Annotated in this window: 99 protein-coding genes and 2 tRNA genes; 49 read left to right on the top strand and 52 right to left on the bottom strand. The window is 33.3% G+C overall.

Going from position 1 to position 96,959, the window contains the following annotated elements; genetic code table 11:
• Positions 1-153 precede the first annotated feature (153 nt).
• Complete coding sequence (locus BUB80_RS13585; protein ID WP_073293703.1) at positions 154-1,077, bottom strand: DUF3078 domain-containing protein; 924 nt, start codon at positions 1,075-1,077, stop codon at positions 154-156.
• 222 nt (positions 1,078-1,299) lie between these two features.
• A complete protein-coding gene (locus BUB80_RS13580) occupies positions 1,300-2,229 on the bottom strand; it encodes a DUF3078 domain-containing protein (protein WP_073293701.1) in 930 nt (309 codons plus the stop codon).
• A gap of 264 nt (positions 2,230-2,493) precedes the next feature.
• Here BUB80_RS13580 and BUB80_RS13575 point away from each other — a divergent pair, with 264 nt between their 5' ends.
• From BUB80_RS13575 to gdhA, 3 genes are all read left to right on the top strand, one after another.
• Entirely contained in the window at positions 2,494-3,261 is a 768-nt protein-coding gene (locus BUB80_RS13575) for a rhomboid family intramembrane serine protease (RefSeq protein ID WP_073293699.1), read from the top strand.
• Between the two features lie 38 nt (positions 3,262-3,299).
• Complete coding sequence (gene dprA / locus BUB80_RS13570) at positions 3,300-4,409, top strand: DNA-processing protein DprA (protein WP_073293697.1); 1,110 nt, start codon at positions 3,300-3,302, stop codon at positions 4,407-4,409.
• A gap of 192 nt (positions 4,410-4,601) precedes the next feature.
• Positions 4,602-5,960 carry an NADP-specific glutamate dehydrogenase gene (gene gdhA / locus BUB80_RS13565; RefSeq protein ID WP_073293695.1) on the top strand — a complete coding sequence of 453 codons (1,359 nt, stop codon included), beginning with the start codon at positions 4,602-4,604 and terminating at the stop codon, positions 5,958-5,960.
• Positions 5,961-6,162: 202 nt separating this feature from the next.
• Here gdhA and BUB80_RS13560 read toward each other — a convergent pair whose 3' ends face one another.
• From BUB80_RS13560 to BUB80_RS13535, 6 genes are all read right to left on the bottom strand, one after another.
• Complete coding sequence (locus BUB80_RS13560; RefSeq protein WP_073293693.1) at positions 6,163-6,486, bottom strand: hypothetical protein; 324 nt, start codon at positions 6,484-6,486, stop codon at positions 6,163-6,165.
• 119 nt (positions 6,487-6,605) lie between these two features.
• On the bottom strand, positions 6,606-7,094 hold the full coding sequence (locus BUB80_RS13555) for a YkgJ family cysteine cluster protein (RefSeq protein ID WP_073293691.1): 489 nt from the start codon (positions 7,092-7,094) through the stop codon (positions 6,606-6,608).
• On the bottom strand, positions 7,095-8,066 hold the full coding sequence (locus BUB80_RS13550) for an ion channel (protein ID WP_073293689.1): 972 nt from the start codon (positions 8,064-8,066) through the stop codon (positions 7,095-7,097).
• 220 nt (positions 8,067-8,286) lie between these two features.
• On the bottom strand, positions 8,287-9,303 hold the full coding sequence (locus tag BUB80_RS13545; protein ID WP_073293687.1) for a tyrosine-type recombinase/integrase: 1,017 nt from the start codon (positions 9,301-9,303) through the stop codon (positions 8,287-8,289).
• The gene (locus BUB80_RS13540) at positions 9,300-10,313 is read right to left on the bottom strand and encodes a tyrosine-type recombinase/integrase (RefSeq protein ID WP_073293686.1); all 1,014 of its coding nucleotides are present in this window, start codon (positions 10,311-10,313) and stop codon (positions 9,300-9,302) included. The genes BUB80_RS13545 and BUB80_RS13540 overlap by 4 nt, the downstream gene beginning before the upstream one ends.
• A gap of 10 nt (positions 10,314-10,323) precedes the next feature.
• The gene (locus BUB80_RS13535; protein WP_073293685.1) at positions 10,324-11,550 is read right to left on the bottom strand and encodes a site-specific integrase; all 1,227 of its coding nucleotides are present in this window, start codon (positions 11,548-11,550) and stop codon (positions 10,324-10,326) included.
• A 577-nt stretch (positions 11,551-12,127) separates the two neighbouring features.
• On the opposite strand from BUB80_RS13535, the gene BUB80_RS13525 reads away from it, so the two are divergent.
• The 6 genes from BUB80_RS13525 (at position 12,128) to BUB80_RS13495 (ending at position 18,767) form a co-directional block, all read left to right on the top strand.
• Positions 12,128-13,356 (top strand): IS3 family transposase gene (locus tag BUB80_RS13525; RefSeq protein WP_139262683.1). Its coding sequence is split into 2 segments (ribosomal slippage): positions 12,128-12,494 and positions 12,494-13,356, totalling 1,230 coding nucleotides; the frame shifts between segments, so codons are not numbered across the junction.
• A 3-nt stretch (positions 13,357-13,359) separates the two neighbouring features.
• The gene (locus BUB80_RS13520) at positions 13,360-13,647 is read left to right on the top strand and encodes a hypothetical protein (protein WP_228433809.1); all 288 of its coding nucleotides are present in this window, start codon (positions 13,360-13,362) and stop codon (positions 13,645-13,647) included.
• Positions 13,648-13,656: 9 nt separating this feature from the next.
• Complete coding sequence (locus tag BUB80_RS13515; protein WP_073293680.1) at positions 13,657-16,839, top strand: hypothetical protein; 3,183 nt, start codon at positions 13,657-13,659, stop codon at positions 16,837-16,839.
• A gap of 37 nt (positions 16,840-16,876) precedes the next feature.
• Positions 16,877-17,539 (top strand): hypothetical protein, encoded by a 663-nt coding sequence (locus BUB80_RS13510; protein WP_073293678.1) that lies wholly within the window; start codon positions 16,877-16,879, stop codon positions 17,537-17,539.
• A 90-nt stretch (positions 17,540-17,629) separates the two neighbouring features.
• Positions 17,630-18,133 (top strand): hypothetical protein, encoded by a 504-nt coding sequence (locus tag BUB80_RS13505; RefSeq protein ID WP_139262681.1) that lies wholly within the window; start codon positions 17,630-17,632, stop codon positions 18,131-18,133.
• A gap of 250 nt (positions 18,134-18,383) precedes the next feature.
• Positions 18,384-18,767, top strand: a complete 384-nt coding sequence (locus tag BUB80_RS13495) for an SIR2 family protein (RefSeq protein WP_073293672.1) — start codon at positions 18,384-18,386, stop codon at positions 18,765-18,767.
• Between the two features lie 347 nt (positions 18,768-19,114).
• Here BUB80_RS13495 and BUB80_RS13490 read toward each other — a convergent pair whose 3' ends face one another.
• From BUB80_RS13490 to BUB80_RS13475, 4 genes are all read right to left on the bottom strand, one after another.
• Complete coding sequence (locus BUB80_RS13490) at positions 19,115-20,572, bottom strand: serine hydrolase (protein ID WP_073293670.1); 1,458 nt, start codon at positions 20,570-20,572, stop codon at positions 19,115-19,117.
• 116 nt (positions 20,573-20,688) lie between these two features.
• Positions 20,689-21,033, bottom strand: a complete 345-nt coding sequence (locus tag BUB80_RS13485) for a hypothetical protein (RefSeq protein ID WP_139262679.1) — start codon at positions 21,031-21,033, stop codon at positions 20,689-20,691.
• A gap of 106 nt (positions 21,034-21,139) precedes the next feature.
• The gene (locus BUB80_RS13480) at positions 21,140-21,604 is read right to left on the bottom strand and encodes a hypothetical protein (protein ID WP_073293666.1); all 465 of its coding nucleotides are present in this window, start codon (positions 21,602-21,604) and stop codon (positions 21,140-21,142) included.
• Positions 21,601-22,152: an RNA polymerase sigma factor gene (locus tag BUB80_RS13475; protein ID WP_228433811.1), complete on the bottom strand. Its 552-nt coding sequence runs from the start codon at positions 22,150-22,152 to the stop codon at positions 21,601-21,603. The genes BUB80_RS13480 and BUB80_RS13475 overlap by 4 nt, the downstream gene beginning before the upstream one ends.
• A gap of 501 nt (positions 22,153-22,653) precedes the next feature.
• On the opposite strand from BUB80_RS13475, the gene BUB80_RS23405 reads away from it, so the two are divergent.
• The 3 genes from BUB80_RS23405 (at position 22,654) to BUB80_RS13460 (ending at position 28,682) form a co-directional block, all read left to right on the top strand.
• The gene (locus tag BUB80_RS23405) at positions 22,654-26,391 is read left to right on the top strand and encodes a hypothetical protein (RefSeq protein ID WP_073293662.1); all 3,738 of its coding nucleotides are present in this window, start codon (positions 22,654-22,656) and stop codon (positions 26,389-26,391) included.
• A 65-nt stretch (positions 26,392-26,456) separates the two neighbouring features.
• Entirely contained in the window at positions 26,457-28,079 is a 1,623-nt protein-coding gene (locus tag BUB80_RS13465) for a hypothetical protein (protein ID WP_073293660.1), read from the top strand.
• Between the two features lie 75 nt (positions 28,080-28,154).
• Positions 28,155-28,682 carry a hypothetical protein gene (locus BUB80_RS13460; protein WP_073293658.1) on the top strand — a complete coding sequence of 176 codons (528 nt, stop codon included), beginning with the start codon at positions 28,155-28,157 and terminating at the stop codon, positions 28,680-28,682.
• A 503-nt stretch (positions 28,683-29,185) separates the two neighbouring features.
• Here BUB80_RS13460 and BUB80_RS13455 read toward each other — a convergent pair.
• Positions 29,186-29,437: a helix-turn-helix domain-containing protein gene (locus tag BUB80_RS13455; protein ID WP_073293656.1), complete on the bottom strand. Its 252-nt coding sequence runs from the start codon at positions 29,435-29,437 to the stop codon at positions 29,186-29,188.
• A gap of 166 nt (positions 29,438-29,603) precedes the next feature.
• Between BUB80_RS13455 and BUB80_RS24070 the strand changes: the two genes are divergently transcribed.
• Positions 29,604-29,825: a superinfection immunity protein gene (locus BUB80_RS24070; RefSeq protein WP_073293654.1), complete on the top strand. Its 222-nt coding sequence runs from the start codon at positions 29,604-29,606 to the stop codon at positions 29,823-29,825.
• A gap of 247 nt (positions 29,826-30,072) precedes the next feature.
• Here the strand turns inward: BUB80_RS24070 and BUB80_RS13445 are convergent, their stop codons facing one another.
• Positions 30,073-30,273 carry a hypothetical protein gene (locus tag BUB80_RS13445; protein ID WP_073293653.1) on the bottom strand — a complete coding sequence of 67 codons (201 nt, stop codon included), beginning with the start codon at positions 30,271-30,273 and terminating at the stop codon, positions 30,073-30,075.
• 437 nt (positions 30,274-30,710) lie between these two features.
• Here BUB80_RS13445 and BUB80_RS13440 point away from each other — a divergent pair, with 437 nt between their 5' ends.
• Both BUB80_RS13440 and BUB80_RS13435 read left to right on the top strand, forming a co-directional pair.
• Positions 30,711-31,091 (top strand): group III truncated hemoglobin, encoded by a 381-nt coding sequence (locus tag BUB80_RS13440; protein WP_073293652.1) that lies wholly within the window; start codon positions 30,711-30,713, stop codon positions 31,089-31,091.
• Positions 31,092-31,466: 375 nt separating this feature from the next.
• The gene (locus BUB80_RS13435) at positions 31,467-31,880 is read left to right on the top strand and encodes a hypothetical protein (protein WP_073293651.1); all 414 of its coding nucleotides are present in this window, start codon (positions 31,467-31,469) and stop codon (positions 31,878-31,880) included.
• Positions 31,881-31,989: 109 nt separating this feature from the next.
• Here BUB80_RS13435 and BUB80_RS13430 read toward each other — a convergent pair whose 3' ends face one another.
• The 12 genes from BUB80_RS13430 to BUB80_RS13375 form a co-directional block, all read right to left on the bottom strand.
• A complete protein-coding gene (locus BUB80_RS13430; protein ID WP_073293650.1) occupies positions 31,990-33,060 on the bottom strand; it encodes a calcium:cation antiporter in 1,071 nt (356 codons plus the stop codon).
• A gap of 65 nt (positions 33,061-33,125) precedes the next feature.
• Positions 33,126-33,464, bottom strand: a complete 339-nt coding sequence (locus tag BUB80_RS13425) for a DUF6122 family protein (protein ID WP_175549612.1) — start codon at positions 33,462-33,464, stop codon at positions 33,126-33,128.
• A 36-nt stretch (positions 33,465-33,500) separates the two neighbouring features.
• Entirely contained in the window at positions 33,501-34,739 is a 1,239-nt protein-coding gene (locus tag BUB80_RS13420) for a hypothetical protein (RefSeq protein WP_073293649.1), read from the bottom strand.
• Between the two features lie 3 nt (positions 34,740-34,742).
• Positions 34,743-36,812, bottom strand: a complete 2,070-nt coding sequence (locus tag BUB80_RS13415) for a hypothetical protein (protein WP_073293648.1) — start codon at positions 36,810-36,812, stop codon at positions 34,743-34,745.
• Positions 36,813-36,827: 15 nt separating this feature from the next.
• Positions 36,828-37,496, bottom strand: a complete 669-nt coding sequence (locus tag BUB80_RS13410; RefSeq protein ID WP_073293646.1) for a hypothetical protein — start codon at positions 37,494-37,496, stop codon at positions 36,828-36,830.
• Positions 37,497-37,552: 56 nt separating this feature from the next.
• A complete protein-coding gene (locus BUB80_RS13405; RefSeq protein WP_073293644.1) occupies positions 37,553-38,275 on the bottom strand; it encodes a DNA alkylation repair protein in 723 nt (240 codons plus the stop codon).
• Positions 38,276-38,343: 68 nt separating this feature from the next.
• Positions 38,344-39,279: a terpene synthase family protein gene (locus BUB80_RS13400; RefSeq protein ID WP_073293642.1), complete on the bottom strand. Its 936-nt coding sequence runs from the start codon at positions 39,277-39,279 to the stop codon at positions 38,344-38,346.
• Positions 39,280-39,297: 18 nt separating this feature from the next.
• On the bottom strand, positions 39,298-40,242 hold the full coding sequence (locus BUB80_RS13395; protein WP_073293640.1) for a terpene synthase family protein: 945 nt from the start codon (positions 40,240-40,242) through the stop codon (positions 39,298-39,300).
• A 126-nt stretch (positions 40,243-40,368) separates the two neighbouring features.
• A complete protein-coding gene (locus BUB80_RS13390) occupies positions 40,369-41,649 on the bottom strand; it encodes a cation:proton antiporter (RefSeq protein ID WP_073293638.1) in 1,281 nt (426 codons plus the stop codon).
• Positions 41,650-41,665: 16 nt separating this feature from the next.
• Entirely contained in the window at positions 41,666-42,295 is a 630-nt protein-coding gene (locus tag BUB80_RS13385; protein WP_073293636.1) for a DUF4919 domain-containing protein, read from the bottom strand.
• Positions 42,295-43,521 (bottom strand): GTPase HflX, encoded by a 1,227-nt coding sequence (gene hflX, locus BUB80_RS13380; protein ID WP_073293709.1) that lies wholly within the window; start codon positions 43,519-43,521, stop codon positions 42,295-42,297. The genes BUB80_RS13385 and hflX overlap by 1 nt, the downstream gene beginning before the upstream one ends.
• A 170-nt stretch (positions 43,522-43,691) precedes the next feature.
• Positions 43,692-44,126: an META domain-containing protein gene (locus tag BUB80_RS13375; protein ID WP_073293634.1), complete on the bottom strand. Its 435-nt coding sequence runs from the start codon at positions 44,124-44,126 to the stop codon at positions 43,692-43,694.
• A gap of 86 nt (positions 44,127-44,212) precedes the next feature.
• On the opposite strand from BUB80_RS13375, the gene BUB80_RS13370 reads away from it, so the two are divergent.
• Both BUB80_RS13370 and BUB80_RS13365 read left to right on the top strand, forming a co-directional pair.
• A complete protein-coding gene (locus tag BUB80_RS13370; RefSeq protein WP_073293632.1) occupies positions 44,213-46,411 on the top strand; it encodes a S46 family peptidase in 2,199 nt (732 codons plus the stop codon).
• Between the two features lie 294 nt (positions 46,412-46,705).
• Entirely contained in the window at positions 46,706-47,923 is a 1,218-nt protein-coding gene (locus BUB80_RS13365) for a spondin domain-containing protein (RefSeq protein WP_073293630.1), read from the top strand.
• Positions 47,924-48,000: 77 nt separating this feature from the next.
• Here BUB80_RS13365 and BUB80_RS13360 read toward each other — a convergent pair whose 3' ends face one another.
• The 6 genes from BUB80_RS13360 to BUB80_RS13335 all read right to left on the bottom strand — a co-directional run bounded on the left by BUB80_RS13360 (position 48,001) and on the right by BUB80_RS13335 (position 53,889).
• The gene (locus BUB80_RS13360; RefSeq protein WP_073293628.1) at positions 48,001-48,348 is read right to left on the bottom strand and encodes a hypothetical protein; all 348 of its coding nucleotides are present in this window, start codon (positions 48,346-48,348) and stop codon (positions 48,001-48,003) included.
• Between the two features lie 128 nt (positions 48,349-48,476).
• Positions 48,477-50,012, bottom strand: coding sequence for a YifB family Mg chelatase-like AAA ATPase (locus tag BUB80_RS13355; RefSeq protein ID WP_073293626.1), 1,536 nt, complete (start codon positions 50,010-50,012; stop codon positions 48,477-48,479).
• A 158-nt stretch (positions 50,013-50,170) separates the two neighbouring features.
• Positions 50,171-51,142 (bottom strand): T9SS type A sorting domain-containing protein, encoded by a 972-nt coding sequence (locus BUB80_RS13350; protein WP_073293624.1) that lies wholly within the window; start codon positions 51,140-51,142, stop codon positions 50,171-50,173.
• 119 nt (positions 51,143-51,261) lie between these two features.
• Positions 51,262-52,650 (bottom strand): outer membrane beta-barrel protein, encoded by a 1,389-nt coding sequence (locus tag BUB80_RS13345; RefSeq protein ID WP_073293622.1) that lies wholly within the window; start codon positions 52,648-52,650, stop codon positions 51,262-51,264.
• On the bottom strand, positions 52,647-53,210 hold the full coding sequence (locus tag BUB80_RS13340) for an RNA polymerase sigma factor (protein ID WP_073293620.1): 564 nt from the start codon (positions 53,208-53,210) through the stop codon (positions 52,647-52,649). Before BUB80_RS13340 ends, BUB80_RS13345 begins: the two co-directional genes overlap by 4 nt.
• 103 nt (positions 53,211-53,313) lie before the next feature.
• Positions 53,314-53,889, bottom strand: a complete 576-nt coding sequence (locus BUB80_RS13335) for a DUF4840 domain-containing protein (RefSeq protein WP_073293707.1) — start codon at positions 53,887-53,889, stop codon at positions 53,314-53,316.
• Positions 53,890-54,091: 202 nt separating this feature from the next.
• Here BUB80_RS13335 and BUB80_RS13330 point away from each other — a divergent pair, with 202 nt between their 5' ends.
• The 4 genes from BUB80_RS13330 to BUB80_RS13315 are packed head-to-tail and all read left to right on the top strand — an operon-like array spanning position 54,092 to position 55,995.
• Positions 54,092-54,601 carry a hypothetical protein gene (locus BUB80_RS13330; RefSeq protein ID WP_073293618.1) on the top strand — a complete coding sequence of 170 codons (510 nt, stop codon included), beginning with the start codon at positions 54,092-54,094 and terminating at the stop codon, positions 54,599-54,601.
• Positions 54,598-54,945, top strand: coding sequence for a tRNA-binding protein (locus BUB80_RS13325; protein WP_073293616.1), 348 nt, complete (start codon positions 54,598-54,600; stop codon positions 54,943-54,945). Before BUB80_RS13330 ends, BUB80_RS13325 begins: the two co-directional genes overlap by 4 nt.
• A 15-nt stretch (positions 54,946-54,960) precedes the next feature.
• Positions 54,961-55,665 carry a 3'-5' exonuclease gene (locus BUB80_RS13320; RefSeq protein ID WP_073293614.1) on the top strand — a complete coding sequence of 235 codons (705 nt, stop codon included), beginning with the start codon at positions 54,961-54,963 and terminating at the stop codon, positions 55,663-55,665.
• A 3-nt stretch (positions 55,666-55,668) separates the two neighbouring features.
• On the top strand, positions 55,669-55,995 hold the full coding sequence (locus BUB80_RS13315) for a DUF59 domain-containing protein (protein ID WP_072410183.1): 327 nt from the start codon (positions 55,669-55,671) through the stop codon (positions 55,993-55,995).
• A 142-nt stretch (positions 55,996-56,137) separates the two neighbouring features.
• Here BUB80_RS13315 and BUB80_RS13310 read toward each other — a convergent pair whose 3' ends face one another.
• The 3 genes from BUB80_RS13310 to BUB80_RS13300 form a co-directional block, all read right to left on the bottom strand.
• Positions 56,138-56,974 carry a sulfurtransferase gene (locus BUB80_RS13310; RefSeq protein ID WP_073293612.1) on the bottom strand — a complete coding sequence of 279 codons (837 nt, stop codon included), beginning with the start codon at positions 56,972-56,974 and terminating at the stop codon, positions 56,138-56,140.
• 102 nt (positions 56,975-57,076) lie between these two features.
• Positions 57,077-57,976 (bottom strand): tetratricopeptide repeat protein, encoded by a 900-nt coding sequence (locus BUB80_RS13305; protein WP_175549611.1) that lies wholly within the window; start codon positions 57,974-57,976, stop codon positions 57,077-57,079.
• A gap of 98 nt (positions 57,977-58,074) precedes the next feature.
• Entirely contained in the window at positions 58,075-58,923 is an 849-nt protein-coding gene (locus tag BUB80_RS13300; protein WP_073293608.1) for a hydroxymethylglutaryl-CoA lyase, read from the bottom strand.
• A 186-nt stretch (positions 58,924-59,109) separates the two neighbouring features.
• On the opposite strand from BUB80_RS13300, the gene pepT reads away from it, so the two are divergent.
• Complete coding sequence (pepT, locus tag BUB80_RS13295; protein WP_073293606.1) at positions 59,110-60,357, top strand: peptidase T; 1,248 nt, start codon at positions 59,110-59,112, stop codon at positions 60,355-60,357.
• A gap of 62 nt (positions 60,358-60,419) precedes the next feature.
• On the opposite strand, the gene BUB80_RS13290 is transcribed toward pepT, so the two are convergent.
• Together BUB80_RS13290 and BUB80_RS13285 are read right to left on the bottom strand one after the other, a co-directional pair.
• The gene (locus BUB80_RS13290) at positions 60,420-60,869 is read right to left on the bottom strand and encodes a hypothetical protein (RefSeq protein ID WP_073293604.1); all 450 of its coding nucleotides are present in this window, start codon (positions 60,867-60,869) and stop codon (positions 60,420-60,422) included.
• On the bottom strand, positions 60,859-61,308 hold the full coding sequence (locus BUB80_RS13285; RefSeq protein WP_073293602.1) for a hypothetical protein: 450 nt from the start codon (positions 61,306-61,308) through the stop codon (positions 60,859-60,861). Before BUB80_RS13285 ends, BUB80_RS13290 begins: the two co-directional genes overlap by 11 nt.
• Before the next feature lie 250 nt (positions 61,309-61,558).
• Between BUB80_RS13285 and BUB80_RS13280 the strand changes: the two genes are divergently transcribed.
• The 4 genes from BUB80_RS13280 (at position 61,559) to BUB80_RS13265 (ending at position 64,455) form a co-directional block, all read left to right on the top strand.
• Positions 61,559-61,816 carry a hypothetical protein gene (locus tag BUB80_RS13280; protein ID WP_073293599.1) on the top strand — a complete coding sequence of 86 codons (258 nt, stop codon included), beginning with the start codon at positions 61,559-61,561 and terminating at the stop codon, positions 61,814-61,816.
• Between the two features lie 174 nt (positions 61,817-61,990).
• On the top strand, positions 61,991-62,587 hold the full coding sequence (locus BUB80_RS13275) for a porin family protein (protein ID WP_073293597.1): 597 nt from the start codon (positions 61,991-61,993) through the stop codon (positions 62,585-62,587).
• Between the two features lie 79 nt (positions 62,588-62,666).
• Entirely contained in the window at positions 62,667-63,731 is a 1,065-nt protein-coding gene (locus BUB80_RS13270; RefSeq protein ID WP_073293595.1) for a sensor histidine kinase, read from the top strand.
• Complete coding sequence (locus tag BUB80_RS13265; protein WP_394334056.1) at positions 63,721-64,455, top strand: LytR/AlgR family response regulator transcription factor; 735 nt, start codon at positions 63,721-63,723, stop codon at positions 64,453-64,455. The genes BUB80_RS13270 and BUB80_RS13265 overlap by 11 nt, the downstream gene beginning before the upstream one ends.
• 53 nt (positions 64,456-64,508) lie before the next feature.
• On the opposite strand, the gene BUB80_RS13260 is transcribed toward BUB80_RS13265, so the two are convergent.
• The 3 genes from BUB80_RS13260 to BUB80_RS13250 form a co-directional block, all read right to left on the bottom strand.
• The gene (locus BUB80_RS13260) at positions 64,509-65,417 is read right to left on the bottom strand and encodes a DUF6268 family outer membrane beta-barrel protein (RefSeq protein ID WP_073293591.1); all 909 of its coding nucleotides are present in this window, start codon (positions 65,415-65,417) and stop codon (positions 64,509-64,511) included.
• Positions 65,418-65,629: 212 nt separating this feature from the next.
• Positions 65,630-66,685 carry a thiamine-phosphate kinase gene (thiL, locus tag BUB80_RS13255; RefSeq protein ID WP_073293589.1) on the bottom strand — a complete coding sequence of 352 codons (1,056 nt, stop codon included), beginning with the start codon at positions 66,683-66,685 and terminating at the stop codon, positions 65,630-65,632.
• Between the two features lie 75 nt (positions 66,686-66,760).
• Positions 66,761-67,252 carry an acyl-CoA thioesterase gene (locus BUB80_RS13250; protein WP_073293587.1) on the bottom strand — a complete coding sequence of 164 codons (492 nt, stop codon included), beginning with the start codon at positions 67,250-67,252 and terminating at the stop codon, positions 66,761-66,763.
• Positions 67,253-67,586: 334 nt separating this feature from the next.
• Here BUB80_RS13250 and BUB80_RS13245 point away from each other — a divergent pair, with 334 nt between their 5' ends.
• The 3 genes from BUB80_RS13245 (at position 67,587) to BUB80_RS13235 (ending at position 70,522) form a co-directional block, all read left to right on the top strand.
• Entirely contained in the window at positions 67,587-68,789 is a 1,203-nt protein-coding gene (locus BUB80_RS13245) for a BaiN/RdsA family NAD(P)/FAD-dependent oxidoreductase (protein WP_175549610.1), read from the top strand.
• Between the two features lie 109 nt (positions 68,790-68,898).
• Complete coding sequence (locus BUB80_RS13240) at positions 68,899-69,537, top strand: DUF2306 domain-containing protein (protein WP_073293583.1); 639 nt, start codon at positions 68,899-68,901, stop codon at positions 69,535-69,537.
• A gap of 67 nt (positions 69,538-69,604) precedes the next feature.
• On the top strand, positions 69,605-70,522 hold the full coding sequence (locus BUB80_RS13235; protein WP_073293581.1) for a YARHG domain-containing protein: 918 nt from the start codon (positions 69,605-69,607) through the stop codon (positions 70,520-70,522).
• 6 nt (positions 70,523-70,528) lie between these two features.
• Here the strand turns inward: BUB80_RS13235 and BUB80_RS13230 are convergent, their stop codons facing one another.
• The gene (locus BUB80_RS13230; RefSeq protein ID WP_073293579.1) at positions 70,529-70,924 is read right to left on the bottom strand and encodes a ribosomal maturation YjgA family protein; all 396 of its coding nucleotides are present in this window, start codon (positions 70,922-70,924) and stop codon (positions 70,529-70,531) included.
• Positions 70,925-71,210: 286 nt separating this feature from the next.
• Here BUB80_RS13230 and BUB80_RS23655 point away from each other — a divergent pair, with 286 nt between their 5' ends.
• The 3 genes from BUB80_RS23655 (at position 71,211) to BUB80_RS13220 (ending at position 72,482) form a co-directional block, all read left to right on the top strand.
• Complete coding sequence (locus BUB80_RS23655) at positions 71,211-71,354, top strand: bacteriocin-like protein (protein WP_175549609.1); 144 nt, start codon at positions 71,211-71,213, stop codon at positions 71,352-71,354.
• Positions 71,355-71,582: 228 nt separating this feature from the next.
• Entirely contained in the window at positions 71,583-72,029 is a 447-nt protein-coding gene (locus BUB80_RS13225) for an energy transducer TonB (RefSeq protein ID WP_073293577.1), read from the top strand.
• A gap of 27 nt (positions 72,030-72,056) precedes the next feature.
• Positions 72,057-72,482 carry an energy transducer TonB gene (locus tag BUB80_RS13220; RefSeq protein ID WP_073293575.1) on the top strand — a complete coding sequence of 142 codons (426 nt, stop codon included), beginning with the start codon at positions 72,057-72,059 and terminating at the stop codon, positions 72,480-72,482.
• 14 nt (positions 72,483-72,496) lie between these two features.
• Here the strand turns inward: BUB80_RS13220 and mutS are convergent, their stop codons facing one another.
• The gene (gene mutS, locus BUB80_RS13215; protein ID WP_073293573.1) at positions 72,497-75,082 is read right to left on the bottom strand and encodes a DNA mismatch repair protein MutS; all 2,586 of its coding nucleotides are present in this window, start codon (positions 75,080-75,082) and stop codon (positions 72,497-72,499) included.
• Between the two features lie 146 nt (positions 75,083-75,228).
• Here mutS and BUB80_RS13210 point away from each other — a divergent pair, with 146 nt between their 5' ends.
• From BUB80_RS13210 to BUB80_RS13160, 11 genes are all read left to right on the top strand, one after another.
• The gene (locus BUB80_RS13210; protein WP_073293571.1) at positions 75,229-75,759 is read left to right on the top strand and encodes a GNAT family N-acetyltransferase; all 531 of its coding nucleotides are present in this window, start codon (positions 75,229-75,231) and stop codon (positions 75,757-75,759) included.
• A 78-nt stretch (positions 75,760-75,837) separates the two neighbouring features.
• Complete coding sequence (locus tag BUB80_RS13205; RefSeq protein WP_073293569.1) at positions 75,838-76,719, top strand: bestrophin family protein; 882 nt, start codon at positions 75,838-75,840, stop codon at positions 76,717-76,719.
• A 303-nt stretch (positions 76,720-77,022) separates the two neighbouring features.
• Positions 77,023-77,553, top strand: coding sequence for an RNA methyltransferase (locus tag BUB80_RS13200; protein ID WP_073293567.1), 531 nt, complete (start codon positions 77,023-77,025; stop codon positions 77,551-77,553).
• Between the two features lie 260 nt (positions 77,554-77,813).
• Positions 77,814-78,389: a CBS domain-containing protein gene (locus tag BUB80_RS13195; RefSeq protein WP_228433807.1), complete on the top strand. Its 576-nt coding sequence runs from the start codon at positions 77,814-77,816 to the stop codon at positions 78,387-78,389.
• A gap of 2 nt (positions 78,390-78,391) precedes the next feature.
• Positions 78,392-79,258 carry an NAD kinase gene (locus tag BUB80_RS13190; protein ID WP_073293563.1) on the top strand — a complete coding sequence of 289 codons (867 nt, stop codon included), beginning with the start codon at positions 78,392-78,394 and terminating at the stop codon, positions 79,256-79,258.
• A gap of 70 nt (positions 79,259-79,328) precedes the next feature.
• Complete coding sequence (gene fbaA / locus BUB80_RS13185) at positions 79,329-80,399, top strand: class II fructose-bisphosphate aldolase (RefSeq protein ID WP_073293561.1); 1,071 nt, start codon at positions 79,329-79,331, stop codon at positions 80,397-80,399.
• A 97-nt stretch (positions 80,400-80,496) separates the two neighbouring features.
• Positions 80,497-81,351, top strand: coding sequence for an acetyl-CoA carboxylase, carboxyltransferase subunit beta (accD, locus tag BUB80_RS13180; RefSeq protein ID WP_073293559.1), 855 nt, complete (start codon positions 80,497-80,499; stop codon positions 81,349-81,351).
• 54 nt (positions 81,352-81,405) lie between these two features.
• Positions 81,406-81,918, top strand: coding sequence for a DUF6973 domain-containing protein (locus BUB80_RS13175; protein ID WP_073293556.1), 513 nt, complete (start codon positions 81,406-81,408; stop codon positions 81,916-81,918).
• A 193-nt stretch (positions 81,919-82,111) separates the two neighbouring features.
• Positions 82,112-83,515: a nucleoside recognition domain-containing protein gene (locus BUB80_RS13170; RefSeq protein WP_073293554.1), complete on the top strand. Its 1,404-nt coding sequence runs from the start codon at positions 82,112-82,114 to the stop codon at positions 83,513-83,515.
• A 30-nt stretch (positions 83,516-83,545) separates the two neighbouring features.
• On the top strand, positions 83,546-84,040 hold the full coding sequence (locus tag BUB80_RS13165; RefSeq protein ID WP_073293552.1) for a hypothetical protein: 495 nt from the start codon (positions 83,546-83,548) through the stop codon (positions 84,038-84,040).
• Positions 84,041-84,078: 38 nt separating this feature from the next.
• A complete protein-coding gene (locus BUB80_RS13160) occupies positions 84,079-84,471 on the top strand; it encodes a hypothetical protein (protein ID WP_073293550.1) in 393 nt (130 codons plus the stop codon).
• A 14-nt stretch (positions 84,472-84,485) separates the two neighbouring features.
• On the opposite strand, the gene BUB80_RS13155 is transcribed toward BUB80_RS13160, so the two are convergent.
• The 4 genes from BUB80_RS13155 to BUB80_RS13140 all read right to left on the bottom strand — a co-directional run bounded on the left by BUB80_RS13155 (position 84,486) and on the right by BUB80_RS13140 (position 87,156).
• Positions 84,486-85,379, bottom strand: a complete 894-nt coding sequence (locus BUB80_RS13155; protein WP_073293548.1) for a ferric siderophore ABC transporter substrate-binding protein — start codon at positions 85,377-85,379, stop codon at positions 84,486-84,488.
• A gap of 23 nt (positions 85,380-85,402) precedes the next feature.
• Entirely contained in the window at positions 85,403-85,801 is a 399-nt protein-coding gene (locus BUB80_RS13150; protein ID WP_073293546.1) for an ExbD/TolR family protein, read from the bottom strand.
• Positions 85,802-85,811: 10 nt separating this feature from the next.
• Positions 85,812-86,516: a MotA/TolQ/ExbB proton channel family protein gene (locus tag BUB80_RS13145; RefSeq protein ID WP_073293544.1), complete on the bottom strand. Its 705-nt coding sequence runs from the start codon at positions 86,514-86,516 to the stop codon at positions 85,812-85,814.
• Between the two features lie 178 nt (positions 86,517-86,694).
• On the bottom strand, positions 86,695-87,156 hold the full coding sequence (locus tag BUB80_RS13140) for a hypothetical protein (protein WP_073293542.1): 462 nt from the start codon (positions 87,154-87,156) through the stop codon (positions 86,695-86,697).
• Between the two features lie 172 nt (positions 87,157-87,328).
• On the opposite strand from BUB80_RS13140, the gene BUB80_RS13135 reads away from it, so the two are divergent.
• Entirely contained in the window at positions 87,329-89,125 is a 1,797-nt protein-coding gene (locus BUB80_RS13135) for a DUF885 domain-containing protein (protein ID WP_073293540.1), read from the top strand.
• Between the two features lie 117 nt (positions 89,126-89,242).
• Complete coding sequence (locus BUB80_RS13130; protein ID WP_073293705.1) at positions 89,243-89,689, top strand: DinB family protein; 447 nt, start codon at positions 89,243-89,245, stop codon at positions 89,687-89,689.
• 50 nt (positions 89,690-89,739) lie between these two features.
• Here BUB80_RS13130 and BUB80_RS13125 read toward each other — a convergent pair whose 3' ends face one another.
• Positions 89,740-90,360: an endonuclease III domain-containing protein gene (locus tag BUB80_RS13125; protein WP_073293538.1), complete on the bottom strand. Its 621-nt coding sequence runs from the start codon at positions 90,358-90,360 to the stop codon at positions 89,740-89,742.
• 33 nt (positions 90,361-90,393) lie between these two features.
• Here BUB80_RS13125 and bcp point away from each other — a divergent pair, with 33 nt between their 5' ends.
• Complete coding sequence (bcp, locus tag BUB80_RS13120) at positions 90,394-90,843, top strand: thioredoxin-dependent thiol peroxidase (protein WP_073293536.1); 450 nt, start codon at positions 90,394-90,396, stop codon at positions 90,841-90,843.
• An 88-nt stretch (positions 90,844-90,931) separates the two neighbouring features.
• Here the strand turns inward: bcp and BUB80_RS13115 are convergent, their stop codons facing one another.
• The 5 genes from BUB80_RS13115 to BUB80_RS13095 are packed head-to-tail and all read right to left on the bottom strand — an operon-like array spanning position 90,932 to position 95,162.
• Positions 90,932-91,474, bottom strand: a complete 543-nt coding sequence (locus tag BUB80_RS13115) for a GNAT family N-acetyltransferase (RefSeq protein WP_073293534.1) — start codon at positions 91,472-91,474, stop codon at positions 90,932-90,934.
• Positions 91,434-92,105, bottom strand: coding sequence for a hypothetical protein (locus BUB80_RS13110; RefSeq protein ID WP_073293532.1), 672 nt, complete (start codon positions 92,103-92,105; stop codon positions 91,434-91,436). The genes BUB80_RS13115 and BUB80_RS13110 overlap by 41 nt, the downstream gene beginning before the upstream one ends.
• Positions 92,106-92,138: 33 nt before the next feature.
• Positions 92,139-93,221: a mannose-1-phosphate guanylyltransferase gene (locus BUB80_RS13105; protein WP_073293530.1), complete on the bottom strand. Its 1,083-nt coding sequence runs from the start codon at positions 93,219-93,221 to the stop codon at positions 92,139-92,141.
• A 2-nt stretch (positions 93,222-93,223) separates the two neighbouring features.
• A complete protein-coding gene (locus BUB80_RS13100) occupies positions 93,224-93,814 on the bottom strand; it encodes a SprT-like domain-containing protein (RefSeq protein WP_073293528.1) in 591 nt (196 codons plus the stop codon).
• Between the two features lies 1 nt (position 93,815).
• Positions 93,816-95,162 (bottom strand): TolC family protein, encoded by a 1,347-nt coding sequence (locus tag BUB80_RS13095; RefSeq protein WP_073293526.1) that lies wholly within the window; start codon positions 95,160-95,162, stop codon positions 93,816-93,818.
• Between the two features lie 98 nt (positions 95,163-95,260).
• Between BUB80_RS13095 and BUB80_RS13090 the strand changes: the two genes are divergently transcribed.
• The 3 genes from BUB80_RS13090 to BUB80_RS13080 all read left to right on the top strand — a co-directional run bounded on the left by BUB80_RS13090 (position 95,261) and on the right by BUB80_RS13080 (position 96,727).
• On the top strand, positions 95,261-96,505 hold the full coding sequence (locus BUB80_RS13090; protein ID WP_073293524.1) for a bifunctional folylpolyglutamate synthase/dihydrofolate synthase: 1,245 nt from the start codon (positions 95,261-95,263) through the stop codon (positions 96,503-96,505).
• 42 nt (positions 96,506-96,547) lie between these two features.
• Positions 96,548-96,622 (top strand) — tRNA-Val (locus BUB80_RS13085).
• Between the two features lie 30 nt (positions 96,623-96,652).
• Positions 96,653-96,727 (top strand) — tRNA-Val (locus BUB80_RS13080).
• Positions 96,728-96,959: the final 232 nt, after the last annotated feature.

The following is a 96,959-nucleotide window of genomic DNA, read 5'->3' as shown; positions in this document are numbered from 1 at the left end:
ACACCGGAAATGATGCATAAAAAATCCGGAAAAGTAAAATCTTCCGGATTCGTATCTTAATTGATAACTTGTAAACCTATTTTAGGACTAGTCAATTGAATATAGAGGATAATTAAAAATTTACTTGTGCTGCAAAATTCATAATTAACCAATTTATTTCTTCATCCAAGTTTGGTTATCTTTTTTATCAGAACGTTTCTTTCCGTTATCAAAATTATACGCAAAACCAAGACCTAATGTCTGTTTTAGCTGTGTTCTTCTGATTTGATTATGATCATATAAGACATCCAACGTAATATTTGAAGAGATAAACTTATTAATCTTCATGTTCAGAACCGCACCATACGCAAGAACTAGCCTTTCAGGATGGTCTATATAGTTTGAAAATACAGAAGCTGTGTTCGTAAGATTAATATTCTCCATCAATTTTACTTTATAAATAGCCGTTCCCAAGAAACCAAACTGAAATAACGATTTATCACCATCATTCTTTAATCCATAACTTCCTGCATATTGTAGGTCTTTATCCAAGACGAAAGTCCATCTTGCATTGGCAGGGCGTAAGGTCATCGTAAAATTATCATTTGGACGGTAAGTTACCCCAACACCCACGTTAACATATCCAGGAGCCATAAAATTGGATATTTTAGCAGCATCCGGATTGTTTCCATCTGCATAACCTCCCGCAAACTGAGTTTGTAAACTTGCACCTCCAGAAAGATACCAATTCTTTCTAAATTCTCTACCGTAATTCGTAGAAAGGTTAATAACGTCCTGCGTTTTTCTTGTTCCAACACCTTGTGTATTATTTTGTCCGTAGCCAAGAATAACAATGTTTTCCCAAAGATCTTTCCCTTTCTCGTAAGTCATATTGTAGTTAACTCCGGCAAGCCACCCGACGTTATTGGCGCCCCCGCCTACCCAATTTGAAAAGGCAGACTGATTAAGCATTAACGTATTTTGCCCCTTGATAGACCAGTATTTTGTAGAATCAGCGGCTGGAACATCACTCTTAGTTTCCTGTGCAACAGCACTTACTCCCAAAGACATGGAAATGATTAATAAACTTTTTTTCATATGTTAAGATTTTCATTACAAAAATATAAATATAATTATTGCAAATAAACAATTCAACAAAAAATGAATTAATCTTCAGGTTTGTAAGATTTTATTTATCTGAACCTTATATTACTAAATTTGAAATTTATCCTTGAACTTAAATCTACTTAAAAAGCAAAGCCTATAAAATACCAAGCAATTCAAAATTGAATTGCTTGGTATTTTACTATTGTTGTTAACTTATTTTTTATTAATCCACCACTGGCTGTCTTTTCTCTCAGAGCGTTTTACTCCATTATCAAGAGTATAGGCAAAACCAACTCCCAACGTCTGTTTCAGCTGGGTTTTTTGGATCTGGTTATGATCATAAAGAAGATCTAAAGTAATATTGGTAGAAATAAATTTATTCACTTTCATATTCAGCAACGCACCATAGGCCAATACAAGCCTATCTGGGTGATCCAGATAATTTGAAAACACAGAAGCTGTATTCGTTAAATAAATATCTTGCATCAGCTTCACCTTATACAATGCTGTTCCTAGAAAACCGAATTGCAATAATGAAGAATCACCATCTTGTTTCAAACCATAACTTCCTGCAAGTTGAAGATCTGGATCAAGAACCAGCGTGAGCCTGGCATTGGCAGGACGCAAAGTAACCGTAAGATTATCATTAGGTCTGTACGTAATTCCCAAACCAAGGTTCAAATAGCCGGGAGCCATAAAGTTCGAAATTTTCTTTGCCTCAGGGTTATTTCCGTCCTCATATCCGGCAGCAAACTGAGTTAGCAAACTCGCACCACCAGACAAATACCAACTTTTTGAAAACTGCCTTCCATAATTGGTAGAAATATTAATAACATCCTGGGTTTTTCTTGTTCCAATACCTTGGGTCTTATTTTGTCCGTAATTCAAAATAATAATATTTTCCCAAAGGTCTTTATCTTTTTCATAGGTAATATTGTAGTTTACCCCTGCAAGCCATCCTATATTATTGGCCCCTCCTCCTACCCAATTGGAGAAAGCTGCCTGATTGATCATTAAAGTATTTTTACCTAATACAGACCAGTATTTGATGGTATCTGTTTTTACAGAATCTTTCTTAACTTCTTCTTGAGCATTTGCATATATTCCCAAAGAAATGGAAATAGCAAAAAAAAGTTTTCTCATAATTAACTATTTACAGCTACAAAAATATAAATATAATTTTTCATTAGAACAACTTCACCTCACAGATGAATATTTAAACATGCATTTAGTTTATTAACCCACTAATAATAAGGATGTTTAATAAATAAATGACAAAATATTTTTTTATTAAATTTTCCTTAGAGAAAAGTATTACCTTTTGTCTTAAAATAAAATTAGCCGTTAAAAATCATCGCCATATTTTCCGAAATTGAGCATTGGCTTTTGATTTGACGTAAATTCACCATGTTTAAAAATGTAATTTCCAAAAGAGCTATCTTATACCCACTGCTGATGCTTGCCGCAATGTGGTTTGGCTACTTTTTACAAACGCAGGGCTTTTTTGGCAGTTGTTTTGGGGCCATCATTCCTTTATTGCCGGAAGGCTTATTGGGAATTGTCACCTCGCCTCTTTTACATGGAAATATGGATCATATTATAGGAAATTCAATTCCTATTGCGGTACTTATGTTTCTTCTCTATCAATTCTATCCATTAGTAGCCAACAAAGTTTTTATTTTGGGGTGGCTTGCTACCGGCTTATTGGTTTGGCTTTTACCTCCTGTAGACATTCTTACCGGCGAATATATTTACACCTGTACCATTGGTGCCAGTGGAGTTGTTTACGTTCTTGCATTTTTTCTTTTCTTCAGTGGAGTTTTTAAATGGAACACAACCCATTTAACCATCTCTTTGCTGGTGGTTCTTTATTATGGCAGTTTAATCTGGGGAATGTTTCCGGAAGAGCTTTTCTATAATTTACAAGAACCCAGTAAAATTTCTTGGCAAGCCCATCTTTCCGGTGCTGTTGTGGGAAGTATTATTGCTTTTGCATTTAAAAATATTGGAGAAAGGAAGAAGAAATATATTTGGGAATTTCCTAATTATTACAGTGAAAAAGATGATAAACTTTGGCAGGAATATAAAGAGAATCACCCTGATGATTTCTTAGAACTACCTTATAAAAAGAGAGATGATATTTGGGATCATTTGGATGAATTAAGGAAAAAATAAAACTTATTTTCTACATTTGTGATATAAAACCAACACAAATGTATTCTGAAGAACAACTCTATTCCATCGCTTTACGCGAATGCAACCTTATTGGTGATATTAATTTTTATAAGCTTGTCCGAATATTTGGAAGTGCAAAAGAAGCGTGGGAACATGCAAAAAAAGAATACCGAAAAGCAGATGGAATTGGAAGAAAAACAGTATCCGATATTGGAAATATTACTTATTTAGAATTTGCAGAAAGTGAACTTAAATTTTGCGAAAACAATGCAATACAAATAAGGCTCAGACATCTCAACGAGCTTCCAAGACTACTTAATGAATGTGACGATGCTCCTGCTATACTCTACCAAAAAGGAAATTTTGATGATGGTTTAAAAACATTAAGCCTTGTCGGAACAAGAAACATTTCGCCTTATGGCAAACAATTTATACATGATTTTTTCGAAGAAACACAATCAAACAAATACATTTCTATAAGCGGCTTAGCATTAGGTGTAGATAAGGAAGTTCACGAACAATCTCTTCAATATTCCATCCCAACAACTGCCGTTTTGGCTCATGGTTTTCACATGCTTTACCCTGCTAAAAATAAAAAACTTTCAGAAAAAATTATTGAAAATAACGGAGCCTTGTTTACTGAATTTAATTCTTCAAGAAAGCCAGACAGAGAAAATTTCATTCAAAGAAATAGAATTGTGGCCGGAATTTCTCCTGCAACAATAGTGGTAGAAACAGCTTTTGGAGGAGGTTCCATCAGTACCGCGACTTTTGCAAACAACTATAACCGAGAGGTTTTTGCACTTCCCGGAAAGATTACAGATAAATACAGCCAAGGATGTAATCAACTGATTTTTCACAACAAAGCAAGAGCGATTTCAACCCTTAAAGACCTTACCGATTCTCTAGATTTTAATAAGCCTCTTGAAAAAATTGAGGAATTATTCCCACGTAGTGAAGAAAACATTCAATTATCTGAAAATCAAACGGTAGTATATAATTCAATTATTAATCATCCACAAATAACTTTAGATGATTTGGCGCAGAAAATATCTCTTCCTTCGCACAAAATTTTACCTGTTATTTTAGAATTAGAACTTTTGGGGAAAGTGAAATCGTATTCTGGGAGACAATTCACCGCAATTTGAGAATTAACTATTTCTTAATATTGCATTTTTTCATAGATAACTTTTAATTTTCAACAATATTTAAACGTAAATTATGGATTTAATAATATTTCGCCTCCTTATTATTAAATTTTCAGCAATTATCAAATAAGGTATTGTGAATTTTGAAAAAAAAATTAAATTTGTTGACAATAATATTCAACCTTACTCTATATGGAACAATATAATATTGACCAGAAAATTCAGGAGTTTATTGCAAAAATTGAGGCAAAAAACCCTAACGAGCCAGAATTTTTACAAGCTGTAAAAGAAGTTGCTGTGACTGTAATTCCGTTTATCTTGACAAAGAAGGAATACACGGGAATGAAACTTTTAGAAAGAATGGCGGAAGCTGAAAGAATCATTATTTTCAGAGTTCCATGGGTTGACGATAAAGGAGAAATCCAAGTAAACAGAGGTTTCAGAATTCAGATGAACTCTGCCATCGGACCATACAAAGGAGGAATCCGTTTTCATCCTACAGTAAACTTGTCAGTTCTTAAGTTCTTAGCTTTCGAGCAGGTATTCAAAAACTCACTGACTACTCTTCCAATGGGAGGAGGAAAAGGAGGTTCAGACTTCGATCCACAAGGAAAATCTGATATGGAAGTAATGCGTTTTTGCCAAGCTTTCATGACAGAATTATGTAAACATATTGGTCCTGAAACTGACGTTCCTGCGGGAGACATCGGTGTAGGTTCTAGAGAGATCGGATATTTGTTCGGTCAGTACAAGAAAATCAAAAATGAGTTTACTGGTGTTCTTACAGGAAAAGGTCTTGCTTACGGTGGTTCATTGATCCGTCCTGAGGCAACTGGTTACGGTGTTGTTTACTTCGCTGAGCAAATGCTTAAAACAATTGGTCAAACTTTCAAAGATAAAACAGTAACTGTTTCAGGTTTCGGAAACGTAGCTTGGGGTGTTATTAAAAAAGTAACTGAACTGGGAGGAAAAGTAGTAACTATTTCAGGCCCGGACGGATACATCTATGACAAAGACGGTATTGACGGTGAAAAAGTAGATTATCTATTAGAGCTAAGATCTTCAGGAAATAACAGAGCTGAAGATTATGCTAAAAAATATCCTTCTGCTGAATTCCACGCTGGAAAACGTCCTTGGAGTGTGAAGTGTGATGTAGCAATTCCATCTGCTACTCAAAACGAGTTAGATTTAGATGATGCTAAATTATTAGTTGAAAACGGATGTCTGTGTGTAACTGAAGCAGCCAACATGCCTTCAACTTTAGATGCTATTAACTATTTCTTAGATAACAAAGTATTATTCTCTCCTGGTAAAGCGTCTAACGCTGGTGGTGTAGCTACTTCAGGATTAGAAATGACTCAAAACTCTATCCGTCTAAACTGGACTTCTGAAGAAGTTGATGCTAGACTAAAAGAGATTATGATCGGAATTCATAAAGCTTGTAGAGACTACGGAAAAGAGGAAGATGGCTATGTAAATTACGTAAAAGGTGCTAATATCGCCGGCTTCGTGAAAGTTGCAGAAGCAATGCTAGCTCAAGGAGTAGTATAAGACAAAATATAAAGGTTGGGAAAATTTCCCGACCTTTTTTGATACAGCCTGTTCCCGGGATTATAAATGGGAAAAAAGTAAAAAGTGAAAGGAGAAAGCGTTGATTTATTCAACGCTTTTTTTATTACAAACTTGGTAAAATTTAGTAAAAAAAATCCTGAGACATTATGCCCCAGGATTTTTTTTACTGTTTTACTTTTTATTATTTACTTTCATTTTTTGTTTGAGCTTTTTTTGCTCCTTTTGTAGTACCCTTTGCTTTTGTACCTTCTACACGCACTTCTCCCGTTGCGCTTGGCATCGCTTCCGTAGCTGTTGTTGTAGCACCATCTATTGTAGTGGTTGCTTTGGCTGTACCTGTTGCCTGAGCTTCTTTAGCTACATCAGAGGAGCTCCATTGTGCGCCACCTTGGGTTTGTGTTGAAGTTTGAGCATTGGCAGTTGCCGGCTTTTGAGGTGTTGTTTGAGCTGATACAGCAACGATTCCTACTAAGGTAAATGCTACTGCTAAAATTGACTTTTTCATATTGTACTTATTTAAGTTAGTTGTCTACCTCCTTTAAACGTTCAATATTTTATTAAAGTATTTGCTTTTCAAGCATTTAACTCACTTTATAACTCTTTAAGATGAATTGGGATTATAAATTATTTTTCCAAATTTTTCATAATCCTTTCTACAAATTCAAATGCTGCAGGACAGATTACCGTATTTTTTAACATCAAATCATTGATCTGGTAAATCTTTTTACGATCTGTATGCGGATATTCTCTGCATGCTTTCGGTCGCACATCATAAATTGAGCACGTATTATCACCATTCAAAAAAAAGCAGGGAAGGTTTTGCAACACTTTATCATTATCTTCATCTACTCTTAGAAATTTAGCCTCAAAATCAGCTTGTTTCATTCGAAGATGTTTTGAGATGCGCTCAATATCTTTTTCAGTATATAAAGGTCCTGTTGTTTTACAGCAGTTGGCACATTGCAAGCAATCTATTTTTTCAAAAACTTCATCATGGGTTTCCTGAACCATATAATCAAGATTCTTGGGCGGTTTTTTCTTTAATCCGTCCAGAAACTTTTTGTGTTCTTTCTGTTTCTGTAAAGCCTGTTTCTTGTAAAATTGTAAATTCATTTATATTGATTCTTCTCCCAAAGTGGGAAGATCTACTTTTTGATAGTCATTAATTTTATCCAAATCTAAAACCGTTGTCTGATTATCTTTATTTGGATAATACATGGTGGTAAATTTTGCTCCATATACGATTTCCCTCGAAACATAAGATGATCTCTGAACCACCGTATTTGAAAACACTTCGTCAAACGCCCGTACGTGAACAATAATTTCAATATTTGTATTCTTAAAATCATCCTCAGAGAAGCCATAAAACGGCGAATTTTCATCTATTTTATGCACAACTGTCCAATTGAGCGCTAATGTATTGATCTTGCTTAATTGAGTGTCTAGTCTATAAAATTTATTCTTCGGTCGCCCTTCTTCAATCACCTCAATGGCTGTTGATAAAATAACTTCAGCATCTGTTAATGCATTATTCTTATATGGTGCTAACCTGAACATCAACGCCGTGGCATCCTGAAAAGGAGCAATTACTGTAATATCAGAAAACTTTAAATAAGCCCTTGGTCTCGAAAATCTTCCATAAAACAAACCTGTTGCAATGGCAAAGGTAAGCAATCCTAAAAAAGCTTCAAAAGTAGCTACCAAACTGGCTGTAAAACCTACGGGCGCAATTCTTCCGTATCCAACCGTCGTAAAAGTCTGTGAACTAAAGAAAAACACATCAATAAATTCATTTAGCGGATCGCTTTTATCAATTCCTGTAAGATGTTCTACTCCAATTAAATAATAGATTATCGCAAAAACAATATTGATCAAAATATACCCCACAACAAGATACGAGAGAAACCGAAACGTCGATAACTCCAACATCGTATGATACCAGCTGAATCTGTTGAAGACATTCATCCCTTTTCTCTGAACATTCGGAAGACCATCCTTATTAATGAATCTTCCGGATGCATTATCTCCAAAACCACTATTCTCGGTATTCTTTTGCTGAATTTTCTTTCTGAATCCTCTTGCCATTTCTTTAAATCAAATTTGTTTTTTTGAGTTTGCCTTATCCTACATAAAAGCAAACCAATAAGCAAAGATAAAATATTGTTTTCATGAAATTTATCAAAAGCTTTTGATAAAGTCTGTTATCAAAACTTAAATATAATCAAAAGTCTAAAAAATAAATCTTAACAAATCAATTAGTTAGGCTATTAACTTTGTACTTAGACTTTTGATTACATTATTAAAATTAACTCAAACCTTTAAGAAATTCTTTTAAGGCAGAATTTTTACCCCATGAACCTTCATTATTAACTTGAGGTAATACATCTTCATAAACAGCTTCTAAAGCTTTTCTCATTTGTTTTGAATTGGTTCTAGTATATCTATCAGTAGTTTGTATACTCGAGTGACCAAGAAAATCTCTTATCCAAAATAAACTTAATCCCGCTTCAGCAAGATGCATAGCTTTTGAATGTCTTAAAGTGTGTGGACTAATTACTTGGGGGATAATTTCAGGATTAACAAATCTAGCAGCATTAGCATATTTTTTAAGGATATATGTAACTCCCGCAGATGTAAGTCGTTCTCCAACTCTGTTAAAAAATAATGGAGTATTTTCTTTTTCTCTTTTGCCAAGCCCGTAGTCAATTATATATTGTTTTAAAAACCTTATCTGCTCTATCTGTAACGGTACTAATCTTTCTTTATTTCCTTTGCCCCGTAGTAAAATCTTATATGGTTCTTCAAATCTTATATTAGATGGAGATAAGTCTATTAATTCTTGAACACGAGCTCCACTATCATACAATAAGGCTAGCATTGCTAAATCCCGCATCGAGCAACGATTATTATTAGGAATTTGTTCAAGAAGCAATTTAATTCCATCAAGAGATAGATATGAAACGGTTTTAATGATTGTTTTCTTTAATCTAATTGATCGAATATTTTGCCATTCTCCGATCCTGGTTGGTTCTTCATACATTAAGAATTTAAAAAAGGAGCGAATAGCTGCGCAGCGCTGGTTTCTTGTTGCTAAATTATTATTATGTTCATACTCAAGCCATGACAAAAAATCTAATATAATATCTTTATTAATATGCTTAAGCTCAATCTTATCAGCATCTATAGATTTAACCTTGTTCATAAAAGATAACAATAACGAAAAGCTATCTCTATACGCCCTAATTGTATGTTTTGACGCCCCATAATCACTAATCAAATATTTGTGGAAAAACTTTTCTAAATATTTAGCAAAATCTGTCATAAATCATTAGTATTAATAAATTTCATATCAGGAAAAACAAAAGCCGTTTTACTTTGAATTTTAATTAGATCTGGAAACATTTGTGTTGTTAATCTAATATAATGAGCCGTTGATTTTATATTTTTATGCCCTAAAAACATTGAAATCAAAGGAATCTCACTATGTATATCCGCGCCTAAGCTTATTAATTTCTGCAAACTATGAACAGCAGCAGTATGTCTTAAATCATGTATCCTTGGTCGGTTAACATAAGTCTGTTTAGGAATATCTGCGTAGTACAAAGCTTTATGAAACCAAACTCGAACGCTTCCTGCAGAACACTTCTCCCCCAATTGTGTTGTAAAGAAATATTTATCTGGTGAGTTTATGTCATGGACTGGGATAAAATTTCTGAACTCCTTATATTCTTTTAATATTAAAAATAAAGAGTCATTCATAACAGCTAATCTTTGTTGTCCGTTTTTAGCTCTATTTATATATATAAGTCGTTTATCAAAAACCAAATCTTCGTTTTTAAGAGAAAGCGCTTCGCTAATGCGCATTCCTGTACTATAAAGTAATCTACATATAGCCGGCATAAAAAACATTGTAGTTGTATTTTTATTTCCATCTATCCGAAGTTTATCAACAGCTTTAAAGATTAGTTCAATCTCTTGAGAAGTATATATGTATGGTATATAATCATTTTGGCTACCTTCTCTTGGGGTTCGTGGAATATAACATTCTATTCCTATACTACATAAATACCTACAAAAATTCACCCACGCAGTATATTTATAGTACAGAGTTCGCTTACTCTCACTAATTCTCGTATTTCTCCATTGCAAAATAATGTCTTCGGTAATATTTAAATCAGTTATACTGTATTCTTGGAAAAATTTATCAAATTCCAACATGAAACCTTTTAACACTTTTGTATCAGAAAGACCTTTCTGCTTTTTTTCTTTTAGAAAGCTATTTATATATGATGCAAATTTGCTTTTAAAAATATAACAATCTTTTTCTTCCATGTTTGCTGGTTTAATTTGTTTGTAGATAAAAATCTTTACTAATTGATGGGACCTCTAAAGAGCAATTAAGTAAGTCTTCAGTATTTAAATGCACATATATCATTGTATTTGCAGTGCTACTATGTCCTAGAGTTCCTGAAATCACAGGCAATGACGTTCCTTTTTTAAGAAGATTTGTAGCCAAACTGTGCCGCAGGGAATGTGTACCATGACGTTTTTTTGCAAATTCAACATTAGATTTTATAAAATATTTTTTCGCTATTGCTGTCAAAGCTTGACATCCTAAAGGTAAATGTGGAGAGTTTCCTTTAAGAAAAATATACTTAGAGAAAGATTTAGGCCTACTATGCTGAATATAATCTATAATCGCCTCACCCACCTCTATTAATAATGGTAATTCAATTGGCTCTTTGGTTTTAAATTGCTCAAGAGTTATAGCATTATTATCCCAATCAATATTAGAAAATTGTAAAAGTCTTATATCTGAAGACCTTAAACCTAGTCTGGTCGCTAATAAAATTATAGCATAATCTCTTTTACCTATTGCATATTTCCTATCAATAGATTTCTCTATACACATAACTTCCTCTGGTGTATAGTGAGACGGTAATTTTTTATCAGATCTAGTTTTTACATTGGTAAGAATATTTGCCGTCCGAAAATCAATAATTTTCTTTGAATAAAGATCCGCTAAGATTGATCTTAAAATAGAAGCCACATGCTCTTTATTTTTTTGTAAATAAACAAATTCAAGTATATATTCAGCCGTAATATTATGAAGATTTAGAATCTTATCTTCAACCAATTTTTCACAAAACTTTTTAAGTCCAATGTAATAATGATTCCTTGTCAATTGTGACAAACGTCTTTCTTCTGCATAGGTATTGAGAAAATCAAGCATATAACTTCCTAGATTACCTGGTAATGGTACATTATAATCTTTTCCTTTTTTCTTTATAACCCAATCTCCATTTAGTACTGCATTTAAAAGCTCAATATACCATTCATAGTATTGATGTTTAGAATTTTTAATTAATTCACTTTCACCGGATGATTGTATATATGTCAAATATTGTTTCCCTATATTTTCATTATAAAGGAGAATCGAATTGGATGACATATAGAAGGAAAGTCGATAAAATTCAGACAAAAATTTTTTCTTTAAAGAATTTGAAAAAGCATTTTCTTCCATGCATTTTTCAAAAAGATTGTGAAGTTCATTTAGTTTTTTTTCCATATATATATAATTTTAAACTTATACAAGCCTTATATAGAAAAATAAACTTTCGATGTTACCTATCCTAGTATCCATTGATATCAATATTTTTGGAAAACTCAAAAAATATTGATAATCATAATTTTTTTATTCAGTAATAAATTTTATATTTGCTAAATAAAAATACGGTATAGGGGATAAAAGAAAGCTCTTTTTTCCATATGCTATTATCGAAAATAAAATCCGTAGGTGCTCTAATACTTGACGGATTTTATTTTATACAAACATATTAAAAAAATATAAAACTCCACTATTTTTTATTGAAAACAACATTATTTCCAATATATATTGGAAATAATGTAAATATTTAGAATATTTAATAAAATATAAATATTTGGAATACAAAATTCATATAAGTTGCTAATATTAAACACTTTATATAAATTCATTAAAAAATACACATGTGAGCAGTTATTAAATTTTCATACTAATAATGCTTTTTTAATTAATCAATAAATTTCTTATAATTACAAATAACAAAAAAAACACTTATTAAATGTCCCGTCCTAAAATAAGTTGACAACAAATCGATTTATTTATGGAATACCAAGAATTATCAAGAAAAAAGCGCAGTCAAAAAGATTATACAATGTGCTTTAAATTAAGTGTTGTTTCTCAAGTAGAAAAAGGCGAATTCACATATAAACAAGTCCAGAAACACTACGGCATCCAAGGAAGAAGTACTGTTTTGGTCTGGTTGAGAAGATATGGTAACTTAGATTGGCGAAAACCAATTATCCACACCATGTCAAAATCCAAAGAAACGCCGGCTCAGAAAATTAAGCGTCTGGAGAAAGAGCTTTCCGATGAAAAGCTGAAAAATAAAGTTCTCAATACCATGATTGAAATTTCAGACGGGCAATATGGCACTCAGATCAGAAAAAAGTATTTATCCCAACAATCCTCAGCCTCCAAAAAGAGGGATTAAGCCTTTCCAAAATATGTAGATTGTTTGGGATAAGTCGCCAAAATATTTATCAGACTCAAAAGCGTTATACCAAGCGGGAGCATGAACTTTTGAGAATAAAGAAACTTGTTAAAGAAATCCGTATGGAGCTTCCCAGACTGGGAACCAGAAAACTTTATTATTTGCTGAAGGAATGTTTTGAGAAAGAAGATATTAAAATAGGCAGAGATGCTTTATTTCAATATTTAAAAAGAGAAGATTTATTAATCTATCCTAAAAAGAAATATACAAAGACCACTTTTTCAAAGCATTGGCTCAGAAAGCATCCCAATTTATTGAAAGATATAAAAGCACAGCGGCCAGAACAGGTTTTTGTAAGCGATATCACTTACCTGAAAACAAGGAGATTGGTATGTTATTTATCTTTAGTGACGGATGCTTACAGCAGAAAGATCATGGGGTTTTCGGTGAGCGAAAATATGAATTCTGAAAACGTTGCAAAGGCATTGAAAATGGCCCTAAAGAACATAATTACCCATAATTTTCTTATTCATCATTCGGATAGAGGATTACAGTATTGCTCAGGTTATTATCAAAAAATACTCAATCAGCATCAAATTCAACCTTCTATGACGGATGGACATGATTGTTATCAAAATGCATTGGCAGAAAGAATTAATGGAATATTGAAACAGGAATTTCTATTTAATAAAGCTAAAAATAAAGAAGATCTTAATCAATTGGTAAAGGAAAGTATTTATCTTTATAACAATAAAAGACCTCACCTAAGCCTTAAGATGCAAACCCCAGAGCAAGTGCATAAAAAATCCGAAGAAAAATATTCCTCCGGATTTAATTAAATATTGTTTAATTATCGTCAACCTATTTTAGGACGACTCATAAGAGAAAGAACTAATGCAGGTTTACAATCTGCAAGAGCAAGAGGCAGAACAGGAGGCAGACCCAAAGGTTATATGAAAGAAACTATTTCTAAATTGATAATTATGCGTCTTTTTTATAAAGATACTACAAAATCTCCTGAAGAAAATTATAAACCGCTTGGGTTAACAAGAGCAACATTTTACCGATATGCCAAAATTCTTGATAATAATACAGATGAAGAAATAAAGAAGATGTCAATAAAAAAATAAATTAAATTTATGAATCCAAATGATTTTTATAAATCGATCAGACCTGAATACTTCTCTGATAGTGAAATAATTTTTGAAACAGAATTAAGTAGAGAGGTTTTAGCACATGAATTAAATTATATTTCAACTAATCAGAAACAAGATCAATTTGAAAGACTTGCTAGATTACTTTGTGAAAAATATATTACTCCTAATCTAATTCCACAAGTTGGTCCTACAGGAGGAGGTGATGGTAAAACGGATTCCGAAACATATCCAGTATCTACTTCTATCTCAGATAGGTGGTACATTAACAATCAAGATTTTAATGGAGATGAAAAATGGGCTTTTGCCATTTCTTCAAAAAAAGAATGGAATAGTAAGTTGAAGGGTGATGTTAAAAGCATAATCTCTACTAATAGAGGATACAATAAAATTTTCTTTGTAAGTAATCAAAAAATATCATCAAAAAAGAAGAAAGACATTCAGGATTTATTAAATGAACAATATAATATCGAAGTAACAATATTAGATGGCCAATGGATTGAAGACAAGGTACTCAATGATAAACTATTCGATTTAATCGTTGATACTTTAGGTCTATCAAATGTTTATAAATCTAAACAAATTATTCGTGGGTCGAGAGATCATGAACGATTAGAGGAGGGGAATTTATTAGAAAAACGTATCACTAATTCATCTAGCAGTGCTGATAGTCAGTTAGTAGAAGATTGCTTAAGATCAGCAATCTTATCTAGAGAATTAGAAGAAGCATCGTTTTCAATAGAAGGTAAATTTTTAAGAGCATTAAATTTTGCGAAAAAAATCGACAGCAAACTTCAAATGCTACGAATATACTATGAATATTCTTGGACTTCTATATTTTGGTTTAGTGATATAGATAAATTTAAAGAGAACTTTAAAAATTTTATTTCGTTGGTTGATGAAAAATCACATATTGATCATTTAGAGTTATTTAGCAATCTTTTTACAGCTGGAAAAACACATTTTAGTGAAGAGGATGAGATAAATATAATTAAAGATAGGCTTTACTATTTACTACAAAATAAAATTAATTTAACTGAAAATTCAACATCGGGTCTCCAGGCAAAGACATATTTATTATTAAATCAAATAATGGATAAAACTTTTCAACAAGAAAACTGCGATAGTCTTTTCCAAAATTTATCAGAAGTTATAAAGAAGTGTTCTAATTATATTGGATATCCTTTTGAATCAATCTTGGAAAGTATTAAAGTCATTGGAGAGTTGCATTCAGATAATAGTTATTATGATGATCTGTATGATATTTTAGTCAATGAACAGGAAAAAAGGACATCAGCAATTTCTTCTGGTAGAAACTTCTTGCAAAGGGCATTTCAAAAATATGAAGCAAAATTGTATGGAGATACAATTATTTATTTAGGTAAGTCAATAGTTAAAATTTCCAGAAATGAAAATGAGTTTGAACTTATATTAGTTTTGAGATTATTAGGAAATAGCTACAGAAATATCGGATTATTATGGGCTGCAAATAATGCATTAATTTCTGCTTTTGCTTTATATATTAAAAATTGGTATACCAAAGGAGTAATTGATGTTAAGGCATACTTTATTGCAATCGAACTTTGTAAGAATGAGATTCTATTAGGTAGAATTCCACAATTATTAAGTATATATGAATTAATAAAAGTATTAAAAATTCATAAAGAACAAATTGGTGAAATATCTGAAGATGAGTCTCCAGAATTTTTTGAGATGGCTATCGCTAATAGATTTCTTAATTCGGAATATAGTTTAGATTTATGCAAATTGCCAGATATTTTAAATGCTAAAGAAATGTGGTTCTCAGCGGATGCTATACTTTATATATTGGGATATAATGATCTAATTTTAGACCAAGAAGAATATAATGGGCGTTCAGATGAAGAACTTAAGAATTATATGACAAGATTAGCCAATCAGCCTATAAGTAAACAATTTTTATATTCAACAAATTATCTAAATGATGAAATAATTTCATTTAATGCAAAAATAATTGGCGTTAATTTTTATTTGAAATATCAGAAAAATAAAAATTTGCTTATAGTATCTGAAATTTTGTTAGCGTATTTAGAAAGTTTTTTAGCTACTTCATTAAATGATTTAGTTCCCCTTTCGGAATATATTATTATTAATATTGAAAACAATTCTGAAAATAAAATTTTTGAAATTGTAGAATCATTTTCCTCTAAGGAGTTTACCATTAAAATTAATACTTTTATATTTTTTGATAATTCTCAAAGAAATATTTTGACCGAAGAAATTTTGAAATTTATAGGATTGATAATTGAAAAGAATTTCATTTTTAAAGATTCCGATATATATATTAAAAAATTATTTAAAAAAGAAGAAGTCCTTGAAAGAACAGCAATAGTTTTCAATCACAAGGGGTTCATCGATGATATTTTCACCACAGATCCTAAAGTATTTCTTAGTGATTGGTATGATGTAGATAAATTTAAAAATTATCCATTAAAGTTATGGCAACCAATTGTGGTTGAAAAAGAAACTATTGTAAATAATGATAATTTGGATATTTTAAAAAATGAAATACATCATAATAAAACTAATGTTGTATCAATAATTGACTCAAGTCTTTGGGATAAAGCCCAATGGAACGGATTTGGTTTTGCTGCTCAAGGAGAATATTTTGTAGGTGCTACTTTACATTTTGATGATTTCTCTATGGGTAAAAGAATATTTGAAGGATGGATTAAAGAATATGGAGCAACAATTGAAACTAAATTAAAACTATCAATAATAAAAGGTGTTAGCAAAAAGAATCCTTATTGGTACAGAGTACTAATCACGCCAATTTTTGAAGAAAATAATGATGGAGTTTTCTTTCTCTCTTCCAGATTTCATGATATGGAACCAACCACACCAACTAATATGTTACAGGTTATAGATGCCTACGAAAATCTTGGTTACCTTCCTATCTTACCTGCAGGAGTTGTTAATGATAAGTTTGAAGCTGATGTTGAATCTCGGATAAAAATTAAAAACATTAGTATTAAAGATGCTTGGAAAATAAGTTTAGAAGATATTGAATGTATAGCAATTTTGGAAGATGATGACATATTCATTCCCTCAAATATTAAAGATGCACCTATATTAGATGTCATCAAGAAAAAGAAAATTAATAGCAAAACAGAAATTAGTAATTTATAGAAGAAAATTAATACCTTCATAAAACTTAAACGATACAATGGAAACACCTTTTATTCTTACTTACAGTAAGCTTGTTGAGAAAAACTACGAAAACTTAAAAGAATATTTTTTACATCAACCAAATCATTTTTTACCATTAACCAGTTTAAGAAATGAGATTTTACAGAATTTACAACTTGAATTATTTCAAACAGCAATTTTTGCAATAAATCACTTTTTGGAACGGATGATAAAACTTGCTTTAATTGAAAAATATACTTTGGGCTTGGATTATTCAAACCATGAAACTTATAATGAAAAAACTTTAGAAGCTGTTGATTTGTACGATAATCTTATATTATTTAAATCTTTAGATGCAGCAGAAGAGCAGAATTTAATATCAGCGTCTGAAAAAATCATACTAAATGAATTACGGCAAAAAATTAGAAATCCATTTTCACATGCAGAAATAAAAAAGATACTAGGAGATGCTCCTCAAAATTTTACAGGATTTATGTTTAATATCGAAGATGTAAAAGAGGCATTGATTAAAGGAGAGCCAATTAAACCGGGAGAAGAAAAAGAAATAACGTCATTTTCTGCAACGATTTCTCAATTATATCAACAAAGTTACTCTAGGGAAATAGCACATAACTACTTTGATACAGTTTATAATATTATGATCAATATTGATAAGAGATTAGTAGACTTATGCAATTGAAGCTAACATCAATTTGCTAAGTTGTAAAATTCCAAGTTCATACTTTAATCATTCTAATCAAAAAAAAATAAATATCCAAAAGCAATAAATATGGATTTATATTCACCTGAATTATTTTCGGCACTTGTTAAAGCAGCAAGTTTTGAAGGAAAAACGGAGAGACTAACTCCCTTGACTAACATGACTTTTTTTCTTGGAGCTGGTTTTTCAAAATCATGGAATAATAAGTTTCCCACGGGCTATGATTTATTTAATTTTAAAGCAGGAGATTATTCAGATGATCTATCAGAATTTGTTTTAAATATTGGATTTCCAGAGGAATTAGACTATTCATTATTTAGAGATATGTCTTACTATTTAAGTATGCAAAAAAAGTATTCGGTATTGAAAAGTAGATATTTAGATAGCTATAATATTAGCAAAATTGAGAATGAAATCAATTACGTAATTAGTAAAAGGTTTGACTCACTTTGCAAATTAAATTATTTAAATACTCCTAATGAGAAAATGAAATTTGACAATATTAATGAAGAGCAAAAAAATATTTGCGATTTTTTGGTTGGATTCATAAACAAACTACAGGTGAAAATGTAATTCCAGAAGGCTTAAGACCTCATTTTATAACAACAAACTATGACTTTCTAATAGAATCTATTTTAGATATGATTATAGGAGCTGACGATTCTTATTCTTTTTATACTTACAGAGGGATATCTCCAGACACGATTAATAATATCAAGCCTCCTACAATAATGTATAATCATTGGTTAGTAAACTCACTAATAAAAATCAATGGGGGATTTGAAATTTTTAAATCTAGCAATGGATATAATTTAGATTATACGTGAAAAGTGAAGACGATTTAAAAAAACAAGCTCCAACATTAATTTTGCCTAATAGAGAACAAGACTATACTGGTAGTTACTTTCAAGAAATTTTCCCTAAAGCAGTTAGAACCTTGCATGAATCAAAAATTTTAGTAATTGTTGGATATAGCCTACCTGAAGAAGATGCTTTAATAAGATTGTTAATAAGACAATTTGCAGAAGAAAATGTAGACCTAACTGAAAAATTTATTTTTTATATAAGTACTTCTGATGAAGAGGAGCAATATGAAAAATTACATTCGGTTTATCCATATCTAAACGACAGATTAAAAGAACGAATAATAACCTATTCTGGAACATTTAATTCTTGGTTGGAAGAAGTCTTGAAATTTGCCGAATAGTCTCAAAAAACGATATGATGAAAAAAAAATCAGTAAGCTTATAAACCGAAAATCCTCCTTAAAGATTTAAACCAAAATGTCTAAATTGGTTTGAAGACATACATAAATTCCTTTTTAATCAAATTTAAAAGCATATGGGATTTAGTGCTAAATATTTTAGTTATCAAAAGAACTCTTAGTTTTCAGTGACTTATAATCATAACTAAAATAAACTTTTGATGAAAAAAAACTTTTGATAATGTGAACTATTAACCCTACGCAGAATACTACCATCATCAAAAACATAAGCATATGTGGAAAATGGAGGGGATTACCCCTCCAAAAACACTAAATTTGTAACGACAAACCTATCTTGTTAGTTCGTTCAACATCTTTTTTGCATTGTCATTTTTGGAGTCAAGCTCAACCGCTTTTTTGTAGTTAATGATAGCCAGTTCCTTATTGCCTGTTTTCAGATAGGCCTCACCTAAACTGTCATAAACATTTCCTGAGCTTGGGAACGTTTCCGCATTTAACTTTAACATTTCCAATGCTTCCTGCATTTTGCCAGCTTGTAAAAGTTGATATGCGCCTTCGTTCATGTCTACTTCCTGAATAATATAAGCCTCGGAGTTTTTAAGTTGCTTGATCTTTTCTACTCCCATGGCCAATCCTTGCTTAGCCATGATTTCAAATATTGTTTTTGCAAGTGAGATTCTCGGCATGGTAAATGGTTTATCATAAAGGATCGCGCTAATCGCGTCACTGATCTCCCTTAATGGCGCGTTAGTGGTATTATTGAGTAATACGATCAGGTTTTTATCTGATGGCATTCTGCAAATCCGTGTGACAAAACCAGGCAGATTGCCACTGTGCTGTGCAATCCGTAGCCTGTTTTTCGTCAGATTTGATACCTCACCAACGTACCATCCATAGCCGTAGTAGGAATTTTTATTAATTGCCATTTGATTAGCAAACAGGAGATTCAGGGATTTTGCGGATAGTAATTGGGGCGAATATAGCGCCTGATCCCAAAGGAAGAGATCTTCTACCGTAGAATACAGGGCGCCGGCAGCATACGTATTATTCATATTGACATAGCTGGCATTAACATACCCGTCTCCATTTTGCTCATAACCCCTTGCCTGGCTTTTCACGATTATACTGCTATTATCGTACCCGCTATTTTGCATTTTTAAGGGAGTAAAGATGTTATCTTGCACATACTGGGCATAGGAGCTTCCAGTCACTCTTTCTATGATCTTGCCTAATAACACATAGTTCGAATTACTATAGGCGAATTTTTCGCCAGGTTCAAATTCAAGTGGTTGATCGGCAAAAAGTTTTATCAACGCTTCCGGTGAAAGGGCATTTTGACTGCCGCCGTTTCTAAAGCCTGGTAAATTAGTGTAGTCCTTTATGCCCGATGATTGCGAAAGTAAATGGTGAATGGTTACCTTTTCGCCTGCCTGCGGTGGATAACCCGGTAAGTAAGTCACTATCGGGGCATCTAATTTGATTTTGCCTTGTTCGACGAGTTGCATGACGAGTACTGCCGTAAACTGTTTTGTGATAGATCCGAGCCTGAATTTGGTATTGGCTTGATTAGGTATGTCCCACTCCATGTTGGCTAAGCCAAATCCTTTTTTGTAGATGACCTTACCATGTTCCGCAACGACCAGTGAGCCGTTGAACTGCCCGGTTTCATGAGAGAAGGTCATTAGCTTTTCAATCTGTTCGGCTTTGGATTGGCCGAAACCGGTATTTAGCCCTAACAGATAGAACACGATTAGCAGTATAGATTTAAGCGAATATAAATTTTTCATTTTTCAGATTTTTTTTAAAATAGTTGTTGCGTTAAGTAATGGGTTACTGATCATAACCATTGCTTAATCAATAGATTCGAGAGGTAAGGAATTGGGTTAGCTGCTTCTGAAGAAAATTAAGCAGCTTTATTTTTACTTAGTAAATGGTAAGCTAAAAAGCTTCCGGATAAGCAAAATACTATTATGGCTAATGAGTGGTAACCAAACGGAAGTGTGTAACAGATGACAGTCAAGGCTATACCCAAACCGAAAAAAAGGATAAACCATTTCAGGTTTGCATCTTTATTATCGGTCGGGCTTGTTCGTAGTAGTAACGAAACAACACTGTCGGGCGTGTTTTTTTCAACCATATTGTTTTTAAGCCTGCTATTCAGATATAGTTTGATAACAGCATGGATGAATAACAATAGAAACCCGATCAAAACAATAGGTGCTATTAATTCAAATGATCGTTCGTCCACTTTGAACGAACTGTTTGTTGGTGCATTTGCAGTGAGCGATGCGACGGCGGTAATTAGTAATACTTTCATTTTAAGTCTTTATATTGGATTAGACCGGCCACACAAATTATTGTTGCAGTGGTGCGGTTGTATTTAACACTTTAATTTTTTGCTGGTAATGATGATACATACCGGTAAATAGAAACATCGAAATACCAGCTGTGCATACGATAATCGTGCAGATAAGCAATGGGGATATAGTTGCAAAAATAGCCCACAGGTATGGGGTTATAAGATATAATAATATCAATGATATGATACCTATTATTCCTAACACTACATATTTCATCCATTTGTCAACAAGAGTTTCAGATTGGGTTTGTGGCAAGTGCTCCAAGATCAGTACAGAAAGGTCAAAATCAAATGTAGGTTTTGGGGCATCGTGAATGCTTTGAAATAACAGCGCATAATTTTTAGTTTTAGCCTGACATTTAGTGCAAATTTCCACATGCGCCTTCTGCTCATCACTGATCATCTGTCGCTCATCAACATAAAGCTGTATCTCTGTTTCGGTTAGATGGACTGTTATCATAATTCGTTCCTTTCGTATTTGGACAGTATATTATCTTTTAATATTTTCCTTGCTCTGAAGATATAGTTCTTAACGGTACCTTCAGGCAAAGATGTTATTTCGGCGATCTCCGCATAGCTCAGTTCTTCCTGGTGATAAAGGGATACCAGCGTTTTGTAAAGAGGCTTTAGCTGATTGATCTCTTTTTGTAAGATGGCAGTGAGCTCTTTACCAATTAGTATCTCTTCGGTGCCATGTTTTGAATCTTCAATTATCTGATATTCGGGCATATTCTCCTCTTGTCCCAAGTCTTCCAGCAAAACAAGTTTCTTTTTTTCTAAATAATGCAGACAGGTATTGTAAGCGACCTGACCCACCCAGGTAGATAGCTTGGCTTTAAACTTGAAACCGGAAAGGTTTTTGAAAACTTTCAGATATACATCCTGGGCAATATCCTTACGGTCACCCGGGCTACTGATCATCTTAAAAGTCATTTGGGCTACCAGTCCTTCCGTACGTTTGATGATCAGACCAAACGCCTGACGATCACCGCGCAATACGGCGGCCACCAGATCCTGATCAGTTAAATTGTACTCGTTTGGTTTGCTCACTGCTGATTAGACCGGCTAGGCCGTATAAAGTTGCAATTGATCTTGATATTATATTGTTTGTGATCATTTTTTAGCCAACTTTTAGACCTTACTCTTTTTTATTATTACTTTTTTAAACATTCTCTTAAACTTTTCATTAATTCAAGTCCAAATAGGAATTATCAATTAGCTCCGTATAATTGATAATATTCTCTCTTCGCTAATTCTCATTTGCAATGTAATTTGTAAATCTGTTTCAATTAAATCCAGTATTAATTTTTATACGTCAAGTTCTGTCGCTTCCCTGATGGATATTTGCATTATAGAAAGACACTGAAAATGAAACTCGAAATTAAAACTAATGGTGGACATATTCTAACCTGAAAACCACCTAAAAAAATAAGGCTAAGACATAGAAGGTCCTCTACTGAAAAGAGACTTCAAATTTTAACCCTTAATAACACCAAACCAATTTACAAAATGTCTACAAACAACAATGCGTCTCAGACGCTTTTTAGATTCGTGAGTTTAAGAAACCCACAACTTACAGAAACCAAAGAAAGAAACTTAGGATTTATTCATAGACCGAAAGGAGCAAAAGGAATTTTTGACACTGCTGTTACAGGAATGTCTTCAAGATCGTCCAAACTAGGGGAAATGGTAAAAACTGCCAGAAACTTTAGTAATGTAGGATTTGAAACCGAAAAGAAAATTGAAGAAGGAGTTTTCGGAGAACTTCTTAATATTGGAAGAAAGCTTTCTAAAAAAGAAGCCCTTGATAGTGGCGATTTGATCGTTCTTAAGGGCTATTATAAGAATCTTATCGATGCGAATAAAGAGCTTACTGCTGCCGGTATTAAAATCTTCACTCAGCTTTGGGATAATTACATTTACCAGATCGTTACTCAGGGAGATTTCTATATTAAAGAAGCAATCAGTCACATTTTAATGGCAATTCATATTGGTTTTGCTCAAAGTTTGGACTTAACAGATAAGGAAATTGTAAAAGTAAACGGAGAAAAACCATTGGAAAAAGCCTTGGATGGTAAAATTGTATTGCCAAAATATCTATTTTCCGAAGATTCGGGAAAGGCAGCTTCATTGTCTTCAAAGATGTCTGGAGAAGTTTCAAATCCTGTTTTGGCATCAAAGACAACGCAAAGACTAGAATCTGAATCAAAAGCCTCATTAGTTGCCAACAAAGCATTACACAAAAAAGAAGCCTTAGAAAGGCTAAATATGGAACTTCAAAAACTTCAGAGAAAATATCATAAATCCCGTGAGGAGGCATATCAGACAGAATATGTAAAATATCTGGATAATAACAGAGAATCTATAGAGCTGTATGAAAGAAAACTCGCCGAAATTGATAGTAAAATTACAGAGGAAACTCCGGAAGAAGAAAAAATTCATCTTTACGAAACATTAAGGGAATATGAAGTTAAACCTTTTAAATTTTCATATGAAAACGAAATTAATGTAGGAGAGTTAAAAGAAAAGCTTTCTAAGGAATCTTTTGATCTTTTCATGGTACTTTTTGCAGAATTTGATGCAGCAAGAGCATTTGAGGATTCTAATAAAGAAGGAATCAGGATTCTTTCTGACAATACATTAAGGGTAGGATCACAGACTATTGTTCTTGATGATGAAATTCAAACCTATTCAGATGCTTTGAATATTGTAGGATATAATATTTCAGCTTCCATGCACGCTGCTTTGGAAAACTCGCCACTTTCACAACAGCAGTATGTAAATATCGGTGGAGCATCCGTTCCTGTAATTAACAATACAGTAAGAACACCTATGGCTTATAGCTTTCTTGCACACGGTGCTTTAGGTCTTTCCGGATCTGGAGGATTTGTTAACTTTTCATTTGAAGTTGAAGATGTATCGTGGAGAGTTGCCAATGCCAAAATTACCGCTACTACAGATACCGCAGGAAGTTTGGAAGAAAATTATAGTAATATTCAAGTAATAGATAATAAAATTACCTTACCAGTAAGTTTAATTAATAGATTCAGAGCAAGCATAGCTTTTAGAATAGAAATTATCTTTGACAATGGAAGTTTAGCATATGCAGACCTTGGTCAGCAATATACAAAAGGAGACTTAAGCCTTACCGGAAGGCTTACCCTAAAAAGAGCGGCAGTTGAGAATCAGGAAGAACCTGAAACGGTAACTATTCAGAAACGTAAAAACTTCGGGATCAAAAGACTTGGAGTTGCAGATTATCTGAAAGTTGTACAAAGTGTTCATGCTTATGTTCCGGGAGAAGTTTCCAATATTGAAAATGTTATGGCAAGTGAACTGAGGCATAAATCTTCCGTAGCAAGAGATTACTCCGAAATTACAGATACGACTTCCAAATCCCAGGAAACTGAAAAAATTTCCGACACCACCAAAACTTCCAGAACTGATATGCAGACGGAGGTTGCCAAAGAACTGGATAAACAACAGAGTATTACAGCATATGCTCATTTTAGCTATAATCCGGGCTACAAATTGGACATCGGAGCCGACTATGCTAATAATACAGCACAACACGACAGTACAAGGCAAGCTATGATGAAGTCTCAGGAAATTACTGAAAGAGCAATGGAAAGAGTTCTTACTAAAATTTCCGAAGAAAGGGTACAGAAAATCATCAAGGAATATACGGAAACAAATGTTCATGAATTTGATAACAGAGGAAAAGTAACTAATACTGATAATCCTGATGCAGCACAACCAAAGCACATAACAGGCGTTTACAGGTGGATCGATATGAAATATAAGAACCAGATTTACAATTATGGAAAACGTACCATGTTTGAATTTATGGTTCCTGAACCTTCAAGATTACACCGTCTAGCCCTTACTGTTTCCAAGGCACAAGTACTTACAGCTCCTATCGATCCCAGAACAGCTCCAGAAAGAGCATGGACAATGCCAAACCCAAAATCTGCCACTGTAGAACAAATCCAACATTGGGCGCAAATTTACGGAGTACAGTTAGATACTTTTCCTGCTGCAACGAAGCAGGTTATACACAGTCCTGCGAGCGTTCCTCAAACTAACGATGATTTTGGAATAGATTATTCACAGATTACCATCCCAGATAATTATGCTGCGAAAAATGCAAGTTTTGGATGCAGATCATCAAGAAACAGAGGTGGTGGTTGGTCAGGAGCACGTTACTCAGAAGTATTTTGCTCCAACTTAAAAGGAGACATGATTGGTAAATCCGAGTACGGTGACATTAATTTCGATCAGTCTGTATCCGGACTTAACTTAACAGGTATTCTATCTTTTCAGGTAAAAGGACATAATGTTAAAAATTACAATATCAAAGTAACTATAAACTGTGAACTGAGTGATGAATTCATCAATAAATGGAAAACAGAAAGCTTCAATGCAATTATCAAAGCTTATGAGGCAGCTTACCAAAAATTCTTAGAAGAACAGGCTAGGCTAGACGCCGAACAAAAGGAAAAGGAAGCTGCAGCAAAAGAGAGACAAGATAATTTCTATCGTTATATGGAGCATGATACCCTGAAGCACAACTGTATTGCCTACCTATTACAGGATTATCTTACTACGCTTGGACAGGTAACAACAAACGGTGCTGAAGATACTACAAGAATGGATAATTTCCAGGTATATTTGAATGAGAATCTTGATCAGTATGCAGCTTTAGCGAAGTTTATGGAACAAGCTTTTGAGTGGGAAATCATGGATTATACATTCTATCCTTACTACTGGGCAAATCGTAAAAGTTGGCAGCAATTCTACCTTACTGAAAGTGTAGATCCTTTATTCAGAAGTTTCCTTCAAGCAGGTATGGCAAGAATTATTGTTACTGTGAAACCGGGATTTGAAGCAGCGGTACAATTCTTCCTTGAAACAGGATTAATATGGAATGGTGGTACAGTTCCTGTGATTGGAGATCCGATGTATATGTCTATTGTAGATGAAATGAGACAGCCGACAGGTGAGGCTCAAGGTAAATACTGGATTACTAGAATGCCTACAACATTGACAATTTTACAAGATTCTTCAACAGGGTTACCAGTAAATCCTTTACATCCGCTTCCAATTTTCCCTGAAGATAATCCTAAAAATTGTGAGAACCCTAAAGAGCTGGAGTTTGAGACAAGTTTTTCTTTGGATAAAGATGCACAACTGTCTCATAGTGATGGAGCGACAACATTGCCAAGTACAATTATAAAACCTATATAGCATTACAAAAATGTTGTTTTGAAAGTGGTGGCTAACCACCACTTTCTTTCTCAAATCAAATATTAATGAAAAAAAACAATATGAATACAGGAAATATAGGAATCAAAGAACCTGCAGATATTGGAATTTCCAATATTGACGTATATGGAAATGTAAAAGATGATTATGTGATTACTGGAGAACTTGATTACATCTGTGTAAATGATGCATATAAACATAAAAAAGGGACAACTTATTATGATTTAGATAATAAAGGAATTATTTTAAATGACAACTGTAAACCTTATGCATTCGTTGGAGAAAAAACTCCGGAATTCAAAGGGAGATTGGCTATTATTGAAAATATTGAGACTGGAAAGCTTTTTTATCCTAAAAGAAGTTATTATAATGAGGAAAAACATGGTTACATAGGAACTAATTCTTATAATGAATATGTAGTTGAATTTGAAGATTATAAAAAATCATCAGCTAAAGGAGTAAAAATTTATGCAAGTAGAAATGGTGAGTATTTTGAAAATGAAAAATCAATCGGAAAATTTGAAAAATGTAGAGAATGTGCAGGGCTACCTAAAATGTTAGTAAACAAAAAGCCAATTGATACGAACGCTTTTACAATTAATAAAAAAACATTTTCCCTTCCAGACAAATTTTCTGTAATAGCTTCAGATAAAAATGAGATTACGAATAAAATGACCATTTTAATTGAAAATGACAGAAGAAAAAAAAGAGAGGATAAAGAAGATCAAACATCACATTCCGACTCTGTTCCTTCAAATGAAGAGGCTGCTAAAACATTCAAGAAAGTTGCTACTTTATGGAACAATTATGAAAATCAATTATACTTTGATTACCTTAAGCCTCTTCCAGATCCTCAAGGCAGTATACTTTTTAATCTTGAAGTAACCAATTTAGATAATTTAAAATTATTAATGCCCGAGCTAATACAAAACGGCAAACTATATAAGGTGAGTGAGTTATTTATACAAAATTTCTTTGAAAATAAAATTAAAGGATTTGCAAATGCTCCTTTAGGTTTATATAGCTTTTATAAGAATCCAGATACATTAGATATATTTCAAAAAGCAGGATCAGAATTGGTTCATAATTTTTATAACAAAAAAGGAGAATCTTATTACAAGACCAAAGTGATTGCTGATGCAATATATAAAACCGATTTTGGGAAAACAACTATAGAGAATGTAATCAAATTAGTGGATCAAATTTTTCAATATCAGTTTAGCAAGAATCCTGCAGAAATCAAAAATAATAAATTTTTAAAGAAAATTCTTGATGGAGATTGGTTTAAAGAAGGTATAGATGTGGAAACATTTCCAGCATTTGGAATAAGTAGCTTAGATCCAAGACGACCTGATGAAGAAAGAATCGCTTTATTTTGCATTGGTGGAACACAAGGTCTTAAAGTTGCTATAAAAAATTTCAAACCTATATCAACTGGATCTAAACTGGGTTATGAAGCTACGATAATTGTTCAGTATTTAGATACTTTTGGGGTTTCAGAAAGCGATTTTACAAAAGATTTAGGAGTTGGAGAAATGACCAATCTAACCGAATATAATTACCGAGGAGGGGTAATGGCGCAGTGGATTTTACAGCATCAGTATAATTATAAACCTTTTACAGATTATTTGACTTATACTGTTAAAATGGGAAAAATGTGGAAGAAATAAATATTTTTGAATTATAAAATAGCATATTTTTGTAATTCAAAATTGAACAAAAATTAAGATAATTTACAAAAATCTATGAAAAAAATTCTAACAATCTGTTTTATATTAATTCTCACATCATGCAAATTATATGCACAACAAATTAAGATTATAAATATTGAAAAGCAGTCAGATAATAATGGAGCTTTTTTAAATATTAATTGTCAATTGATTAACGATTCAGAAAAAGAAATTATTTTGCCTCTTCAAATTGAAGAGGCTTATAATGATTATTCTTCTTATTACAATGTTAAGACTAGTCCTAAAGATATCTTTTACAAGTTGGAGTCTGTTCCATTTCCATTAGATACAGAATACCCCAAACTTACTAAAGAGAATTTATTGATATGTAAACCGAAATCCACCTCAAATTTTGTTGTAAAAACAAATAAAATGAGAAATGGTGGATTAAAAATGTATAACGATAAAAATTTAAAAAAGATTAAAGTGATATATTTTCCATTTATTATTCAGAATAAAGAGATGTTTCTGGAAAGTGAAATAAAAGATATACAATTTTATGATAAAAAAATCGAAAGTAATTTTTTTGTTTTGGAAAAATAATTAACAGTTATGTATCGTTAGGTGTTGAAATAAATTGTATTATATGAAAGCAACAGAATTAAGACAGTTGATTGATGGTTTGTTTCAAATAAAATTTTCATTTAGAATTTTATTATATTTGCTCCAAACTAGTAACAAAATAAAATGAAAAAACGGGTAACTTTACTTAAGTCGTCTTGCACTAGCAGGGCGATTTTTTTTAACAATAATGTATGATTTATTCACTGCTATTAGCTTAATAGGGCTTTTCGTTCTGCTATTTTTAGGAATGATTTTAAAGAAGAAGTTTAAAACCAAATTAAAAATTATTGGATTTAGTTTTTCATTAAAAAGCTATTATTAAAATTTAGAGACCACTTTAGCAGTGGTCTCTATTTATAAAATCGTGAATTTAAAAGTAAATACATATGCTTATGCCAAAAATTATCTTATATTCTCTTTTAACGTCTGTATATTTATTAAAATAGCTATCCAGAATATTAAACTTCCTTCTTTAACAAAAATTAATTATCCTTTTCTTCAAATCCGTCTTCAAAAAACTCTTTCATAGTCATTCCAAAAGCATTAATAATCTTTGCTAATGTGCTAAATCTTAAGTCTTCACCTTTCTCATATCTGCCATATTGAGCTCTAGAAATATTATGCTCGTAAGCAAAATACTCATAACTAGAATATCCTTTGGCAATTCTAAGCTCTCTTATTCTTTTAGCTAACTTTTGTAGTGTTTCCTCTTTTGAAAAATCGCTTTCTTCCATGCTGTCTTATATAAGACTACAAATCTTAACAATAAGCCGCGTATATGTTACCACTAAAAAAGCGTATCTTATTAGTGGCTTTTTTGATTTTAATTTTTATATTTGAAACATGTTAAACTAAATATCACTCAAAAAAGTGATCAGTGTTATAATTAAATGTTTTTATATGTTACTATTACTTTCAACTGCAGCTACAAAAAGTGATGGATCTCTATTTTTTAAGATTATCTTATTTGTCTATTTCTTACCAACAATTGTAGGTGTTTTAAGAATCCCTATCATAAAGTTTAAGTTTATAACTGTTCTTTTAATAAATATATTTTTAGGGTTTACTGTTGTTGGATGGTGGCTATCATTTGTAAAAGCGGTGTCAAACCGTAAAGTATAAATTATATGCTCAAAAAATTTAATTCATTAGTTAGTAAATAATTAAAAGAATTGTGAGAATATGATAAAAGTAGTCTTAAAAATACCAGAAAGCGATATTAATTTTATATTAAGTAAGTTAGTAAAGCTGGGAATTAAAAATATAAAAATTAAAAAGAACGAAAAAAAATTACATCTTTTTCGTTATAAAAACACGTTTGAAAATACAAATAATGAAATTGATAAATGAAAGGGATCAATGATACTTTTTAGACTAGGGAAAAGAGTTTCCAATTTTTTTCTGATATTTTGTCTTCAACTGTAGTTTTATTCTCTTTATCGTCCGATAATTTTGTCTTTTTTATCATTCGCCTACCATCAATATTGTAATTTGTTGAGCGGCCAATTTTTAGAGTACTTTTTATTCCTTCTAATTCTATATCATTTGATTCTTTAGATTCATTTTTCAATTTCGTTCTTATTAAATGTCGCTAAACTTACTTTATACAAAATTTGAATACGCCTTCTAATAGTAATATATGATGTCCATTCTTGCTCACATCAAAAATTATGAGATCATTATTACAATTCTTGGAAGATTCAACATCATTTTAAATTAAGTTAGTATAGATTAATAGTTTATAACTTAAAACATGTTATTTATATAAAATGAACAGTTTACATTGTAGATTTGTTTAATGCTTTCCTTTTTAATGAAATTCAAAAGCATGCAGAGTTTAGAGTTAAATATTTTAGTTATCAAAAGATAGTAATCAAAAGAACTCTTTGTTTTCAGCAACTTACAATCGTAAATAAAATAAACTTTTGATTAAAATAAGCTTTTGATAATGAAATTTATCAACACAGCGATTGAATTTTTAAATTGATTTTACACTACATTTGAAAGATGAAAAAACTGGAATCAAGAGAAGACATTGAACATCTTGTGAATTCTTTTTACACCAAAGTAATTAAAGATGAAACCATTAGCTTTTTCTTTAATGATGTGGCCAAAGTAGATTGGAACAAACATTTACCTAAGATGTATTCTTTTTGGGAATCTATCCTTTTCGGGCAAATGAGCTACAAAGGAAATCCTATGGCAGTGCACTTCCCTATTAATGAAATGCAGGCCATGGAAAAGAGACATTTCGACCAATGGCTTGAATTATGGAAACAGACCATCGAAGAAAATTTCGTGGGTAAAAATGCCGATATGGCTATTTATAAATCCGAAAACATCGCCAAATTAATGGCTTACAAAATGGAAATGGCAAGGAAGCTTTAATGAATAAGGAAGAATTACCATAAAATTCTATTTCTATACATTTTCCAACATCATTTTCACAATAATAGGATTCATTTTTTTCATTAATTCTCTTCCGAATTACAAAATCTAAAGTTACTTTTTGAATCATCAAAATAGTCTCAACTCTATTTCATAAGCTAGCATCTAGCATGAATATTCAAAAAAAATAAAATATATCACCTTTTTGTTACTTTTTTAAATATTTGATTTTTAAGTATTTATACTGATGTGTAATGTTTTTTTAATCTCTAGCTTTACTCTATCAAAATTACTACAGACGTCTCAATAACCAAATTTTGACTGCGGTATCCGAAAAGCACTTAGAGTAGGAAATTAAAAAAAAACTTAGAAATCATGGAACTAACTAAAGAAAACGTAAAAACAGCTACAGTAGTATTATTACAAGCTCAAGGGAAAGAAGTCGGAAAATTTTTAAGCCATGGAAATGGAGAAGTATTTCTTCAAAATGGTATTAGAGGATTAGGTGAAGTCTTTATTCTTGAAACTTTATCAAATAATAGAGTTGCATTAAAGTGCATCAGTAAAGAAAATGGATTATACTTAAGCCATGCTTTTGATAAATTATGGCTACAAAACGGAATCCAAGGAGAAGGTGAAGAATGGGAAATGAAAGTACACAGCCCAAATAAAGTTTCTTTCAACTGTTGTGGTAAAGAAGTAGGTAAAACTCTTAGCCATGCTTTTGATAAAATGTGGTTACAAAATGGCTACCAAGGAGAAGGTGAGTTATGGGAAAAGCAAGATTAATCTAGACATAAACACTTATATAAAAGGACTACAATCTTAGCTAAGATTGTAGTCTTTATTTTGTTCATTCATTTTTAATAAAATGGAAATGGCGAGAAAACAGTAATAATTAAGGGACAATTACCGTAAAGATATATGCCGCTAAATTCACCAATAATACTGTTCCGTACAGAATGTTTGTTTTTCCTCGACTTAGTGATAACATTACGATAAACACTGACAAAGAAAGCAGAATAATATCTTTTTTATCTAATCCTAATACGAAAGGAATCTCATACATAATACACACCACAGATACTGCTGGGATCGTTAAACCAATACTTGCCAACGCAGAACCTAATGCTAAGTTTAAACTTGATTGTATTTGATTGCTTCTCGCTGCTCTTATCGCTGCAACACACTCAGGAAGTAGCACTACTGCGGCAATAATAACTCCTACCAATGATTTTGGAGCACCTACACTTCGTACCATATCTTCAATAGTTCCGGAAAGTCCTTTTGCCATTAAGACAACAATAACAAGACAGATAATAAGAAAAACAAAGCTTATGATCGTGGCAAATTTCGTTGGAATATAATGAGAATCCGGATCTTCATCTGTAATAATAAAATAGTTTCTATGTCTTACTGTCTGCACCATTAGAAAGACTCCATATATTACAAGACAGGCAATAGAAACAAAGATCAGCTGGGCTTTATTATAGAAAGGTCCGTTAACGCTTGACGTAAAATTGGGAAGCACTAAAGTTAATACCAGAATAGAAACAATGCTTACCAAATAAGTAGTTGCGGAAGTTCTTGCAAAAAACTGCTCGTAGTACTTCACTCCTCCTATTAAAATACATATTCCTATAATCCCATTCAGAATAATCATTACTGCCGCAAAAACAGTATCTCTGGCCAGTGTCATTGCATCATCTCCACCCGCAACCATTAATGATATAATTAATGCCACTTCAATAATGGTAATACACAATGCCAGAATAATAGTCCCGAAGGGCTCTCCTACTTTATGGGCTACTACTTCTGCATGGTGAACTGCCGATAAAACACTTCCGGTAAGCAAAATACCCGCAATTATATCATAAACAACTCCACCACCCATTAATCCGGAAAAGTAATAAATTACCGCCAGAACAGGCAAAATATAAGTATAATCTAAAAATTCTTTTAATTTCATAAGTGTCTACAAAATACAAAAAATCTATTGAAATTCAAATATCAAAAGAAAATATTAATCATATTTTAATGCGGCCAGAAATAAAAGTCCTGAAAATCTGTCAACATATGAAACAAAAGTCCGATGCCAATAATCCTGATATTTCCTTTAAAAAATAGCAGCAAAAAGTACACCGCAATGGCATAATAAGAATGTAAAAAATGAAAACCTATACTTCCTCTGTTCGGATCAAAAATTGGATGAGCAAATAAATGATCTGCATCCACCAACATAGTCGCTAACATAATAAAATACGCTTTTTTCCAATTTTCACGAAAAAACAGCAATGCAATAAAAACAGGAAAAACAAGATGTAGAAAGTAATGTGTACATGTTTTTATCAAAGAAATATCTGAAGGGCTCATCAATCATTAATCATTTTAGATGTTTACAAATAGCAATTACCATCTTAAAATTAAAGGTAAATTTTCTTTCTTAGCCTTACATTTTATATAATAATCCTGTCCTTTATTTCCATAAAAAATATAATCTAAATTAGATATCATATTTTTCTCAGTATCTGTTAAAGTACTCAAAGAAGAAGACAGCAGCACGCTATTTCGGACGAAGATATAGTTTTCTTTTAAATTGGGAGATGGGTGTACAGATTTTCTGGTAGATTTAATTTCAAATCCATTTTTGGTTTCAGCAATTGAATTGGGCTGAAAAGGAATGATGGTAAATTGATTTTGAGCGTTGATCCATTTTCTATGCAGAAAGTATTGCCATGTTGTTTCAGGAACTGTACTTTGAAGATTGATCACATAGTTGGGTTGAACAATTTTCTGATACGTCTTTTTCTCTATTTCATTAAAATTGTCATCATAACCGTAACTAAGAATGGTGTCACTCACCTGCTCTAGTTCAACACTTGCTTTTACGTAATTAATCTGTGAAGAATCTGCGATGCTTTTATTAAAGAAAGAAGTGTATTTCTTGATATTTTGAGCGTCTAATTCCATTTCTAAGAAAGAATTTTTCTGCTCTAGTTTAGATAAGATTGAATTAAAGTTCTCTGAATTCGATCTATTTTTTATTTCAATATCATCTGCATTTAATTCAATAGAAAAATTCTGAATCTTTGATCCGGAAATAAAAGAAATACTTCCTGTCGTATTTTCAATAAACTGATTGGCATTAAAAACATGCTGTCCTGAAGAGTGAAACAGTTGATCCTGAATGCTTTCAAAATCTAAATTAGAAGTTCCCAAAATACAATGATTGCCTTCTATTTTAATAAAAAAACGATCTTTTTGAAAAAGGTCCCTTCCTTTGTTTATGAATCTTTGTTTTTTTAGAAAGGTCAAAAATTTCTGTTGATCTTTCAATTTTACGACAGAATACCAATTCGAAAATTTAGAGTTCTTGACATGAAAAATCTGTAAAAAATCTGGAATTTTCATCCCCGAATCTTGCAAAGAAATTCCATCTTCATGGGTTTGTTCGCTCCCAAACCATTGGGAAGGATACATTATAAAGCTAGAAACATATTGTCTCGTTAATTTTTTTACATCAATTATAACTACTACATCTGCATCTTTAGGCACAAACTTTAAGGTCTTATCTTTATGATAAAACACAACATAAATAGCAATACCGAGTACAATAACTAACGGGACAATAAATCTCTTTTTATTCATTGATTATAGTGTTTTCAAGGCTTTTTCAGGTTCTTGCATGATTTTGTATGCTTCGTCAAATAGATTGAAGAAATACATCAAGCTGTTATCAGAAGAATCTTTAATATTATAATCCATTTCCGTTTCTATGCTTTCGCTCTTCACTTCTGTTTTGAAATTAACTTCTCCAACATTTTTTCTGAATAAATCAAGCATCTTTTTTTCCGAAGTGCTTTTGAATTCTTTTTCCATCCCGATTAAAAGTTTCTGAATATCAAGCCTTCCGGACAAAGGATATTTAGCTGCATCTTTTGCCCATTTTTTAGACACTTCAGACTGATCTTTAGGAATAATATTTTCGGCTGAGGTCGTAAGGTACACTATTCCGTCTTTTACGGTAAAGAACATTTGATCAAGATATCCATTATCTTTCGGATCTTTAAAAGAATAGAATTCTCCTTTTTTCGTAAATTTTTTCGACAGTTTTTTATTCGTAATCAATAAATTAAAGACACGATTCCAATAACCTTCATTTTCTGTAGCAAAAGCAAAAGTGAAATTAGGAACCACTACATCTTTTGTTTTCTTTACTTCTTTTTCGTTGTAATCATCATCGTAATCGTAATCTGTGTAGTCTACTTTTTTAGATTTCAATTCATTCAACACAAAAATTCCGTTTCCTGGAGCAATTTTAGCAATAGCTTCTTCATCCAGAACAATTTTCATGGTTTCCATCATCAGTTCCATTTCTTTCTGATATTCTCCGTCTCCCAAATCTTTAAACAGACTGTAGACCATATCAAAACTTTTAGCTCCGTTTAGGTTAACAGAGTAATAACCAAGACTTTTATCATTAATTAATGCAGTTAGTTTTTTGTTTTTCTTGCCTTTATAAATAGCCGCAATATTTTTTTGAACCTCCGCATCTTTATGCTGATAATTGTTAACCAGTTTTACTTTGTCTTTGTCAAAATACAAATTGTATGAAGAGTTTGAATTATAAATTTTCTGGAAAAACTGAGCATAATTATAGGTCTTCATAAGTTTCCCGTAAATTCCTTCATTAACGATTCTTCCGTAATCTGTGTATACAAAAACATCCGCATTAGCATCTCGGAAAGCCCGCATTTGCTGAGGAACCTCAAGGTCTAAATTCGAATTAAAATATTGATCAAATGAATCTTCAGCCAGCTTTTTTATCACCTTGAATTTTTCTATTCGTATGGAATCCATTTCCTTTTGAGCATCCGGATCTATTGCATACTCTTCATGTTCCATCTCCTCATCATTAGCGGTAGGATCTTCTTTTACAGCCTCATCTTCAGAGTATACGGTATCTGTTGTACTTTTCTTTTCTTCCGGATAGGCATGATGCTTTTGCAGATACTTAATATCTTTTTGAATTCTTACAATCTCATTATTATTATCTTTAATACTTTCTCTTAAATATTTGATATCTCCTTTTAATGATTGTATCTCTTCTTTATAATCAAAAGGTCTTTCAGGTTCTGCAGCATAAGCAGTATCTACAACCACTGCCGAACTGTCGATAACAGCCACAGCGCTGTCTACCATAACCTCATCTGCCAAAACATCTTTATATGGTTTTGTGTAATTGATCACGCTTACAACAGCACGATTTCCATTCCAGGCAACAAAAATATCATCATCAATATCAACATATGAATATTTGCTTTTCTTCGTAACTTCCTGTCCGTTTTTCTTGGTAGAATTAATAAATTCCTGAAACTTCTCTTTATTATCTAAGATAAAATAAGCAGTATAAGCCTGTACCGAATCATTGAAAGTTCCGTAATGATATTGCGTTCCGTCATATTTAATCCCCGTTTTGGAGTAATCATTCCAAGAGGGTTTTTCTTTATTTTCTTTGTCTTTTTTATGCTTCTTTTTGCTAATCTCCTGTAAAAAAGGATTGAATTTGTCCCAGCTTATTTTTTTATTAAGCTGCTTTCCGTTGATTTCCATATAAAAGGCAGCATCATTGGGAATCTTCATCTTTTGTTGTGCAAAAACAAGCACAAAACCAAAGAGTAAAAGTGTAATTTTTTGTGTTTTTTTAAAGATAGATTTCATATTTTATAATTGAAATTATTGGAAAATAATGGTATTTTGAATTTGTTTTTTCTGAAGGATAAAATCTAAAACATTGGCGTCAAGTTTCACCGCTTTTTTATTAGGAGAAAGCACATAAGAGCTGTTGGTTTGAGATTTTATAGTGTTTTCGAATTGCAACACAGAAGTATATTTGGCATTATTAAAGACCTCTTTATCTGCCGTACTCATTTTGTCGTAATCTGTTTTGAATGTATTGACTTTGTTTCTCGTAAATGATTTTTTGTCAAGGTTCTGACTGTAAATCTGTGTAGGAATCATTTTACCTAAAATGTTTTTAGCTTTTAGCTGTTCTAATCCGGCATTGATATTTTCAATTTTTTTGAAATTACAGCTTAGTTTAATGACATAATTATCAAGATCTACACTTGTTTTTACGTTGCTAATCCCCGGAGTGGCTTTAAAAATCCTTGAAGCTTCGTTAATTTTATTTTCAATTTCAGGCTTTTTAGGGACTTTTTTTCCATTTATTGTTTCCATTTTAGAGATAGAAGCGAGCCTCGTTTTGCTTTTACTGGCATTTAGAATAACGGTATATTCCCCTGTCCCATCAGCTTTTACATTGGCTTTCTCTAAAATATCGAAACAACTCGTTAACAGTAATAACGGAAGCAGCAGCATCAACTGCTTGAGAAAAATTTTCATGACTTAGGTTTAAAAAGCAAAACTACTTAATTCTAATGTATTAAGTAGTTTTATTTTTATATTCTCCCTTTAAGATAATCCTGTCTTACTTCTTCATCCAACTTTTCTATTGAATATCGAAGACAGGTTCGTGGCATTTCTTTATAATAGGTATTTAGATACTTGATGAGCTCGGCTTCATTTTTCTCGCCCATTTCTCTTAACATCCATCCGTTTGCTTTGTGCATCAAATCGTGGGAATGCTTTAAATTGTGGGTTACAAATTCTTTTGTTAAATCAAATTCCCCTTTTTTCACATAGTGCATGGTTCCTACCACTGCAATTCTTTTGTGCCACATTTCATCTGAATTGGAAAGCTTTCTCAACAAGTCTTCCTTTTGATTTTCAAAGGCATATCTGCCTAAGATCTTATAACAAGTAGAATCTACCAGATCCCAATTATTAACATATGGCAAATGATTCAAATAAAATGCCACTACTTCCTCTTTTACTTTTGGATCTTTTGTTTTTTCAAACTTAGAAATCAATATAAATAAAGCGGTAAGCCTATGTTCGTGATATTTTGAAGAAAGCAATTCGCTCAGTTCCTTTAAAGAAATTTTAGGATAATATTCTTTAGCCACGCTTCTCTGATCCGGAACTTTTACGCCTAAAAATAAATCTCCTTCTCCATATTCACCTTTTCCAGTCTTGAAGAATTTTGGAAAAAATGCCGCCTTTTCAGGAATGGATAAAACTGCTAATGCTTCTTGTATTTCTTTTACCACATTATTACTCATTTCAACTATTTACCTTTTATGTTTGTAGCAGCAAAATACAATTAAAACTAATTAAATTCCAATTCCTCTTATTGAACTTCTTTTGGAGAGTATCTTTCTGTTCCTTTATACCATATTTCCTGACCTTTAAAAAACAATTTGGTATTTTCAACATACCGTCTTATTCCTTCATTGTATTCCCCAAAATCAGAAAGGGCATCACTTATTTTTATAAACTCAGCAAGCTCTTTGTTATGAATATTTATTGCCTCAGCATATGCTTCATCCCGTGTACATCCTTTTTCGTTTTCGATAATTAATACCAAATTCATCTTTTCACCACGCTGCACCTCCCAATCTACAGAAAAGACATCATTATACCACGCTATTATCCTAGAGAACAACTGACGAAATCTTTGAATTTGAGTATCTTTAATAACCTCTTCAGGCATTATAAAATCAGACACCACTTCCAATTGATCACACATTAGCTTTCCCCCAATAAGGTTTTCACGAATAACCATATAATCTTCGATGGAAGGATAAGAGTTCTGCTTACAATTATATTTTGTTTCTAAATACATTGCCCCAAACCAGTCTTGGTGATGTTCTGTGAACCTGGTTAGCCAATACGGTGTAACAGAAGGAAGAAATTCTGCTTTTGCAATGCTTAGCTGGTTATAAAATTCCAAATCATTAAAATCTGGTAATTCCCCATTTAAAATATTAATCGCTTTCTTACTCGCTTCAATAATTTCAGCTAATGGTTTAGAGCCATAAAAATCATCAAAACAAAATCCAAAAACCATCCACCTAATTAATGGAATAAGCTTTTCAAAATTTGCATTTGGGAAAACACTTGCTGTTACTCTTCCAAAACTAAACTTTTTATATTTACTTTTTACATCATCAGGTAAGCACGAATATTCATCGATTAGACGACGGGCAAACTGCTCAGAAGAATCTTCAAAAGGATTTAATTTAAGTTCAAAAGGATACTCAAGAGAGAAAATTTGTGATTTCATATTTGATGTGTTATTGGTTTAGATTAATATTTCTGATTGGCTATATCTTTCTGTTCCCCCAAAATACCAAAGCTCCTGCCCTTTCAGAAATAGCTCTGCATTGTGAATGTATCTTTTAAAATCATCATTGTATTTCCCAAAATCAGGAAGACTTTCTGTGATTTTAATAAATTCATTCAAATCATTATTGTGTATTTGTATTGCTTCTTCATATGCAGCTTCCATAGAACATTTCCTTTCATTTTTTATGACCAAGACCAAGTTTGTAGCTTCATTTCTTTCCAATTCCCACGAAACTGAATGGATATCATTAAACCAAGATATCATCAAGGTCAGCAATTGACGAACTTTCTGTGTTATTGGTTTTGAAAAATCATTATCTGACATTATAAAATCAGTAGAAATTTCTAAGAAATCACAAAGAATTTTTCCTCCAGAAACTTTTTCGCGAAGGGATATATATTCTGCTAATGATGGATAAGTAATACTTTCTTTATAGCTATATACAGTTTCTTCAAACATTCCTTCAAACCAAGAATGATGATCATTAATAAATCTTTCCATCCATTCTGGTGTCACTATTGGAAGAAGCTCATCTCTAGCTATTCTAAATTGTTTAAATATTTCATTTTCATCAGAGAATAATGAATCCCCATTTAATATATCAATTACTTTTTGAGATTCTATTTTTAATTCATGTAAAGGACATGAACCATACAGGTCATCAAAAGCAAATGCTGCTAATGCCCATCTACTAATAATTATTAATAGTTCTGGGCTCGAATTTGGAAAAAATCTGGCTGTAAATTTTCCGAAATTTGATTTTTTATACCTTTTTCGTAAAGATTCGGGTAAACATGAATATTCATCGATCCAAAGCGTAACTTTTTGTTCAAGTGAATCGATATGAGGGTTGATTTTGAGCTCGAAAGGATACTCAAGAGAGGGAATTTGTGATTTCATATTTCATGTGTTATTGGTTAAATAAAATTAAAAAAAATAAATCATACTAGGGAGAAAAAAAATAAAGACCCAACAAAATGCATTGTTGGGTCTTTATTTATAAGTAATTGATTTATCTATATATCTTTAAGCTTTCTCATCTGAAGCAATACTTTCCAGCTCCTGTTCTTCTTTTGCTATTTTGTTAGGATTGGCAACTTTTGCAATGGTAAGCCCCTGAACAATAATTGAGAACACCACTACACAATAAGTGATACTTAAAATAATTTCACTGTAATCACTTTTCGGAATAGACATCGCTAATGCAATGGAAACACCACCTCGGATTCCTCCCCAAACCAATACTTTTACGGTTTGTGGACTAAAGGTTGTTTTCATAAACTTCGTAGGACCCCAAATGGATATTACTCTCGCCAATAATACAATAACAATAGCCACTAATCCTGGAACAATAAAATGCTTAAGGTCTTTGATCATTAATAATTCAAAACCAATGAATAAGAATAATACAGCATTCAAAATTTCATCAATCAGCTCCCAGAATTTAATAAGATAATCCTGCGTGATAGATTTCATTTTAAACCTTACATTGAAGTTACCCATGAACAAACCTGCTGCAACCATCGTTAATGGTCCTGAAATATGCATCTGTCTTGCGATAAGATAACCGCCCATTACCACAGAAAGTGTTACCAACACGGAAATAATATAATCATCTACCTCACGCATCAATCTGGAAGTTACCCAACCTAGAATGACCCCTAGAAACAATCCGCCTCCGGCTTCTTTCAATAATAAGAGCCCAATGCTTTCAATCCCCAAATCCACTTCTTTCCCGATAGCTACTTGTAATACGACTGAGAAAACCACAACCGCCATACCATCATTGAAAAGAGACTCTCCGGCCACTTTCGTTTCTAATGATTTTGATACATTAGCTTGTTTTAAAATACTTAAAACAGCAACAGGATCCGTAGGTGAAATTAGTGCTCCGAAAAGAAGACAATATATAAACGGTAAATCTATTCCTAAGAAAGGCAAAAGATAGAACATCCCAAAACCTACAATAAATGTAGAAATAACAACCCCGACAGTTGAGAATATCAAAACAGGCCGAAACTGTTCTTTAAGATCATCAATATTAATATGAATTCCTCCTGCAAATAACAGGAAATTTAGCATTGCTCCCATCAGAACTTCAGTAAAATCAATACTGTTCATCAGATCATTAAGGTGTCCGAAAGTTCTTGGTAAAGCAGCCTGCCCAAAAGAAACCAAAAATATAGAAACCACAATGGCAATAACCATAATTCCGATGGTACTCGGAAGTTTCAAAAACCGGTGATTAAGATAGGCAAATATTGATGCAAGAACGATTAAGGCTGAAAATGAATAATATAACTCCACTAAGTTGTTTTTTTAATTAAAGGTCTAAATAAAGTACTTTGATATAAATTTTATTGTCGTCTTTTTCCCAAATATCATACATCCCGTCTTTTGAGGATTTAGAACCTCTTGTGTAGTCTTGTCCTATATTCAGCATGTTCAAAAGAATATATTCATCCCCAACAGAATTTACAGCATACGCTGTTTTTTCAGATTTACCGTCTCCAGAATTTTTTATCGCATCTGCAAGCAAACGAAATTGGCTCAAATGATGGGTAAAATTACTCCCATCCTTTTTTTGATCATACGCACGGAGCAAAATAAGAAGAACATCCAGATTGGTAGGATCTTTATCATAAAGAGCCTTGCCTTGTTTTATACAATCATCAAAATTCTGATTCTTAAAAGATTCTGCCAGTTGTTTAAAATTATCATCGTTGGTAGAAACCTTTCCATCTCTGAAATTTCTGCCATAATAAAGATATTGCGCTTCAATACTATCCAAAGATCTTGGATAGCCTTTGTATTTGAAGATCAGCTTTTCGTAAGTGTACGGAGACTGTTTATTAGTAAGACTTTTTTCAATACTTTTAAAATCGATTTTTGATTTTTGGCTATAACCAAAAACCGAAATAAAAAGAAGTAAAAGGAAAAAGTGGTATTTCATTAATTGTTGTTTTCTTCTTCCTCATCATTTTCGAAATACTCGAAAAGGAAATCATTGTAAGGAAATCTCGCAATATGAATTTTCATGACCTCATCGTAGATCATCTTTTTCATTTCCGGGAAGTTTTCTTTCGTTAAAGCAGAAATGAAAACGGTTGGATGATTAGATTTACCCATCCATGTTTTTTGCCATTCTTCTAACGAAACATTTTTCTTTGTAGATGGCGTTAAATCATCATCATCTTTTTTATCATAACTGAAATCATCAATTTTATTGAACACCATGATCATCGGTTTCTGATGCGCATTGATTTCCATTAACGTATGATTTACAGATTCTATATGATCTTCAAAGCTTTCATGAGAAATATCTACAACATGAATCAATAAGTCTGCTTCACGTACCTCATCAAGAGTTGATTTGAAAGATTCAACAAGTTGCGTCGGCAATTTTCTGATGAATCCTACCGTATCGGTCAACAAGAATGGTAAATTCCCAATCACCACTTTTCTTACTGTAGTATCTAGGGTTGCAAATAATTTATTTTCAGCGAAAACATCAGATTTTGACAAAGCGTTCATCAACGTAGATTTTCCAACATTGGTATATCCTACCAAAGCTGCACGTACTACTTTTCCACGATTGTTTCGTTGAGTAGCCATTTGCTTATCTATCGTTTTCAACTTATCCTTCAACAATGAAATTCTGTCACGGATGATACGACGGTCTGTTTCAATCTCCGTTTCCCCCGGACCTCTCATCCCGATTCCCCCTTTTTGACGTTCCAAGTGAGTCCACATTCTTGTCAAACGAGGTAAAAGATATTGATATTGCGCCAATTCTACCTGAGTTCTTGCATAAGAAGTCTGAGCTCTTTGGGCAAAAATATCAAGGATAAGATTGGTTCTGTCTAAAATTTTTACTTCTATTTCTTTTTCAAGATTTTTAAGTTGAGAAGGAGATAACTCATCATCAAAAATAATGGTTCCTATCTCGTTTTCCTTAACGTATTCTTTTATTTCCTGAGCTTTTCCGCTTCCGATAAAGGTTTTGGAATCAGGCTGGGTTAATTTTTGAGTAAAGCGTTTTTGTACGGTAGCTCCTGCCGTAAAGGCCAAAAACTCCAATTCATCCATATATTCCGTAAGCTTATCTTCATCTTGGTTTTGAGTAATAACACCCACCAAAATAGCTTTTTCGTAATTATGTTCTTTCTTGTCTAGCATTAAATTCTGTCTATGTTTGTGAGATTTACAAGTTACCATTTTCAGGAGAAAAAACAAAATCATTTTTTACGAATCCCAAGATTTTAATGTTAATTTAAGTTTATAATACATTTGATTTGTAGATTTTTAATCAAAAACTTATTGAAACTTTAGTAAAAAAGTAAAGTAAACTAATCCCAATCCGCAGCCACAAATTTCATTGAATTACCATGAATATCGTACAGCGTAAGAAAATGCCCTTCCACAGAATATCTTGTCATGTTTTGAATTTTTTTTGAAAATTCAGTTTCCAATTCCATATTTTGACACGCCTTCATTGTACTTCCTACTCCTGAAATTTTTACTTTTCCATTGTTTTTAAATGCTGACGTGAAGAACATATTGTTGCATCCCATAAAAGCACTTCCTCGGATTTTTCCATTTTCTTGAGCAGCCGTAAGATTAATACTGGCTTTTTCTTTAACCAATTCAGTTTTAGTAAAATTACCAAAAGAAATCAGCATCCATTCTCTTTGAATAGGTGGACTTTTAACCTGCGCTGTTGAACAATTAAAAATTAAACTTAAAAACAAAACAGCAAAAACTGATAGTAGTATTTTTCTCATAAAAGGTAGAATCCCATTTTCATACCATTCGGAGGCAGAATCCCATAAAAATTAGTAAATTAGCGTCACAAAAATTATGTTATAAAATGAAAAGACTATTTCTACTATTTACCTTCTTGTTGGGCTTCGTCCAGATGAGGGCAGATGAGGGGATGTGGCTGTTAATGCTCATCAAAAGATTAAATGGTGTTGACATGCAAAAAGAAGGTTTGCATTTAACCCCTGAAGAAATTTATTCCGTAAACAATTCAAGTATGAAAGATGCTATCGTAAGTTTCGGTGGTTTCTGTACTGGGGAGATTGTTTCTGACAAAGGACTTATTTTCACAAACCACCACTGTGGTTATGGTGCTGTTGCTGCAGCTTCTACTCCGGAAAAAGACTATTTGAAGAATGGTTTCTGGGCAATGAAGCAGAAAGATGAATTTAATGCAAAAGATCTTTACGTAAGATTTTTAGTTAGAATGGATGATGCTACGCAAAGAATCAATTCTAAGTTAAACAATAAAATGACCGGAGACGAGAGAAAAGCGGTGATTGATGCTGAAACAAAAGCAATCCAGTCTGAAAACTCTGAAAACGGGAAATATACAGTAGTTGTAAAAGACTTCTTCAACGGAAACGAATTCTATTATTTCGTTTACCAAGATTATAAAGATATCAGATTAGTAGGTGCACCACCATCTTCTTTAGGGAAATTCGGAGGTGATACAGACAACTGGGAATGGCCAAGACACACTGCAGACTTTACAGTTTTCAGAGTATATGCTGATGCTGCAGGAAACCCTGCTGAATTTGCTCCAACAAACGTTCCTTTAAAGCCTAAACATTTCTTACCTGTTTCTCTTAAAGGAGTTAAGCCTGGTGATTTCTCAATGATCATGGGTTACCCTGGAAGAACAAACCGTTACCTGACTTCTTACGGAATTCAGCAAATGGTTGGTAAAGATTACCCGGCTTGGGTTACTGCTTCAAGATTAGCAATGGATGTTATGAAGAAGTATATGGATAAGGATAAAGGAACTCAATTGAACTATGCTTCTCAGTATGCTTCAGTAGCAAACTACTGGAAAAACAGACAAGGAACAATTGATGCTGTTATCAAAAACGGAACAATTACCGACAAACAGCAAATTGAAGAGAAATTCAGAACTTGGGCAGTACAACCAGAAAATGTTACTCAATATGAGATGGTTTTAGATGATATCGCAACTTATTACAAGCAATCATCTGACAGAAATGTTGAAAGAAACTACTACTCTCAGTTGATGAGAAATTCTAAATATTTCTCTCTTGCTCTACAGGTTGGGCCTGTCCTTAAAGCTTACGCTGAACAAGATATGGCAGGAAGATTGGCAATGAAGCCAAAAGTAGACGCCGCTGTAAAAGCAGCTTATGAAAACATCAATACAAACCTTGAAGGTGAAATGATGAATTCTATGGTTGGTCTTTATCAGTCAAAAGTAGGTAAAGATGTTGGATCTGCTACGATCATGGGATTAGATTCAAAAAACCTTTCAAACGTTGCTTACTCTTCTATTTTTGCTAACAAAACGTCAGTTACAAACTTTATCCTTAATCCGGATCGTTTGAAATTAGATGCAGATCCGCTTTTAAAAATTGCTAACGGAATTATTGCTGATCAAAAAGGATCTAATGAAAGGTTCGCTAAAATTGATGATAATTTTGCTAAAAACAGCCGTCTTTTCTTAGCTGGATTAATGAAGGCAATGCCTGAGAAAAAATTCTATCCAGATGCTAACTCTACAATGAGATTAACATACGGAACAGTAGATAAATTACCAATCAGAACAGACAGAAACTATTTCGGTGTTACTGATAACTATTATACAGATATGTCTGGTCTTGTAGGTAAATACAAGAAAGGAGATGAAGAATTTGATCTTCCACAAAGAGTAATTGATCTTTACAACATGCAAGACTTCGGTCAGTATGCTGATGCTAAAGGATACATGCCTGTAAACTTCTTATCAAACAATGATATTACAGGAGGTAACTCTGGTTCTCCGGTAATTGATGGAGACGGAAACCTTATCGGTATCGCATTCGACGGAAACAGTGAAGCGTTAAGCGGTGACATCGTTTTCGAACAAGAATGGCAAAAAACAATCAACGTAGACGTTCGTTTCGTTCTTTGGACCATCGACAAATACGCTGGTGCAAGAAGATTGATTGACGAGTTAAAATTAGTAAGAGATGAAAATACTCCTGCTGACACAAAAACAAAAGTGTTAAAAACTCCAACTACAAAGAAGAAAAAATAATCTTCATTGAATATATTTTTGAAAACCGTGAAAGTTATCTTTCGCGGTTTTTTTTACTTAACACTCCATCACTTATTCAACTATAGACAAATTAAATAATAACAATAAATTAATATTTATTTCGATTTCAAAATCTAATTATCAATAATAATTAACACCTAGAAAAACAAATAATACCATAGGCGCCTATAGATTTGTGGGCACAGAAATATTTTTTCAAAAAATTTTGTCAGGATTTCAAAACACTTCCGACTATAGCTATAGAAAAACAATTTATAACTAAAATAATATTTTATGAAAAAGAACTTCTTTAAAATTGCTACGTTGGCAGCTGGTATTATCACAACATTTGCACTTACCTCTTGTGACAACAACGATACGATGGAAATTCCTTTATCAGAAAAAACAATTACCTTCGAAAATGTAGTAGCTCCCAAAGATTTCGTTGAAAGCGGAAGCTTCCAAGGTACAGCAGCTCCTATTATTACACCGGGGCAATCTGTTTCAATTAAATTTAGTGCAGGAAAAGCACAGTCATTAATGTTTGCAACGATGTATGGGGCTTCAAAAGACTGGTTCTTTGCTTCTCAGCAACCTGGAATCAAGTTATTTGATAACAACGGAAATGCCATTACCGGAGATGTATCTTCACAAGTTCTTTTGTGGGATAACGGAACTAAAGACAATGTTTCAGGACAACCAGAAAGTAAGCCTATCGCACAAGTTCCTGGTGTAACCGCTTCACAATTGATGAAATTAAACCTTGCTTACAATGATGTTTCTTCTGAATTTACGTTAACGATTACCAACACCTCAGGAGGGACAGGACATGAAACACCTTTCTCTCCAGGAGTTTGGGCAGTTTCTAACTACAACGGTTCACAATTATTAAATTCTGCCCCATTCTTTACTCCAAACGCATTATCTAATCCTGAGATCACCGATATAGCACAAATGGGAGATATTACTAAAATGGTTACAAGCCTTAACGCCAATACTAAAGTAATGACAGGGCTTTCTCCTGCTTTGGTTGTGGTGTATAATGGAGATAAAAATCCAATTTATGAGCTAGGCCAATTAGATGCAGGAAAAGGATTAAAAGAAATTGCACAAATGGGTAATGTTACTAAACTTCAAAACAACTTAAAAGCTTTACCTAACGTAAAAGGAGTTTATATTGCAGGAAATACACCGGTAGCGCCTGGAGCTAAAGTGATGACTCAGTTCCAATCAAACCCAGGAGACAAAATTGCTTATGTAACGATGTTTGGATTCTCTAATGACTGGTTCTATGCTAATGAACAAAGCATCGATGCTAATACAAAAGGTGATCTAACTTCAAAAACAGCATTGTTTGATTCAGGAACAGGAATTGATCAATATCCTGGAGCAGGAAATCACCAGGCTTTATTTGGAGGAACACCTCAAGCAGAAAGTAAAGTGATTGCAAAAGTAGGAAATGTATTCCCTGTTCCTGCCGTACAGAATGTATTGAAAGTAACGATTAATTAATCATCAATAGAATCTTCAAAAACAATAAAAAATAGCGTTTAGGAATGTCCTGAACGCTATTTCTATTATATCAATTATTAAACTTTTAATTCTGCTTTGAGATATTGGGATGCTCCACCATTGGTTATTGTGATAGAACCCTCATTATGGGCAATAGTCACGCCTAGCTCATTGACGGTTTCTTTAAAATATCCTGTTTTTACAGTACCATCTGGAACACTATTTTTTTGCCATAAAAATCGGGCAGATTGTTTGTTTTCATTTTCCAGGATGATGGCTTTTAATGTATCTCTACATTTAATAGGTACAATATCTATAACTACACTTTCATGAGCAACAAAACTCTTACTCATTAAATTTATAGAATCATTAAAGCCAGTTGGCAATGAGCCATTTTTTAAAATATTTTCATCTATTGTCGTCATTTGATATCTGATTTAGGGTGTTGTCTTACAATTATTTATAATCTTTCTATGCAAATATCACCCTGCACAGCGACAGAACTTGACGTATTATTTTTTTATTGAATAGTATGTGCCCACTGAGTCTTTACTTACACATTCCAGAACTCTCTATCTAAGCTTCTGTATTGTATGGCTTCAGAGATATGATGAGATAAAATATGTTGAGATTCTTCCAAATCGGCAATTGTTCGGGCTACTTTTAAAATTCGGTCAAAGGCTCTTGCGGAAAGATTTAATTTTTCCATGGCTAATTTTATGAGATTAAAAGACGCTTCATCCAGTTCACAATATTTTTCAATTTCTTTGGGGCCAATTTGAGCATTATAACTAATTTCCAAGTCCTTATATCGCTCTCCTTGAATCTCACGAGCAATTAAAACACGCTTCCTTATATCTTCGCTCTTTTCTCCTTTCCGTTTTTCTGTTAGCTGCTCAAATTCAACTTTCTGAACTTCAATATGAATATCAATTCTATCCAAAAGAGGCCCCGAAAGTTTATTCATATACCGCTGCATTTCGTAAACAGATGAGGTATTGTTTGGGTCGTCCGGGAAAAATCCGCTTGGACTAGGGTTCATAGAAGCAACCAACATAAAACTAGCCGGATAATTTACCGTAAACCGAGCTCTTGAGATGGTCACTTCACGATCTTCCAGAGGTTGTCTCATTACTTCCAAAACAGTTCTTTTAAATTCAGGCATTTCATCTAAAAATAAAACACCGTTATGCGCCAAAGAAATTTCGCCGGGCTGAGGATAACTTCCACCCCCAACTAGTGCAACATCAGAAATCGTATGATGAGGTGATCTAAAGGGACGAACAGTCATTAATGAAGTTTCTGTTCCCATTTTTCCCGCGACAGAATGAATTTTTGTAGTTTCTAAGGCTTCTTTCAACGTTAAAGGAGGTAAAATACTGGGAACTCTTTTCGCCAACATTGTTTTTCCGCTTCCTGGTGGGCCAATTAAAATAATATTATGACCTCCGGCAGCAGCCACTTCCATCGCTCGCTTTGCCGTTTCCTGTCCTTTTACTTCTGAAAAATCAAAAGGAAATAGATTGACTTTATCCTGAAACTCTTTTCTGGTATCTAGAACTATTTTTTCAAGAGGTTTTCCTTCATTAAAGAAATCAATAACTTCTTTAATATTTTCAACACCATACACATCAAGATTATTAACAATGGCTGCTTCCCGCGTATTTTGTTTGGGTAGAATAATCCCTTTGAAACCTTCTTCCCTCGCCTGAATAGCAATCGGAAGAACACCTCGAATAGGTTGTAAACCTCCATCTAATGAAAGCTCGCCCATAATAATATAATCCTGAATATTTTCAGCTAAAATCTGATCCGAAGCCGCCAGAATTCCAATTGCAATACTCAAGTCATAAGCTGCTCCTTCTTTTCGGAGATCTGCAGGCGCCATATTGATGGTGATTTTCTTTCCGGGAATCTTGAAACCAACGTTTTTTAACGCAGCTGAAATTCGATAACTGCTTTCTTTAATTGCATTATCGGCAAGACCTACCAAATGATAACCCACTCCGCCTGTATCTACATTCACTTCAATAGTAATTGTCTGAGCAGCAACCCCATGAATTGCGCTTCCATAAATTTTTATCAGCATGATTGTGTTTTTCTAGTAAAAATAATTAATATTTTATTTTAGAAATAAAACAGATAAGTTTATAAAATTCAGCTCTATTTATTAATTCATATAAAAAATAAATCGGCACAAGTAAAAAACTTGCACCGACCTAAACATAAATTATTAAAAACTAACTATTACTTCTTGATAAACTTGTTTTTGTAAACCTTTCCGTCTAAGGTTTTAGAAACAATCATATAAGTTCCCGGAACAAAACTGCTTACATCGATGGGTTCTTTATATTGATGACTGGTTTTCTGTAAAATAAGCTTTCCGGACATATCAATGATAGATACATTATTATATGTTTTATCAGACTCTTTTCCGATATATAAAAACTGTGTGGTTGGATTTGGATATACTGCTAAAGTATTTTCTTTAGGCTTTATTTCTCCTGTTCCCAGGTTACTGCAAAAGCCCCAGCTTCCGAAATTAAGTTTAATAAATGCGAAGTCAGCCAACATTTCACACTGATCCGGACAATATTCTGTACATGCATAAAATCCGTACACTCCTGATGTAGTAGCATTATAAGAATCTCCCGTTGCACCAGCGATGATACAAGGATCTGTAGGCAATGGCGGATTTGTTGCCGGAAGACATTTAAACCAAGTATGTACCCCATACAGCTGTGGAAATCCGTCATCCAACTGTACGGTTGCTCCTTCGCAAATATTGTATTCGCCAGGTGCGATTTGTTCGTAAGTTCCCGGTGTAAAATTGGCCATCATAAACGGAAGCCCGTACGCATATCCATCAGCAAGAATTGCAGGACTTTCTGCTTGACAATCTCCATCCGTTACCATCACTTTAAAGTAATACAGCATATCATTCCCCCCATTAATTGTCAATGTCTGAGAGGTAGCCCCAGCTATCGCAACCCAAGGGTTTGGGTTAGGAGATTGCCAATCCCATTGTTGTTTATACCATTGGTAAGTGCCATAAGTTTGCGTTGTAGAAAGTACTTCTGTTTCTGTATTACAGAACACAACCTTGTCTGCAAACAGTGCTCCAAGTCTTGGGCTCGTAATCGTTGGAGTGCATTGCGCCTGCACATTGACAATGCTTAGAAGCAGGTAAAACGCTAAAAAAATTAGTTTTGTTTTCATAGTAAATTATTTATTGGTGAGTTTTATTAATTAAAAATTAAAGCATACAAAACCAACCGGACTCATATATTTACAAGCCTAAAAATGGTGTTTAAAAAAATAGTTGAACTAAAAAATGATTACTTATCGATCAGTAATCTAATCCCGAAGTTCATATTAAAATTGAATGGTTTTTCTTTGTATATGGTGTTTAAGGAACTATTATCTTTAAAGTGGTAACCAATACCCGGCTCGGCATAGATTCCTATTTTATTGGCAACTTTTAATTGTATCCCCACAGCAGTATTTACCGAAAACTGAAATGGTTTAGTTTCTACGTTCTCTTTTATTTCGTCCTTTACTTCATCATTCACAATATATTTTGTTTTCACATTTCCGGCAACCGATTTTTCAATAAGCGCTCCCGCAGTAACATATCCTGTGAAAACTCCTTTCTGTACGACATTATAATTTACCTGAACCGGAACGCCAATGTAATGAACGGTCTGATCACTTTTTATAAAGTTCGTTTCACTTCCGGTGCGGAGCTCAGAGGATAATTTGGTGTAATTTATTCCCGTTCCTATTCCCCATTTTTTTCCAAGACTGTAATACATGGAGATGCCTAATGTCACAGGTATTTTATGTTGGATCTTCGCATCTACTTTTTCATTTTGATTGGCTAATAAAACCTCTCTCAACGGACTTTCTTCATATCCTGCTGCGCTAAACAGATCACTCACTCTCACCGGACTTCCGCTTAAAGTAGCATATCCCGGAAATTGCTCCGCAGAACTTGGAGACGCTTTACCCGTAAGTAAACTCAACATCCAAGATTGATCACGTTGTCTTTTTGTCTTCTTCGGAACATCTGCGGTTGCCAGTTTATTTTGAAACTCAACTTCATTTCCTAAGGTTTCTGTATGAGTATTTATTTCATTAAGAGATTGATTATCAGAATTAATATCGGTCTCCTGTGCTGTATGTTGATCTTGTTTAAACAAGTCTGCTTCTCTAGCAATATTCAGATTTTCAGAGGTGGAATTTTCAATTGTATTTAATTCATTTCCTGTGACTTTAGTTAAATACTTCTTTAAAGTTGAGGTTGTTCTATTTAAGATATTATTGTGCTGCTCATTATTTTGTTGAATTGCTATGATACCTTCTTTTTCTAGCTCATTTGATACAAGTGGATTATTATTCTTTTTAATTGAAACTCCTTTTCCTATCTCTGCTATCTTTTTTGAAGGCTCTTTTTTATTGTAAAATTGAATAACCTCATTTCCTGCAAAAAATAGAGCAATTACTGCTGCAACAGCACTCATACGATACAGAATAGTTCTAATTTTTTTTCCAGAAGTCTTCTTTTCTTGCCGGGCTAGTTCATTTTCTGAACCTAATCCAACAACGGTATTCTCACCCTCTTCATTGAATAATTCATCTTTAATATCATCCCACAATCCATCTGGAACATCACTTTCGTGGTCTTCCATTCTGGAGCGCATATTATCTAACCATTGATTTTTCATATTGCGCTTTTTTTTACCATTTTATATTCTTTGATCTTTTGTGCAAGCAATCCTTTAGCTCTGTGAAACTGGGAGGCAGAAGAGTTTTCAGCAATACCCAACAGTCCCGCAATTTCTTTATGACTTTTCTGCTCAAATACAAATAGGTTAAAAACCGTTCGGTAACCATCAGGAAGCGACCGTACCATCTTCATAATAGTGAGCTCTGATATTTCCTCAAGATCTGGCTCTTCTTCATCAGACACATCAGGAAATTCGAAATCATCTGTCATTAATTTAAAATCAGAGTTTCGTTTGATATAGCTTAACGATTCATTGACTACAATTCTGGACATCCACGCTCTTAAAGAACCTACCCCTCGATATTCAAAAGAATCTATAGAGCCGAACATTTTTATAAAGCTGTTTTGCAACACATCATGCACGTCATCTTTGCCGAGAATGTACCGGGAACATACATAGGTAAGGTTTCTGGAATGGGCTACAAAAAGCTCTTTCCAGGCAGCCTCCTCCTTCAGTCGAAGGCGGTTTATTAACATCTGCTCCTTACTTTCTTCCATGTATTTTTACAATAACATCTTGATTTTATGATTAATCTAATTCAAATACAAAAGTAGGTTGCCTTTTTACAAAGTACAACCTATCTTGCATGATATCCGTCTCTTAGTATTTTAAAGAATACGGAAAATCATATTTAATGGCTTCAAAGGGGGCTAATTCTACACCATCAACAGTTATCTTTTCGGCAGACAAACTATATCTCAGCGACCAGTCTTGCCCAATAAACAGTCCTTTCTGCTTCGCAGACAAAGTCACAACCGTTTGCTTCGTGGCTCCATCTACAGGAATCTGGATTGTTAGTTTTTTTGGTACAAAACTCAACTCCACTACATTATTTTCAACATTGATCTTTGGAGTATAATTAAGTTTATATTCAATTTTTCCAATTGCAGTTAATGCCGTTTCTGTTTTCACAGGATCTTTTACTACTGCTTTTACAATTTCTTTAATTGGAAATTCTTTAAACGTAATTAATGTATCTTTTGCTGAAAAATCAATTACCTTTTCTGTTCTGCTATTTCCTTGTGTTGTTATCAATTTCGCTCTATAGTTTCCGTTCACATCGCTTAATTTCACAGGAACCGGTTCATAACTATCATTATTACATGACGTTAAAGACAATGCTGCAAAGGCAACCAAAACTACCATAAAAGCCTTAAGTACTGTTAATTTCTTCATTACTTTAATTATTTTCATTAAACATTATATTACTTTGAGTACTCATTTACATAAATCAGTTTTTTAAAGAATCTTGCATTGAATTTTCAAAAAAGATTAAAAAAAACCATAACTAACTGATTTTAAATTGAAAAAATTTATGTTCTGAAAATCATTTTTAGGTTTTTAATATTTTAATACATTTGTTAAAACATATATTTGAATGAATTTCGAACAAATCAATTTACATCTCAACGCCTACAAAGAGCATGATCAGATTTTAGATGCCGCAAAATATTTAATCAGTTCTTTTGATTTGGAACATGAAAATTTTGCAGGATTTGGTTTCAGACAAGAACTTTCACCAACTTCAATGCTTTTAACCGCCGAAGGAGAATTGGGAAAACCTCAAATGGTTATGATTCCCAAGAATATATTTGATTTTGATTTGAATCTTGTTCTTAATATGCTGGCTCACGAAATGCTTCATGTAAGACAAAAAGCTCCGGGTAAAGTGATTGAAAATAAAAATGAAAGAGAATTTCAGGCGTATTACGAAATGCTTTTCCATAACGTCTTTCCACAAATTCCTGATGTCTCAGATTTTCACCGGAAATTCTTCGGAAACAAAGCATTGGAATATTACAGAAGAATGAGCGAAGGCTCTGAGCTTCAACAAAAATACACAGAACAAAAAACAGAAGTAGAACACTTAATCAATTCATTACCATGACAGTAAAACCAGAAATCTCTTGGGAAGATTTTGAAAAATTAGATATCAGATGCGGGACCATCATTTCAGTAAATGATTTTGAAAAAGCCAGAAACCCATCCTATCAACTAGAAATTGATTTTGGAGACTTGGGAATCAGAAAATCATCCGCTCAAATCACTTCTCTTTATGAGAAAGAAGAATTGGTAGGGCAACAAATTTTAGCCATCGTAAATTTTCCTAAGAAGCAAATTGCTAACTTTTTCAGCGAATGTCTTGTGCTGGGACTTTATGGAGAAGATAAAAAGGATGTTACCCTTTTAAGCCCCTCATTACCCACAAAAAACGGAATGCAGGTTGGATAAACAGTAAACAGACATATGATACAACACATTCCATTAGAAAGAGTTTTATTCCTTGATATTGAAACGGTTCCCGGAACAGGTTTATGGGAAGAACTTCCTGAAACAGACCAAAAACTTTGGGATAAAAAAACAAAATTCCAGAGAAAAGATGAGATTTCCGCAGAAGAGTTTTATCCTGAAAGAGCCGGAATTATGGCCGAATTTGGAAAGATTATTTGCATTACCATCGGAATGCTCGAAAAAAACGAGACCCTGAAGATTAAAAGTTTTGCGAACGATGATGAAAAGAAATTGCTGATAGAGTTTGGCGAAATTTTCAATAGTCCAAGACTTCGGGATGTTATTCTTTGCGCACATAACGGTAAAGAATTTGATTTCCCCTGGATAGCGAGACGTTTCTTAATTAACGGAATGCAACCTCCCACACCTTTCCAGATGTTTGGTAAAAAACCTTGGGAAATTCCACATATCGACACCATGGAATTGTGGAAGTTCGGAGACTATAAAAGCTTCATTTCTTTAGAATTACTTGCTCATGTCTTTGGAATTCCCACTCCGAAAGATGATATTGATGGCTCAATGGTTTCATCAATCTACTACATAGAAAAAGACTTGCAAAGAATAGTCGACTATTGTGAAAAAGATGTCTTAACTTTGGCAAACGTTTTCCGACGAATGCGTCAGGAAGATTTGTTGAAAAGGAATATCAATCTAGATTAAAAAATGAAATTTACAGACGATCAAATTGCTGATATAGGAGAAGAAATCATAGGAATACTAAAAACCGTTTATGACCCCGAAATTCCGGTGGATATTTACGAGTTGGGATTAATTTATGACGTTCAGATTTCTGAAGACGGTGATGTGAAGATCATCATGACTCTTACAACACCTAATTGTCCTGTTGCAGAAACACTTCCACAAGAAGTAAAAGATAAAGTAGCTGAAGCTGAAAACGTAAAAAGCGTAGATTTAGAGCTTACTTTTGAACCTAGCTGGAATAAGGATATGATGAGTGAAGAAGCGAAGTTTGAATTAGGAATGCTTTAATTCTTGAATTAAAAATAAATTAGGCTGTCATTTTTGGCAGCCTTTTATTTTGGTTATATATGCTATTACATTTCGTTCAGAATCTATATCTTGTTGAGATTCTTCCTTCGTCAGAATGACAAATAAAATGGCAAATATCTATTTAGATGTTTGTCGCAATTTCTTTTCCCTCTCTTCTGCTCCATTCACTCCACGAACCAACATACAAGTTAGAAATCTGAAATCCAGCATAATCCAATGCTAAAATCGTATGACACGCTGTAACTCCTGAACCACAATGGATGATTAAATTTTCTGGTCTATCTTGTAGCAGTTTTACATATTTTTCCTTTAAAATTTCTGGTTTTAGGAAGTTCCCATTTTCGTCAAGGTTTTCAGAAAAAGGGATATTAATCGCTCCTGGAATATGTCCCGCCACTAAATCAATAGGCTCAGATTCTCCGTTATATCGGTAAGCATCTCTCACATCAATTATTGTTGAAGAATGGTTTACCAATTCATTTTCAACATTTTCCAATGATGAAGTTGGAAGAAGCCAGTCTTCCTTTTTTATCGGTTCTGTTTTTTCAACAACTTCCTCACCTGATGAAAATTCTAAATCTTCTTTTTCAGCCGCTTGAAAACCACCATCTAAAACCTGAACATTTTCAATTCCAAAAGATCTTAACATCCACCAAGCTCTTGCCCCTGCATTGGCTCCATTTTTATCATCATAAATAATAACATGAGAATCTTCTGAAATTCCAAGATTTGAAAGTGTTTCAGCAAATCTTTCAATGCTCGGAAGAGGATGTCTTCCACCAAAAGCAGCATCTTCTCCAATCTCGGCTAAATCTTTATCTAAATCGATGAATTTTGCTCCTTTGAGGTGCTTTTCAAGATAGTTTTGGTAAACGTTTTTTCCTACTCTTGCATCAAGAATGATAAGGTTTTCGGTTGAGAGCGTTTTTAATTCGGATGGTGAAATTATTGGTGACATTTTGTTGATTTTGGTGTTAATTTATACATTTTGGCTAAAGCCTATTGAAGTGTACATATAGTAAAGCGGGTTAAAACCCGCTCCTATTGATGTTTTATTTTGCTATTTATTTTTACTCTCAAGAATTTTTATAATCATATCTCTTAATGATTTGATGGTAAAGGTATCATCTTTAAAACCAACTGGATATGTTGTATGTCCTTCTTTAGATTCTTCACAAATGACAAATTCTGCATCATTTTTTTCAATTTGTAAAGTCTTTTCTATATTGAACTTTCTTTCAACCTTTTCTCCATTTTTATCAATTAAGTAGACTTTATAAAGAGATTCAAGCGTTTTTTTTGGCTTTTCAAAAGATTTATAAATATTAATCCATTGACCATTCCATGAAAACTCATCAACAGCCACATTCTTAAATTCCATATAGTCCTCTGAAAGAACTTTATGAGAATAAAATGCTTTCAACTGATCAAAAATTTTATTCCCTTCAAGAAATTTATCTTGTGCGTTTAAGGCTTTAATAAGTTTTTCATAGAGTATATATTCCTTGGGAAACTTTTCAATCCCATCTATATAAACTTTTTCAGATTTTGAGAATTCTTTAGTCTGAGCATAATAGAAATTCCCTGCATTTTTCAAAAGTTCAAGATACCACTTACTATCCTTTATTGTTGATTTCTCTAAACCTTCAACATATACTTTTTCTTCGTTAGCATAGTCACCCTTAATATGATAAATTCTAGCCTTTTCAATATAAAATTCAGCAGTTGGAGCTTTAGAAATAGCTTTATTAAAGTTAACTAAAGCCTCATCATATTTCTTCAGATACATTTCTGAAAGACCTTTCTGAAAAAATATTATAGGATTATTAAAACCTTTTTTTATCGCTTTATCATAAAATTCTATTGCCTTATCATCATTTTCTTCTCTAAAAAAAGCGTAACCCAAGTAATAAAGTTCGCGATCTGTAAAGCCCGAATTTTCTTTTTCTAAAGCTACCAATTCTGCAAATTTCTCATCATCAAAAAGCGTTTCAACTTTCTGAGCAAAAAAGAATGTTGAAAGAGAAAATAAAGCCAGAATATAAAATTTCTTCATATTTAAAAATGAAAAATATCCTTCGCTCTGTTATAAGAACTTTCGAAGTTTAACAAATTTAAATTGTGATCTACTTTTTCAACACTCATAAAGTTGATGACCTGTTCTGTAGGCATATTGCCCACTAAGTCATCTTTTGCCATCGGGCAACCTCCGATTCCTTTGATAGCGCTGTCAAATCTTCGGCAACCTTTATCGTAAGCTGCTTTTAATTTAGAATAAGAATCTTCATATCGGTTATGAAAATGCCCTCCGAAATTAATATCAGGATATTTTGAAGGTATCTTTTCGAATAAAAGAGCAATGGTTTCCGGTGTTGCAACTCCTGTTGTATCAGAAAGTAAGATATTTTTAATTCCAATTTCTGAAAACCTTTGTGCCCAAAAATCTACATCTTCCCATTTCCACATCTCTCCATAAGGATTTCCGAAAGCCATTGAAAAATAAACATTTAATTCTCTATTTTCACTTTTTGTCAGCTCAAGCATCCTAACAATTTCTGTGAAAGCTTCTTCCTGACTTTTATTGGTATTTCTATGCTGAAAAGTCTCAGAAATAGAAAATGGAAAACCAAGAATATCTACGGATTTATGCTTCAATGCTTTTTCGGCACCTCTGTAATTTCCGATGATTGCAGAAACTTTAGTATTGGATAAAGATTTATCTATATTTTCGGCAACCTCATCAGAATCAGCAAGCTGAGGAATTGCTTTTGGAGAAACAAAGCTCAGACAATCCAATATATCATACCCAACCTCCATCAAGGAGTTGATATAATCTATTTTTTTATCAGTTGGGATAAACTCTCCCCACCCCTGCATTGCATCTCTCGGACATTCAGTTAGAAACATTGGTACTTTTGATTTTTTCAAATATAATAAAACTAAACAAGTTTATCTAGGATTAACACAAAGCTAACATTATTTTGATTTTCAACCTTTTAAATATGATTTAAAATTTCAATACTATATATTCAACTGCAAATAAGGTATTCAGAGCATCAAATTTGCTAACTTTGTTAAAATTTATGATATCTAATGAGTACAATAGAATTCAACCCAATATGGAAAGATAAGTTACTGAACCGTTTTCTTAGTTATGTAAAAATATACTCAACAAGTGATGCTGAAAGCGAAACTACACCTTCTACTGAAAGGCAGTGGGACATCGCAAAATACATTGTTGAAGAACTGAGAACAATAGGTTTAGAAAATGTTTCAATTGATGACAATGGTTATATTATGGGCTACGTTCCCTCTAACCTAGAAAATGATGACAGACCAACTATTGGATTTATTTCGCATTATGATACTTCACCTGATTTCAGTGGTGAAAATGTAAAACCTCAGGTTTGGGAAAACTATGATGGAAATGATTTATTATTAAATCAAACAACAGGATTTACTTTATCTTCTTCAAAATTTGAAAGTTTAAAAATGTATATCGGTCAGACGTTAATTACAACTGACGGAAATACGCTGTTGGGGGCTGATGATAAAGCCGGTTGCGCAGAAATCGTAACGGCTGCAGAATATCTAATCGCAAATCCAGAAATTAAGCATGGAAGAATTGCTGTAGGATTTACGCCAGATGAAGAAATTGGAAGAGGAGCACATAAATTTGATGTTGCAAAATTCGGTGCTGAATTCGCTTATACGATGGACGGAAGTGAAGTTGGAGAATTAGAATATGAAAACTTCAATGCTGCAGGAGCTGTCGTGAAAATCCACGGATTGAGCGTACACCCAGGATATGCTTTCGGGAAAATGGTGAATGCTGCTCTTTTAGCAGCTGAATTTATTCAGTTACTTCCAGCTAATGAAACTCCGGCTACTACGAAAGGTTTTGATGGTTTCTATCATTTAATGGATATTACAGCTGATATTTCTGAGGCTAAGCTTCAATATATCATCCGTGATCATGATGAAGAAAAGTATGAAGCAAGAAAGAAATTCATGGAGCAAAAAGTGGTAGAATTCAACCAAAAATATGGTGAAGGAACGGCTGAAGTTGAAATCAAAGAACAATACCGTAACATGAAGCAGCAATTTGAAGGGAAAATGCACATCATTGACCTTGCTGCAAAAGCGATGAAGGAATCTAATATTGAACCTAAAATCAAGGCAATCAGAGGAGGAACAGATGGCGCTCAATTGTCATATATGGGACTTCCTTGTCCAAATATTTTTGCAGGTGGAATGAACTTCCACGGACCTTACGAATATGTTGCTTTGGAAAGTATGGAAAAAGCAATGGAGGTTATTATTAATATTGTGAAGGCGTAGCATAAGACTTAAGCTTATATATTGAAATCCAGCTCAAACGAGCTGGATTTTTTATTTTCACTCTACTTAAATTCCGTTTTTTCCTTTACAAAATCTATATTACTCGAGTCTTCAATAATATAAAGTTCAGCAGTATATTTTTGATGCCCTTTTTTAGACTCAAAATCATATTCATGAGAGTTTGATTTTACCTTGAAAGTATCATCATAATCAAGATTAGCTGGTATTACTGTATATAATTCAGCTATGCCTCCATTAATTCTATATGGATAAATTCCGTTTTTGATTGTATCATTAAATACACTTACAGAACTTTCTGTTAATTGTAAGCGAATAACTCCAAATGCATGATCATCAGAGGTTCTAAAATCAATTACATAGCCTTTAAATTCAACATTATTATTTAAAACTTTATCTCTCTCAACTGCTGCTTTTGCAGAACATTTATTAACAAGTATAGCTTCAATTATAAATAAACCTAATAAAAGGGGAACCCGAAATCTATTTTTCATACTTACCCAATCTTGCTCTTTTTAGAATAAAATCAATATCTACAAATTCATATTTTTTGCGAACAAAATACAATGATTTATTTTCAAACGTGTCAACCACATTTTTCATTATATTTTTAAAATTATTTATTGATTCATCAGATAAACCTACATCTGAAATCATAATAGTATCATATTTTTTCAATAAAGAATAACTAACTACTAGAATCTTCTCAAAGAACTCTCTCTCAGAAAGTAAGGATAAAACTTCATTTGAAAATTCAACAATACTCTGAATTTCTGATATAAGCCCTTGGATCGTCTTTTCCTTTAATTTATTATAATATGTTGGAATTTTAATAGCTTTTTTAACAGGAAAATGAACAAGTAAAAATCTATTGTCAACAATCAATCTACATTCGTCTTCTGTAATTTCGATAAAACCTTTTTTTATTACCATAAATAAAACTTAGAGATTTTCTTTTATAAACTTATCCTCAGGATTTTACTCAACATTCTTTGCAAGATCCAAATTGTAAAAAATTTCTTCTTCCCTCTTTCCTCAATTCCAAAATATACTCAAAAAAAATATTGAAAACTATATTCTTTCATATTCCTCAATTAAACAAATAACAAATGGTTGAATTTAATTTTTTATCTTTAAATAATGTAAAATATTTTACATTTTAACCAAATTACAAACTTTAATTATGAAAAACATCAAAAAACTCTTAAGAAAAGATCTTTCCAACATTCTTGGCGGCGGCGGAGGTGGCTGTCATAGCAATGGAGATTCTGCCTATTGCTGGACAGATTGCGAATGTACCTTCGGAAAAGCATGCGAAATGAATGACGACGGAAATCCCGGCCAATGTGTTTCCACAGGCGGAGGTGGTGGTTCTGGAGGCGGAGGCGGCATCCCTTACTGCGCTCCTGGAGACGATCGTTGTACGGAACAACCTTTTTAATCATTATAAGTCGGAAGATTTTTCTTCCGACTTTTTTATTAGAATAATCACTTTGATATTAACTTCAAATTAAAAGTTCTTCTTGTCCTATCTTCCTTACCATTCATCAAATAAAATTTCAATTCGATGTTGAGATCCGTTGTTTTGTATCAGATTTTTAACATCAATTAATTTATGAAACAACAATTTTTAGCCTTAAGCTCACTGTTATTATGCATCACTTGTTCTGTTGATATTCAAGCTCAGCAAACCCCTGCTTTTCACATTGGAGTCAAAGGAGGAACAAGCTTTACAAAAACCTCAACAGAATCTTCCTCCTTAGAAGGAAAATATGGCTTGGGATATCAGGCCGGAGTAATGACAAGAATGGATATCGGAAGCCTTTATGTACAGGGAGAAGCCTTATTCAACAAAAGAAAAACAAGCTATGAAATTAAAAACGGAGGTTCTGCAAAACTAAGCTGGAGCGCCATTGACATCCCTATTGTAATAGGATACAAAGTGGTAAAAACCAATGATTTTAATCTACGGGTATTTGCCGGCGGGGTTTACAGCTATGCTTTTAACAATAATCTATCTACCTCACAGGCTCTTCAGGAAGGTTTTAAAAAATTTGACAAATCCAACATTGGAATTACAGGAGGTTTAGGAATAGATTATAAAAACCTTACTGTTGATTTGAGATATGAAAAAGGACTTTCAAGCATCAGTAAAGACTTTAAATTTAAACCCAATAGCTTTAGCTTAGGAATAGGTTATTTTCTATTCTAAAAACTTAAATTATCTTTACTTATTAGAAACTGCAAAACCGCAGTTTCTAATTTTTTATAAATTTACTTTTCCTTATTCTATGGCAAAACCCTTTATTTTAAAAAATTATATTTTTAGTATTATTTTCTGGCTGGTTTTCGGAATTGCTATGTGGATCAATCTTCAAGCTAATTCAGGATTATACAGTGCCCTTCTTCAAACAATAGCCTTATTAATCATTTCTTTTATTTTCACTCAATTTCTAACCATAAAACTTCTTCCAAAAGCTTTAAAATTAAAAAAGATGAAACGGTTTTTAATACAAGCCACCTTGGTTATCCTTTTACTAAGTCTCATTTTCTCTTTCATTTTTGCTTATATCGAAGTCGATTACAAAACTCCTTTACCTCCAAATTTTATTGATCACCTTCCTATATTATGGAAGGGCTTTTATTTAGCGCTTCCAGCTTCTCTTCTTATTAATGGAACGACATGCGGAATAAAGTTTTACCAGGAACATGGAAAAATAGAGCGTGATCATATTCTTTTGCAACAGGCCCATTTAGAAAATCAGCTCAAATTATTGCAGGACCAGATGAATCCTCATGTTGTCTTTAATATTCTTAATCACATTCATATTTTGATGAAAACCAATACAGAATTGGCTTCTTTCCTTTTATTAAAGTTTTCTGATATTTTGCGTTATCAATTATATTACTGTAATAAAAACCAGGTTATATTTACTAAAGACATGCAATACCTTCAGGACCTGGTTGAGGTAGAAAAACTAAGATGGGGAAATGAACTGGATGTAAAAACCACGTGGGAAATCAATAATAAAAAAACATTTATAGCCCCTCTCCTTCTCGTTCCTTTTATAGAAAATGCCTTTAAATATGTATGTCGATTACCCGGACACAAAGGCTACATCATTATTTCTTGTATAGAAAAGGATAATCTACTCACTTTTCATATCGAAAACTCTTATTCGGATATCGCAACTTATAAGAAGAAAGACGGCGCCCATGGTATAGGTCTTCAAAATGTACAAAAAAGACTGGCTCTTCAATATCCAGACTCCCACACCCTAAAAATAGAGTCTGATAATCATGTGTACAAAGTTTCTTTAACCCTAAAATTATCTCTGGAAAATGATGAACAATAACCTACCAAAAATGAAATGCCTTATTATTGATGATGAACCTTTGGCAAGATTCCATCTTAAAGATATGGCAGACCAAATTGATTTTTTAGAAGTTGTAGAAACCTGCGCCACAGCTTTGGAAGCTAATCCTAAAGTACAGGATAATCAAATTGATCTGATATTCCTGGATATCAATATGCCTTATTTAACAGGGCTGGAGTTTTTAGAACAATTAGAAAATCCTCCATTATGCATTTTAACGACAGCTTATTCAGAATATGCATTAGAGGGTTACAGATTACAGGTTGCTGATTATCTTCTGAAGCCCATTGCTTTCAATCGATTTTACCAAGCTGTAAATAAAGCACAGCAACAATTCATTTTATCTGAAAGGTCAAAAAAGAACACCCAATTGGATGATCCTTTTTTATATGTTCGCCAATCTGATACTTTTATAAAAATATCGTGGGTTGATATTCTGTATATTGAGAGTATGCAAAACTACACCAAACTGCATTTTAAAGATAAATCTCTTGTTATTCATCAAACAATGAAAGCTATTGAAGAATCTTTGTCACCTGAGCATTTTTTTAGAATTCACAAATCATTTTTAATCAATATCACTCATATTGAAATGATTTCAGGAGGCCGATTGTACATCAATAAAACAGAGCTTCCTATTTCCCGTACCCGAAAAGAAGAACTCCTGAATCAAGTGGTATATAAGAAGTTGATCAGTAAATAGTAAAAATTGAGAGGCTGGAATTAATATAATCTCCCAGCCTCCTTTTTCTCTTTTTATGGTAAATTCCAACACAAGCCCAGCGCCACATAAAATGTGCTTGTAAATCGGGGATCAGCCACGCTCTTTTCCTTAAAAATATTTTTAATCTTGCGATCGTTCTCACTGAAGCTTCTTACTAAAGTACTTCCTCCCGTAATACGGAGCGTTAATTTATCATTCAGCTTTATTTCCGGTCTGAGTCCTGCTGTAATCTGCTGATATCCGAACAGCATAGATTTACCGTCTTTGTTTCTTTCCACAGACATTCCACTGAGGTTTACCACTGCTTTTAAAGTAAACTTGTCTGTAAATTGATACCCCGCATCCATCCCTTCAGGGAAATTAATATTGAATTTAATTTTCCCATTGGTTTTCCAGTCGAAATAGATCCACGGCAGAATCATCGGAACTCCAAAAGCTGTTGTTAAAACCGGACCTCCTCCCAATGAAAGATTTGGATTAAAATGCCTGATAAATAATATCCCTCCCTGTCCCAGAACATCATTAAAATCTATTTTTTCAAGATCGGTATATACTCCTACTGATGCAGTCATCATCATGCTCCACTTTTTTCCTAAAGGTCGCATATGCTGTATTCCGACCTGCGCATTCAGCATTTCAGTTGGAAATAATTGGGTTTCGTAATTTTTGTGATTCATTTTCGCATAGGAGCCTCCAACCAGCATAGACCATGATTTTATTTTACCGTCGCTATTCTTTTTTACGGATAGTGGAATACTCAGGTTCATATCTACTCTTTTAAAATCACTTTTGGAATCTGTTTTTACACTGTCTTCCGGACGGACATAATTAGAGAATGGAATATACTCCGTTTTCAACTCTGCAGATATGCCTGTCTGAGCATTGATCCAATATCCTAAAGGCAACAGACAGCAGACAGCTGTCAGAAGGTTTCTCTTCATAATTTAAACTTTATGCAAAGAGAGCCTATTACCTGTTTTTTACAAAAATTACTTGATTAAGTGTTTGAATAGTATGACCAAAAGAGAAAACGGAAGGATGACATTAATTTGATAGTACATTTTTCTGAAAATCTTTTTTGCTTTTATCAACAAAAGACCACTACAAAAGCAGTGGTCTTACAATATTTCAAAATTAAGTATACAACTTATTCTTAGTTATTTCCTAAAAAAGCATCCCATCCTTGAGCAGTAAGAGAAACCAATTGGTTAGAACCTCTTGCCACCATAAAATTACCTTCTTCTTTATCAACAGCATGTCCGATGATTGTGAAATCTGGGTGATTTTTCATTTTCTCGAAATCATTTGGTGAAATCGTGAACAATAATTCATAATCTTCACCTCCACTTAAAGCAGCCATTACTGGATTTAAATTAAATTCATCCGCCGTAGTAATCGTCAGATTATCCATCGGAATTTTCTCTTCATACAATCTGAAGCCTACTTTTGATTGGTCTGAAAGATGAAGAATTTCAGAAGCCAAACCATCAGAAATATCGATCATGGAAGTTGGTTTGATATCCAATCCTTCTAAAATACCTTTAACATCTGTCCTTGCTTCAGGTTTCAATTGTCTTTCAAGAATATAATCAAATCCTTCCATTTCAGGTTGCATATTCGGATCAGCAAGGAACACAGCGTGCTCTCTTTCCAAAATCTGAAGTCCCATATAAGCGCCACCTAAATCTCCACTTACAACGAGAAGATCATTGGGTTGTGCTGTACTTCTTTTTACAATGTTCTCTTCATCTTCAATTCCGACAGCCGTAATACTCATGACCAAACCTGCGTTTGAGCTTGTTGTATCTCCACCAATCAAATCTACTTTATATCTGGTGCAAGCCGCTTGAATTCCAGAATAAATTTCTTCCAAAGCTTCAACGGGGAAACGGTTTGACACCGCCAAAGAAACCAAGATCTGTGTTGGAGTAGCATTCATTGCTGCAACATCACTAAGATTCACAACTACAGCCTTATATCCTAAATGTTTTAACGGAACATATCCCAAATTGAAATGTACTCCTTCTGCCAAAACATCCGTGGTAAGAATAACTTTTTTATTTCCAGGATTAATAATTGCCGCATCATCTCCTACTCCAAGTTCCGAAGACTCGTTGGATAAAGGAAAATGTTCCGTTAAATGCTTAATCAATCCAAATTCTCCTAATTTAGAGATTGGCGTTAATTCTGGTTCTTTATCTTCAAACATATTTTTTAATTATAAGTAATGAGTAATAGGTAATAAGCAATGCCTGAACATTTAACTTTGAACCTTACATTAAATTTATACAAGTTTCGTCGGATCAATATTTTCCGGACGGAAAGGCAATTTCTTAAAATCTTCTCTCGTTAAAACTATGGTATCCGGAGTTTTATATTTGTTCATTGCTTCCATTACATCATCCGGTGGCGTTGTCATTTTTCTCAGCATGGTATCAATCCAAACGCCTGTAGCTTCTGCAGTTGCACAGTGTGATCCATCAGGAAGATAAAACTTGTGTACAAAACGATAAATAGAAGAATCTTCTGCACATCCATCAATTTCCAGACTTACAATAACAATCTGATCTGCAAATATTTCTTTGAAAAAAGAAAATCTTTCGTGCATGATCACAGGACCAATCCCCCATCTGCTCATTTGTGTAACGCCCATCTTTTCCTGCTTCATAAAAGCCATTCTGGTTTGTGCACAAAATTGTACATACGATGAGTTTGCTAAATGTTTGTTGGCATCAAGATCGCTCCAACGAACTTCGAATTTATGGTAAAATATCATTTAAATTTTATTTTTTAATAATGAACTCCAACTTTTTAACCACAATAGGAACAAAAGCTTTTGCAACCCGTAAGTCTTCCAAGCTATCTTTCAACAACAAACAGAAGAACACATTAATTAAAAAAATCTTTGATTTTTATCTTATGTGAACTTTTAAACTGTTTAATATTAAACTTATTTGTTCTAACGTGTTTATAATCTTTTGTTCCTTTTGTGGTTGACTATTTTCACTTTAAAGTTCAAAAAATTATAATCTTCAAAATTACTCAAATAAGATGGTTTATAAAAATTGTAGTTTTGTAAAAATAATCTTCAGCATAAGATTAAAATAAATATGAAGCAAATTATCATTATTGGAGGCGGTGCAGCCGGTTTTTTCTGTGCATCGAATCTTGACAAAACAAAATATAACATTACGATTCTTGAGCAAAACTCAGATGTACTTCAGAAAGTTAAGATTTCCGGAGGCGGAAGATGTAATGTAACTCATGCATGCTTTGATGCTAAAGAATTAGTTCAATTCTACCCTCGTGGAAATAAGGAATTATTAAGTGTTTTTACAAAGTTTCAGCCTGGAGATACCATGGATTGGTTTGATCAACGAAAAGTCCCTTTGAAAATAGAAAACGACAACAGAGTTTTTCCTGAAAGCAATTCTTCGCAGACAATTATTAATACTTTATTGAATGAAATTCAGCAAAAAAATGTTGAGGTAAAGACAAAATGTTCTGTAAAGGAAATCGAAAAATTAGACGAAAGATATATCGTTACAACAAGTTTAGGCGATTTTGAAGCAGATTTTGTTATTTACACCACCGGAAGTTCACCAAAGTCATTGAAAATCATTGAAAGTTTAGGACATAAAATCATTGATTTGGTTCCTTCCCTTTTCACATTCAACATTAAGAATGATTTATTAAAAGAATTACCCGGAACAAGTTTTGAAAATGCAGAAATCTCTATTCCGAAGTTAAAAACAGAAGAAAGCGGGCCTTTGTTAATTACCCATTGGGGACTTTCGGGACCTGCTATTTTAAAAATATCGGCTTGGGAGGCATTAAGTTTAGCGAAGGTTAAATATAATTTTGAGATTGAAGTTAATTTTATTTCAAAAGATATTGATGATGCAGAAGAATTATTTCAAAACTTCAAACAATCCAATCCAAAAAAGACTATTGGACTGGCGAAAATATTTGATATTACGAATAGATTCTGGCAGAAAATATTAGAAGTTTCCAAAGTAGATCTAAACAAACAAGTTGCCCAAATCTCAGGAAAGGAAATGCAGATGATTCTTGAAAATTTATGCAAAAAGAAATTGCAGGTAACAGGAAAATCAACGTTTAAAGATGAGTTTGTAACGGCCGGAGGAATAGATTTAAAAGAGATTAATTTTAAAAACATGTCTTCTAAAATTCTGCCTAATTTTTATGTTGCCGGAGAAGTCTTGAATATTGATGCAGTGACAGGAGGCTTTAATTTTCAGGCTTGCTGGAGTGAAGCTTGGTTGATTGCGCAGGATTTGAATTCGAAATAATTAATTAAACACAAATGGCACGAATAATTTCACAAATAGCACAATTCATTGGTGAATACTTGTGGTGAAATTTGTGATATTAGTGTTTAAAAAAATACAAATTAGAAAAATGCTTTTAGTCAAGAAAAATATCCCAAGCATCTTAAAAATCCTTTTCACAATCGGGTTTGGATATTTCTTTTGGCTAATGCTAAAGATTACGTTAGAATATATTCCATTAAAAACGGAAGTGAGCTTTTTGATGATAAAGCAAACCGAAGTTATTAACAGACCTGAATATCTGTGGTTCTTCTACACCCATGTCTATATGAGTATTTTTATTTTACTCTCTGGTTTTTTAGCAATTCTTAGGAAAAATTTTGGATTGAAAAATTTCCATAGAAATTCGGGGAAAGTGTACATCTTTTTATTATTAATCTTCTCTGCTCCATCAGGAGTTTACATGGGATGTTTTGCGAATGGAAATGTTTTTTCTAAAATTTCATTTATTATTTTGGGAAGTTTATGGTGGTTTACTACTTTTAGGGCTTACCAATTTGCCCGACAGAAGAAATTTAAACAACATAAACAATGGATGTGGCGCAGTTTTGCCTTAACCTTATCTGCAATCACTTTAAGAATGTGGAAAGTTATTATTGTCTATTTTTTCCATCCCAATCCGATGGATGTTTATGAAATTATTGCATGGATGGGCTGGGTACCCAATATCCTTTTAATTGAATATTTAATCACAAAAAAAATTATATAAAATCGCTTTACTACGATCCGTAATTTTGCGATTGCACATCACCATTAAAAATCAAAAAAACTCATATATGAAAATTTTAAAATTAACATTAATCTCCTTATTTACAATCAGTTTAATTGCCTGTAAAAAAGATGGAAAAGAAACCGGATCCTCAAAAGATTCTCTGGTTGCTAAGAAAGACTCCGTGGTTGTTCCAGAAGTTCATCAAGAATTGTACGGAATTTATATGGGAGATTTTGCAGGAAAGGAAATGATTACTTCTGAAGATGGGGAAGAATATGAAGGAGAGGTTAATAAAAAACTGGCTTTAAAGATCAACAGAATTACAAAAGATAGCGTTTACGGTCAAAGTATTGTAAATGGAAATCAGCGCCCTTTCAGAGGAATTTTTAATGAAGATTCAAAATCATTTACACTGGACGAACCCGGAAATGATAAAACAGACGGTAGATTTGAAGTAAAATTAGCTGGTGACAGTTTGACGGGAAAATGGTCTGTATTTAATAAGAAAGCGGTAAAATCTCCACTAAAAACACTAAAACTAACCAAAAAACAGTTTGTTTATAATCCGAATTTTATGCTGGATGAAGATTCCAACTTGGTAGATTGGGAAAATCCCAAAGATTTTGTTGAAAAATATACCGATCAAGAAACTGGGAAAACAGAAAAATATACAACTCAAAAAAACAGAGTGGCTTCTGATGCTATCTTTAAATTAAATGCTTCAAAACAAAAACTAACAGAAAAAGATATTAAAAACTTAAGAAAACTGGATCTTGAGATTATTAAAAATTCAGTTTTTGCAAGACATGGATATGCTTTTAAAAAACAGACCTACAGAAACTTCTTTGAACAGACAGATTGGTACATTCCTGTTTCTAATAATGTAGACAAAGACCTTTCTCCTATGGAAAAAGATAACGTGGCTCTATTGAACCGTTTTGTAAAATATGCAGAAGATAAATATGATTCTTTCGGAAGATAATTAATCTTAAATAAGCTTTTGTAAGCTTATTGACTCTTCAAACTTCACAAAGAGATAGGTCATCAAACACCCGGCCGCATAACATAAAATATCAATCCAGGAAAAAGAATTCCCCACCACAATATACATCAGGCTTCCTTCCGGGAAGCCTAATTGGTCTGCAATCTTAAAGTATTGTGCAAATTCAACCAAACAAGAAAAAGCCAAGATTCCTAAAATCAATTTTTGATTATTAATGATCAAAAAACTTTTAACGAAAGTATACAAAAGAATCACGACAATCACATCTCCCAGATACGCTCTCACAAAGAAAATATGCTTTAATTTTGTGGCAATTAAAACCTCACCCAAGAAGATTAGAATTGTTAAAAGGAGGTATTTCAAGCTGAATTTAAATTTCATATGTATATTTTGGCTTTATTTTTTTATTAAAAAAAACAGACCAAAGCCCGTTCCTGTTCATATATTTTGACAAAGATATTATTTCTCTACTTTTCACAGTGCCTTTAAAACAGTGAAACATACAAACAGAAATAAGATATAGATTGTATTTTTCATACTCAAAATTAGGTGTTTTTTTAATGATAGCTAATTTTAACGAGTTTATCAAAAGATTAATCTTAAAAGAATTTTATCCCTTTGTAATGATTTATTTTTTATATTCGTAATACAAACCAAAACTATTTTTATGAAAAATCTAAAAAAACTCACTAGAAAGCAATTAGAAAGAGTTAACGGCGCTGGAGAAATTAAATGTGTAACAACTTGCTTCTGTTTTTCAGATGGTGAACCTTACATTGGAGCTTGTAATGCAAAAGGAGTTTGCTGCTAATATTTAAACGTAATTTATTAAACTTATAATGACATCATTTTTGGTGTCATTTTTTTGGTTTTGATTAATTATTGAATAAAATGATACACCCCTCACTAGGAAACAAAACACCCACAACTAAACACTATACTCAACAGAAATAACGACTTACGAATACAATCGTTTATAATTTAGGCTCTCTTTTTGCTTTTACTAAAACGCACATCTTTTTAACGAAAAAAAATAGTTATGAAAAAAACATTTTTATTTCTTGGAGCGTTTTTATGCATATTAATATTTGGGCAAGGAATTATGACAAATAAGATCCCTTCAAAAAATGGGTCTGCAATTCCAAATTATGTGGTGTTAAAATCAAAAATGAATTTAGATGGTGTCGTAACTCAAGCAGATAAGGCACCGGAATTCCCTGGAGGAATGGATGCTTTCCATAGAAAATTTGCAGACAACATGGATATTATTGATGTTGACTCAAAGAAAATTGACACCCGAGTCTATTTTATCGTTGAAAAAAATGGTTATGTACGATATGTAACTGCCACCGGAGATGATAAAAAGCATTCAGAGGCCGCCGAAACTGCCATCAGAAGAATGTTTGTAAAATGGAAACCTGCAATGATAAATAATGAACCTGTTCGTTATTTATATACCTTTCCTCTGTCGTTGAAGAAATATTAAAGTTTATTTTTGCAAAAAACTTTAATAATGAAGAAAATATTATTCTTTCTTAGCATCATATTAGGTTCGCATGTTTTTGGACAAGAATCCGTAAAAGGAACAGAGGAGCTTAATGAACTTATTCTTGAAAAATCTTCTGAAAAAAAATTTCCCGATGTTGAAAAATCAGCAGAATTTCCGAAAGGTCTCAATGTATTTAAACAAATGCTTGCAACAAATGTAAGAGGTAAAAAAATAATTGGAGACGAAAATATGAGCTGTGAACTTGTTTTTATAATTGATAAGGCAGGCTCTATAATTGATATAAAAGCAACCGGAAACAATCAAAGCTTTAATGAAGAAGTAATTAGAGCTGCTTCAAAAATTAAAGAAAAATGGATTCCAGCTGAAATTAACGGACAAAAAGTTCGCTATAGATTCCGAGTTCCTTTAACAATGAGTTTTGACAAATAGCCTTCAGTTTAAAATTATTTCCCAATCATCTTTTTAATAGAGTTCAGCTTCATTAAAGCTTCAATCGGCGTCAAGGTATTGATATCTATTTTCGTCAGTTCTTCACGGATATTTTCCAACACAGGATCATCTAATTGGAAGAACGAAAGTTGCATGTTTTCTTCCGTTACCTTTTTAATGCTTTCAGAAGAGCTGCTTTGAGAACGGCTTGCTTCCAGCGTTTTCAGGATCTCATTGGCTCTATTCACCACTTTTGCCGGCATTCCTGCTAATTTCGCCACATGGATACCGAAACTATGCTCACTTCCTCCAGGAACTAATTTTCTCAGGAAAATGATATTTCCTTTGTTCTCCTGAATAGAAACGTGGAAGTTTTTTACACGCTCGAAATTCACCGTCATTTCATTTAATTCATGATAATGCGTGGCAAACAATGTTTTAGCTTGTGTAGGATGTTGATGCAGATATTCAGCAATCGCCCAAGCTATGGAAACCCCATCATATGTTGAAGTTCCACGACCTATTTCGTCTAATAAAATTAAACTTCGGTCTGAAATATTATTCAAAATATTGGCAGCTTCGTTCATCTCAACCATGAAAGTTGATTCTCCAGCTGAGATATTATCCGTTGCTCCTACTCTTGTAAAAATCTTGTCTAACACTCCAATTTCAGCATGCTTAGCAGGAACAAAACTTCCGATTTGTGCTAATAGACAAACAATAGCAGTCTGACGAAGAATTGCAGATTTACCGGCCATGTTGGGTCCCGTAACCATGATAATCTGCTGAGAATCTTTATCTAAATAAATATCATTTGGAATATATTTTTCTCCCAACGGAAGTGCATTTTCAATAATTGGATGCCTTGCCTCTTTTAGATCAATCGCAAAAGTTTCCGTTAAAATAGGTTTGGTATAACTTTCAGAAACAGCCAGTTCAGATAAACCAACCGCTACATCCAATTGTGCAATAATGTTAGAATTCTCTTGAATCTGATCCATGTAAACCATTGTTTCAGAGCATACACTTCTGTACAGTTGATTTTCTAAAACACTGATTTTTTCTTCAGCGCCAAGAATCTGGCTTTCATATTCTTTTAATTCTTCGGTGATATAACGTTCCGCGTTCACCAACGTTTGTTTTCTCAACCAATCGCTCGGAACTTTATCTTTATGGGTATTTCGAACTTCAATATAGTATCCGAAAACATTGTTAAAATCAATTTTAAGGCTTGTAATTCCCGTTCTTTCGATTTCTCGCTGGCACATATCATCAAGAAAACCTCTTCCTTTATTTTGAAGTCCTCTCAACATATCCAGCTCTTCAGAAATGCCATTTTTAATCACATTTCCTTTCGCCAAACTTACCGGAAGCTCTTCATTAAGCGAATTTTGTAAAGATTTAATTAATTCATCTAAATCAGACAACGGCTGAAGCCAAGCCAAAACATCTGCATGAGGATGAAGCAATGCCTTAATTTTATGAATATTAATTAAACTCTGGCGCAAATGTCCTAATTCTCTAGGAGAGATCTTTTCGGCAGCCAGTTTCCCCATTAATCTATCTAAGTCGGAAATCGCCTTTAATAATTGGGAAATTTCGTATTTCAGATTATCGTTTTCATTTAAAAAATCAATTAAAGAAAGCCTTCTTCCAATTTCATATACTGATTTTAAAGGAAGTATAATTCTTCTTCTCAACAGCCTTCCTCCCATCGGAGTTGAAGTTTTGTCGATTATATCTAATAATGATTTTCCTTGTGGATTGCTTGGATAAACAATTTCCAGGTTTCTCAGCGTGAAATTATCCATCATCAAGAAATCCTCCTGAGGAATCACCTGAATTTTTGTAATATGAGCTAATAAATTATGATGCGTATCTTCAACCAGATAAGCAAAGATAGCGCCTGCCGCAGCAATGGCCAATTGATAATTTTCAATACCAAAACCTTTCAAAGAATTGGTTTTAAAATGATTCGTCAGCTTTTCGTAACCAAAATTATATTGATACGCCCAGTCTTCCAGTTTGAAAGCACTTTTATTTTTAAGCTGCTCCGGAAGCTGAACACTTCTCTGATAAATGATCTCACTGGGATCAAAAGTATTGACAATATGAAGTATTTTATCTAAATTTCCTTCACTCACCAAAAACTCACCTGTTGAAACATCCACCAAAGCGATTCCGTATTTCTCTTTTTCTTTATGAAGAGAAAGCAGAAAATTATTCTTTTTTGAATTTAAAACCTGATCATTGAACGTAACTCCCGGCGTAACCAACTCGGTCACACCTCTTTTTACAATTCCTTTTACGGTTTTAGGATCTTCCAATTGGTCGCAAATTGCCACACGAAGTCCTGCTCTCACCAACTTTGGCAAATAAGAATCTACAGAATGATGCGGAAATCCGGCCAATTCTATATGACCGTCTCCATTTGCTCTTTTGGTTAAAACAATTCCTAAAATCTGGGAAGTTCTAACGGCATCCTGCCCGAAAGTTTCATAAAAATCCCCTACCCTAAATAATAAAAGCGCATCAGGATATTTCGCCTTGATGGTATTATACTGCGTCATTAACGGGGTTTCTTTCTTTGCTTTAGCCATAATAAAAAATGAGCCCCAAATTTAAAGAATAAATTCAGGGTTAGGAAATTGTTTTAGAATTAATGTTTTTTCTGAAAATTTAAGAGTTCACATTAATTTATTTCTCCAATAAAATATTTATTGTAATTTTCAGTAAAATAGAAACAATGACCTATCCCATCTTAGAAACTGAAAGATTGCTTTTAAGACAATTGACCCTTCATGACACCAAAGATTTGTTTGAATACTTTTCTTTAGATGAAGTCATGGAATATTATGATCTTGAAACCTTTAAAACATTAGAAGATGCTGAAAATGTTATTCAGCTTTTTAATAAAGAATTTGAGGAAGGAAAGGGTTTCCGGTGGGCCATAGAATTAAAATCAGAAAAGAAAGTTATTGGAACTTGTGGCTATCACAATTGGCATAAAGAGCATTTTAAAGCTGAAATTGGGTATGAATTGAACCCAAAATTCTGGAAGAAATCCTATATGAAAGAAGCCATTCTTCCCATTTTGATCTTCGGACTTGAAACAATGAAACTTCACCGTGTAGAAGCTTTTATTGATCCTGCGAATATATCTTCTGAAAAACTGTTGCTTTCCCTAGGCTTTAGTGAAGAAGGAACGATGCGTGATTTCTTCTTTGAAAAAGGAAAATTTGTTGATGCTAAAATCTTTGGTCTTCTTAATATCTAAGCTATTTTAAACATATTTTAAGTTTTATATAAAGTATGCAAAAATGAAAATTTTATCTTTGTAAGACTAACGAAATTTATGAGAGCCTACAATACCAAGCATTTCCTTAAAATCCTTTTCAGTTTACATAAAAGTGATACGCTGAAGATTCTTTTCCCAAGTATGATTCTTGTGGGATTATATTCTTGGGGAATCCAATATTTAGAAGTAGAATACCTTCATCTTACTTCAAAATCCGGAGTTAGCAACGTAGGGATGATTCATTCTTTATTAGGATTTGTTCTTTCTTTATTATTGGTTTTCAGGACAAATACGGCGTATGACAGATGGTGGGAAGGAAGAAAGCTTTGGGGAAAATTGGTAAACGACACCCGAAATTTTGCAGTGAAGATTAATAACATATTAATAAATGACAGGCAAGATGCTGAACAAATTGCAAGATATCTAAAGTTCTTTCCGCACTTTTTAGCCAAGCACCTTTCTAAAGAATCTACAAGGCTGGCTTTGGACGAAGATTATTCTGAAATTGAAAAATCATTGAAGCATCACGGTCCGTCTGAAATAATTATACTGCTCACTCACAAGCTCAGTCAATTAAAAAAAGAAGGTAAAATATCGGAGATTGAAATATTGTATCTCGACACTCAACTTTCGGGTTTTCTAGATGTTTGTGGAGGATGTGAGAGAATTAAAAACACCCCAATTCCCTATTCTTACTCTTCATTTATCAAGAAGTTCATTATTCTTTATGTTTTTGCATTGCCCATTGCCTATGTCATTACTATTGGCCTTTTCATGATTCCATTGACCGTTTTTGTTTATTATGTGTTGATGAGTCTTGAAATGATTGCAGAAGAAATTGAAGACCCTTTTAATAATGATGAAAATGATATTCCGATGGAAGCGTTGGCTCAGAATATTGAAAAAAACGTTCATCAGATCATGGGCTTGAAAAAATAAAAAGACATACTTTAGGGAGGGCAATCCTTATTATAATGAGTTTAGACTAACCTTTAATTTATATTCTGAAGCCATTAATACCTTTTTTAATGATAATTTTGATAAATTAGAGGACTAAAGGAAACTTCTTAATAAAGATAAAAGCTCAATTATCAACAAGATATTCAATGAAAACAGCTTATCTAGTAAGCAAAATCCAAAGAGAAATGAAGTTCGTAGATAATAATAGAAACAGATATGAGTTTATTATTAAGTAGAAGAAAGTTTATAAAGACATAAAATTAATTTCAACAACACAATACATTGGTACACAAATTAAAACTGGAAGAACTTAACAGAATAGATGTAGAAACATTCAAAAAAGTTGAGAAAATTCCTTTAATCATTATTTTAGATAATATAAGAAGTATGCACAACGTGGGTGCTACCTTCAGAACGGCAGATGCATTTTTAATTGAAAAAATTATTCTGTGCGGAATTACTCCACAACCGCCCCACCGTGAAATTCATAAAGCGGCATTAGGCGCAACCGAAAGTGTTGATTGGAGCCATGAAAGCGATATTAACACAACCATTAGTGATCTTAAAAGTAAAGGATTTGAAATCATTGGCATTGAACAAACATCAAACAGCCAGATGATTACAGATTACACCATTGATAAGACAAAGAAATATGCGTTAATTCTAGGAAACGAAGTAGAAGGTATTAGCGATGAAGCATTGGAAAATATTGATACATTCTTAGAGATTCCTCAGTTGGGAACCAAGCATTCTTTAAATGTGAGCGTATGTGGAGGAATCGTGATGTGGGAGTTCACAAAAGCCCTAAAATAAAAAAACTGCATATGTCTAAAAGACAGTGCAGTTTGAAATAAATCTAATAAAAAGTAAAAATGAAAGGCGACAAAGATACTTTTTTTTTCGTCGCGAACAAATTTTAAAATTGGTTTTTTTATTTTTCCCAAAAAAAATATAGGTTTTCAGAAAAAGTTTCGTTTAATTTTTTATAAATTAGCACAATGTTTATCAAGGACTATATCTCAAAAGATTTCCCGTGTTTTAGCTTGACTGACTCAATAGAATCAGCAAGAAACATGTTAGAGGACTTTGGATATTCCCATGTCTTCGTTAAAAAATCCCATCACTTTTACGGTGCAATTGCGCAAGATTTCCTTTATGAAGAAGAAGGAACCCTGAAAGATCTTGAACATCAGATCGAGCGATTCGCTATTTTAGAAGATAACAATATTATGGACAGCATTCGTTTGTTTTATACCTTCAATGCTAATATCGTTCCTGTTATCAGTAAAAGTGAAAAGTATTTGGGATACATCGGCTGTGAAGACATTTTCCAGGATTTGTCTAAATATCCGCTGTTTTCGGAGCTAGGAGCTATCCTTACGATTGAAACCCCTGCCAGAAAATATTCAATGACAGAAATTGCCAATATTATTGAGAGCAACAACTCTAAATTTTATGGCGGATTCATCAGCTTTATGTCCGACGAAGTGATTCATGTGACCATAAAGATCAGCAATGAAAATCTGGGCTCGATAGACGCAACTTTTGACCGTTATGATTATAGAATTGTAGAAAAATTCTATTCTGATGAAAAATCTGATCTGTTTAAAGACAGGTTCGGGTTTTTACAAAAATTCATAGAAATTTAAACATGAAGGCAGCCATATATTCTCAGAAAAAAGATCTTGATACTTTTTTATATTTAAGCAAATTTGTTTCAGAACTGGAAAGCAGAGGCGTAAAATCTGTTTTGTACGAGGTAATGGCGGAAGCGCTTCAGTTTTCAAAAATATTTGAGACCTTTAATAACAAACAGGATCTTATTGATAAAGAAGTTGATCTTTTCTTCACTTTCGGTGGAGACGGAACAATCGTAAATTCTTTAACCTTTATTGAAGATTTGGAAATCCCTATCGTTGGGGTAAACACCGGAAGATTAGGATTTTTGGCAAGTTTTACCAAAGAAGAAGCTTTCAAAGAGTTGGATGCTATTTTAAAAGGTGATGTAAAAACGAGCCGTCGTGCAGTAATCGAGGTCGTTTCACCAAGATCTGACGAATTTTTTCCGTATGCTTTAAATGATGTTACCGTTTCCAGAAAAGAAACAACTTCCATGGTAACAGTTGATTCATATATTAATGATGAATTTTTAAATGTGTTTTGGGGAGACGGCGTTATCGTTTCTACCCCAACAGGTTCTACTGCTTATTCTTTAAGCTGTGGCGGACCCATCATTTCTCCCAATAACGAAAACTTCGTCATCACTCCTATTGCTCCTCACAACCTGAATGTGAGACCCTTAGTTGTAAATGACCGAGTTGAAATAAAATTCAAAGTAGAAAGCAGAGTGCCTCAATATTCTCTTTCTCTAGATTCAAGATTAATCCATATAGAAACAGATAAAGAGATCATTATTAAAAAGGCAAGTTTCCAGATACTTTTGGTACAGCCTAATGATCTGAGCTTCTATGAAACCATCCGCCAGAAACTACTTTGGGGGCGCGACAAAAGAAATTAACAATTTATCAAAAATTCTTACCTTTACAGGAATTTTAGAAACACCTAATAAATTATATAAAAAGTAAAACATGAGCAGAATTTTCCCGGCAGGAGTTGCCACAGGTCAATTAGTTACTGATATTTTTCAGCATGCTAAAGAAAACAAATATGCATTACCAGCTGTAAACGTAATTGGTTCTAGCAATGTAAATGCTGTTATGGAAACTGCAGCAAAATTAAACTCTCCTGTTATTATTCAGTTTTCTAACGGTGGAGCTGCTTTTAACGCAGGAAAAGGATTAAGCAATGATGGTCAGAAGGCAGCTATTTTAGGATCTATTGCCGGAGCTAGACATATTCATACTCTTGCAGAAGCTTACGGAGCAACTGTAATTTTACATACAGACCACTGTGCAAAAAAACTATTGCCTTGGATCGACGGATTATTGGATGCTAGTGAAGAATTTTACAAGCAGACAGGTAAATCTCTTTACTCTTCTCACATGCTAGATCTTTCTGAAGAATCTTTAGAAGAAAACCTAGAAATCTCTGTTAAGTATTTCGAGAGAATGGCTAAAATGCAGATGACTTTAGAAGTTGAGATTGGTGTTACAGGAGGGGAAGAAGATGGTGTAGATAACTCTGATGTAGACAACTCTAAATTATATACTCAACCTGAGGATATTGCTTATACTTACGAAAAACTAAAAGCAGTATCTGATAACTTTACGATTGCAGCAGCATTCGGTAACGTACACGGAGTTTATAAGCCAGGAAATGTGGTTCTTACTCCAAAAATCCTAGACAACTCTCAGAAATTTGTTGAAGAGAAATTCGGAACTGGTGAAAAGCCTGTGAATTTTGTATTCCACGGAGGTTCAGGGTCTACTTTAGAAGAGATCAGAGAAGCAATTGATTACGGTGTAATCAAAATGAACATTGACACAGATCTTCAGTTCGCTTATACAGAAGGAATTAGAGACTACATGGTTAACAATATCGATTATTTAAGAGCTCAAATCGGAAACCCTGAAGGAGAAGAAAAACCTAACAAAAAATTCTATGACCCAAGAGGTTGGGTAAGAAAAGGTGAAGAAACTTTCTCAACAAGATTGGTTAAAGCGTTTGAAGACTTAAATAACGTAAATACTTTAAAATAACAATTTGTAAAAAGTGAAATGTATAAAGCAGTGAGTCATTCAAATACTTACCTCTTTATACATTTTGCATTCTACATTGTACATTAATACTTATAAAATGGCATTCGACTGGTTTAAAAGAAAAGCAAAAAACATTACGACCTCTACTGATGAAAAAAAGGATGTTCCCAAAGGTCTTTGGCACCAAACTCCGTCAGGAAAAGTAGTAGAACATGATGAACTTAAGAAAAACAATTATGTTTCTCCTGAAGATGGATTTCATGTAAGAATAGGAAGTGCAGAATTTTTTGATATCCTTTTTGACGAAGGTAAATTCACTGAACTAGATGCTAATGTTGAAAGTATAGACATCCTGGGCTTCAAAGATACAAAGGCTTATGCAGACCGTTTAAAAGAAGTAAGAGCAAAAACAAAGCTTACTGATTCTATTAGAAATGGTGTAGGAACTGTAAACGGGACTAAAATGGTAGTTTCTTGTATGGATTTCGCTTTTATTGGAGGATCGTTAGGTTCTGTAATGGGTGAAAAGATCAGAAGAGCAATTGATTACTGTATCGCCAACAAACTTCCTTATATGATTATTTGTCAGTCTGGAGGAGCGAGAATGCAGGAAGCAACGTACTCTTTGATGCAATTGGCTAAAGTACAGGCTAAATTGGCTCAACTTTCAGAAGCAGGACTTTTATACATTGCATATCTTTGCGACCCTACTTTTGGAGGAATTACAGCTTCTTTCGCAATGACGGCGGACATTATCATGGCTGAACCTAAAGCTTTGATTGGCTTTGCAGGACCAAGAGTTATCCGTGAGACCATCGGTAGAGACTTACCGGAAGGTTTCCAAACTTCTGAATTCTTGCAGGAAAAAGGATTCGTAGATTTCATCGTGAAAAGAACTGAAATTAAAGAAGTAGTAGCTAAGACAGTAAATTTATTAGCAGTACATGCTTAAAATTTGTAACAAATACAATACAATCTCTCTCTAATTGGGGAGAGATTTTTATTTATGAGGACTTTTAAAATATTTTTCAATACGATCCGAAGTATGAGCTTTAAAAAGATCATGCGCCTTTTATCGCTTGTTCTACCCCATCCTCTCTTTTCTTTATTAAGTTTTTATGCCACCATACAAGCTTTCACCATTGCTCAGAACCGCTTTCCCGAAACGGCATCTAATAATGGGATAGGAAACGCTTTCAGACATTCACTTTGGTGTGCTTTTATCCTGATGTACTGCAGCAAGGTTTCTTCACCCGAAAAAGCATTGGATTTCTGCAAAAGAATAACCGATATGCATGAAGAATTATTTCCTAATAAGCCCCTGGAAACCAAAATGGATCTTCATAACAATAAAATAGGTATGGATTATTTCATGGAACTATTACCCGGAATCCACCGTCAGTTTTTTGAAAAGGGATTTTTTATTGATTCTTTAATTGATAAAATGAAAGACGCAAAAGTTCTGAAAAATTTGGATGATGATTTTGCGGGGCATTTAGTTTACCTTGATGAAAAATAATTTTTCAAGAATATTTTAAAACCATTAAGTCTTATTAAGATTTTAAGTTGAGTTAAGGTCAATCATTCTGATTTTTTAAGCTAAATCATAATATTCTTAACTCCTTATTCAATCTTAATGGTTCAAAAAAAATAAAAGTTTAAATAGTTTTACATTAAATTTATTATCTTTTCTCAAATTTTAATTTAATCAAATGGTTCTCAGCAGAATTTGGTCGGCTTTTATTATCGTTGCCATTGCTATTGCAAGCATAAAGTATATGTCATCAAGTCATTACAAAACCATTTTCAATGATATGGTTGTTGGGAAGGGCGGTGATACAGTGCAAATCGCAACTCAGAAAATGAGCACGCTCTCTCCTATTGTCCGAGACAGTTTGATGAAAAAACAGAATTTTGCAGAAAGCAGAATTCATTACAAAACAGATTCTCTGAAACAAGACGTAAAAGTATATCGTGTTCAGGAATCAGATGGCGTTATCGGAACCTCTGAAACTGCCGTAAAAATCTGCATTGGCTTGATAGGAATCATGACCTTATTCATGGGATTCATGAGTATCGCAGAAAAAGCAGGCGGAATCAATCTTTTAAGTCGATTAATTCAACCTTTCTTTTCAAAATTATTCCCCGAAATACCAAAAAACCATCCTGCTTTCGGGCATATGTTAATGAATTTCAGTGCTAATCTTTTAGGATTGGATAATGCCGCCACCCCATTTGGTTTAAAAGCCATGGAAAGTCTGCAAACTTTAAATCCAAATAAAGATACCGCGAGTAATTCTCAAATTATGTTTCTGTGTCTTCATGCTGGAGGAATGACTTTGATTCCGGTTTCTATCATTGCAATCAGAGCTTCTATGGGTTCTAAAACGCCAACGGATATTTTTCTTCCGTGTATGATTGCCACGTTTGCAGCGACGTTAGCAGCCATGATCATTGTTTCTTTATATCAGAAAATAAATCTTCTTCGTCCCGTAGTTATCGCTTATGTAGGCGGAATTTCAGCGATCATTGGACTTTTGGTGGTATACTTGGTTCAATTAAGTAAAGACGAATTAGACACTTTTAGCAAAGTGTTAAGCAATGGATTAATACTTTTTATATTTTTAGGAATTGTACTCGGTGCTCTTTATAAAAAAATTAATGTTTTTGATGCTTTTATTGAAGGCGCAAAAGAAGGTTTCACTACCTGTGTCAAGATCATTCCTTATTTAGTGGGAATGTTGATTGCTATTTCTCTTCTAAGAACTTCCGGCGTTTTTGATGTCATCATCGATGGAATGAAATGGGTGGCCTATACTGCTAATTTCGACCCTCGTTTTGTTGACGGACTTCCAACAGCATTAATCAAACCTTTATCCGGTTCCGGAGCTCGTGGAATGATGGTGGATACAATGTCAACTTTCGGAGCAGACAGTTTCCAAGGGAAGTTAGCAGCAGTTCTTCAGGGAAGCTCAGATACGACGTTTTACGTGATTGCAGTTTATTTTGGAGCTGTAGCCGTGAAGAACACTAGATATACGGTAATTGCTATGCTTTTGGCAGATTTAGTAGGTGTTATTACTGCAATTGCTTTGGCTTATTTGTTTTTTGCATAAGTATATCAATTAAAAATTAAACTCCTTAAGTTGAAAAATATAAAATTTGGATTTTTTCTAAAACCGTTGAGTTTATATGAAATAATTTCACTTAGCTTAATCGTGTTCATAGAAATTCTCATTTACTATTTTAAATATATTCAAATCCATTTAGAGATTATAAAAATAATGGGATCAATAGTTTTTATGGCCCTTTGGTGGGTACCAATTTCAACTCCATTATCAGAAAAATTTAGGAATATTTATTTTTTCTTACTGTGGTTAGCAATTTGTACATTATGGCTAACAGTACAAGAAGATTTTACATCCTCTATTTTACCTTTTTTAATTTTTATATTCTTACAAATTACTCGTTTTATTTTTAAATGGATTTACAAAAAAGAACCAATACCTTTACTCATAACCAAATCTATAAATCATAGATACAGTAAATTAGAGAACAGAAAATCTGACCAAAATGATGTTTGCTATAGTTTAATTATTTTTGTCATTGCAGGTTTCCTATCTATTGTAGTTTTTTTGTAACAAACCATTAATAATATATAAATAATAAAAAGATAAATATGATCACAGATAAAGAATTCACATTACGACTCATACGTCAGTTAACTCAAGCATTAGAAAAACTGATTTTAGACAAACCTGAGGAAAGTTTAATGCAGAAAGAATTAGATTTCGAAACGTTAATGAGAGATATTTTCAAGTTTGATTTTGCTACCCTTTCATCAAAATCAAAAGAAGAAATTATAGAAATCGTCAACGAAAGACAGGAAAGAGATCACAAAGATTATTATGAAATGCTTGGGAATCTTTTCTATTTTACGGGCAGAGGACAACAAAACAATGACTTTTTAGACAAAGCAAAAACGTTCTATGAACTGTATCTTCAAACCAGCGGAATTTTTGCACTTCCGGTTATCAACAGAATCAACGAAATAAAAAAAGCACTTGAATAAAGTGCTTTTATATTTTAGAATGTAATTTTATAGGTTCCTGTTGAGGATGTGCTTGCTTTTTCAGCCTTCACATACTTTTTAACCCAAGATACCGCCGTAGAAGAAATACAGGAATCGGATGTTCCTCCTGATCGTCTTGCTGAGACTACATTTCCGGCTTTATCTACAGTGTATGCTATTGTAATTGTTCCACTTGCTGTGCAGCTATTACTAGGTTGCGCTCCACCTCTTCCCATCGTTCCGGGAATATATCCGATTAACTTTCTATCAATTCCAACTTTACTATCGCCATTTCCATCACCCCCTAAAGGATCTCCGGAATTTCCTACTCCTTCTCCAGTTCCCTGACTTCCGGCTTTTGTTCCTCTTCCTTTAATTAAATTTCCAATGGCAGCATTTCCTTTTCCGTCTCCATTTCCTGTTTTGGAATTGGCGGTTGCGGCACCTGCCTTTTTAGTATTCTTAGAAGCAGAAGCGCTTGTTGCGGCTTTCTTATCAGATTTTTTCGCTTCTTCTTTTTCCTTTTTAGGAACCGTAAGCTTTGAATTTTTCCCTGTAATAACCTTCTCCTTAACTTCGGCCTTTTTAACCTCTGGCTTGGGTTCTGGTTTTACTATCGTTTTCGTTTCAGGAACAGCAGCTTCAACAGGCTCTGGAGTTACTTCTTCTGTAGCCGCAGCTAAACTTCCCTCTTGCTCCGCGGGCTCTTCAACACCTTTCGCATTTCGATTATCTCCAAAATTAACCAACATTGTGGTAATTACCTCATCTGGTTTTTTATCCAACTCTGGTTTTAATTTATAAAGAAAAACAAAAAGCAAGATGGCAGACCAAATAAGAATAGAAAGTATGGCACTTTTTATCCTGTCTTTGTTATGCTCGTTTTTATCTGCTGTATAGCCTCTCATTTCAAAATGATCCTTACCTGTTATTATTTATCTTTAACTGTTGCAATGGCAATATTAAATTTATTCTTCTCAGCAATTTCCATAGCGAAAACAACATCTTTATGCATTGTATTTTCGTCTGCACGAATGGTAAAAGACTTATTGGTTTGATTGGTTAATTTACTCACAATCACAGACTCCAATTGGTCTTTCGTTACAGGATTATCATCCACAAAATAGGACCCATCCGGTTTAATGCTTACCACTAAAGGATTGGGAATATTATCTTCTACCGCTCCCGCTTTTGGTAGATTTACCTCAATCGCACTTTGGTTGGCTGCTGATGAAGTAATCATAAAGAATATCAGCATCAGCAAGATAACATCTGTCATCGCTGCTAAACTGAATTCGGGATTTGCTTTATTTCTTCTCTGAATTTTCATCTGGAAAGATTTATAAAGGTTTGTTGATAAGATCTAAAAATTCGCCAGACATATTCTGAGCCCTTAATACGAATTTATCAATTCTTGTTAAAAGAATATTGTAGAAAAAGTTAGCAGGAATTGCTACTGCAAGACCAACCGCAGTTTGTCCCAAGGCCGTATAAATACCTTCTGACAATGTTTTAGGAGAGAAAGATCCTGATGCATGAGATAGATTAAAGAATGCTATGATCATTCCGATAACCGTTCCCAAAAGTCCTAACATCGGAGCAATACTTGGTACTACCGCCAAAAGGTTAAGGTTTTTCTCCATATTGGCAACTTCTACTTGAGCCTGAGACTCCATAGCGCTTACAATATCTGAAACAGGGCGTCCCAATCTTGAAATTCCTTTTTCTAAAATTCTTCCTTCAGGAGAGTTTTGTCTTTTACAGTAATCTGCTGCCGATTCTATTTTTCCTTCCTTAATAAAATCTTCAATATTATTCATAAAATCAGAATCTGTTTTTGAAGTGAGTCTTTTAATAAAGAAAAATCTTTCAAAAAACAGATATACCGAAAATACACCAAGTGCCAGTACGGTAAACATTACTATTTTAGCGAAAGCCCCTCCGTGGAACATGATCTTCCAAAATGAAAATTCTAAATCGTCTGTTGCAACTGCAGGTGCAGTTATTTGTGCAAATAAAATCTGAGTAAGTTCCGTTAACAGCATTGATATGAATATTTATAAAGGTTTTAACGACAAAAATAGTGGAATATTATGAATTGATGTCTTAAAAATTGCTTAAAAACAACTTAAAATTTTTTATTTATTATCAATAGCAAATTTCTCTCCAAAAAATTATTTTGAAAAGAAATCTGATTACAAAACGACTGAGGAAAAATGAATCTTAATCCTCGTCTACTACAATATCATCTTGTTTAAATTCGCATTTGAGCCTAAAAGAAATCGGCGTGTCCGATCCTGTATAGAAATCATCAATGGTTCCTTTCCAAGTTACTTGCAGCACATCTTCTTCATTTTTCTCGAATTGAAGCTCATTATCATAGATAAAAGCCTCTTCATCGTCGAATAGATCTACTTCTGTGTAGGTTTCTTCATCAGAATCATTGATTTGAATGGTTTTTCCTGCTATTTCTGCTGTTTCGATAGGAAAATCGAAAACATTAAGCGAAAGCTGTGGAAAATTGTAGTGTAAAGAATCATCATCTATATGATCCAAGCTGTCATCCGTTATGATTTCAACCTCAAGAAAATGTTCTTGGTTACTGTAAACCGCTTTGCAATAAGTATTTCTAATATTGTATGTTAGCGTTTCGTCCGGATGGTAAATTTTTAAAATCCCTTTCATTATTTCTTAAAAAAGAGCTGTAATATATATGATTGTTAAACGTTATCAGCAAAGATAAAAAATAGATTGAAAGTGGAAAATTTTTTGAAAATTATTTTTCTAAAAATCGAGTTTATTAATAATCGGTTTATTTTCAATAATACTTACTTTTGTTTTCATAAAGATTCTGAAAATGAAAAACATTTTATCGAAAAGCATTTTAGGGTTAGGCTTAGCTGTAAGCTTAATTTCATGTAAAAAATCCGATTCTCCTTTAACGAAAGTTACTCCTACCAATATAGATTCTATTGCTTCCAATTATTATGAGCAATATCTAAAATTGTATCCGCTGGATGCTACATCACAAGGAGACCTAAGATATAATGATCAACTTCCGATCAATATCGATAAAGATTTCATTTCAGGCGAAGTAGCTTTCTATAATTCTGTTCAGAAACAATTGGATCAGGTAGATTACAAGAGCCTTTCTGATGATGATAAAGTTGTTTTTGATGTGTTGGATTTCACCTTAAAAGATAAAACTGAAGCTTATGCTTATCATCCGGAATACATTCCTTTTACTCAATTTGGAGGTCTCCCTTTAAATTTCCCATTGTATGGAAGTGGAGAAGGAAGTCAGCCTTTTAAAACTGAAAAAGATTATGAAGACTGGTTAAAAAGAATGGATAAATTCCCTTTATGGATGGATGCCGCCATCGAAAACTTTAAAGAAGGAATCAATAATAAGATGGTTTTACCTAAAAAACTGATTGTAAAAATGATTCCTCAGATGAAAGCCGAGGAGATCATCAATCCTAATTTTGAAAAAAACATTTTCTACGGCCCCATTCAGCATTTCCCGAAAAATTTCACTACTGCTCAAAAAGATAAATTCACTAAACTGTATCAAGAGGCAATTTCTAAAAAAATAATTCCCGCTTACACTAAAATGGGTAAATTCTTAGAAACAGAATACTTGCCAAAAGGAAGAGACACAGACGGTTACAACAGCCTACCAAAAGGAAGCGATATCTATGCTTATTATGTAAAAAGCTGGACAACAACCAATAAATCTCCAGAAGAGATCAATAAAATTGGACTTCAGCAAGTGGCTATGCTTCGTGCAGAAATGGAGAAAGTAAAACAACAAGTTGGCTTTACAGGAACTCTGGAAGAGTTCATCACCTTTGTAAAAACAGATCCTAAAGCCATGCCTTACAAAACTTCTAAAGATGTTTTAAACGGATTCAATGCGATTTTAGCCAAGATCACTCCGAAACTAAAAACCATGTTTAGCGTGACTCCTAAAACAAAATTTGAAATCAGACAAACTGAAAAATTCAGAGAAGCCAGTGCCAGTGCAGAATATATTCAAGGAACACCAGACGGAAAACGACCGGGAATTTTCTACGTTCCCCTTCCCGATCCTTCTAAATTCAATGTTACTTCAGGAATGGAGTCTCTTTTCTTACACGAAGCTATTCCTGGACACCATTATCAGGTTTCTATACAACAGGAAAACACAAAATTACCGAAGTTTATGAGATTCGGATGGTTTGGAGCCTACGGTGAAGGTTGGGCGCATTACTGCGAAACTCTAGGTCCGGAATTCGGATTATATACAGATCCTTATCAAAAAATGGGATATTTAAGCGATCAGATGCTAAGAGCTGTGAGATTGGTTGTTGATACAGGAATTCACACAGGAAAAATGTCGAGAGAAGAAGCTATAAAATATTTCTTAAGCAACATTTCATACGATGAAGCGGGCGCAACTGCAGAAGTTGAAAGATATATGGCAATGCCTGGACAAGCTTTGGGTTACAAAATCGGTTCATTGAGAATTCGTGAATTGAGAGATCAATATCAAAAAGAATTGGGAAGTAAGTTCAATTTAGCAAAATTCCATGATGAAGTATTGAGCCAAGGATGTCTTCCATTAAATGTTTTGAATAGAAAAATGGAGCTTTGGGCGCAGAAGCAGAAGTAAACCAAGATTAAAATAGTTTGAAAACATTATAAATTTGGCGGGGTGTATATTTAACTGCCCCGTCTTTTTATTTAACAAAATCCACCCTTTAAAGGAATGGTATTTAAAATTAGAAAAATGATAACAGAAAGTCTAAAATCTCTTTACACCAGAGATCTCAATAAATTAAAAGAAGAAATTGGATCTTATCAAAACGAAGATTCAATGTGGAAAATAGATAAAAATGTCACCAATTCCGGAGGAAACCTTTGCCTTCATCTAGTCGGAAATCTCAATACCTTTATTGGTGCTCAATTAGGAAATTCAGGATACATCAGACATCGGGAACTAGAGTTTTCATTAAAAAATATTCCAAGAGAAGAATTAATTGAAAAAGTTGAAAAAACTTTAGACGTTGTGGTTTCAACGCTTGACAAATTATCTGCAGAAGATCTTGAAAAAGAATATCCTCTTGAAGCCCTTGGATACAAAATGACCACTGAATATTTTCTGATTCATTTATTTGGGCATTTGAGTTATCATTTAGGACAAATTAATTACCACAGAAGATTACTGGATAACTAAAAATTATATTTCTGAATAGTAAAAACAACCTTTTCTAGGTTGTTTTTCTTTTATTTATCAAACATCATTTTCGTAATAAAATCCTTTTCCCCTTTTCCTCTCGCAGGCGAATATTCTCTACCATAAAAAATAATCTGAAGGTGCAGTTTATTCCAAAACTCTTCTTTCCATAATTTTTTGGCATCTTTTTCCGTTTCTACCACGTTTTTTCCGGAAGTGAGCTTCCATTGCGTCATCAATCTGTGAATATGTGTATCGACAGGAAAAGCGGGAAATCCGAAGCCCTGGCTCATCACTACAGAAGCCGTTTTGTGCCCCACACCTGCCAATTCTTCAAGTTCTTCATAGGTTTGAGGTACAATCCCGTTATGTTTTTCCAAAAGTTGCTCTGCCATTTTTTTCAGATTCTTAGCTTTTGTATTCGAAAGTCCAATTTCTTTGATGAGTTCTTTAATTTCAAAATCCTCCAATTTCGCCATTCTTTGTGGCGTTCCTGCTACCGCGAAAAGTTCGGGAGTTACCTCATTTACCTTCTTGTCGGTAGTTTGCGCAGAAAGGGCAACAGCAACCATCAGCGTATAAACATCTGTATGATCTAAAAAAATAGGAACAACAGGATATAATTTTTCTAATTCTAACTGAACAAGTTCTGCTCTTTGCTTTTTTGTCATTTAACTATTAAATTTGAACAAAATTAAATCATTATGTTGAAAGTTGGAGATAAATTACCTGAATTTGAAGGAACGAACCAAGAAGGAGAAACCGTAAGCTCATCAAAATTAATTGGAAAAAAGTTAGTTATTTTCTTTTATCCTCAAGCCAATACTCCAACCTGTACGGTAGAAGCTTGTAATTTGAGCGATAATTATTCTCAATTAGAAAAAGCTGGGTTTCAATTATTAGGAATAAGTGGAGACTCTGTGAAAAAACAGAAAAACTTCCATAGCAAATTTGCTTTTCCTTATGATCTTATTGCTGATGAAAACCGTGATATTATTGAAAAATTCGGAGTTTGGCAGGAAAAGAAAACGTTCGGAAAAACATATATGGGAATTGTAAGAACGACTTTCATTTTTGATGAAAAAGGCGTTTGTGAAAGAGTGATTGAGAAAGTGACTTCAAAAACGGCTGCTGAACAGATTTTAGAAGGATAGATTTTAAACATGAATGACACTAATATTTTCACGAATGACACAACTCATTAATGATATTTGTAAAAATATTAGTGCTTCTTGTATTTTTTTATTCTGTTTCAAAATACATTAACTCTTCATCTTCGTTGGGAAGCGTTACATGATTTTTGAATGTTAAGCCTAATTCTTTGATTAAGTTTTGGGAAGAAAAATTGTCTTTTGAAGTAATCGCAGAAATCTTTTTTAATCCGAAATCATCCATTCCAATAGATTTTACTTTTAGAGCCGCTTCATAAGCATAGCCTTTCCCTTCAAATTCTTCCAAGAGAGAAAACCCTATATCTAGGATATCTAACCCTTCTCTTTCGAAAATTCCTACAGCACCAATCTTTTCATTACTATCTTTAGTAACCACCAAATAATTTCCAAATCCTGTCCTTTCAAGTTGTGGAAGGAACCTGTTTTTGATATAATTCTCGGCATCATCAATCGTATTAATATGACGATCACCAATGTATTGTATAAATTTTGGCCTGTTATACAATTCAAAAATAAACGCTCTATCCTCCACTGATACTGGACGAATTATCAGCCTTTCAGTTTCGTAGACACTATTTGCGTTGGGTTGATCTGGTTGATTTTTTAGGCTCATCTTTTGGTTCTTCCTTTTTTTCGATTTTTAAAAGTCTCGGATTATTGGCACATTTCTTATTGTAAAGCTCAATATAGGATCCGTTGTCTTTTACATTGGTAATGGCTCCGGTAGACTTATTTATCGTTACTGTATAATGCTTTTTTTGGTAAGGGCATTCTTTTGACGTCAGTTTCCCTAAATCCAGATAGTAGTTAGAAGCATCTTCATAATAATTTCCTGCAACATCTTTAAATTCTTCATCTACAAGGTATCCATCTACCGTGGCGGCAATCGCAGCTTCTTCAATATTGTCAACTTTTCCTATAAAGGTTTTCAAGCCATCAAGATCCGTCACATAATTCATTTTTCCACCAGAAGAATAGGCAATATAATAGAAACTGTCTTCATTAGGGAAAAGGTTAAACCCTGAAGATTGGGGTATATACTCTTTTTTAGTTCCTGAAACCTTAACCTCCTGATCTTTTGCATAGGTATTATAAACCAACACCCAAAAATCTGTTTTATTATTAGGCACAATTCCCCTCAAAATATTAGGAATACTACTAAATTTTTTCTTCTCCTGAGAATATGCAAGTACTCCTAAAAGAAAGAAAGTCAACAAAATAAGTTTGAAGGTATTTTTTATCATAATTCAAAACGTGGCAGAAATTATGCCATCTTTCTAAATGAATTTCTCACCTGTTTTTAAACTTTTTAGATCAAGAACATAATCTTTTATAAGCTGATCATGATCTCTCGGACAAATTAATAAGACTTTTTCTGTATCTACAACAATAAAATCTTTCAATCCGTCAACAACAATTGCTTTATTCGTGTTTTTAACGTGGATAATATTTCCACTTGCATTATAAGTAAGAATATGCTTTTGTTTTACTGCGTTTTCGTTCTCGTCTTTCTCTGTATTTTCATATACGGAAGTCCATGTTCCCAAATCACTCCAACCAAGATCCGAAGGTACTACGTAAACATTTTTAGCTTTTTCTAAAATACCATTGTCTATTGAAATTTTTTGAACTTTAGGATAAATAATTTCAATACAGCTTTTTTCGCTTTCCGCATTATATTCACAAGCCATAAAGTGCTGTGTCATCTCAGGGAGGTACGTTTCAAAAGCATGTTGAATACTTTTTACATTCCAGATAAAAATCCCTGCATTCCAAAGAAAATCACCACTTTCAAGAAAGCTTTGTGCAAGCTCAAGAATTGGCTTTTCTGTAAAGGTTTTTACTTTGAAATATTCTGAATCTTTTTTATCTACAAATTGTATATATCCATATCCTGTGTCAGGTCGTGTAGGTTTAATCCCTAAAGTCACAAGATAATCATGCTTAGAAGCAATGTCAAAAGCCACCTCCATTTTTTCTACAAAAACATCTTCTTTCAGAATCAAATGATCTGCAGGAAGAACAATCATTGTAGCATTCGGGTTTATTTCAGCAATTTTATTGGCCATGTAAAGATTACACGCAGCCGTATTTTTTATCAAAGGTTCCCCAACGATATTCTCTTCTGGTACTTCCGGCAACTGTTGATGAGAAAGAGATACATACTCTTTATTTGTAATGACAAATATATTCTCATTGGGAATGATTTTTTTGATTCTGTCATAGGTCTGCTGAATCATTGTTCTCCCTGTTCCTAGAATATCCTGAAATTGTTTTGGAAATTTCTGCGTGCTCAGCGGCCAGAATCTACTACCGATTCCACCAGCCATTATCACACAGTATTTATCTGAATTTGACATGTTTAACTACATTTTTCTACCCTTGCTAAAGGTTTGAAAGAATACTTCCTTCCAGTAGCCAGGTTCTTACAAAGGTAGTTTTTTTTAATTAATCCCTCTAACAAATACTTTTCATTTCGATAGATAAAATATTCCCCTTTTTGAAGCTCTTCAATAAACTGAAGGGTATCATCTTGTTTTTCAATGTGAAAATATTTAACTAAATCGGGACTCGCCATAAAATTGGCCTTAGGAGACTTAGAAAACCTGGTGATGATAGGTCTCAACTCTTCCTCATACACTTCAAGACTTTCAAGAAGCATTAATCGAAAGGTTTCTTTCCACTCATTTCCATGAGGAGAAATGCGTCTTCCATATTTTTCAAATGCAATTAAATGAGCCAATTCATGGGTCAGTACAAAGAAAAAAAGTTGCGGAGGAAGCGTAGAATTTATAGTTATTTCATGGGAATTATCTGGGCGTTTTCTATAATCACCCAGTTTCGAATTCCTATTTCGTGTAATTTTTATATGAATATAATAATCTAAAAACCAATTTTTTAAATATTGAAGGGTATTCTCTGGTAAATATTTTTCTAATGATTGAATAGACATTTTACAAACTTAATGGAATTCCTGCATAGAAGTTCAATAATTTAAGGCTGAAAAGATAATTATATTTAGCTTGTGCCACAGAACCTTGTGCATTAGCATAGTTGTTTCTGGCAACATTCACGTCATAGATGGTCGTTCTTCCTGCTGTATAGCTTTTATCAGCAAAATCCAGAGCTAGCTTTGTACTTTTTTCTGTTTCCACAGCAGATAAAAACGTTTCATAATTAGCATCTACGTCAAACTGTGCTTTCTGAACATTTTGTCTTATCGTTTGTTTCTGCTGCTCAAGAGTAATCTTAGCAACACTTTCATTTATTTTAGATTGCTCAACCTGAAGTTTGGTAATTCCTTTATTGAAAATAGGAACATTAAGCGAAAGGCTAGCCTGCTGACCAAAATTGTCTTTATACTGACCAAATAAGTTTTTTTCCATGATACGATTTCCAAACGCATCATATCCTGTTGTATTGGTCGTTAAAAGGTTATTATAAAAACTTCCTACTCCCGCACTTGCAGAAAGGGTAGGCCAAAATGCTGTTTTACTTACTTCTGTTTGTGCCAAGGCAGAATTTATTCTGCTTTCTGCTGCTTTTATCTGAGGTTGATTTTCATATGCTGTAGTAAGAACTTCATCAACTGATTTTAACTGTGGCTCCAGCTGATCAGGAACTTCTACATTTTCAACATCAAAATCTTTATAATCAGATAGCTGTAAAAGTTGTGCCATTGCAAAGAGGCTCCTTCCAACATTAATTTCTGCTGTTTTACGATTTTGTTTTTCCCTTGCTAATGCAGCTTCTGCTTCCGCCAGAATAGTCTGGGCCGTAGTCCCAACCTGCGTTGTTATTTTTGCTCTGTCATATTGTTTCTGGGCATTTTCAACTGCACTCTCTGAAATCTTGACAATTTCTCTATTCAACAAAGTTGTAAGATATTGTTGCGCTATTTGTAGAGAAATATCATTTTTAATGGTTTCAATATCATATTGGCTAGCTTCTACATCAAACTGGCTTTTTCTAATATTTTTTTCTAACCTCCCATTATTATAAACCAAGATATCTGCCCCTAAATTAGAACTGTTGCTGAATCTATCATTCCTCAAACTTCCTGTTCCGAATGAAGTTTGCCCGAAACTTACACTATTAGACATACTTCCAGTTACAGATGGTAGATATTGCTTTCTTGCCATTTTAAGATTAGAATCCTGAATCTGTTTTGAATATTGATTTTGGATCACCTGAAGATTATGCTCTACTGCATAGTCTACGCATTCTCTTAAGGACCATCTTTTCTGAGCACTTAAACCCATACTTGTTAATCCCAAAACAATAATCCAAACTTTTTTCATATTCTGATTTTATGATATTAGACGAGCCAAATATAAAAAAGTTACAGATAAAAAAAATTAATGTTTTATTTTTATCAAACTTTTGAGAATTTTGCATCATGACAAACGAACAATACCAAGAAGCCGTTGACTGGCTTTTCGTACAAGCACCCAACTATCAGATAGATGGAGAGAAAGCTTACAAGCCAGGTCTAGATAATATCACTAAACTCTGTGCTTTTTTTGATAACCCTCAGGAAAAAATAAAATGCATCCATATTGGCGGTACCAACGGAAAAGGTTCTTCAAGCAATATGCTAGCCTCAGTTCTTCAGGATGCAGGCTACAAGATTGGTTTATACAACTCCCCTCATCTTATTGATTTTACCGAACGTATAAAAGTAAATGGAGCCAATTGTGACAAAGAATTTGTTTTTAATTTCATTCAGAAACTAAAAGGCCTTCCCAAAGATATTCTTCCCTCCTTTTTTGAGTTTACTACCATTATGGCTTTTGAATATTTTTATCAGCAGCAGGTAGATTTCGCGATTATTGAAGTTGGTTTAGGCGGAAGATTAGATTCTACAAATATCATCAAGCCTTTGGTTTCTGCCATTACGAATGTTCAATTAGACCATCAAAACATACTTGGGGATACCATTGAACAAATTGCATTTGAAAAAGCCGGAATTATTAAAAACAACACTCCTATCGTTTTCGGTGATGAAAATGAGATCGTGAAAAATATTATTAAAGAAAAATCAATCCAAGAAAATGCTTTTTTAGTTGATGCTACATTACTTAAAAATAGTTTCAAATCTGATTTAAAAGGAAATTACCAGGAAAAGAACATAAAGGTGGTTTTAGCCTTAATTGAGGAGTTAAGAAAGCTCAATGTATCTATTTCTGATAAAAGCATTGAAAACGGACTTCTAAACGTTCATAAAAACACTGGATTTATCGGACGTTGGTTTGAATTCTCCCAAAGTCCTTTGACAATTTGCGATACAGGGCATAATCAGGCAGGATTAGAACAGGTTTTCACTCAACTCAACTCGATTGACAAGCACAAACATGTTATTTTGGGATTTGTTAATGACAAAAAGATCGATGAAGTGATGACTTTATTACCTGAGAATTCTGAGTTTTATTTTGCAAAACCTTCTATCGAGAGGGGAAGACACCCGAAAGATTATGAAAATCTACTAATTGACGCAAAAATTATTTATAAAATTTTCAATTCTGTACAAGACGCCTATTTGTCTGCAAAACAACAATCTACAAACGAAGAAATGATTTTTATTGGCGGAAGTAACTTTGTTGTTGGAGAATTTTTAGAAAAAAATTTGGAAGTTTCCAAATAAGTCGTATATTTGCACCACTCTAAACGGAAATAACGTTACAGAGGGCGATTAGCTCAGTTGGTTCAGAGCATCTGGTTTACACCCAGAGGGTCGGGGGTTCGAATCCCTCATCGCCCACAAAGGTTCCTAACACCTTTAAAAAATTTAGGGCTCTTAGCTCAGTTGGTTCAGAGCATCTGGTTTACACCCAGAGGGTCGGGGGTTCGAATCCCTCAGGGCCCACAAAATCTCTCTTTTTTAAGGGAGATTTTTTTTGCTTGAATATTTTGAGTATTATTATATTCAATGAATGGATCAGTTCCAAAACTTGGGGACTACGCAAAAAGTTTAGATAATCTAAAAAGGAAAAACGATTTATCGGATCAGTTCCAAAACTTGGGGACTACGCAAAAAGTTTAGATAATCTAAAAAGGAAAAACGATTTATCTCGCACGCCTCTAAGTTGTAATCTGAA

The sequence above is a fragment of the Chryseobacterium polytrichastri genome, assembly GCF_900142445.1.
Classification (GTDB): Bacteria; Bacteroidota; Bacteroidia; order Flavobacteriales; family Weeksellaceae; genus Chryseobacterium; species Chryseobacterium polytrichastri.
Note: the sequence above shows the minus strand (reverse complement) of the source record. Positions and strands in the feature narration are given on the sequence as shown.

Bases quoted from the DNA above. Each gene is read 5' to 3' on its own strand.
- BUB80_RS13290 (WP_073293604.1), bottom strand. From the start codon at position 60,869: ATGAAAAATAGATTTCGGGTTCCCCTTTTATTAGGTTTATTTATAATT.
- BUB80_RS13400 (WP_073293642.1), bottom strand. From the start codon at position 39,279: ATGAAATCACAAATTTTCTCTCTTGAGTATCCTTTTGAACTTAAATTA.
- BUB80_RS13315 (WP_072410183.1), top strand. From the start codon at position 55,669: ATGAAATTTACAGACGATCAAATTGCTGATATAGGAGAAGAAATCATA.
- BUB80_RS13300 (WP_073293608.1), bottom strand. From the start codon at position 58,923: ATGTTTCTAACTGAATGTCCGAGAGATGCAATGCAGGGGTGGGGAGAG.
- BUB80_RS13515 (WP_073293680.1), top strand. From the start codon at position 13,657: ATGAATCCAAATGATTTTTATAAATCGATCAGACCTGAATACTTCTCT.
- BUB80_RS13125 (WP_073293538.1), bottom strand. From the start codon at position 90,360: ATGACAAAAAAGCAAAGAGCAGAACTTGTTCAGTTAGAATTAGAAAAA.
- BUB80_RS13460 (WP_073293658.1), top strand. From the start codon at position 28,155: ATGAAAAAAATTCTAACAATCTGTTTTATATTAATTCTCACATCATGC.
- pepT (WP_073293606.1), top strand. From the start codon at position 59,110: ATGAGTACAATAGAATTCAACCCAATATGGAAAGATAAGTTACTGAAC.
- BUB80_RS13195 (WP_228433807.1), top strand. From the start codon at position 77,814: ATGTTAGAGGACTTTGGATATTCCCATGTCTTCGTTAAAAAATCCCAT.
- BUB80_RS13225 (WP_073293577.1), top strand. From the start codon at position 71,583: ATGAAAAAAACATTTTTATTTCTTGGAGCGTTTTTATGCATATTAATA.
- BUB80_RS13330 (WP_073293618.1), top strand. From the start codon at position 54,092: ATGAATTTCGAACAAATCAATTTACATCTCAACGCCTACAAAGAGCAT.
- BUB80_RS13415 (WP_073293648.1), bottom strand. From the start codon at position 36,812: ATGAAATCTATCTTTAAAAAAACACAAAAAATTACACTTTTACTCTTT.
- BUB80_RS13145 (WP_073293544.1), bottom strand. From the start codon at position 86,516: ATGCTGTTAACGGAACTTACTCAGATTTTATTTGCACAAATAACTGCA.
- BUB80_RS13550 (WP_073293689.1), bottom strand. From the start codon at position 8,066: ATGGCAAGAGGATTCAGAAAGAAAATTCAGCAAAAGAATACCGAGAAT.
- BUB80_RS13385 (WP_073293636.1), bottom strand. From the start codon at position 42,295: ATGAAATACCACTTTTTCCTTTTACTTCTTTTTATTTCGGTTTTTGGT.
- BUB80_RS13110 (WP_073293532.1), bottom strand. From the start codon at position 92,105: ATGATAAAAAATACCTTCAAACTTATTTTGTTGACTTTCTTTCTTTTA.
- BUB80_RS13585 (WP_073293703.1), bottom strand. From the start codon at position 1,077: ATGAAAAAAAGTTTATTAATCATTTCCATGTCTTTGGGAGTAAGTGCT.
- BUB80_RS13575 (WP_073293699.1), top strand. From the start codon at position 2,494: ATGTTTAAAAATGTAATTTCCAAAAGAGCTATCTTATACCCACTGCTG.
- BUB80_RS24070 (WP_073293654.1), top strand. From the start codon at position 29,604: ATGTTACTATTACTTTCAACTGCAGCTACAAAAAGTGATGGATCTCTA.
- BUB80_RS13560 (WP_073293693.1), bottom strand. From the start codon at position 6,486: ATGAAAAAGTCAATTTTAGCAGTAGCATTTACCTTAGTAGGAATCGTT.
- BUB80_RS13420 (WP_073293649.1), bottom strand. From the start codon at position 34,739: ATGAATAAAAAGAGATTTATTGTCCCGTTAGTTATTGTACTCGGTATT.
- BUB80_RS13105 (WP_073293530.1), bottom strand. From the start codon at position 93,221: ATGTCAAATTCAGATAAATACTGTGTGATAATGGCTGGTGGAATCGGT.
- BUB80_RS13440 (WP_073293652.1), top strand. From the start codon at position 30,711: ATGAAAAAACTGGAATCAAGAGAAGACATTGAACATCTTGTGAATTCT.
- BUB80_RS13275 (WP_073293597.1), top strand. From the start codon at position 61,991: ATGAAACAACAATTTTTAGCCTTAAGCTCACTGTTATTATGCATCACT.
- BUB80_RS13405 (WP_073293644.1), bottom strand. From the start codon at position 38,275: ATGAGTAATAATGTGGTAAAAGAAATACAAGAAGCATTAGCAGTTTTA.
- BUB80_RS13365 (WP_073293630.1), top strand. From the start codon at position 46,706: ATGAAAAAGAACTTCTTTAAAATTGCTACGTTGGCAGCTGGTATTATC.
- mutS (WP_073293573.1), bottom strand. From the start codon at position 75,082: ATGGCTAAAGCAAAGAAAGAAACCCCGTTAATGACGCAGTATAATACC.
- BUB80_RS13510 (WP_073293678.1), top strand. From the start codon at position 16,877: ATGGAAACACCTTTTATTCTTACTTACAGTAAGCTTGTTGAGAAAAAC.
- thiL (WP_073293589.1), bottom strand. From the start codon at position 66,685: ATGTTTGAAGATAAAGAACCAGAATTAACGCCAATCTCTAAATTAGGA.
- BUB80_RS13555 (WP_073293691.1), bottom strand. From the start codon at position 7,094: ATGAATTTACAATTTTACAAGAAACAGGCTTTACAGAAACAGAAAGAA.
- BUB80_RS23405 (WP_073293662.1), top strand. From the start codon at position 22,654: ATGTCTACAAACAACAATGCGTCTCAGACGCTTTTTAGATTCGTGAGT.
- BUB80_RS13135 (WP_073293540.1), top strand. From the start codon at position 87,329: ATGAAAAACATTTTATCGAAAAGCATTTTAGGGTTAGGCTTAGCTGTA.
- BUB80_RS13345 (WP_073293622.1), bottom strand. From the start codon at position 52,650: ATGAAAAATCAATGGTTAGATAATATGCGCTCCAGAATGGAAGACCAC.
- BUB80_RS13235 (WP_073293581.1), top strand. From the start codon at position 69,605: ATGAAAATTTTAAAATTAACATTAATCTCCTTATTTACAATCAGTTTA.
- BUB80_RS13355 (WP_073293626.1), bottom strand. From the start codon at position 50,012: ATGCTGATAAAAATTTATGGAAGCGCAATTCATGGGGTTGCTGCTCAG.
- BUB80_RS13210 (WP_073293571.1), top strand. From the start codon at position 75,229: ATGACCTATCCCATCTTAGAAACTGAAAGATTGCTTTTAAGACAATTG.
- BUB80_RS13410 (WP_073293646.1), bottom strand. From the start codon at position 37,496: ATGAAAATTTTTCTCAAGCAGTTGATGCTGCTGCTTCCGTTATTACTG.
- BUB80_RS13455 (WP_073293656.1), bottom strand. From the start codon at position 29,437: ATGGAAGAAAGCGATTTTTCAAAAGAGGAAACACTACAAAAGTTAGCT.
- bcp (WP_073293536.1), top strand. From the start codon at position 90,394: ATGTTGAAAGTTGGAGATAAATTACCTGAATTTGAAGGAACGAACCAA.
- BUB80_RS13580 (WP_073293701.1), bottom strand. From the start codon at position 2,229: ATGAGAAAACTTTTTTTTGCTATTTCCATTTCTTTGGGAATATATGCA.
- BUB80_RS13115 (WP_073293534.1), bottom strand. From the start codon at position 91,474: ATGAGCCTAAAAAATCAACCAGATCAACCCAACGCAAATAGTGTCTAC.
- BUB80_RS13095 (WP_073293526.1), bottom strand. From the start codon at position 95,162: ATGAAAAAAGTTTGGATTATTGTTTTGGGATTAACAAGTATGGGTTTA.
- BUB80_RS13480 (WP_073293666.1), bottom strand. From the start codon at position 21,604: ATGATAACAGTCCATCTAACCGAAACAGAGATACAGCTTTATGTTGAT.
- BUB80_RS13150 (WP_073293546.1), bottom strand. From the start codon at position 85,801: ATGAAAATTCAGAGAAGAAATAAAGCAAATCCCGAATTCAGTTTAGCA.
- BUB80_RS13270 (WP_073293595.1), top strand. From the start codon at position 62,667: ATGGCAAAACCCTTTATTTTAAAAAATTATATTTTTAGTATTATTTTC.
- BUB80_RS13490 (WP_073293670.1), bottom strand. From the start codon at position 20,572: ATGAAAAATTTATATTCGCTTAAATCTATACTGCTAATCGTGTTCTAT.
- BUB80_RS13465 (WP_073293660.1), top strand. From the start codon at position 26,457: ATGAAAAAAAACAATATGAATACAGGAAATATAGGAATCAAAGAACCT.
- BUB80_RS13265 (WP_394334056.1), top strand. From the start codon at position 63,721: ATGAACAATAACCTACCAAAAATGAAATGCCTTATTATTGATGATGAA.
- BUB80_RS13535 (WP_073293685.1), bottom strand. From the start codon at position 11,550: ATGGAAAAAAAACTAAATGAACTTCACAATCTTTTTGAAAAATGCATG.
- BUB80_RS13320 (WP_073293614.1), top strand. From the start codon at position 54,961: ATGATACAACACATTCCATTAGAAAGAGTTTTATTCCTTGATATTGAA.
- BUB80_RS13280 (WP_073293599.1), top strand. From the start codon at position 61,559: ATGAAAAACATCAAAAAACTCTTAAGAAAAGATCTTTCCAACATTCTT.
- BUB80_RS13310 (WP_073293612.1), bottom strand. From the start codon at position 56,974: ATGTCACCAATAATTTCACCATCCGAATTAAAAACGCTCTCAACCGAA.
- BUB80_RS13100 (WP_073293528.1), bottom strand. From the start codon at position 93,814: ATGTCTATTCAATCATTAGAAAAATATTTACCAGAGAATACCCTTCAA.
- BUB80_RS13140 (WP_073293542.1), bottom strand. From the start codon at position 87,156: ATGAAAGGGATTTTAAAAATTTACCATCCGGACGAAACGCTAACATAC.
- BUB80_RS13250 (WP_073293587.1), bottom strand. From the start codon at position 67,252: ATGATATTTTACCATAAATTCGAAGTTCGTTGGAGCGATCTTGATGCC.
- BUB80_RS23655 (WP_175549609.1), top strand. From the start codon at position 71,211: ATGAAAAATCTAAAAAAACTCACTAGAAAGCAATTAGAAAGAGTTAAC.
- BUB80_RS13360 (WP_073293628.1), bottom strand. From the start codon at position 48,348: ATGACGACAATAGATGAAAATATTTTAAAAAATGGCTCATTGCCAACT.
- BUB80_RS13395 (WP_073293640.1), bottom strand. From the start codon at position 40,242: ATGAAATCACAAATTCCCTCTCTTGAGTATCCTTTCGAGCTCAAAATC.
- BUB80_RS13350 (WP_073293624.1), bottom strand. From the start codon at position 51,142: ATGAAAACAAAACTAATTTTTTTAGCGTTTTACCTGCTTCTAAGCATT.
- BUB80_RS13325 (WP_073293616.1), top strand. From the start codon at position 54,598: ATGACAGTAAAACCAGAAATCTCTTGGGAAGATTTTGAAAAATTAGAT.
- BUB80_RS13220 (WP_073293575.1), top strand. From the start codon at position 72,057: ATGAAGAAAATATTATTCTTTCTTAGCATCATATTAGGTTCGCATGTT.
- BUB80_RS13340 (WP_073293620.1), bottom strand. From the start codon at position 53,210: ATGGAAGAAAGTAAGGAGCAGATGTTAATAAACCGCCTTCGACTGAAG.
- BUB80_RS13230 (WP_073293579.1), bottom strand. From the start codon at position 70,924: ATGAAATTTAAATTCAGCTTGAAATACCTCCTTTTAACAATTCTAATC.
- BUB80_RS13130 (WP_073293705.1), top strand. From the start codon at position 89,243: ATGATAACAGAAAGTCTAAAATCTCTTTACACCAGAGATCTCAATAAA.
- BUB80_RS13170 (WP_073293554.1), top strand. From the start codon at position 82,112: ATGGTTCTCAGCAGAATTTGGTCGGCTTTTATTATCGTTGCCATTGCT.
- BUB80_RS13285 (WP_073293602.1), bottom strand. From the start codon at position 61,308: ATGGTAATAAAAAAAGGTTTTATCGAAATTACAGAAGACGAATGTAGA.
- BUB80_RS13155 (WP_073293548.1), bottom strand. From the start codon at position 85,379: ATGAGAGGCTATACAGCAGATAAAAACGAGCATAACAAAGACAGGATA.
- BUB80_RS13375 (WP_073293634.1), bottom strand. From the start codon at position 44,126: ATGAGAAAAATACTACTATCAGTTTTTGCTGTTTTGTTTTTAAGTTTA.
- hflX (WP_073293709.1), bottom strand. From the start codon at position 43,521: ATGCTAGACAAGAAAGAACATAATTACGAAAAAGCTATTTTGGTGGGT.
- BUB80_RS13160 (WP_073293550.1), top strand. From the start codon at position 84,079: ATGATCACAGATAAAGAATTCACATTACGACTCATACGTCAGTTAACT.
- BUB80_RS13245 (WP_175549610.1), top strand. From the start codon at position 67,587: ATGAAGCAAATTATCATTATTGGAGGCGGTGCAGCCGGTTTTTTCTGT.
- BUB80_RS13175 (WP_073293556.1), top strand. From the start codon at position 81,406: ATGAGGACTTTTAAAATATTTTTCAATACGATCCGAAGTATGAGCTTT.
- BUB80_RS13190 (WP_073293563.1), top strand. From the start codon at position 78,392: ATGAAGGCAGCCATATATTCTCAGAAAAAAGATCTTGATACTTTTTTA.
- BUB80_RS13370 (WP_073293632.1), top strand. From the start codon at position 44,213: ATGAAAAGACTATTTCTACTATTTACCTTCTTGTTGGGCTTCGTCCAG.
- BUB80_RS13430 (WP_073293650.1), bottom strand. From the start codon at position 33,060: ATGAAATTAAAAGAATTTTTAGATTATACTTATATTTTGCCTGTTCTG.
- dprA (WP_073293697.1), top strand. From the start codon at position 3,300: ATGTATTCTGAAGAACAACTCTATTCCATCGCTTTACGCGAATGCAAC.
- BUB80_RS13505 (WP_139262681.1), top strand. From the start codon at position 17,630: ATGGATTTATATTCACCTGAATTATTTTCGGCACTTGTTAAAGCAGCA.
- BUB80_RS13540 (WP_073293686.1), bottom strand. From the start codon at position 10,313: ATGGAAGAAAAAGATTGTTATATTTTTAAAAGCAAATTTGCATCATAT.
- accD (WP_073293559.1), top strand. From the start codon at position 80,497: ATGGCATTCGACTGGTTTAAAAGAAAAGCAAAAAACATTACGACCTCT.
- BUB80_RS13335 (WP_073293707.1), bottom strand. From the start codon at position 53,889: ATGAAGAAATTAACAGTACTTAAGGCTTTTATGGTAGTTTTGGTTGCC.
- BUB80_RS13260 (WP_073293591.1), bottom strand. From the start codon at position 65,417: ATGAAGAGAAACCTTCTGACAGCTGTCTGCTGTCTGTTGCCTTTAGGA.
- BUB80_RS13090 (WP_073293524.1), top strand. From the start codon at position 95,261: ATGACAAACGAACAATACCAAGAAGCCGTTGACTGGCTTTTCGTACAA.
- gdhA (WP_073293695.1), top strand. From the start codon at position 4,602: ATGGAACAATATAATATTGACCAGAAAATTCAGGAGTTTATTGCAAAA.
- BUB80_RS13240 (WP_073293583.1), top strand. From the start codon at position 68,899: ATGCTTTTAGTCAAGAAAAATATCCCAAGCATCTTAAAAATCCTTTTC.
- BUB80_RS13205 (WP_073293569.1), top strand. From the start codon at position 75,838: ATGAGAGCCTACAATACCAAGCATTTCCTTAAAATCCTTTTCAGTTTA.
- BUB80_RS13425 (WP_175549612.1), bottom strand. From the start codon at position 33,464: ATGAGCCCTTCAGATATTTCTTTGATAAAAACATGTACACATTACTTT.
- fbaA (WP_073293561.1), top strand. From the start codon at position 79,329: ATGAGCAGAATTTTCCCGGCAGGAGTTGCCACAGGTCAATTAGTTACT.
- BUB80_RS13545 (WP_073293687.1), bottom strand. From the start codon at position 9,303: ATGACAGATTTTGCTAAATATTTAGAAAAGTTTTTCCACAAATATTTG.
- BUB80_RS13435 (WP_073293651.1), top strand. From the start codon at position 31,467: ATGGAACTAACTAAAGAAAACGTAAAAACAGCTACAGTAGTATTATTA.